Origin of the sequence: Phenylobacterium sp. (assembly GCF_036677185.1) — a bacterium.
GTDB lineage: Bacteria > Pseudomonadota > Alphaproteobacteria > Caulobacterales > Caulobacteraceae > Phenylobacterium.
Genome location: NZ_JAKFEN010000021.1, coordinates 170835 through 285543, shown reverse-complemented (window position 1 = coordinate 285543; position 114709 = coordinate 170835). Strand labels below are relative to the sequence as shown.

General features: G+C 67.5%; 102 protein-coding genes and 2 pseudogenes (2 of these 104 only partly in view). 60 read left to right on the top strand and 44 right to left on the bottom strand.

The annotated features are described in order from the left end of the window. Positions 1-246, top strand: the 3' portion of a protein-coding gene (locus V6M51_RS13255; RefSeq protein ID WP_332767863.1) for a TonB-dependent receptor. It extends 1917 nt beyond the left edge of the window; 246 of the gene's 2163 nt are visible here — the last part of the coding sequence; its start codon lies off the left edge, out of view; it ends in the stop codon at positions 244-246. A gap of 482 nt (positions 247-728) precedes the next feature. Here the strand turns inward: V6M51_RS13255 and V6M51_RS13250 are convergent, their stop codons facing one another. From V6M51_RS13250 to V6M51_RS13235, 4 genes are read right to left on the bottom strand one after another with little or no spacing between them, the layout of a single operon-like run. Next, positions 729-3038, bottom strand: a complete 2310-nt coding sequence (locus tag V6M51_RS13250) for a bifunctional salicylyl-CoA 5-hydroxylase/oxidoreductase (RefSeq protein WP_332767861.1) — start codon at positions 3036-3038, stop codon at positions 729-731. A 5-nt stretch (positions 3039-3043) separates the two neighbouring features. Then, the gene (locus V6M51_RS13245; protein WP_332767860.1) at positions 3044-3766 is read right to left on the bottom strand and encodes a glutathione S-transferase N-terminal domain-containing protein; all 723 of its coding nucleotides are present in this window, start codon (positions 3764-3766) and stop codon (positions 3044-3046) included. After that, the gene (locus tag V6M51_RS13240) at positions 3763-5316 is read right to left on the bottom strand and encodes a class I adenylate-forming enzyme family protein (protein WP_332767905.1); all 1554 of its coding nucleotides are present in this window, start codon (positions 5314-5316) and stop codon (positions 3763-3765) included. The genes V6M51_RS13245 and V6M51_RS13240 overlap by 4 nt, the downstream gene beginning before the upstream one ends. 2 nt (positions 5317-5318) lie before the next feature. Continuing rightward, on the bottom strand, positions 5319-6026 hold the full coding sequence (locus V6M51_RS13235) for a glutathione S-transferase N-terminal domain-containing protein (protein ID WP_332767858.1): 708 nt from the start codon (positions 6024-6026) through the stop codon (positions 5319-5321). A gap of 124 nt (positions 6027-6150) precedes the next feature. On the opposite strand from V6M51_RS13235, the gene V6M51_RS13230 reads away from it, so the two are divergent. Next, positions 6151-7581 carry a metal-dependent hydrolase family protein gene (locus tag V6M51_RS13230; protein WP_332767856.1) on the top strand — a complete coding sequence of 477 codons (1431 nt, stop codon included), beginning with the start codon at positions 6151-6153 and terminating at the stop codon, positions 7579-7581. On the opposite strand, the gene pdxR is transcribed toward V6M51_RS13230, so the two are convergent. Beyond that, positions 7578-9005 carry a MocR-like pyridoxine biosynthesis transcription factor PdxR gene (pdxR, locus tag V6M51_RS13225; RefSeq protein ID WP_332767854.1) on the bottom strand — a complete coding sequence of 476 codons (1428 nt, stop codon included), beginning with the start codon at positions 9003-9005 and terminating at the stop codon, positions 7578-7580. The genes V6M51_RS13230 and pdxR overlap by 4 nt on opposite strands. A gap of 103 nt (positions 9006-9108) precedes the next feature. Here pdxR and V6M51_RS13220 point away from each other — a divergent pair, with 103 nt between their 5' ends. Beyond that, positions 9109-10101 (top strand): threonine ammonia-lyase, encoded by a 993-nt coding sequence (locus V6M51_RS13220; protein ID WP_332767853.1) that lies wholly within the window; start codon positions 9109-9111, stop codon positions 10099-10101. Positions 10102-10112: 11 nt separating this feature from the next. Then, entirely contained in the window at positions 10113-11078 is a 966-nt protein-coding gene (locus V6M51_RS13215) for an ornithine cyclodeaminase family protein (RefSeq protein WP_332767852.1), read from the top strand. A gap of 5 nt (positions 11079-11083) precedes the next feature. Here the strand turns inward: V6M51_RS13215 and V6M51_RS13210 are convergent, their stop codons facing one another. From V6M51_RS13210 to V6M51_RS13200, 3 genes are all read right to left on the bottom strand, one after another. Next, the gene (locus V6M51_RS13210) at positions 11084-12532 is read right to left on the bottom strand and encodes an amino acid permease (RefSeq protein WP_332767850.1); all 1449 of its coding nucleotides are present in this window, start codon (positions 12530-12532) and stop codon (positions 11084-11086) included. 126 nt (positions 12533-12658) lie between these two features. Further along, positions 12659-13204 (bottom strand): winged helix DNA-binding protein, encoded by a 546-nt coding sequence (locus V6M51_RS13205; RefSeq protein ID WP_332767848.1) that lies wholly within the window; start codon positions 13202-13204, stop codon positions 12659-12661. Between the two features lie 266 nt (positions 13205-13470). Then, positions 13471-16293 carry a TonB-dependent receptor domain-containing protein gene (locus V6M51_RS13200; RefSeq protein ID WP_332767846.1) on the bottom strand — a complete coding sequence of 941 codons (2823 nt, stop codon included), beginning with the start codon at positions 16291-16293 and terminating at the stop codon, positions 13471-13473. Positions 16294-16770: 477 nt separating this feature from the next. Here V6M51_RS13200 and V6M51_RS13195 point away from each other — a divergent pair, with 477 nt between their 5' ends. From V6M51_RS13195 to V6M51_RS13185, 3 genes are all read left to right on the top strand, one after another. Further along, entirely contained in the window at positions 16771-17919 is a 1149-nt protein-coding gene (locus V6M51_RS13195; RefSeq protein WP_332767844.1) for a serine hydrolase domain-containing protein, read from the top strand. A 51-nt stretch (positions 17920-17970) separates the two neighbouring features. Beyond that, entirely contained in the window at positions 17971-19485 is a 1515-nt protein-coding gene (locus tag V6M51_RS13190; RefSeq protein WP_332767842.1) for an amidohydrolase family protein, read from the top strand. A gap of 131 nt (positions 19486-19616) precedes the next feature. After that, complete coding sequence (locus V6M51_RS13185; protein WP_332767840.1) at positions 19617-20501, top strand: alpha/beta hydrolase; 885 nt, start codon at positions 19617-19619, stop codon at positions 20499-20501. On the opposite strand, the gene V6M51_RS13180 is transcribed toward V6M51_RS13185, so the two are convergent. Continuing rightward, positions 20502-22511 carry a prolyl oligopeptidase family serine peptidase gene (locus tag V6M51_RS13180; protein WP_332767839.1) on the bottom strand — a complete coding sequence of 670 codons (2010 nt, stop codon included), beginning with the start codon at positions 22509-22511 and terminating at the stop codon, positions 20502-20504. It abuts the gene before it with no gap. Positions 22512-23012: 501 nt separating this feature from the next. Here V6M51_RS13180 and V6M51_RS13175 point away from each other — a divergent pair. The 5 genes from V6M51_RS13175 to V6M51_RS23895 all read left to right on the top strand — a co-directional run bounded on the left by V6M51_RS13175 (position 23013) and on the right by V6M51_RS23895 (position 29229). Continuing rightward, positions 23013-24146: a hypothetical protein gene (locus V6M51_RS13175; protein ID WP_332767838.1), complete on the top strand. Its 1134-nt coding sequence runs from the start codon at positions 23013-23015 to the stop codon at positions 24144-24146. Next, positions 24143-25396: a kynureninase gene (gene kynU, locus V6M51_RS13170; RefSeq protein ID WP_332767837.1), complete on the top strand. Its 1254-nt coding sequence runs from the start codon at positions 24143-24145 to the stop codon at positions 25394-25396. The genes V6M51_RS13175 and kynU overlap by 4 nt, the downstream gene beginning before the upstream one ends. A gap of 37 nt (positions 25397-25433) precedes the next feature. Then, entirely contained in the window at positions 25434-26408 is a 975-nt protein-coding gene (locus tag V6M51_RS13165; RefSeq protein ID WP_332767835.1) for an NAD(P)H-dependent flavin oxidoreductase, read from the top strand. Positions 26409-26442: 34 nt separating this feature from the next. Further along, positions 26443-28203, top strand: coding sequence for an AMP-binding protein (locus V6M51_RS13160; RefSeq protein WP_332767833.1), 1761 nt, complete (start codon positions 26443-26445; stop codon positions 28201-28203). A gap of 153 nt (positions 28204-28356) precedes the next feature. Next, positions 28357-29229 (top strand): LysR family transcriptional regulator, encoded by an 873-nt coding sequence (locus V6M51_RS23895; RefSeq protein WP_442957857.1) that lies wholly within the window; start codon positions 28357-28359, stop codon positions 29227-29229. Here V6M51_RS23895 and V6M51_RS13155 read toward each other — a convergent pair. The 25 genes and pseudogenes from V6M51_RS13155 to V6M51_RS13040 all read right to left on the bottom strand — a co-directional run bounded on the left by V6M51_RS13155 (position 29208) and on the right by V6M51_RS13040 (position 48739). Then, complete coding sequence (locus V6M51_RS13155; RefSeq protein ID WP_332767831.1) at positions 29208-30440, bottom strand: TrbI/VirB10 family protein; 1233 nt, start codon at positions 30438-30440, stop codon at positions 29208-29210. The two genes, V6M51_RS23895 and V6M51_RS13155, sit on opposite strands and share 22 nt — an antisense overlap. Then, positions 30437-31420 carry a P-type conjugative transfer protein TrbG gene (trbG, locus tag V6M51_RS13150; RefSeq protein ID WP_332767829.1) on the bottom strand — a complete coding sequence of 328 codons (984 nt, stop codon included), beginning with the start codon at positions 31418-31420 and terminating at the stop codon, positions 30437-30439. Before trbG ends, V6M51_RS13155 begins: the two co-directional genes overlap by 4 nt. Continuing rightward, positions 31417-32178: a conjugal transfer protein TrbF gene (gene trbF, locus V6M51_RS13145; RefSeq protein ID WP_332767827.1), complete on the bottom strand. Its 762-nt coding sequence runs from the start codon at positions 32176-32178 to the stop codon at positions 31417-31419. Before trbF ends, trbG begins: the two co-directional genes overlap by 4 nt. A gap of 3 nt (positions 32179-32181) precedes the next feature. Continuing rightward, complete coding sequence (gene trbL, locus V6M51_RS13140) at positions 32182-33435, bottom strand: P-type conjugative transfer protein TrbL (RefSeq protein ID WP_332767825.1); 1254 nt, start codon at positions 33433-33435, stop codon at positions 32182-32184. Continuing rightward, entirely contained in the window at positions 33432-33734 is a 303-nt protein-coding gene (locus tag V6M51_RS13135) for a hypothetical protein (protein WP_332767823.1), read from the bottom strand. The genes trbL and V6M51_RS13135 overlap by 4 nt, the downstream gene beginning before the upstream one ends. 2 nt (positions 33735-33736) lie before the next feature. Continuing rightward, positions 33737-34468, bottom strand: a complete 732-nt coding sequence (trbJ, locus tag V6M51_RS13130) for a P-type conjugative transfer protein TrbJ (protein ID WP_332767821.1) — start codon at positions 34466-34468, stop codon at positions 33737-33739. Positions 34469-34471: 3 nt separating this feature from the next. Next, positions 34472-36898: a conjugal transfer protein TrbE gene (gene trbE / locus V6M51_RS13125; protein ID WP_332767820.1), complete on the bottom strand. Its 2427-nt coding sequence runs from the start codon at positions 36896-36898 to the stop codon at positions 34472-34474. Between the two features lie 4 nt (positions 36899-36902). Continuing rightward, positions 36903-37172, bottom strand: coding sequence for a VirB3 family type IV secretion system protein (locus V6M51_RS13120; protein ID WP_332767818.1), 270 nt, complete (start codon positions 37170-37172; stop codon positions 36903-36905). After that, complete coding sequence (locus V6M51_RS13115; RefSeq protein ID WP_332767816.1) at positions 37172-37522, bottom strand: TrbC/VirB2 family protein; 351 nt, start codon at positions 37520-37522, stop codon at positions 37172-37174. The genes V6M51_RS13120 and V6M51_RS13115 overlap by 1 nt, the downstream gene beginning before the upstream one ends. Beyond that, a complete protein-coding gene (trbB, locus tag V6M51_RS13110) occupies positions 37519-38451 on the bottom strand; it encodes a P-type conjugative transfer ATPase TrbB (RefSeq protein WP_332767903.1) in 933 nt (310 codons plus the stop codon). The genes V6M51_RS13115 and trbB overlap by 4 nt, the downstream gene beginning before the upstream one ends. A gap of 35 nt (positions 38452-38486) precedes the next feature. Further along, positions 38487-38975 carry a CopG family transcriptional regulator gene (locus V6M51_RS13105; RefSeq protein ID WP_442957856.1) on the bottom strand — a complete coding sequence of 163 codons (489 nt, stop codon included), beginning with the start codon at positions 38973-38975 and terminating at the stop codon, positions 38487-38489. Next, the gene (locus V6M51_RS13100; RefSeq protein WP_332767814.1) at positions 38972-40963 is read right to left on the bottom strand and encodes a conjugal transfer protein TraG; all 1992 of its coding nucleotides are present in this window, start codon (positions 40961-40963) and stop codon (positions 38972-38974) included. Before V6M51_RS13100 ends, V6M51_RS13105 begins: the two co-directional genes overlap by 4 nt. Before the next feature lie 189 nt (positions 40964-41152). After that, positions 41153-43090, bottom strand: a complete 1938-nt coding sequence (locus V6M51_RS13095; protein WP_332767812.1) for a DUF3363 domain-containing protein — start codon at positions 43088-43090, stop codon at positions 41153-41155. Positions 43091-43297: 207 nt separating this feature from the next. Next, entirely contained in the window at positions 43298-43906 is a 609-nt protein-coding gene (locus tag V6M51_RS13090) for a lytic transglycosylase domain-containing protein (RefSeq protein WP_332767810.1), read from the bottom strand. Continuing rightward, positions 43894-44400 (bottom strand): S26 family signal peptidase, encoded by a 507-nt coding sequence (locus V6M51_RS13085; protein ID WP_332767808.1) that lies wholly within the window; start codon positions 44398-44400, stop codon positions 43894-43896. The genes V6M51_RS13090 and V6M51_RS13085 overlap by 13 nt, the downstream gene beginning before the upstream one ends. Further along, positions 44397-44861, bottom strand: a complete 465-nt coding sequence (locus V6M51_RS13080; RefSeq protein ID WP_332767806.1) for a DUF2840 domain-containing protein — start codon at positions 44859-44861, stop codon at positions 44397-44399. The genes V6M51_RS13085 and V6M51_RS13080 overlap by 4 nt, the downstream gene beginning before the upstream one ends. Next, on the bottom strand, positions 44858-45124 hold the full coding sequence (locus tag V6M51_RS13075; RefSeq protein ID WP_332767805.1) for a hypothetical protein: 267 nt from the start codon (positions 45122-45124) through the stop codon (positions 44858-44860). The genes V6M51_RS13080 and V6M51_RS13075 overlap by 4 nt, the downstream gene beginning before the upstream one ends. Continuing rightward, positions 45121-45759, bottom strand: a complete 639-nt coding sequence (parA, locus tag V6M51_RS13070; RefSeq protein WP_332767803.1) for a ParA family partition ATPase — start codon at positions 45757-45759, stop codon at positions 45121-45123. The genes V6M51_RS13075 and parA overlap by 4 nt, the downstream gene beginning before the upstream one ends. A gap of 208 nt (positions 45760-45967) precedes the next feature. Continuing rightward, entirely contained in the window at positions 45968-46852 is an 885-nt protein-coding gene (locus V6M51_RS13065; RefSeq protein WP_332767801.1) for a replication initiator protein A, read from the bottom strand. Between the two features lie 7 nt (positions 46853-46859). Continuing rightward, on the bottom strand, positions 46860-47087 hold the full coding sequence (locus V6M51_RS13060) for a helix-turn-helix transcriptional regulator (protein WP_332767799.1): 228 nt from the start codon (positions 47085-47087) through the stop codon (positions 46860-46862). Between the two features lie 87 nt (positions 47088-47174). After that, positions 47175-47390 (bottom strand): DNA -binding domain-containing protein, encoded by a 216-nt coding sequence (locus V6M51_RS23890; protein WP_442957859.1) that lies wholly within the window; start codon positions 47388-47390, stop codon positions 47175-47177. A gap of 135 nt (positions 47391-47525) precedes the next feature. Continuing rightward, positions 47526-47738: pseudogene (locus V6M51_RS23885) on the bottom strand (DUF7011 domain-containing protein); the annotation flags it as partial. After that, complete coding sequence (locus V6M51_RS13050; protein WP_332767795.1) at positions 47698-47859, bottom strand: transcriptional regulator domain-containing protein; 162 nt, start codon at positions 47857-47859, stop codon at positions 47698-47700. The gene V6M51_RS13050 and the pseudogene V6M51_RS23885, both read right to left, overlap by 41 nt. Positions 47860-48013: 154 nt before the next feature. Beyond that, positions 48014-48361, bottom strand: a complete 348-nt coding sequence (locus tag V6M51_RS13045; RefSeq protein ID WP_332767793.1) for a DUF2958 domain-containing protein — start codon at positions 48359-48361, stop codon at positions 48014-48016. A 66-nt stretch (positions 48362-48427) separates the two neighbouring features. Further along, positions 48428-48739 (bottom strand): DUF736 domain-containing protein, encoded by a 312-nt coding sequence (locus V6M51_RS13040; protein WP_332767791.1) that lies wholly within the window; start codon positions 48737-48739, stop codon positions 48428-48430. A 714-nt stretch (positions 48740-49453) separates the two neighbouring features. Here V6M51_RS13040 and V6M51_RS13035 point away from each other — a divergent pair. After that, positions 49454-50245 carry a hypothetical protein gene (locus tag V6M51_RS13035; protein ID WP_332767789.1) on the top strand — a complete coding sequence of 264 codons (792 nt, stop codon included), beginning with the start codon at positions 49454-49456 and terminating at the stop codon, positions 50243-50245. Positions 50246-50381: 136 nt separating this feature from the next. Here the strand turns inward: V6M51_RS13035 and V6M51_RS13030 are convergent, their stop codons facing one another. Beyond that, the gene (locus tag V6M51_RS13030; protein ID WP_332767788.1) at positions 50382-50633 is read right to left on the bottom strand and encodes a helix-turn-helix transcriptional regulator; all 252 of its coding nucleotides are present in this window, start codon (positions 50631-50633) and stop codon (positions 50382-50384) included. An 86-nt stretch (positions 50634-50719) separates the two neighbouring features. On the opposite strand from V6M51_RS13030, the gene V6M51_RS13025 reads away from it, so the two are divergent. Beyond that, positions 50720-51127: a hypothetical protein gene (locus tag V6M51_RS13025; RefSeq protein WP_332767787.1), complete on the top strand. Its 408-nt coding sequence runs from the start codon at positions 50720-50722 to the stop codon at positions 51125-51127. A gap of 55 nt (positions 51128-51182) precedes the next feature. On the opposite strand, the gene V6M51_RS13020 is transcribed toward V6M51_RS13025, so the two are convergent. Next, complete coding sequence (locus tag V6M51_RS13020) at positions 51183-53207, bottom strand: ParB/RepB/Spo0J family partition protein (RefSeq protein ID WP_332767786.1); 2025 nt, start codon at positions 53205-53207, stop codon at positions 51183-51185. 497 nt (positions 53208-53704) lie between these two features. Between V6M51_RS13020 and V6M51_RS13015 the strand changes: the two genes are divergently transcribed. The 4 genes from V6M51_RS13015 (at position 53705) to V6M51_RS13000 (ending at position 58729) form a co-directional block, all read left to right on the top strand. Then, positions 53705-54883, top strand: a complete 1179-nt coding sequence (locus V6M51_RS13015) for a hypothetical protein (protein ID WP_332767784.1) — start codon at positions 53705-53707, stop codon at positions 54881-54883. Positions 54884-54992: 109 nt separating this feature from the next. Continuing rightward, on the top strand, positions 54993-57086 hold the full coding sequence (locus V6M51_RS13010; protein ID WP_332767782.1) for a helix-turn-helix domain-containing protein: 2094 nt from the start codon (positions 54993-54995) through the stop codon (positions 57084-57086). A gap of 21 nt (positions 57087-57107) precedes the next feature. Continuing rightward, positions 57108-57575, top strand: a complete 468-nt coding sequence (locus tag V6M51_RS13005) for a very short patch repair endonuclease (RefSeq protein WP_332767780.1) — start codon at positions 57108-57110, stop codon at positions 57573-57575. After that, positions 57572-58729, top strand: coding sequence for a DNA cytosine methyltransferase (locus V6M51_RS13000; protein WP_332767778.1), 1158 nt, complete (start codon positions 57572-57574; stop codon positions 58727-58729). The genes V6M51_RS13005 and V6M51_RS13000 overlap by 4 nt, the downstream gene beginning before the upstream one ends. On the opposite strand, the gene V6M51_RS12995 is transcribed toward V6M51_RS13000, so the two are convergent. Both V6M51_RS12995 and V6M51_RS12990 read right to left on the bottom strand, forming a co-directional pair. Beyond that, positions 58702-59562 (bottom strand): hypothetical protein, encoded by an 861-nt coding sequence (locus V6M51_RS12995; protein ID WP_332767776.1) that lies wholly within the window; start codon positions 59560-59562, stop codon positions 58702-58704. The two genes, V6M51_RS13000 and V6M51_RS12995, sit on opposite strands and share 28 nt — an antisense overlap. Continuing rightward, on the bottom strand, positions 59559-61304 hold the full coding sequence (locus V6M51_RS12990) for an Eco57I restriction-modification methylase domain-containing protein (protein ID WP_332767773.1): 1746 nt from the start codon (positions 61302-61304) through the stop codon (positions 59559-59561). The genes V6M51_RS12995 and V6M51_RS12990 overlap by 4 nt, the downstream gene beginning before the upstream one ends. Before the next feature lie 167 nt (positions 61305-61471). On the opposite strand from V6M51_RS12990, the gene V6M51_RS12985 reads away from it, so the two are divergent. The 3 genes from V6M51_RS12985 to V6M51_RS12975 are packed head-to-tail and all read left to right on the top strand — an operon-like array spanning position 61472 to position 65597. Beyond that, complete coding sequence (locus V6M51_RS12985) at positions 61472-63748, top strand: sensor histidine kinase (protein WP_332767771.1); 2277 nt, start codon at positions 61472-61474, stop codon at positions 63746-63748. After that, positions 63745-64878 carry a hypothetical protein gene (locus V6M51_RS12980; protein ID WP_332767769.1) on the top strand — a complete coding sequence of 378 codons (1134 nt, stop codon included), beginning with the start codon at positions 63745-63747 and terminating at the stop codon, positions 64876-64878. Before V6M51_RS12985 ends, V6M51_RS12980 begins: the two co-directional genes overlap by 4 nt. Continuing rightward, the gene (locus V6M51_RS12975) at positions 64875-65597 is read left to right on the top strand and encodes a hypothetical protein (RefSeq protein WP_332767767.1); all 723 of its coding nucleotides are present in this window, start codon (positions 64875-64877) and stop codon (positions 65595-65597) included. The genes V6M51_RS12980 and V6M51_RS12975 overlap by 4 nt, the downstream gene beginning before the upstream one ends. A 49-nt stretch (positions 65598-65646) precedes the next feature. Here the strand turns inward: V6M51_RS12975 and V6M51_RS12970 are convergent, their stop codons facing one another. Continuing rightward, on the bottom strand, positions 65647-66168 hold the full coding sequence (locus V6M51_RS12970; protein WP_332767765.1) for a hypothetical protein: 522 nt from the start codon (positions 66166-66168) through the stop codon (positions 65647-65649). 76 nt (positions 66169-66244) lie between these two features. Further along, complete coding sequence (locus V6M51_RS12965; protein ID WP_332767764.1) at positions 66245-67597, bottom strand: integrase; 1353 nt, start codon at positions 67595-67597, stop codon at positions 66245-66247. Between the two features lie 331 nt (positions 67598-67928). On the opposite strand from V6M51_RS12965, the gene V6M51_RS12960 reads away from it, so the two are divergent. From V6M51_RS12960 to V6M51_RS12940, 5 genes are all read left to right on the top strand, one after another. Continuing rightward, positions 67929-68369, top strand: a complete 441-nt coding sequence (locus tag V6M51_RS12960) for a hypothetical protein (RefSeq protein WP_332767762.1) — start codon at positions 67929-67931, stop codon at positions 68367-68369. Continuing rightward, entirely contained in the window at positions 68362-68700 is a 339-nt protein-coding gene (locus V6M51_RS12955; RefSeq protein ID WP_332767760.1) for a hypothetical protein, read from the top strand. The genes V6M51_RS12960 and V6M51_RS12955 overlap by 8 nt, the downstream gene beginning before the upstream one ends. A gap of 80 nt (positions 68701-68780) precedes the next feature. Further along, entirely contained in the window at positions 68781-69560 is a 780-nt protein-coding gene (locus tag V6M51_RS12950) for a plasmid partitioning protein RepB C-terminal domain-containing protein (RefSeq protein ID WP_332767759.1), read from the top strand. A 147-nt stretch (positions 69561-69707) separates the two neighbouring features. After that, positions 69708-70409, top strand: coding sequence for a FadR/GntR family transcriptional regulator (locus tag V6M51_RS12945; protein ID WP_332767758.1), 702 nt, complete (start codon positions 69708-69710; stop codon positions 70407-70409). A 182-nt stretch (positions 70410-70591) separates the two neighbouring features. Continuing rightward, positions 70592-71398: an amidohydrolase family protein gene (locus tag V6M51_RS12940; RefSeq protein WP_332767756.1), complete on the top strand. Its 807-nt coding sequence runs from the start codon at positions 70592-70594 to the stop codon at positions 71396-71398. A gap of 51 nt (positions 71399-71449) precedes the next feature. On the opposite strand, the gene V6M51_RS12935 is transcribed toward V6M51_RS12940, so the two are convergent. Together V6M51_RS12935 and V6M51_RS12930 are read right to left on the bottom strand one after the other, a co-directional pair. Next, positions 71450-72991 (bottom strand): FAD-dependent oxidoreductase, encoded by a 1542-nt coding sequence (locus V6M51_RS12935; RefSeq protein WP_332767754.1) that lies wholly within the window; start codon positions 72989-72991, stop codon positions 71450-71452. An 85-nt stretch (positions 72992-73076) separates the two neighbouring features. Further along, on the bottom strand, positions 73077-74228 hold the full coding sequence (locus tag V6M51_RS12930; protein ID WP_332767752.1) for an alpha/beta hydrolase family protein: 1152 nt from the start codon (positions 74226-74228) through the stop codon (positions 73077-73079). Between the two features lie 97 nt (positions 74229-74325). On the opposite strand from V6M51_RS12930, the gene V6M51_RS12925 reads away from it, so the two are divergent. From V6M51_RS12925 to V6M51_RS12810, 24 genes are all read left to right on the top strand, one after another. Continuing rightward, the gene (locus tag V6M51_RS12925; RefSeq protein ID WP_332767751.1) at positions 74326-75666 is read left to right on the top strand and encodes an amidohydrolase family protein; all 1341 of its coding nucleotides are present in this window, start codon (positions 74326-74328) and stop codon (positions 75664-75666) included. A 113-nt stretch (positions 75667-75779) separates the two neighbouring features. Beyond that, a complete protein-coding gene (locus tag V6M51_RS12920) occupies positions 75780-76886 on the top strand; it encodes a zinc-dependent alcohol dehydrogenase (RefSeq protein ID WP_332767750.1) in 1107 nt (368 codons plus the stop codon). A 7-nt stretch (positions 76887-76893) separates the two neighbouring features. Beyond that, on the top strand, positions 76894-77364 hold the full coding sequence (locus V6M51_RS12915; RefSeq protein ID WP_332767749.1) for a hypothetical protein: 471 nt from the start codon (positions 76894-76896) through the stop codon (positions 77362-77364). Then, positions 77361-78269 carry a dihydrodipicolinate synthase family protein gene (locus tag V6M51_RS12910; protein WP_332767747.1) on the top strand — a complete coding sequence of 303 codons (909 nt, stop codon included), beginning with the start codon at positions 77361-77363 and terminating at the stop codon, positions 78267-78269. Before V6M51_RS12915 ends, V6M51_RS12910 begins: the two co-directional genes overlap by 4 nt. Further along, positions 78266-78949, top strand: coding sequence for a fumarylacetoacetate hydrolase family protein (locus V6M51_RS12905; protein WP_332767746.1), 684 nt, complete (start codon positions 78266-78268; stop codon positions 78947-78949). The genes V6M51_RS12910 and V6M51_RS12905 overlap by 4 nt, the downstream gene beginning before the upstream one ends. A gap of 1136 nt (positions 78950-80085) precedes the next feature. Then, positions 80086-80613, top strand: coding sequence for an RNA polymerase sigma factor (locus V6M51_RS12900; RefSeq protein ID WP_332767744.1), 528 nt, complete (start codon positions 80086-80088; stop codon positions 80611-80613). 65 nt (positions 80614-80678) lie between these two features. Then, entirely contained in the window at positions 80679-81611 is a 933-nt protein-coding gene (locus V6M51_RS12895; RefSeq protein ID WP_332767742.1) for a FecR family protein, read from the top strand. An 80-nt stretch (positions 81612-81691) separates the two neighbouring features. Next, positions 81692-83053: a serine hydrolase domain-containing protein gene (locus V6M51_RS12890; protein ID WP_332767740.1), complete on the top strand. Its 1362-nt coding sequence runs from the start codon at positions 81692-81694 to the stop codon at positions 83051-83053. Between the two features lie 89 nt (positions 83054-83142). After that, entirely contained in the window at positions 83143-84594 is a 1452-nt protein-coding gene (locus tag V6M51_RS12885; RefSeq protein WP_332767739.1) for a serine hydrolase domain-containing protein, read from the top strand. 1 nt (position 84595) lies between these two features. Beyond that, positions 84596-85936 (top strand): amidohydrolase family protein, encoded by a 1341-nt coding sequence (locus V6M51_RS12880; RefSeq protein ID WP_332767737.1) that lies wholly within the window; start codon positions 84596-84598, stop codon positions 85934-85936. A 13-nt stretch (positions 85937-85949) separates the two neighbouring features. Further along, positions 85950-86564: a hypothetical protein gene (locus V6M51_RS12875; protein ID WP_332767735.1), complete on the top strand. Its 615-nt coding sequence runs from the start codon at positions 85950-85952 to the stop codon at positions 86562-86564. Between the two features lie 9 nt (positions 86565-86573). Beyond that, the gene (locus V6M51_RS12870; protein WP_332767733.1) at positions 86574-87242 is read left to right on the top strand and encodes a Fe2+-dependent dioxygenase; all 669 of its coding nucleotides are present in this window, start codon (positions 86574-86576) and stop codon (positions 87240-87242) included. 98 nt (positions 87243-87340) lie between these two features. Next, entirely contained in the window at positions 87341-90379 is a 3039-nt protein-coding gene (locus V6M51_RS12865) for a TonB-dependent receptor (RefSeq protein ID WP_332767731.1), read from the top strand. 139 nt (positions 90380-90518) lie between these two features. Further along, positions 90519-92063, top strand: coding sequence for an alpha/beta hydrolase (locus V6M51_RS12860; RefSeq protein WP_332767730.1), 1545 nt, complete (start codon positions 90519-90521; stop codon positions 92061-92063). 29 nt (positions 92064-92092) lie between these two features. Further along, positions 92093-92791, top strand: coding sequence for a TorF family putative porin (locus tag V6M51_RS12855; protein WP_332767729.1), 699 nt, complete (start codon positions 92093-92095; stop codon positions 92789-92791). Between the two features lie 22 nt (positions 92792-92813). After that, positions 92814-94805: a serine hydrolase domain-containing protein gene (locus V6M51_RS12850; RefSeq protein ID WP_332767727.1), complete on the top strand. Its 1992-nt coding sequence runs from the start codon at positions 92814-92816 to the stop codon at positions 94803-94805. Positions 94806-94840: 35 nt separating this feature from the next. Beyond that, a complete protein-coding gene (locus V6M51_RS12845; RefSeq protein WP_332767725.1) occupies positions 94841-95848 on the top strand; it encodes a dipeptide epimerase in 1008 nt (335 codons plus the stop codon). Beyond that, positions 95845-96855 (top strand): DUF1611 domain-containing protein, encoded by a 1011-nt coding sequence (locus V6M51_RS12840; protein WP_332767723.1) that lies wholly within the window; start codon positions 95845-95847, stop codon positions 96853-96855. Before V6M51_RS12845 ends, V6M51_RS12840 begins: the two co-directional genes overlap by 4 nt. Then, complete coding sequence (locus tag V6M51_RS12835) at positions 96840-98195, top strand: peptide MFS transporter (RefSeq protein WP_332767721.1); 1356 nt, start codon at positions 96840-96842, stop codon at positions 98193-98195. The genes V6M51_RS12840 and V6M51_RS12835 overlap by 16 nt, the downstream gene beginning before the upstream one ends. After that, positions 98192-99160 (top strand): ornithine cyclodeaminase family protein, encoded by a 969-nt coding sequence (locus V6M51_RS12830; protein ID WP_332767719.1) that lies wholly within the window; start codon positions 98192-98194, stop codon positions 99158-99160. The genes V6M51_RS12835 and V6M51_RS12830 overlap by 4 nt, the downstream gene beginning before the upstream one ends. Before the next feature lie 29 nt (positions 99161-99189). Next, on the top strand, positions 99190-100149 hold the full coding sequence (locus tag V6M51_RS12825) for a pyridoxal-phosphate dependent enzyme (protein ID WP_332767717.1): 960 nt from the start codon (positions 99190-99192) through the stop codon (positions 100147-100149). A gap of 29 nt (positions 100150-100178) precedes the next feature. Continuing rightward, the gene (locus V6M51_RS12820; protein ID WP_332767716.1) at positions 100179-103373 is read left to right on the top strand and encodes a S41 family peptidase; all 3195 of its coding nucleotides are present in this window, start codon (positions 100179-100181) and stop codon (positions 103371-103373) included. Positions 103374-103376: 3 nt separating this feature from the next. Continuing rightward, entirely contained in the window at positions 103377-104453 is a 1077-nt protein-coding gene (locus V6M51_RS12815; protein WP_332767715.1) for a PepSY-associated TM helix domain-containing protein, read from the top strand. Beyond that, positions 104450-105448: a threonine ammonia-lyase gene (locus V6M51_RS12810; RefSeq protein ID WP_332767714.1), complete on the top strand. Its 999-nt coding sequence runs from the start codon at positions 104450-104452 to the stop codon at positions 105446-105448. The genes V6M51_RS12815 and V6M51_RS12810 overlap by 4 nt, the downstream gene beginning before the upstream one ends. A 7-nt stretch (positions 105449-105455) precedes the next feature. Here V6M51_RS12810 and V6M51_RS12805 read toward each other — a convergent pair whose 3' ends face one another. Then, the gene (locus tag V6M51_RS12805; RefSeq protein WP_332767713.1) at positions 105456-106547 is read right to left on the bottom strand and encodes a diaminopropionate ammonia-lyase; all 1092 of its coding nucleotides are present in this window, start codon (positions 106545-106547) and stop codon (positions 105456-105458) included. 268 nt (positions 106548-106815) lie between these two features. On the opposite strand from V6M51_RS12805, the gene V6M51_RS12800 reads away from it, so the two are divergent. The 7 genes from V6M51_RS12800 to V6M51_RS12775 all read left to right on the top strand — a co-directional run bounded on the left by V6M51_RS12800 (position 106816) and on the right by V6M51_RS12775 (position 111669). Beyond that, entirely contained in the window at positions 106816-107583 is a 768-nt protein-coding gene (locus tag V6M51_RS12800) for a creatininase family protein (protein WP_332767711.1), read from the top strand. 58 nt (positions 107584-107641) lie between these two features. Next, positions 107642-108373 carry a hypothetical protein gene (locus V6M51_RS12795; protein WP_332767709.1) on the top strand — a complete coding sequence of 244 codons (732 nt, stop codon included), beginning with the start codon at positions 107642-107644 and terminating at the stop codon, positions 108371-108373. After that, positions 108370-108627 (top strand): hypothetical protein, encoded by a 258-nt coding sequence (locus V6M51_RS12790; protein ID WP_332767707.1) that lies wholly within the window; start codon positions 108370-108372, stop codon positions 108625-108627. The genes V6M51_RS12795 and V6M51_RS12790 overlap by 4 nt, the downstream gene beginning before the upstream one ends. 105 nt (positions 108628-108732) lie before the next feature. Next, positions 108733-109170, top strand: a complete 438-nt coding sequence (locus tag V6M51_RS23880) for a LysR family transcriptional regulator (protein WP_442957855.1) — start codon at positions 108733-108735, stop codon at positions 109168-109170. Beyond that, positions 109170-109985, top strand: coding sequence for a PhzF family phenazine biosynthesis protein (locus V6M51_RS12785; RefSeq protein ID WP_332767705.1), 816 nt, complete (start codon positions 109170-109172; stop codon positions 109983-109985). The genes V6M51_RS23880 and V6M51_RS12785 overlap by 1 nt, the downstream gene beginning before the upstream one ends. 293 nt (positions 109986-110278) lie before the next feature. Next, a complete protein-coding gene (locus tag V6M51_RS12780) occupies positions 110279-111229 on the top strand; it encodes an alpha/beta fold hydrolase (protein WP_332767703.1) in 951 nt (316 codons plus the stop codon). After that, the gene (locus V6M51_RS12775; protein ID WP_332767701.1) at positions 111226-111669 is read left to right on the top strand and encodes a nuclear transport factor 2 family protein; all 444 of its coding nucleotides are present in this window, start codon (positions 111226-111228) and stop codon (positions 111667-111669) included. The genes V6M51_RS12780 and V6M51_RS12775 overlap by 4 nt, the downstream gene beginning before the upstream one ends. A gap of 73 nt (positions 111670-111742) precedes the next feature. On the opposite strand, the gene V6M51_RS12770 is transcribed toward V6M51_RS12775, so the two are convergent. Then, on the bottom strand, positions 111743-112354 hold the full coding sequence (locus V6M51_RS12770; protein ID WP_332767699.1) for a TetR/AcrR family transcriptional regulator: 612 nt from the start codon (positions 112352-112354) through the stop codon (positions 111743-111745). A gap of 613 nt (positions 112355-112967) precedes the next feature. Here V6M51_RS12770 and V6M51_RS12765 point away from each other — a divergent pair. The 3 genes and pseudogenes from V6M51_RS12765 to V6M51_RS12755 form a co-directional block, all read left to right on the top strand. Continuing rightward, positions 112968-113936: a zinc-dependent alcohol dehydrogenase gene (locus V6M51_RS12765; RefSeq protein ID WP_332767697.1), complete on the top strand. Its 969-nt coding sequence runs from the start codon at positions 112968-112970 to the stop codon at positions 113934-113936. Then, complete coding sequence (locus V6M51_RS12760; RefSeq protein ID WP_332767696.1) at positions 113937-114596, top strand: FMN-binding negative transcriptional regulator; 660 nt, start codon at positions 113937-113939, stop codon at positions 114594-114596. Between the two features lie 31 nt (positions 114597-114627). After that, positions 114628-114709 (top strand): annotated as a pseudogene (locus V6M51_RS12755) (IS481 family transposase); its annotated part runs 53 nt beyond the window's last position; the annotation flags it as partial.

The following is a 114709-nucleotide window of genomic DNA, read 5'->3' as shown; positions in this document are numbered from 1 at the left end:
GGCGACTATCGGTTCCGGACGAAGACCTTCACCAATGCGGCTAACACACCGCAGCTCGAGACGACCTCGCTACAAAACCTCAATCTGCGGGCGGGCCTCGGCGACGATCGCTGGAGGATCTCTGTCTTCGCGGAGAACGTCACCAACCGCGATGACGTCACAGCCGCAGAGTACATCGTCTTCCTCCCAGTTCGCCAATACGTGCGCCCGCGGGTGCTGGGTATAGAACTGCAAGCCCGCTTCTAGAGCAATCGGCGCTCGAGATGAATCGAATGCAGGTCCTGTTGGCGACGCGACATGGCTCGCCAGCCCTGAAGTCTCGAGGAGAGGAAAATGAGAATCATGACGCCTGATGAATGCAGACGAGAGGCGGAACTCTTTGAGCAAGCGGCGGCAGCGATCTCACTGCTGTCCGACAAGGAAGAGCTGTTGACGACAGCGCGGTCTCTGCGGTTGCGGGCCGACGTAACGAAGTCGCCATTCGACTGCTCGCCTTGCGCAGACGGGGTCGAAGCTTATGCGCCAACTTAGCCGCCGAATGCTCTAGTCTTGGCGACGGCCCGTTCCGCTTGGAACGGGCCGTTTTTCTTGGGGCGATAACGCCGCCCTGATCTTAGCGATAAATCAAGGAAGCATCGTCCGCCGGTCGGCGGACGATGAGGCGTGCGAAGGGCCTAGCGGCATGGCCTGCGGGCCCGCGATAATCTCGCCGGCTTGGGCCGGCGAGGCTACACAGTCTGGCCTTGGCTCTCGAGCTTGGCCTTGCGCTTCAGGGCGAAGAGCTGGTCGCGGCCCGAAAGGTACTGCACTGGCCAGGCGCAGCTCTCGATGTCGTATTCCGCTGCGGCGTTGAGTGTGAAGTTGGGGTCAGATAGGTGGGGACGCGCCAGGGCCACCAGGTCGGCCCGGCCAGCGGCAAGAATTGTGTTGGCCTGGTCGGCCGTGGTGATGGCCCCGACCGCGATGGTGGGAATCGCCACAGCCAGCCGGATTTGTTCGGCGAAGATGGTCTGGTACATCCGGCCATAGACGGGCTTGGATTCTGGAGCCGTCTGCCCGCTCGAAACATCGATCAGGTCGCAGCCGCGTTCCTTGAGCGCGCGCGCGATCGAGACGGCGTCCTCTGCGCCTAGCCCCCCCTCATCGATCCAGTCGGTCGCCGAAAGCCGCACGCTCATCGGCTTATGCGCGGGCCAGGCCGCCCGCACCGCGTCGAAGACCTCAAGCGGGAAACGCAGGCGGTTTTCGGCGCTGCCGCCATACCTGTCGGTCCGGCAGTTGGTCACGGGAGATAGGAAGCTGGCCAGCAGGTATCCGTGAGCGAAATGGAGCTCGATCATGTCGAAGCCGCTCTTCTCGGCCATTCTCGCGGATGCGACGAAGTCGTCGCGCACGCGGTCCATGTCGGCCCGGTTCATTGCCCTGGGCACCTGGCTATGGGCGAAGTAGGGGATCGCCGAGGCTGAGATGATGGGCCAGTTGGCCTTGGGCAGGGGGTGATCCATCTGCTCCCAACCCAGCTGGGTCGATCCTTTGCGGCCGGCATGGCCGAGTTGCAGACAGATCTTGGCGGGGCTGTGCCGGTGGACGAAGTCGACGATCCGCTTCCAGTGCGCCTGGTGGCTGGGCTTGTACATGCCCGCGCATCCCGGCGTGATGCGCGCAGCGCGTGAAACGGCTGTCATCTCGGTGATGATCAGGCCGGCGCCCCCCACAGCCCTGGCCCCCAGGTGCATCAGGTGCCAGTCATTGGGCGCTCCATCCCGCGCGGAGTACTGGCACATGGGCGAGACGACGACGCGATTGTCGAGCGACATGTCGCGCAGGCGGAACGGATGGAACATCGGCGGTGGCGGGGCGGTGATCGGCGCGCCGGGTTGGGCGCGTTTCAAGCCGCCTTCCGTGCGCGCAAACCACTGTTCGATCTCGGCCACGGTGCCTGGGTCGCGAAGGCGCAGATTCTCATGGGTGATCTGCTTGGATCGCGACAGCAGGCTATAGTTGAACTGGATCGGGTCCATGCCAATCAGGTCGGCCACGTTCTCGAACCACCTCAGGCTGATGTCGCCTGCGTGTTGGATCTTCTCGACCTCCTCGCGGCGATCGCGCTCGTAGGAGGCCAAGGCCTGGGGGATATCATCGCGACCAGCCGCCACGGCGTGGAACAGAGCGATGGCGTCCTCAAGAGCCAGCTTGGTGCCCGAACCGATTGAGAAGTGGGCGGTATGCGCTGCATCTCCCAGCAGAACTGTGTTGTCGTGGCGCCAGGCTTGGCAATGGATCGATGGGAAGCGACGCCAGATGGAGCGGTTCGTCTCCAGCCGATGACCCTTCAGGAAGTCCTTCAGCAGGGCCTCAAGAAAATCGACCGTGGCGGCCTCGTCGTTTGGGTCCAGTCCGGCGCGCGTGAAATTCTCTGGGGTGGTCTCCACGACGATCGTCGAGGCGTTCTGTTTGTACTGGTAGCCGTGGACGATCCAGGTCCCGCCATGGGCGTCGCGCGCGAAGAAGTAGGTGAAGCCCGGCAGGGGCAGGCTCGAACCCAGCCAGACGAATTGATTCCGCTGGAGGTCGATTTTCGGCTGAAAGGCGCACGGTTGGGACTCGCGCACCAGGCTGTTCATGCCGTCAGCACCGATAACCAGGTCCGACTCTGCGGTGATGGTGGCGATGTCGGTCCGCTCATCCTGGAACCGGATCTCGACTCCGAGTTCCTCGCAGCGGCCCTGCAGGATCTTCAACAGGGTCAGCCGTTCGATGCCGGAGAAGCCATGGCCCGTGGAGCGGATCACTGTGCGCTCATAGTGCGTATAGAGATCGTCCCAATAGGCGAAGTTCTGGCTGATGGCGCGCCAGCTCGGCTCGTCGGCCTGGCGCAGGTTCCCGAGGGTCTCGTCGGACAACACGATCCCGAAGCCGAAGGTGTCGTCGGCGCCGTTTCGCTCGTGGACGACGATGGAGTCCTCCGGGGAGTGCTTCTTGAGCAACATGGCCGCATAGAGCCCGGCGGGGCCGCCACCGATAACGCTTACTTTCATCACAACTATCCCCCGGCCTTTCCGAGCCGCGCCGGCCGGTCCGCCGTTGTTCCAAACAGGATTTCCCGCGCGGACGCGTCGAGCGTCACGGCGGGTTCGCGCCGAAATTCGGCGAGTACGGCTCTCTCGCGTAGGACGGCGGGACGGCCCTCGATCAGGGCTAGCCACTGCGCCACGTGGGGGAAGGAGGCGAGTTCGACCCCCTGAATCTTCCAGGCGCGAATCCATGGCCATGTCGCGACGTCGGCGATGCTGTAATCGTCGCCGGCAAGGTAGGGGCTTCGCGCCAGGACGCCGTCGAGGACACTGTAAAGGCGGCGGGCTTCCCGCACATAGCGGTCGATCGCATAGGGCGTCTTGACGTCCGCATAGTGCACGAAGTGCTGAGCTTGGCCGAGCATCGGGCCCAGGCTGGCAGCCTGGAAATGGAGCCACTGAAGGGTCCGCCACCGCGCCGCGGGTTGGGTAGGCAGCAACTGGCCCGACTTTTCGGCGAGATACTGGAGGATGGCTGCGGATTCGAACAACGACAGCGGCGCGCCGCCCGGTCCGTTGTGATCCACGATGGCCGGAATTTTCTGGTTCGGACAGAGGTCCGAGAATGCCGGCCCGAACTGTTCGCCCTGGCCGATATTGATCGGCACGACCCGGTAGGGAAGGCCGGCCTCCTCAAGCATGAGCGAGACCTTGCGACCGTTGGGCGTGAGCCAAGTGTAGAGATCGATCACTTGAGCTGAACCACAAGGCGGGCCAACTCGGCCTTCTTGATTTTCCGCGTCGGTGTCATGGGCATCTCCGCGATGATGTCCAGGCGTTCGGGCCAGCGGTTCTTGGCCACCTGATGGGTGGCGAGCCAGGCTTGCAGGTCCTCCAGGTGAACGCTCCCGCCGGGCGTCAGCACGACGAAGCAGCACGCGCGTTCACCCAGCACCGGGTCCGGCATGGGGACGATTGCGCTGACGGCCACTGACGGATGGCGATCAATCACAGCCTCGACGTCCGTGGGATTGAACTTTACGCCGCCGCGATTGATGAGGTCTTTCAGCCGGCCGGTGAGGCGGACGTCACCCTCGACGCTGAGCTTGGCTAGGTCGCCGGTCTTGAACCAGCCGTCCGGGGTGAAGGCTTCGGCGCTAGCCGCCGGGTTATCGAGGTAGCTCTCGAACACTGAGATGCCGCGAACCTGCAGTTCACCTTCCACACCCGCGGGTGCGAGCGCGCCGTCCTCGGTCACCCGGAGCTCCGTGCCTGGGCTCGCGCGACCGACGCTCGCTAGGCGAACGGCGACCGGGTCGGTGGGCCGTGTGAACGCGCCGACCTGGAGCTCGCTCATGCCCCACAGTTGGCAGACCTTGCCATTCGGCATCAGCGCCTGAAGGTCCGAGGCGAGTTCCGGAGGACAGGTGCTGCCGGAGATCATCACGAACTCCAGCGAAGCCAGTCGCTCCGGGGTGAGGAGGCCCAGGCTCAGGCAACTTGCGATATGGGCCGGCGCGACAAAGACTGCGGTCGGCCGGTGCGCGTCCAAAGCCGCCGCCAGGGCCTCTGGCGTAAACGTCGCCAGGCCGACGCTCGAGGCGCCGGTGACAATGGTCAGGTTGACCGTCAGAAGGCCGTACAGATGAGAGAAGGGCGCCGCGGAGAGCAGGACTGACGCGCTCTTCAGGCCAAGTTCCGAGGCGCAGGCCTCGGCGTTGGCCAGAAACCGTGAATAGCCGACCCGGATTCCCTTGGGCGAGGCTGTCGTGCCAGAGGTGTAGAGCAGCACGAAGTCATCCTCGGGCGTGACGTCGACCTCGGGGGAGGTCGCGCTGCCGCGGCGCAACCGCTCGAACGGGATCGCGCGCTGCGGCGCCCCATCGCCAACCGCGATGACCACTTCGAGATGCGGCAGCGATTCCTGGAGCGAGAGGGCGAGTTCGGCGGGGCTGTAATCCTTGGCCTGGGAAAGGCAGACGATCGCCTTTGCCTGCCCGTGGCGTAGCAGGGGTTCGATCTCCGCGGCCCGATAGGGCATGTGGATCGGCTGCAATACGGCGCCGAGACGGCTCGTCGCAAGGTAGCAGAGGATGAACTCCAAGCCGTTCGGCAGTTGGGCGGCGACCACGTCGCCCTTGCCCACGCCAAGTCCGCGGAAGCCCGCAGCCAATGCTTGGACCTGGGCGTGCAGGTCGAGATAGGTGATGGAGACCGAATCGTCCCGGAAGGCGATCATGTTCGCGGATCGCGTGCTGTGGGCGGTGATCCACTGTGCGGAGGTCTTGGTTGGCCCGGGCATGGTCACGACAGGGCCTCACGTTCGGCGCACGATGCTTCCCGCCGAGCGAGCCCGTCGTGCAGGTCCAGCATTCGCTCCCGCCATGCGGCGAGGGGGTCCACATCCTCGATCAGCGGGAACGTGCTCACCAGCCTCGCCCACTGGAAGAGGCTGAACAGCACATAGTCCGCATAGGCGGCGTGATCACCTGCGAGATAAGGCTGGGCCTTCAGGCAGACCCTGGCCGGATCGAAGAGCTTCCGCACGCCCAGGATGGCCTGGTCGCGATCAGCCGCCAGGACTTCGAGCGGGCGCCGGAAGCCGGCCTCGATCTGCAGGCGTAGATGCTCGGCGTCGCGTGGTTCGACGCAGCGGGTGACGTCGATCATCAGGAGCGGGACGACGGCGGGGATCAGCACGCGGTCCGTATAGGCGTTCACGAAGCGGCTCAGGCCGTGACCGATCTCTCCACCGAACAGGCTGGGTTGGTTCGGCCTCTGGGTCTCTAGGTGCTCGGCGATCGTCCAGGAGTCGACCACCACCTCGTCAGCGTCGACCAGTATCGGAACTCGCCCCTGGCGGCTGAAGGCGATCGCCTCCTTGTCATGCACCGCCACGGGCTTGAGCTCGGCGGTCAGTCCTTTGTGGGCGAGCGCCAGCCGCGTGCGCCAGGAAAATTGGCTGTAGCGCAGGCCATTTCGACCGCCCAGTTCGTAGAGGATCAGGCTCATGTGGAACGCTTGCTACGGGACATAATATTGTGCATTCTACATTGCACTTTCTCTTAGTCAATGAGCCTAACGCCTTCAGAACGCCGGCCAAGGCGTACGACCGGGCAGGCCAGGAGGTACCGCAATGAAGGCGATTTTTATCGCAGCGCTCGGGGTGGCTTGGCTGGCGGGCGCTGCGGCGCAGGCCCAGACGGCTCCCGCGGCCGGCGACACGACCTTGGTCCTGGCGGGCCAGCTTCTGGATCGGCCAGGTCAGGCTGCGCGCGGCCCTTCGACGGTGGTTGTCCGGGGCGGCAAGGTCGTCGAGGTGCGCGACGGCTTTGCGACCGCGACCCATGGCGAGCGGGTGATCGACCTGCGGGATCAGTTCGTGCTGCCGGGCCTGATGGACATGCACGTCCATCTCTATATCCCCGGCGATCCGTTGAAGGCTCGTCTGGAGGCGACCACGCGAGACTTTGAGGATCGCTTCGTCCTGGCGGCCGAAGCTGCGCGCTGGACGCTGGAGGCGGGCTTCACCACGGTGCGCGACATGGGCGGGGACCCGCACGGAATGAGGGCCCTGCGCGACGCCATCAACCGGGGCGCCCTGCCGGGGCCGACCGTGGTCTTCGCCGGGTCCATGATCTCGGTCACCGGCGGCCATGGCGACCAAGGGAACGGCCTCAGCCGCGACCACGCCGCCCTGGCCCGCGCAAATTCCACAAACCTCTGCGACGGACCGGAGTCTTGTCGACGCGCCGTGCGCGAACAGATCTCGATGGGTGCGGACGTCATCAAGTTCGCGGCCACGGGCGGGGTGAACAGCAATGTCGCCGGCGGTGTCGGCCGGCAGATGTTCGATGACGAAATGCGCGCGATCGTGGAGACGGCCCATATGTTCGGCCGCAAAGTGGGCGCCCACGCCCACGCCAAGGACGGTATTGAGGCCGCGCTCCGCGCCGGGGTCGACTCCATCGAGCACGGGGCCTTCACCGAGGACTCGACGGTGGCGCTATTCAAGCAGACCGGCGCCTATCTGGTCCCGACGGAGCTGGCCGCCTTCACGGCGCTTGAGCAGGCCCGGCGCGGCGACCGTCCGCCGGCGGTGCTGGAAAAGGCCGAGGCCACCGCCAAGGTCGCCCAGGCGAACCACCGGCGCGCGATCATGGGCGGCGTGAAGATCGCCACCGGAAGCGACAGCGGCGTCTCCAAGAATGGCGACAACGCGCGGGAATTCAAGCTGATGGTCGCGGCTGGAATGACGCCGATGCAAGTCATCAAGGCTGCGACCGTGAACGGCGCCGACCTTCTGGGTCGGTCGAGCACGATCGGAACCATCGAGGTTGGCAAGGACGCCGATTTGGTCGCGGTCCAGGGCAGCCCGTTGGAAGACATCACCCGCCTGGAACGGGTCGCCTTCGTCATGCGTCGGGGGGCGGTGATCAAGCTCGGCGGCCAGCGCCAGGCCTTCCCGCCCAACCCTTCGAGCGAGGCCAAAACCGTTGCGCTGGGCGACAATGCCGGTAGGGCAGAACTCGCCCTCGTCTTCGACGACCCGGACGAAGCCTACTAGCCCGGGCCCATCCCGCCGATGATTGTCTCGGCGAGGACGGTCACCCCTGTCACGATCTCGGGTTCGGAGAGGTTTCCGAACCCGAGAACGATCGCGATCTCGTCGGGCGCCTGGGTAGCGCTCTCGAAGGGCAGCGGGTAGATGACAACTCCGCGAGCGCGCGTGCGCCTCGTCAGTTCGACCGTGTCCATCGGGGATCGGACGAAGATCATCAGATGCATCCCGACCCGCGCGGCCGCGAACCGGACCCGGTCGCCCAGCCGGCCCGTGAGTTCACGAGTGAGCACATCATAGCGTCCCTGATAGATTGGGCGCATCCGCTGAAGATGGCGTTCGAAGATTCCGCTCTCGATCCACTGCGCCATGGCCTCTTGGGGCAGGGCGCCGCCGCCGTAGTCGACCCAGATCTTCAGCGCGGTGATCGCCTCGATCATAGGGTCTGGCACAACCATGAAGCCTAGGCGGAGGGCGGGGGCCAGGGTTTTGGAAAAGGTGCCCATATAGACGACATGCTGGGCGCGATCGAGTTTCGCTAATGGCACCGGAGGCCTGCCGTCATAGGCGAATTCGCTGTCGTAATCGTCCTCAATGATCAGCGCCCCAGTCCGCGAGGCCCAGGATATCAACTCCCGGCGCCTGGCCAGGGACATGCGGCAGCCGGTCGGGAACTGATGGCTGGGGGTGACCAGCACGACGCGGGGAGTGGTCGCATCTTGCGGGAGCAGGTCGGTCCGCAGACCGTCCTCGTCCACCGGCGTCTCGCGGACGCTGACCCGATGGTTGGCCACGAGCTGCTGCACGATAAGGTGGCCCGGGTGCTCCAGCACAATCTCGCGATGGTCGGGGCGTGCCCGCAGCACCAGATCGACGGCCTGGGCGCTCCCCGCCGTGATCACGACATTGGCCGGGTCGACGTTCAAGCCGCGGCTGCGCTGTAGGTAGGCCGCCAGGGCGCGACGCAGGGGCGGATGGCCGAGCGGGTCGCCGTAGTCGAAACTGTCGGGCGGAAGGGTCCGCGCCGCGGTCGCCAGCGCAGCGGCCCAGCGCTTGCGGGGGAATGAGGCCAGGTCCGGGCGGCCGGCGCGAAAGTCGATCAAGACGTCCTTGGGCGTCGCGGGAAGCAACTGGCGAGGTCGTGAGATCCTGTGGATATGATCGTCAGGATTGGCGAGCAGGGGCTGGACGTTCTGAACGACCGTGCGCGATCCACGGCGAGCGGCCACATAGTCCTGGTCGGCCAGCCACTGATAGGCTTCCACGACCGTCAGCCGGGCCACGCCCAGACGTTCCGCCAGCAGGCGGCTGGCCGGCAGGCGGGTTCCCTCGATCAGGGTGCCGTTACAGATCATCTCGATGATCGCGCGGCCGATCTGATGCGGCAGGGTCGCGCTGGCAGCGCGATCGAGGTCGATATGCAGGTCCATGAACTAGTCTACTCAGCGCCTGACAAAGTGGACCTTGATTAGACTTGTTTGGCCGCTGAGACTACCGAACCGTCCTGGCCGCAGATCGACTGGAGAAGGCAGAGTGAACCCGCAGATGCCCTGGGCTCCGGCCTTCCAGGAGGCGACCTGGAACAGTTCGCTCGGCGATTTCGAGGCGGCGGCCGAGCGCATCGCGGGTCTGGCCCTGCGCTCGCCACTGATCCCGTTTTCGGACGAGGGCGGACGGGCGATCAGGCTGAAGGCGGAGAACCTTCAGCCGCTTGGGTCGTTCAAGGTCCGCTGCGGCGCCAACGCCCTAGCCGCCCTGAGCGACAAGCAGCTTTCCGGTGGGATCGCGACGGTTAGCGCCGGAAATTTCGCCCAGGGGCTCGCGCTGGCCGCGCGGGCGCGGGGGGTGCGGCTGACCGCCCACATCCAGGACAGCGCCAGTCCGGTCAAGCTCGAGGCGCTACGCGCCTTGGGCGTGACCCTGGTCCCCCAGACACCGGAGGCCTGGATGCGGATCGCGCTGAGCCGCGAGACCGGCGCCGATGATGGCCTTTTTATCCATCCGGTCTGCGAGCCGGCGGTCATCCGCGGCAACGGCACCATCGGACTGGAACTGGCGGCGGACTGGCCGGAACTCGACACCGTCGTGGCGCCGATCGGGGGCGGAGGTCTGGCCATCGGGATCGCGTTGGCGTTCCGCGCGCTCGGTCGCCCGGTTCGGCTGGTGGCTTGCGAGGCCGAGGGCGCCGCGCCGTTGGCCGCGGCGAAACGCGCGGGCCGTCCGGTCGCCATCGAGCGGACGCCTTCTTTTATCGACGCCGTCGGCTCGACGTCGGTCCTCGACGCCATGTGGCCGCTGCTGAACGACCTCGTGGACGACGTGGTGGTGGTCTCCGTCGACGAAGTCAGGGCGGCCCTGCGGCTGTTGGCGACGCGCAATCACCTGATCGTCGAAGGGGCCGGCGCCTTGGCGCTGGCCGCAGCGATGTCCCCGAAGACCGGTGGCCGCAATGTGGTCGCCGTGCTGTCCGGGGGAAACATCGATCCGGCGACCTTTTGTCAAATCCTGAGTGAGGGCTCCCGATGAGGGTCACTGTCGTGAACGGGGCGCTCGTGCGCGAGCTGCTGACCATGGAAAGCTGTCTTCCACTTATGCGGCGAGCTCATTCGATGGTTGCCCGCAAGGAGGCGGTCCAGCCGGTGCGTATTGGGGTCCGCGCTCCGGGCGTCGAAGGATTGCTCGGGGTCATGCCCGGCTACACCTCTGCGCCGACCTGGTACGGCGCGAAGATCATTTCGGTGTTCGAGAGGAACTTCGGTACGGCGTTCGGCGCCCACCAAGGAATGGTGCTGTTGTTCGACACGATGACGGGCGCGCCAAGGGCGATCATCGACGCGACCGCCATCACGGCGATCCGGACGGCGGCCTCGACCGCCGTCGCGACCGATCTGCTGGCCCGTCCCGATGCCGCCAGCCTGGGGGTGTTCGGATATGGCGAACAGGCCGCACAGCACGTCGCCGCCCTGTCGTTGGTCCGGACCTTCGATCGCATCCGTATTTGGGGGCGTGACCCGGTGAAGGCCAAGGCCTTTTCCGTCGCGCAATCAGCCCGTATCGGCCGGCCGGTCGAGGCTGTTCTCGATCCGCAAGAAGCCGCGGACAGCGATGTCGTCTGCACCACCACATCGGCGACCGAGCCGTTCTATCAAGCGGAGTGGCTGCGCGCTGGCCAGCACCTGAACCTCGTGGGGGCGAGCACGCCTCGGGAGGCGGAGGTCGAGGGGCGAGTGATCGCCGGCGCACGCTGCTACTACGACTCCCGGGAAGGCGCGCTCAGCCTCTCGGGCGAGTTCACCCGGGCGATCGAGGCCGGCTTGATCGACGAGCGCCATCTGCTGGGTTCCGTCGGCGAGGTGATCGAAGGCCTCGCGCCCGGACGTGAAGGTCCCGGAGAGATCACGCTGTTCAAGTCCCTTGGCCTAGTGGTCCAGGACATCGTCGCCGCCGACTTCGTGCTTAGCGAGGCCGGGCGGCTCCAGAAGGGCGTTGTCATCGACTGGTAACGACCTCAGGTCGCGACCGACGGTTCCGCTGGCCGGACGCGATGCCGGCCATAGAACAGGTAGATGCCAGCCCCAAGCGCCAGCCAGACCACGAAGCGCGCCCAGGTCGCGCCAGGCAAGCTGGCCATCAGATAGCCGCAGATTGCGATCCCGGCGATCGAGACTACCGGTGCGAAAGGCGTCCGGAAGGGACGTTCCATCGCCGGGTGGGTGATCCGCAGCGCCAGCACCCCGGCACAAACCATAATGAAGGCGCTGAGGGTTCCGATGGAGATCAGCTGGCTAAGCGCGTCGACCGGGAAGAGCCCGGCGGCGATCGAAGCCGTCAGGCCGCATACGGTGATGCAGGCATATGGCGCGCGTGTCCTCCGCCCGACCCGTCCAAAGATTGACGGCAGTAGCCCGTCATGGGCCATGGCGTAGAGCACTCGGCTGAGCGCGTAGAGGACGACCATGAGCGAGGAGGTAAGGCCGAGCACTGCGCCCATCTCCACAGCGGCGCGCAGGAACAGCATTTTCGGCGCGCCGTGCTCCAAGGCGAAACTTGCGGGGCTGGAGACATTCAAGGTGGGATACGGAACCAGGCCAGTGAGGACCAGGGAGAACGCCATGTAGATGACCAGTGCCAGGGCCAGGGACCCGATGATGCCGATCGGCACCGTCCGTTGAGGATTGTAGGTCTCCCGTGCGGCGGTCGAGACCGCGTCGAACCCCAAGAAAGCATAGAAAACGATCGCCGCGCCGCGGAAGACGCCCGACCAGCCGAACTCGCCGAACACCCCAGTGTTGGGGGGCAGGAATGGACTCCAATTCTGGCTGCTTACATAGAATGCGCCGCCGAAAATGAACAGCGCTAGCACCGCGAGTTTAATGGCCACCAGCACGCTGGTGGCCTGGATCGACAGCTTGACCCCGCCAAGCGAGATCAGGGTGAGCAGGGTCAATAGGATCACTGCCGGCGCGTTGATGACGGCACCCGTCGCGACGAGCTCTCCCGTCCGAGAAAGCGCAAAGGGCGGTGAGGTGAACATCGCCGGTAGGGGCGCGCCTAGCGAGCTGAAGAAGGCGCTGCAGTAGCCGGACCAGCCCACCGCGACCGTTGATCCGGCCATCAGGTATTCCAACACGAGGCACCAGCCGATCATCCAGGCGGCGGTGCGGCCGAAGGCGACGTAGACGTAGCTGTAGGCGCTGCCGGAAGCCGGGACCATCGAAGAGAACTCGGCGTAGCAGAGGCCCGCGCAGAGGCACGCGGCTGCGGCGACGAGGAACGAGATGACGATGGCAGGTCCGGTGTGCGTAGCCGCCACGACACCGGTGGCCACGAATATCCCGGAGCCGATGATCGCGCCCATGCCCAGCACCATGAGCTGGACGGGCCCCAGGGTCCGCCGCAGAGTCGAGGTGTCGCCGGTCCCATTCCGTCGGGCGTCGGGTTGCAAGGACTCAGCCATAATGTCGCCTTGTGACAGCACTGTTATTCAATGCAGAGTGCATTGTATTTTCGATGAGTCAAGCGAAGCGCACCGCAGCTTGCGCCATCGTCGGATGAGGCAAGCGCGGTCGCGAGATCTATAGCGCTATTGGCGGCCGGTCAGCATCCGCGAGGCGTGGTCGTAGAGGCCTGTGAGCAGGGACATGGCGTCCGTCGCCGCCTTGAGCTGGGCCTGGACGTCGGTGATCCCGCTGCTGGGCGAAATCAGCAGTTCACGGCGGTTGGCGACGATCTCCTCGGTGAGCTGCCGCCCGGCCTGCGTCGGGCGATATCGGGTGTCGCGGTTGGTGCTCCCTGGCACTTTCTCGATGAGGCCGGCGGCTGTGAGCTTTCTCAGGCTGTACTGGATGTTGGAGATGTCATCGCGATTGCTGAAACGGCTCAGCTCGCTGACGCTGCGCGGATTGGGCGTGAAGAGCAACTGCTGGAAAATCACGTTCTCATGGCCGGTCAGTTTGTGCTTCGCCCCGACGGGACCGAGGACCACGCCAGCGAATCGATAGAACGCTTCCGAGGCGCAGATCAGCGCTTGTTCGAAGTCTGTCAGGACGCGCTCGCTTTCGGTTCGGGCCAGGGGCGGCGGCGGCCGGTCGGTCTTGCCCGGGGTGGTGGTCTTGCTCGGCGATTTCATGGTCGCTCCTTGCGGGGGCGTCAGGGTGCTTCGTGCTCAATGGCCTGATGGAATCGGGCCAGTCTGACGCAATCCAATAATGGAAAGTGCGACGATCAATCAAACTTACTTTTCGGGAGTCGGATGTGGAGCGCCGTAGCGTTCCGGCCGTCGCCCTTCAGGGAGGTCCGTTGGAGCGCTGAGCGCCCGCGGCCGAGAAGGAATCCGTCGCCTCATGGCAAGGGAGGCGCGACCGCAAGCGGTGGCCGCGCCTATCTCTAGAGTAGCTAGTAGCTGACCCTCAGGCCGACGGTGATGAACCGTCCGACGACGTCATAGAGAGCGGCGTTGGTGTAGAACGGCGCCTGGAAGGTGGTGCCGACCAGGGGTGGGTCCTTGTCGAACACATTGTTGACGGCGCCGAACAGCTTCACGCGGGTGTCGCCTTCGCCGAGCGCGTACTCCACCGAGAGGTCGAGATAAGTGCGGCTCTTTACGGAGTTGTCGTTGATCGCCAGCCCAGTGTAGGTCACGTCGACCTTGCCGCCGCCGACGTATCGAGTGGCCGCCGAGAGCGCCAGCGGGCCACGCCGATAGGCCACGGTCGCCGTGCTGCGCCAGCGCGGCAGCCCTGCGTCGGCGCCTTGACCGGCGACTTGGCCTGCGCGGTCGATCGACAACACGCCATCGTTGGTGATCAGGTTGGCGACATAAGTGGAAAGCAACCGGATCGTCAGATCACCATCGGCGATCTGGCGGGTGTAACTGATCTCCGCGTCGACGCCCCGGGTGATTGTCTCGGAGAGATTGAGGAAGGACGCGTCGGTTCGGGTGATGGCGTTGGTCGCCGGATTGATCGTAATTAGTGGGCACAGCGCCGTCTGGCCGCCGGTGAAGCACCGGTCGACGATCGACTGGGCGCTCAGGGCCCCGATCGCGCCCTGGATATCGATGTCGTAGTAGTCGATCGACGCCCTGAGCCCGGGAATGGCGCTGGGCGACAGGACGATCCCGACCGTCCAGGTGTCGGCTTCCTCTGGTTTCAGATTGGGGTTGCCGCCGGTGACGTTGTTGACCAAGGCGGCGGGTGCGCCGCTGCCCGGCCGAGGGTCGCGTATGGTCGCGAAACTGGTGGCGGAGGATTGGTAGAGTTCGGTGAGGTTGGCGGCTCGGATGTCCCGCGACGCGGTGCCGCGCAGCCGGACGGCATCATTGATCTGATAGGTGAGGCCGGCCTTCCAGGTCACGACGGAGCCGCTGCTGCTGTAGTCGGTCAGGCGCACGGCCCCGTTGAAGTCCAAGGACTTGACGAACGGCAAGTCGGCGATCAGGGGGACGACGGTTTCGAGGAATACCTCTTTGACGTCGTACTTGCCTGACAGGTTCTTGGGGTTCCCCACTAGGAAGCCGTTGGCGACCGAGATCGGATCGGCCGTGCTCTTGATGCTCTCTCGCCGGAGCTCGCCGCCAAGGGCCACGGAAACGGGGCCGGCCCAGCTCGAGAATGGTTCGCCGGTGAGACTGAACGCGGCGACCTGCTGCTTGTTGGTGGTCCATGACTCGGTGGTACCGGTGACATAGTTGATCGCGCTCGCCGAGGGCGCGCCGTAGCCCACGATGTTCAGCGGAACACAGGCCGGCGCCGTCGCAGCCGAGCGGCACACGATTTGGCCGGAGACAGGATCGCGTATGGCATCCATGGCCGCGATGGCGCGGCCCACGATCAGATTGTTCTCGGTCCGATCGTGCGAATAGTTCTGGCCGTAGGTGTAGTAGGCTGACCATTTCCAGGTCTCGCCGAAAGATCCATCGAGGGCGCCGACGATCCGTTTGGTCTCATTGACGGGGTGGGCGACGATGAACCCGAAATCGGTGTTGATCCGACCGACCTGAAGCTGGGTCTGGCCGGCGCCGATCATCTGGTTGCGCACCGCCGTCGGCAGGAACGGGTTGTCGACTCGGATGAGGTAGGGCGCAGTGCTGAAGGAGGCCAGCATGTCGTTGCTGGACTCGATCCGCGCATAGGACGCCTCGACAGAGCCTTTGATCGTCGGGGTCAGCTCATAGGATGCGGTTGCATAGAGTGTTTTGCGTTCGCCGGGGGTGACCAATGACGTCACGGTGCCCTGGTTGATGCCGTCGCCGCCGATCATGAACCCGCCGCCAGTCACCTGGCCCAGCCTGAACGGCTGCAATACGCCGCCCGGGCCGAACTGCATGTTCGCTAGGGGGCCGCTCAGGATGAGGCCGCTCTCGGTGCGGCCCGACTGATGGACGTAGGGGCTTCTGAGGCGAAGGTACTGGCCGTTGGTCGCCGTCGCGTTGGCGTTGTTGACGATCTGCCATTCCTGTCGGCCCCAGTTGCGATCCTGCTGGTCCAGGATGCCGCTGTTGCGATACCACTCTCCGGCGATGGCAGCGTGGCCGCGTCCTTGGGCGAAGGAGAAGCCCTGAGCCAGGGTGGCCTTGGTCTCACGATTGTCGCCCCGGCTACTGACGCCATACTGCACACTGGCGCGACCGCCATCCAGCCTGTCGTCGAAAATCAGGTTGACCACTCCGGCCACCGCGTCCGAGCCCCAGGCTGCCGAGGCGCCCCCCGTCACCACTTCGACGCGCGAGATCAGGGCCTGAGGGATCAGATTGATGTCGAGGGCTCCGCCCGAGGTCGTCGGCACATGCCGGCGGCCATTCACCAGCACCAGGGTGCGGTTCGCGCCCAGGGCCCTGAGGTTCAAATAGTTGGCGTTGCCGTTCGAACGCTGATTGCCGCCGGTCGCGGGCGTGGTGTTGGCGAAGAAGGCGGGGGTCTGGTTGAGCCCGTCGGCGACACTGGTGACAGCGCGTAGGGCGAATTCCTCAGCGGTGACGACCGTCGTGGGGGTAGGGGCCGTGAAACCTGCGCGGTCCACCCGCGAGGCGGTCACAATGACGGTGTCGACCGTCGCGGGCTCGCTGGAGGGCGACTGGGCCAGGGCCGGCGAGGCGACCAGGCCGCCGCCGAGCGCGGCGGTGAGCGCGATCACGGACGCCGCGGTCGGGCGCAGTCCTGATGTCAGGGCGCGTCGCCGGAGCCTCAATTCAAGCTGTGTGGTCTCCACGGTGTTCATGATGCCTTACCCCTAATGTTTCGGATCCGACGCCGCAGATGCGGGTCGCAAGGTCAGAGGCGCTCAGCCTCGATCGATCACCAGTCAACGTGATCGCCACGCCTTAATGGCGTTTTCGACGGGTACGCTGATCACTTTTTGATGGATAGTCAACTGCAATGTGCGCTGTAAAACGCATGATAAGATGACGCGCCAATGTTCGGCGCTACCCTTGCCTCCTCCTTGTAAATCTTAGGGTTGTGCAGGGTTCGAAGTTCGCGTCGTGTCATCGTCGCGGCGCGACTAGCCGGCCATTGCTTAAAGTCTGGGAGCCATGCCGCTGACAAGTGCGTCACTCTTTTACGCAAAAATCGATTGAAAGTGCATTGCATTACGAGTCAATTTCACACTGCGTCGCCTAGATGCGACGCATGGGGGCTCCAGCGCGCTCTTCGCGCGGGCGGAGCTGACGGCGAATGTCCGGGATTCAGGCGGCCAATGATCAAGCGCCGAACTTTCATCGCGACGGCGACGGCGACGGCCTGGGCCGCGCTGCCCGTGGTAGCGAAAGATGACCCGATGTTCCGCGTTCGGGCGCTCGCCGAGCAGGCTCAGAGAGATCTCGCCGCGCCCGGCCTGGTTTATGGCGTTGTTCGCGGCGGAGGAATGGTCTCGAAGGGCGCGCTTGGTGTGCTGCGCCAGGGCGGCGCGGCGGCCACGGACCAGACGGTGTTTCGCGCCGCCGCAGCTTATCGGCCGTTGCTGGCGATGGCGATCGCCAGCCATGTCGAGCAGGGGCGCCTGAGTTTCGACCAGCCGATCGCCGATCTGCTGCCGGGGCTGCGAGTCGGAGATCCCCGCTTTGTCGGAGCCACCGTCGACCACCTTCTCACCCACCGTAGCGGGCTGCCCGACGATGTCCCGCCGGGCGCGGGCTCGAGCCCCGTCAAGCTGGACTTAGGTGTCGATCTTTCCGGGGTGTGGCTTCAGTTCGTGCCCGGCGACGGATTTGCTCCGAGCAGGCTTGGGCTGCTGCTGTTGACGGCGGTGATCGAGACGCTCGACGCGGCTCCGTTCGCCGCGGCGATGCGTGGGGGGCTGTTCTCCAGGTTGGACCTGCGCCGTTCGACGTTCGGGATCGACACGGTCGATCCCACCGGGCTGGCGGCGCCCCATGTTGCGGACGGCGTCGGCGTGACCCGGCCGCGTGCCGATCTGCTGATCGCCCCGGATCGATTCGCTGTCGGCGACCTCTTCTCCTGTACCGACGACCTGCTGGGCCTTGTGCAGACACACCTGTCCGAGGGGCGGTCGGGTCGCCGGGGCATGGTCTCCTCGGCGATGGTCCGGACCCTGACAGCGCCCCTGTCGGTGAAGATCGGCGTTCCTGGATATCCAGCGGGTCTGCAGGTGGCGCGAGGCTGGTTCGTCCTGCCCCGCGCCGGCCGGAGGATCCTGGCCCACGGGTCTGGAGGCGGCGGCTACAGCAGCCTGTGCCTGTTCTGCCCGGAAGGTCGCTTCGGACTCGTCGTCCTGGCCAATGCACAGACCAAACCGCGCAGCGACCCGCTTCGGAGCTTCGCGCTCACCGCGATCGACGAGGGCCTGTTCGACGTCGGCCGCGGGCCAAACGGGCAGGCGCATTGAAAGTTTAAACCTAGCGTCGCGGTCGCGGCGCGCCAGACATTGGAGACGGGCATGAAGTGGGTGTTGGCGGCAGGTCTTTTGGGATGCGTTTGGCTAACGACGCCGGCCACGGCCGCGGAGCGGTACGATCTGGTGATATCCGATGGTCAGGTCATGGACCCTGAATCCGGATTACGTGCGGTGCGCACGATCGGAGTCAAGGATGGCAAGATTGCTGCGATCTCCGAGGGTGCGCTTACAGGCGCTCGGACGATCAACGCCAAGGGCAAGATCGTGGGGCCAGGCTTCATCGATCTGCATGCGCACGGGCAGTCGCTGCTGGCCGGACGGGTGCAGGCCTTCGATGGCGTCACCACGGCCATCGAGGCCGAGGCCGGCCAGTTCCCCGTGGACAAGGCCTACCGGAACGCTGCCCAGGAAGGCCGGGCGACGAACTACGGCTTCACGGTTTCTTGGAACCTGGCCCGCGCGGTGGTGCTGGCGGGCGTCGAGGTCGACGGAACATGGAAGGGCGGCGAGAAGGCGCGTCTTAATGAAGAGGGCCAGCGCGCGGCCACGGCGCCGGAGGTCGAGCGCATCCTGGCCTTACTCGACCAGGGGCTCGATCAGGGTGCGCCCGGCATCGGCCTGGCGCTGGGTTACATGCCCGGGGCCCAGGCGGAAGAGGTGTTCGCCGTCTCGCAGCTGGCGGCCCGGCGAAATGCCGAGATATTCACCCACATTCGCAGCACTACGCCTGACTTTTCGGGGACCGAGGAGGTCATAGCGAACGCGGTGTCGACCGGCGCTCATTGGCACATCATGCACGTCTACTGGAACAGCCCCGCCCAGATGGAGCTGATCGCCGGAGCCATGAAGGCCGGCGCGCCGATCACGCCGGAGACAAAGGGGCTGCTGACCGGGTCGACTTTCGTGGGCGCGCCATTCATGCGTCCGGAGGCGATGAAGAAGATGGGGAAGACGCCTGACCTTCTCTATTACGGTCGGCACGTCACCACATTTGAGGAACTGGCGGAAATCCAAGCGAAGGATCCGGACGCCCTCATCATCAACCTGCACAAGCTTACCGACGATAACGATGTCAGGCTGCGGGAGGAAACGGCCCGCCGGATACGAACGCCGGGCTGGACCCTGGCCTCGGACGCCATGCCCTGGACCAATTTCAAAGGTGACCGGCTGCCCAGCGATCTCTGGCCCCTCCCGGCCGACGCCTGGGCTCACCCGCGCTCGGCGGGCAACTTCACCCGCGTAATCCAAAAATACGTGATGGAGTGGAAGCTGGTGGACATGATGGACGTCTTCCGCGCGGCCTCGCTGAACCCGGCTCTGGAACTGGAGCGCCATGTCCCGATGATGCGCGCCAAGGGGCGGGTGAAGGTTGGCGCCGATGCTGATCTGCTCGTGTTCGATCCCGTCGCTGTTCGCGCCGTCGCCACTGAACGGAAGCCGGGCGCCCTCTCAGTCGGCATGGACTATGTCATCGTGAACGGCGCCGTCGTTATCGACAACGGCAAACTCGACGTGCGGGCCCTGCCAGGGCGGCCGATCCTCAACACGCCGCGTTGACCCGCCATGGGCGGCGGGTGTGTCGAATATCCGCCGCCTCTTCGTCAAATCCTCGACGCCCCAAGTCATGCGATCCACGCGTCAGCACGCTAGGATGGCGCTGACCTTCCTGCCCAAGCTCAGGTTCCGCAATGAACTACTATCGCAATTTTCCGGACAGGGCGGCGCTCGAGCGTGAGTACTCCCCCAGCTCCTGCGTGACGAACTGGAGGGAGATACTTGGTCAATATACGGAGAAAAGTGAGCAGGCGCGCGCGTTCGCCGACGCTCACGTTACCCTCGCGTATGGCGGTGGCCCCCAGGAGACGATGGATTTCTTCCCGGCCAAGGGACATCGGGCCGGCGCCGGTCAGCCTGTCCTAGTCTATATCCACGGGGGCTACTGGCAGGAACTGAGCAGTCGCGAGCACAGCTTTCCGGCGCTGGCCGCGAATGCGGCTGGCCTAGCCTATGTGGCGATAAACTACGGACTCGCGCCTCAGGTGTCGCTCGATGAGATGGTCGATCGTTGCCGGCGCGCGGTGCTCGTCCTTTACGAGCGGGCGGAGGAGCTAGGTCTCGACGCGGAAGCGATTCACCTCGCCGGGTGCTCTGCGGGCGCGCAATTGGCCGCCATGACCGCCCTGAGCGATTGGGCGGGGGCCAACCCGGTACGAAGCCTAACGCTGCTCAGCGGTGTCTACGACCTGAGGCCTCTGCCGCTCACCTACGTCAACGACGCGGTGGGCCTGACGGGGGAGGCCGCGCTGCTGAACAGCCCCCTGCTGCTCGTCGACGCCTTCCAGGGCGACTTACCGCCCGCCCTCGTGGCCGTCGCCGAGAACGAGCCTTCGGAGTTCAAGCGACAGTCCAAGGCGTTCGCAGAGGCGATCCGGATCAAGGGCGGGTGCGCGGAGCTGCGGGAATTCGCCAATCGAAACCACTTCGACCTGATCTTCGACCTGCTCGACCCGCTGACGGCGTTTGGGGCCGCGACCCTGAATCACCTGCGGCGGGCGTCGCCGGGTCAATCCTGATCACTTGGCCGGCCGCTCCAGGTGGCGGAACAGGAACGCGTTGGTCGCCTCGTAGATGGAGAGCGTCGAGGCGTACATCTGTGGATTGTGAATCTCATTCGGGATGATCTTCTGCTCGAATTCCACATTCTGCCGTCGCAGGGCGCCGGCCAGCTCGACTGCTTGCGAGAACGGTGAGGCACGGTCGTCATCGTTGTAGATCAGCAGGACAGGCGCCTTCCAGGTCGATATGGCGCCGATCGGTGAGGCGGCGACCAGGGCAGCGCCCGCTGCAGTGTCGGATGGACTCACGAAGCCCGCCTTGACGAAAAGCGAGCGCCAGTTGGTGAGTGCGGAGTTGACTACGCCCGCCGCCAGGAGGTCCGACGACCGCGCAAGGCCCTGAGCGGTCAGCATGCCGCCATAGCTGTGCCCCCAGCTGCCGATCCGCGTCTTGTCGACGTCCGGGCGCCCAGCCAGGTAGAGCGCACCGGCGCGGACATCGGCCGCTTCGCTGCCGCCGGCTGGGCCGAAGCCTTCCGGCAGCCGGAAGTTCAGGCCGTAGCCGGAGCTTCCGCGATAGTTCACGGCCAGGACCACATACCCCTGGGACGCGAGATAGAGGCAGTTGGCGTAGTTGTGAGGTTCGTTGCCCCAGGCCAGCAAAGACTGCTTGCGAGGCCCACCATGGAAGAAGAGCAGGGCGGGGTGAGGCCCATTCCCGGCGGACTTCGGCGGCAGGAACAGTTGCCCGTGGAGGGTCAGGCCGTCGGCGGCCTGGAAGGTCACGGGAACCGGCGCGCTCAACTTGGACGCCGGATAGGTAGCCGGGATGTCGTTGCCGACCAGCGGGCGCATTCTACCATCGGTCTCGACCACGCTTGGACGCAACGGAGCCACGCCTCCGCTCTGCAGGCCCGCGATAGCGCCGCCATCGCCCGAGACGATGGGGCGGTCCTCGCTGTCCTCGCCGTGGGTCAGTTGGGTCGGCGCGCCGCCGAGAACCTGAACCCTCCAGAGGTGACGCCGGTCGGGATCGCCCTGGTTGGATGCGTAAACGATGCTGCGACGATCGGGCGCCATCTCCGAGTGGGTCACTTCGAACTGGCCGCTCGTTAAGGCGCGGGCTTCGCCGCCCCTCGCCGGCACGGCGTAGAGGTGGACCCAGCCCGTCTTCTCCCAAGGAAAGACGATATTGTCGCCGGCGGCCCACATCAGCGGCGCCTTCTGGGCGGGCGAGTCGAAGGTGGTGAAGACGCTGCCGACGCCGGGATCGGCCCGCCAGACGGCTTTTCCCTCACCCGTCCGCGCGTCAGCGACGATCACGGACCAGGGAATTCCCGTCCTTGGCGCGGGAAAGACGCCGCCGCCGCCGGCCGTCCGCATGAACGCCACCCGAGCGCCGTCGGGAGACCATGTCGGATTCGAGTCGGTGTCGAGGCTGGGCGCTAGCCAGGTCAGGCGCTCGTTGTCCAGGGCATAGACCCCGATGAAGGCGTGGTCGCCGCGCTGGCTGACGAATGCGAGGCGGGCGCCGTCAGGGGACCAGGCCATGGCAGGTGGCAGGCCTGGCGTTTGGGGTCCGGGGGAGCCGTTGTCATGGAGAAGCTTGCGCGGTTTTCCGCCCGCCAAGTCTACGACCCAGATCTGGCCTCCAAACACATAGGCGACGAGATCTCCCCTGGGTGAGACCAGAGGAGAGCGGCCTTCGGCGAGTCTCCGGCTGGTTCCAGAAGACAAGGAGACCGCCCAGATCTCCTGCGGGCTCGCGCCTGCCGCCAGGCTGGTGGGGTTGGGATTGCGATCTGCACCGCCCAGGAACCCGCCGGTGAGCGTGCCGCCGCGCGTGTAGATGATCTCACTGCCGCCCGGGACCCAGTTCAGCTCTCCCAGATCGAGCCCGTCGTCCTTTGAGAAGTTGGTGATCTGCCTAGCGCCGTATCCTCCCGCGCCGGGCGCCGCGACCCAGATGTTGCGGCGCCCGCGTTCGTTGGTGGTCCAGGCGAATTGCCGGCCGCCCGGCGCCGCCACGGGGCCGCTGGGTATCGGTACGCCCAGGATCTGGTCCAGGGTTGGGCCGCGATCCTGAGCCAAGCCTGGAGTGAGGCTCACGGTCGCTACGACCGATGCGCAGAGGAGCGCCGCAAGAGGATGTCCCATTGGTCTGTTCCTGTGAGGAGGGGCGGGCGGTGCACGAAATTCCGATACTCGGACGGGGACGCATGCGCCCCCGCCACGACCGAGATGCCGTCTGGAGGCGAGGGACTGGCCATTCTCCGGCCTCTGTTCTCGTTTTCAGCTCCCAGATTGCTAAATGGTGCATGGTAGAATGCAATATAAATTATCGTAATGCGTGGCTGAGCCGGAGGCCCTTGCCCATGCAGCGGATTGGAAAAGTAGTCTGTTGAAATGGTTCAAATGTGGACCTTGATCAGACTTCTATGACGTCGATGCTGCGGCATGGCCCACAGGGACCCGTCTCAGATGCACGCTTCCATGCCCCACGCGCCCAGGTCCCGGGATCTCCGGCCGTTGTCGGACTATGCGATCGACCCCCTGACGGGCTTCGTGCCCGGTCGCGATCAGCTACGCCGGTTGCCCCAGCAGTTCGAGGCCTGGGAACAGGTCGTCCCCCTGATGCCCCCCTTCATCCGTTCGGGCCGCATCCGCGAGGTCCTCGGTGGACTGCCGACTCTGGATGTCGCCGACCTGGTCGGAGAGGCGGAGCAGGAGCGCGCGCTACTGCTGCTGACGATGTTCGCTAACGCCTGGGTCTGGGGCGGGCGCGATCCCGATCTGACGATCCCGTCGCCGTTGGCCCGGCCGCTCTGCGCGCTCGCCGACGATCTGGGGCGGCCACCGATAACCCACTATGGATCGATGGCGCTGCGAAACTGGCGGCGGGTGGATCCCGACAGGCCTCTGTCGCTCGACAACGCGCAGATGGATGTGGGCTTCCTCGGCGGCGTCGATGAAGAGTGGTTCTATCTCGCGTCCATGGGGGTGGAGCTGGCTGGCGCGCCCCTGCTCAAGTCGTTGCACACGGCGGTGCTCGCCTCACACGAAGGCGAGGACGCCGACGTCATGGTGCTGCTCGACAGGATTGCCGACGAGCTGGGTCCGGTCATGTCGGCGCTCCAGCGGATGCGCGAATGGTGCGATCCGCACATCTTCTATCATCGCGTCCGAAACTTCGTGGCCGGCTGGCCGGACCCTGGCGTGATCTATGAGGGCGTATGGCCGGAGCCTCGGAAATATATCGGCGGAAGCGCCGGCCAAAGCTCGTTGATCCAGGCGGTCGACGCGGCCCTTGGCGTCGTCCATGACGGCCCGGTCACAGGGCCGTTCTTCGCCACCATGCGAACCTACATGCCGCGACCTCATCGGCAATTCGTCGAGGACATCGCCGACGTCTCTCAGCTCCGTCGCCGGGTCGAGCGCGGCGCGCCCGCTCTGGCTCACGCTTATAATCGCGCTCTCGGGCGGGTCGAGAAGTTCCGCGCCGCGCACCGGCGAATGGCGCACGACTATGTCAGCGTTCCGTCGGGCGCCGCGCCCGGCGAGACGGGAACCGGCGGCACGACATTTGGCGAGTTCCTGGATGATGCCCAGCACGAGACTCGGCGCCAGTCGGTCCAGTTCCACGCCAAGGCCTCCGAAGCATGAGCCAGACCCCGGTGCAGATAAGCCTGGAAGACTGCCGGAAACTCGACGCCGACGACGAGCTTCGGGCTTTCCGGGATGAGTTCCGCTTGCCGGCGGACGTGATCTACCTCGACGGCAACTCGCTGGGCGCGCTTCCTGTTCAGACAGCCGACCGCGTGGTCGACCTCATCGAGCTGGAATGGGGGCGTGACCTCATCCGCAGCTGGGAAGCAAATGGTTGGATCGGGGCGCCGAGCCGGATCGGCGACAAGATCGCTAGGCTGGTCGGTGCGCACGTCGGCGAGGTTATCGCCACCGACTCGACCTCCGCCAACCTCTTCAAGCTCATCGTCGCGGCGCTTCAGGCCAGGCCCGGGCGACAAGTCGTGCTGTCGGAGCCCGGCAACTTCCCTACCGACCTATACATGATCCAGGGCGCGCTCGCGGCGCTGAGCGGAGGCCATCGGCTGGAACTGCGACCGCGCGATCGGCTGGCCGAGGCTATCGACCACGACACCGCCCTCGTCTTGCTGACTCACGTCCACTACAAGACCGCCGACGTTTTTGACATGCCGGAGATCACAAGCCGGGCCCATGCTGCGGGTGCCCTGATGCTCTGGGATCTGAGTCATAGTGTCGGCGCCGTTGCGGTCGATCTCAACGCCGCGCGCGCGGATCTGGCAGTGGGCTGCGGCTACAAATATCTGAACGGCGGACCGGGAGCGCCGGCCTTCCTCTTCGTCGCCGAACGTCATCACCAAGACCTGACGTCGCCCCTGACAGGATGGATGGGTCACGCCAGCCCATTCGATTTTTCCGACGCCTATCAACCGGCGCCGGGCGTGCGGCGCTTCCTTTGCGGGACCCCGTCGGTCATGGGCCTAGCGGCGCTCGAGACGGGCGTCGATCTCCTGCTGCGGGCCGACATGGGGGCGATCGCCGCCAAGTCGGCGGCGCTCTGCCGCCTGCTGACGACACTTGTCGAGCAGGAGTGCGGCGCTTACGGCCTCGAAGCGATCGGGCCGGCGCTTGGGCAGCCGCGAGGCAGCCATGTGTCGTTCCGCCACCCGGACGGCTACGCCATCATGCGGGCCCTGATCGCCCGCGGGGTCATCGGCGACTTCCGCGGGCCCGACGTGCTGCGCTTTGGCCTGACCCCGCTCTACCTGGGTTTTGAGGACGTGTGGCGAGCCGTCCAGACCCTTCGCGCCGTCCTAGCCGACCGGCTTTGGGACGCGCCGGAATATCGCGTGCGGACCCTGGTCACCTGAGATTGGGGCGCATGAAATCTGACAGTGGAGATGAGACGTGAGCGCGAACATCGATCGACTTGGTCCGTTACGCCTGCCGGTTATCGCCGCGCCTCTGTTCCTGATCTCGGATCCGGAACTGGTGGTAGCGCAATGCAAGGCGGGGGTCGTCGGCTCATTCCCGTCGCTGAATGCGCGACCCATCAGCCAGCTAGACGAGTGGCTCGCCTTCATCACCGAGGAACTGGCGAACTGGAACCGGCTCAATCCGGACCGCCCCGCGGCCCCCTTCGCCGTGAACCAGATCGTCCACAAATCAAACAATCGGCTCGAGGAGGACCTCGAGCTCTGCGTGAAATACAAGGCGCCCTTGGTGATCACATCGCTGGGCGCCCGCGAAGACCTCAATGAGGCGATCCACAGTTATGGCGGCATGGTCCTGCACGATGTCATCAACAACCGCTTTGCGCACAAAGCCGTGGAGAAGGGCGCCGACGGCTTGATCCCGGTGGCGGCCGGCGCCGGTGGTCACGCTGGAACCCTGTCGCCCTTCGCGCTGATCCAGGAGATCAGGGCGTGGTTCGACGGCCCCGTGGCCCTGTCGGGCGCGATCGCTAGCGGCTCGGCGATTCTCGCGGCCCAGGCTATGGGCGCCGACTGGGCCTACATCGGATCGGGGTTCATCCCGACCCAGGAAGCGAAGGCGGCGGCGGGTTACAAGGCGGCCATCGTCGAGGGCACGTCAGAGGACATCGTCTACTCCAACCTCTTCACCGGTGTGCATGGCAACTATCTGACTCGCAGCGTCGTCCAGGCCGGTTTCGACCCTACGAACCTTCCCACCTCCGATCCGTCCAAGATGAACTTCGGAAGCGGCGGCAACACCGCGGCGAAGGCTTGGCGCGACATTTGGGGGTGCGGCCAAGGCATCGGCGGTATCGACGGTATCCCCACGGTCGCGGGCTTCGTGGATCGTCTGGAACGTGAATATCGCGAGGCGCGGTCACGCCTGAACCAGATCGCCGCGGCCTAGCCGCCGGAGGCGGGCCGAGATGGGAGCGCACGATATGACGAGTCCACAGGTTGACGTCGCACAGGCGCTGGCGGCCGATCCCACACTGATGTCGCTCCTGCGGTCTCAGGCCGCGGCGCGCCCGTCGCATCCGGCGATCGTGGCGATGACCGGACCGAACGACCCCGATCCACGGGTCTTCTCCTACGCGGACCTGCTCGGCCGGGTGGAGGCGACCGCCGCGGCGTTCGCGGGGTTTGGACTGGACCGCGACTCCAGCGTCGCCATCCACCTGCCGGTCTGCCCGGAGTCGGTCGTGGCCTTCATCGCTGCGGCTTCGGTCGGCATCGCGTTTCCGCTGAACCCGCTGTTGTCCGCGGACGCCCTGACCTCCCAACTTGACCTCGGCGCCGCTGCGATCCTGCTTTCGGCGACGTCCCAGGCCGCCGGCGAAGGCCCGAAGGGGCCAGGGGCCACCTGCCGTCCCGTCCGCCAATTGATCCTTGATCTCGGGGCCGGCGACGGCGGTTCTGATTGGCGCGATTTCCTTGCTGCAAGCCCTACGCCGTCGCCTGAATTCGGGACCGGTCGAACCGCCGCCTTGTTCCACACGGGCGGAACGACTGGGTCGCCGAAGCTAGCGGAGCTCTCGGAAGCCAATCTGGTCGCCGGCGCCCTGCTGGCGGCGCATGCGCTCGCGTATCGGGCCGACGACCGGATTCTGAATGGATTGCCGCTGTTCCACGTGGGCGGCCTGATCGACATCGTCCTGGCGAGCTTCGCGGTCGGTGGCACGGTGATCCTTCCGAGTCCGCTCGGTGCGCGCGATCCGAACGTCGTCAGTGGAATATGGGATCTGGTGGATCGAACCCGAACGACGCTGATTGGCATGGTCCCGACATCGTTGGGTCTTGTCGCCGAACGCCCACTCGGTGACGCGAACCTCGACGCCCTGCGTGGTTTCGTGACGGGCGCGTCGCCTTTGCCCGGCCACATCGCGCTGAAACTACAAGCGATGACAGGCCGCCCTGTCTGCCAGGTCTATGGGATGACGGAACTGTCGGGAATCTGCTCGGCCCAACCGGTCGATGGCGAGATTCGGACCCTGGCCGTCGGCTTCATTCCTTCGCCCATGGAGGTCCGCATAGTCGATGGCGAGGCGCAGTTCAGAGGCCCGAACGTATTCCAGGGTTACAGAACGACGGCGGGGACCAGCCGGGGTTCCGTGGAAGGATGGGTCCATAGCGGAGATCTCGGTGACATCGGAGTCGATGGACAACTGCGTCTGTCTGGCCGATCGAAGGACATGATCATTCGCGGCGGGCACAATATCGACCCGGCGATGATAGATGACGCCGCCCTAGCCCACCCCGACGTCCTCCAGGCCGCCGCCGTCGCCATGCCGGATTCCTATGCCGGTGAGGTCCCGGTCTTGTTCGTCGTGCTGAGGCCAGGCTCCTCCTGTCTGGTTGAAGACATCCAGGAGTTCGTCGCGGCGAGGCTAGGTGAGCCGCCGGCGCGTCCCAAGCAGCTCTTCGTGATCGAAAGCCTTCCGCTGACCCCGGTTGGCAAGGTCGCTCGATACAAACTCCGTCAGGAGGCCACCGCATACAAAGTCCGGGAAGCGTTGGATCATCTGCCATTCGAAGACGTCCGGTGTGATGACGTGGCCGCCAGGACCGTGATGGTGGTATGGCGAGTGGGTGCGGATGCGGAAAGCCGTCGCGAAGGTGGCAGGCGGATCGAAAGCCTGGGGTTGTCGGCTCTGACTGAGCGAGACCAGAAGTTCGGCGCAAAACGATCGGAGAGTATCTAGTCGATCTCGGTGATCCCTAAGAGCATCACGGCTCAATCGGCCCAATTCCGTAACGATCACACCTAAACAAGGGTCAAGCGAGACCTGAATTCAGTCACCATCTACGAATATCTGAAACGATATTCACCAAGCGTCGAGAATTACTGAGCGAAAATGGAGCTTCGACATCTACGCAACTTTGTCGTTCTAGCTGAAGAGTTGCACTTCGCTCGTGCGGCCAGCAGACTCGGAATCGAGCAATCGCCTCTTAGTCGCGCCATACGTGACTTAGAAATAGATATCCGAGTTCGCCTGTTTGCTCGCACGCGGCGTTCCACAAATCTCACACCGGCCGGTGAAGCCTTCCTATCCACCGCCCGTCGGATTCTCGCTGACGCCGACGCGGCGGTACGCGAGATGCGGGCCCATGGGGCCGGGCCTACAATTCGGCTTGGAGTAGCCGAAGGCACCGGCGGCTCCGGTCTGACGCGTTTTATCGACGCCATGGCTAACATTGAGTCTGGGTTCAAGCTCAGCATACTCGAGCGGCCGCTACGCGATCTCATCGCGCTTGCTGCCGGTGAGGCGCTTGACGGACTACTCACTGCAGAGCGGCCGGTGACATCGCTGTTGGTTTCGATCAGCGCCTGGGAGGACTCCTTCGAGCTGATCTCACCCCTTCATGTGGGACACAGGAAGCTCGCAGATCTACGCGGAAGCGCCCTGATACTTCCAGATCCGCAGGCCATGCCCGGGTTGTCGTTGCAGGTGCGTGAGATTCTGCGCGTGGGGAACATTCAACATGACGTGGTGGGTCTCTTTTCCACGGCGCCGACGCTAGCGCGAATGGTGGAGGCATCGATCGGGGCGGGCTTGTTGCCAGACGGATTGGCACCATCGGAGCCAAGAGTAGCAGTGCATCGGCTACCGCTTCGTCAGGCGCGATATAGCGTTTGGCTAGCAACACGTAACGGAGATCGTGCAAACCCTCGGCGCCAGACACTGGTGCGGGCTGCCGAAACAGTTCAACGCGACGGTGGCAAATAGGGTGCAAGAACCAAATCAACCGCCACAACGATCCGCAACGGGAAGCCCGGCCGCACCCTGATGGTTGGTTTGATGCCCAGATTTCGTCGGGTTAGTTCCTGACCAGCCTGATTGACGCTGTCCTGCGCCCCGTCGCGCACCGCCACGATCACATCGCCGCGCGCCCCACTCGATGGGGGTGCGGTTAGTTCGGCGCTGACGCCGAGCAGGCTCGAGACCAGAGCGCCGCCGGCCAAGCGTCGCCAGTGGCGATCGACGACATCGGTCAAGCCGGCATGGCCTTGAGCATCAACGCCCAGGAGTCGATCCAGCAGCAATGACCGTCCATCTGGGAGGATCAGGCGGGTCCACACCACCATCGCGCGGCTCTCTCCAAACGCGGTCTGGCTGTCGTAGGTGCCGAGCACGCGAGCACCCTGCGGGATCAATATGGTCCGGCCGGTGACGCTGTCGAACACCGGCACCGTCACGGTGGCGATGATTTGGCCAGGGAGGTCGGAATTCAGCCCGGTTACGAGGGCCGCGGAGATCACAGTCCCCGCCATGATCGTGAACGGCGACTCGGGCGACGTCAGGCGATGCGCCGAGACAGTCGGCGCACCTGACGCCGCCCGTGCGAACGCTTCGTGGCGCGAAGGCGTGAGTTCGACTCGGGTCGCGGAGGCGTCGGATGTGGGAAGGCTCAATGCTGGAACGATTGCGCCGGTGTGGGGGCCATCGGCGCCCAGGTCTGCCGCGGACACCGCAGGTGTTGAGGACGCCGAGAACAACGGAGAGCCGATGGCCTCGTGCGCTGTCTTGATCTGGTCCTCGCGCATTTGATCCGCGGCCGAGCTCGGCGCGACCGGTCCGACCTGGGGTATCGCCCCCTCCGGGATCCGCCCGTCCTGCTGTGCGCGCAGGATCGGCTCGCCGAGATCGCCTGGTAGTGGCGGCCCGAGTTGAGGGACGGCGACGCCCGTGCCCAACCCGGCATAGTTCCGCGGCAGCCGGTTCAGGCCCTCGGCCGTCGCTCGTCGATCCACGGAATACAGCTCGTCCGGGGCTTTGGGTTTCATGGGCGGACGCAGCGCCCAGATCGCGCCGCCCAGAACAACCACGGCCGCGCCGCCTAGCAAGCCGGCCAGGGCTTTGCGCGACAGGCGTGTCACCGGCCGTGGCTTGGCGCGGATGGCCAGCGTCTCGGGACGCTCCTTCGTGGGTTCGGTCATCGGAACAACCCGCGCGCTTTGCGGCCATCTGTCCGTTCTATGCGCACCACGTCCTGGCGCTTGCCGCCCAAGCGCAGCTCGGCGGCGCCGAAGACGCCATCGACCACATAGTAGGGCGCGCGGACGCGGTAGTTGACGAGCTGGCCTTCGCCGTCCGGCCCAACCACGAAAAGCGGCGGCAGATCGGTCTGGGCGATGCCGGCGGGAAATTGGATGTAGACCTTCTCGCCATCGTCGAAAGCGTTCACCGGGCGCCAAGCCGGCCGGGCGCCAGTGATGGCATAGCGGAATTGCAGACGGTCGATCTGTATCCCCGCGGCGCTCGGCGCCTGGACGTCGGCCTCGACGCTCTGCCGCTTCAGGGCCATGAGCTCATCCTGCGGGTAGCTCCAGGAGACGCCGGCCATCCAGGCGCTCGGGCCGGCCGTCACCTCAAGCTGATAGAGACGGCGGTCGGTGTAGATCAGCAGGTTGGTTTTCAGATCGGCCCGCGTGGGTTTGATCAGGACGTGGACCTGCTGGCCGGCGCCCGCGCCGCTGGTGGTGTGGCCGATCACCCAGCGGACGGTGTCGCCGGCGGAGACGGAAGTGAGCTTCTCGCCCGGTTCCAGGGCGATGTCCGTCACCTTTCCGGGCGTTGCATAGATCTGGTAGAGCGCGCCGGGCGAGAAGGGCCAGACCTGGATCGCATTGATGAAGCCGTCCTGTGCGGGCTGGACGCGGGCCGCCGCCCCCGCCATGGCGACCCGACGATGTGGATCGACCGATGCTTGGGGTGGCGCGGCCGCCATCGGCTTCAGCTGGCCGGGCAATGGCAAGAGTTGGGGGATGGCCACTACCTGGATCGGCTTGGGCGGCTCCGGCTGGACGATCGCCAGCGCCGTAGGCGGATCAAGGGCGATCTTTGGTGGCGGCGCGGACTGGCTGGCGCAGGCCGCGAGGGTCAGGGATGAGGCGAGGATCGAGGCGCGGCGGATCATGGGGCGCTCGCTGGAACGGGTTGCGGAGGAAGGGACTGTGGCGGGGGGAGCGGTTGCGCCGGCGGCGTCGCTGGCGCGGCCAGGTCCCGGCTCCAGCTCAATCCGTTGACGTAGATGCCGAGTGGGTTCTTGCGCAGCCGCTCCTCGGTGCGCGGTGGCTGCAGCACGACCTGGGCGATCGCCGTCCATCGGTCGGTGGAGACCAGGGCGCCATCGGCATAGCTCTGCTCGGTCCAGCGGATCTGGAAGGCGCCTGGCGAGGCGCGGACCACGCTCGCCACGTCGACCGTCACGGAGGTCTTGCCGACCTTGGCGAAGGGATCGTCCTGCCTGGCGTGGTCGTTGAGGACGGCCGCGCCGCGGTCGGTCGTGAAGTCATAGGCCTCGAGCCAGGCGCGCCGGACCATGACGGGATCGGTCGGCAGCGACCGTACGTCGGTGATGAATCGGGCAAGGTGGAAAGCGATCTGGACGTCTGTCGGCTCATAGGTCTGGCGGACCGCCGCCACATTGCGCACCTCGCCGGTCAGGTCGATTTCGACCACGTAGGGCGCAACTGTCGAGCGGCCGGCTTGCCAGACGATGCCGGCTCCGGCGGCGAAGGCGAGGCCCAGGCAACCGAAGGCCATGAGCCGCCAACCGCGCGCCTGGACACGAGCCGAACCCAGCCGGTCGTCCCAGGCCTGAGCCGCCTTCTGGTAGGGCGTCACCGGTTCCGGGGAGAGGCCGTAGCTCACAGATGATCGTCGAAAGCGCATGGATCAGCTCTCCGGTTCGCGCAGTGAGGGGCCGGCGCTGGAGCCGCCGTGATCGCCGGATTTGACGGTGTGCAGGACTGAGGACGTCGCGCCACGCAGGCCGTGGTTGCGTTTGAGGCGGGAGGCCCAGGCCGGCTCGCCTTTGGAGCCGGATTCCCCACCACCGCCGGCGGATGGCGGCGGTGGTGTAAAGCGCTGACGGACTTGTCCAGCAGCGCCTTCGAGACCGGCTCGAGCGACGCCGGCCAGGCCGCCGCCGACGGATGATGCGCCGGTCCGGCCCGCCGCTCCGGCCGCGTAGGCGGTGCGGGCGCCGGAAGCCAGCGTGGTGGCCGCGCGAAGACCGCCGCCGAGGACGCCGCCGGCCAGGCGGCCAGCCGCCATGGCGCCAGCGCCCCCGGCGACGACCATTCCGGCCGTGGCGGCCGCTGACCCGACGGCCGCGCCAGCGCCCAGCTGCGGTGCGCCGGTGATCAGCCCGCCGGCGATACTGGGGCCGAAGATGCCGAGCCCCAGGAAAGTGATGGAGGCCAGGATCAAGGCGAGCGCCTGGTCGAGCGTCGGCTCGGTTCCGGCGGGCGCCTTGAACTGGGAAAACAGCCCCGTGCCGATGCCGACGATGACCGCCAGCACCAGGATCTTCACGCCGGAGGAGACGACATTGCCGAGCACTTTCTCGGCCAGGAAGCTGGTCTTGTTCCAGAGCGCGAAGGGCACCAGCACGAAGCCGGCCAGCGTGGTCAGCTTGAACTCGATGATGGCGACGAACACCTGGACGGCCAGGATGAAGAAGCTCAGCACCACGATCAGGAAGGCCAACAGCAAGATGGCGATGGTGTCGAGGTTGGTGAAAACGTCGGGGAAGCCGGCCAGCTTGCCGATCGCCTCGTAGAGCGGACGCCCGGCCTCGACCCCGACCGTTGCCAGGCGCCCGGGCTGCAGCAGTTCGGCCTGTCCGATGCTGCCGCCGGAGGCGGTCAGGCCCAGGGTGGCGAAGGAGCGGAAGACGATCCCGGCCAGGCTGTTGAAGTTGGAGATTATGAACGCGAAGGCTCCCACATAGAGGACCTTCTTGATCAGCCGGGCGATCACATCGTCGGCCCCGCCGAGCGCCCAGAACAGCCCCGCCAAGGTCATGTCGATGGCGATCAGGATCGCCGCCAGGCTGCTGACGTCGCCGCCGACCAGCCCGAACCCGCTATCGATGTAGCGGGCGAAGGTGTCTGTGAATTGGTCGATGACGTTGACGTTGTTCATCGGTTGGCGTCGCCCAGGTTGGGTGCGGCGGGGGCCGGCACGTTGACGCTCGCCGAACCTGAGAACCGACGTCGCGTCGCCTCAGCGGCCGCAGCGCAGAGTTCGGGTGTGGCGTCGGCGGCGCGGGCCTTGCAGCGGGCGTGGGCGTCGTCGAGCGCGGCGCGATCGGCGGCGAGCCGTGCGACGTCGATCGTGGGCGCGGCGACGTGGGCCGGCGGCCGCGTCTCGGCCGGTCGTTGGTCGCAGGCCGCCAAAGCCAGCGCCGCCGCCAGCCAGAGGAGCTTGGTGTTCACCAGCATGGTCAGAACGCCTTCACGGGCAGCGGTGCATAGGCCGACGGCGTGCCGACGAACTGCGAGCGGACAGCCTGGGCCCGCGTGTCCGCCGCCAATCCACGCGCTGCCTCGGAGGCCGCGGCGCGGTCCTGGGCGAGCGCGAGCTGCTGGCCCTGCATCGCCTGCTTGGCCTGCAAGGCGAGGAGCTCGTTGGTGGCCTGCACGGCCTGCAGCACGCCGACGGCCGAGGCGCTGCGGGTGCTGACGTCGCTGAGCGTGACTTGGTCGGCGGTGATCTGGTCGGAGACCTGGGCCTGCACCTGCATGCTGGTGCGCAGCGCCTCGAGCGAGGCCGTCCAGCGGCTCCGTGCATCGCTGGCCAGCACCGCGCCCGTCGTGCCGGCGGCATAGCCGGTCGGATAGAGCTGCTTGAACTTCTGATCGAGGGTGGCGATGTCGAAGGCCAGCCCCTTGGCCTGGGCGATCAGCGCCTGGGTGCGGGCGAGATTGGCCTTGAGCTGGGCCAGCGCGCTGAAGTTCAGGCTGGTGAGGTTCTTGGCCCCGTTCAGCAGCATCTGAGCCTGGTTCTGCAGCATGGTGATCTGGTTGGTGATCTGCTGGAGGCTGCGTGACGCGGTCAGGACCGTATGGACGTAGTTGCTGGGGTCGAAGACCGTCAGTTGGGCGCTCGCCTGCATCGGCGCGGCCAGGATGAGGACGGCCGCCGCCGTTGCGGCGAGCCAGGGTGTCTTGGACATGGGTCAGGTCTCCTCTTCGGGGGTAGGGGCATGGCCGTCGATCAGGTCGGCGGCCCAGGCGAGATCGCGGCGACGCAGCCAGGCCGCGGCGAACTTGGCGCCGGCCGGCCGGTCTGCGAGTTGGTCCATGGCGAGGTGATCGGCGGGCGCCGAGGCGCCGGCGAAAGCCAGGGCGACGGGGCCGAGGTCGAGTTCGAACAGCCGATTGCCGAGACGGCTCTGCAGGTAGTAGTCGCGTTTGGGCGTCGCCCTGGCGACGATGTCGATCTGCCGGGCGTTGAGGCCGAACCCCTCATAGATGGTCCGGAGCTGCGGCTCGGTGGCCTGGGGCGAGGGCAGGAAGATCCGAGAGGGGCAGCTTTCGACGACGGCCGGGGCGATGGTCGAGCGATGGATGTCGGCCAGCGACTGGGTGGCGAACACCACGGCGACGTTCTTCTTGCGAAGGGTCTTCAGCCATTCGCGAATGCGGGCGGCGAACAGCGGATCGTCGAGGAAGACCCAGGCCTCATCTAGGACCAGCAGCGCCGGCCGCCCATCGAACGTCCCTTCCAGGCGATGGAACAGGTAGCCCAGCACAGCGGCCGTCAGGGCCGGAGACCGCATCAGGTCCTCCATCTCGAAGGCCTGGAGGTCGGTGAGCGACAGCGCCTCCTCGTCGGCGTCCAGCAGTCGGCCGAACGGTCCGGAGATGGTGTAGGGCGCCAGCGCCTGGCGCAGCGCTGCCGACTGCAGCAGCACCGACAGCCCGGTGAGCGTCCGCTCCTGCGCCGGCGCCGAGGCGAGGCTGTTCAATGCCGCCCAGACGGTGTCCTTGGCGTCGGGCGTCAGCTCCACGCCTTCGCGGAGCAGCAGACCCTGCACCCACTCCGACGCCCACGCCCGCTCGGGGTCGTCGTCGATGTTGCGCAGCGGCTGGAAGCTTAGGCGCCCGTCGAGGCCAAGGTCGTGGAAGGCTCCGCCGAGGCCCAGGACCGTGGCGCGGATCGAGCCGCCCTTGTCGAAGATGCTGATCTGCGCGTCGGCGTACTTGCGGAATTGTAGGGCCAGGGTGGCCAGCAGTACCGACTTGCCGGCGCCGGTGGGCCCTACCACCAGGGTATGGCCGACATCGCCGACATGCAGGTCGAGCCGGAACGGGGTCGCGCCCTCGGTGCGGGTGACCAGCAGCGGCGGCCCATCCAGATGGGCGTTGCGCGCCGGCCCCGCCCAGACCGCCGAGATCGGCATCAGGTGGGCAAGGTTCAGGGTCGAGACGACGGGCGTGCGGACATTGGCGTAGACGTGACCGGGCAAGGACGACAGCCAAGCCTCGACGGCGTTCAGGGTCTCCGGCGTGGCGACGAACCCCCGGCCCTGGATCGTGCGCTCGACCATTCGCAGGCGCTCGTCGGCCAGTTGGGCGTCTACATTCCAAACCGTCACGGTCGCGGTGAGGTAGCCGAACCCCACCGCGTCGGACCCCAGCGCCTGTAGCGCCTCGTCGGCATCGAGCGCCTTGTTGGCGGCGTCGGAATCCACCAGCGGGCTCTCCTGCTGGAAGATGGTCTCCCGCAGTAGGGTGGCGATGCCCCTCCTTTTGGCGAACCACTGGCGCCGGCGCTTGCCGAGTTCCTTCTCGGCGTCGGCCTTGTCCATAAAGAGGAAGCGCACCGTCCAGCGGTAGGAGAAGGCCAGGCGATTGAGCTCGTCGAGCAGGCCCGGCCAGGTCGAGGTCGGGAAGCCCCGGACCGTCAGGGTCCGCAGGTGCGCGGTCCCCAACATCGGCGCCAGGCCCGTCGCGAGCGGCTGGTCGGCGAGCAATGCGTCCAGGTGCATCGGCACTTCGGGGACGGTGACGGGATGGCGCGTCGTCGAGACCGTGCCGTGCAGGTAGGTCAGGGTCTCGGCGTCCTCCAGCCATCCGAACTCCGGCAGCACGCCTTCGAACAGACCCGCCAGCCGCTCGGTCTGGTCGACGAAGCGGCCGAGTTGCGCCCGCCAGTCGACGCCGCGCGGCTCGGCGCTCTCGAAGAGCACCGAGCCGGCGCGGGCCTTCGCTTCTTCCGGGGGCAGGAAGACGACGGTCAGGTGATAGACGCTCTCGAAGAGGTCGCCGCTCTCGTCGAACCTCGCCCGCCGCTCCTGGTCGACGAGCCAGGACAGTGGGTCGGGGAGCTCCGCGTATGGGTAGAGCGCGGCCGGCCGGCGCTCGGCCTCGACGAACAGGGCCCAGCCGGAGCCGAGCCGTTTCAGCGCGTTGTTGAGACGAGCGGCCGTGGCGACCAGTTCGGACTCGGTGGCGCTGTCGAGATCGGGTCCGCGGAACCTTGCGGTGCGTTGGAAGGACCCATCCTTGTTCAGCACGACGCCTGGCGCGACCAGGCCGGCCCAGGGTAGCCAATCGGCGAGGCTGGCCGGACGCTTGCGGTATTCGGCGAGGTTGAGCATCGGGTCAGGCGTCCAGGTGCGGGCGGTGCTTCACGTGGCGGGTGAAGACCTCGACAAACTGGGCGTCGATGCGCGCGCCCCAGACGGCGAGCGCATGGCCCACCAGCCAGATCAGGACCCCGGCCAGCCAGAGGCGAAGCCCGATCCCCAGCGCGGCGGCCAGGGTGCCGACCGCGATCGCCACGGGCCGTGGCGCGCCGCCGAGCAGGATCGGCTCGGTGAGCGATCGGTGCAGCGTGACCTCGTAGCCGCCCGGCGAGCCCTCGGCGGCCATCAGACCAGCGCCCCGCCGCCGAACGAGAAGAAGGACAGGAAGAAGCTCGAGGCGGCGAAGGCGATCGAGAGGCCGAAGACGATCTGCACCAGCTTGCGCATGCCGCCCGAACTGTCGCCGAACGCCAGGGTCAGGCCGGTGGAGATGATGATGATCACCGCGATGATCTTGGCGACTGGCCCCTCGATGGAGTTCAGGATCTGCTGCAGCGGCTGTTCCCAGGGCATGGAAGAACCGGCCGCCAGCACGGCGCCTGGCCAAAGACTGAGGGTCGCAAAGCCTGAGATCAGCAGACCCGCCGATCCTGAGATCCGCCGTTGCGGGTTTCCGCAAATCCGTTTCGCCGTCATGGCGCTTCTCCTGTTGCAAGGGTGATGAGGGGTTCGAGGCGGTAGCCGGCGTCGAGCAGCCCGGTAACGCGGACCAGCTCGCGGACGCGCCTGGCTGGGCCGCGGCCGTCGATCAGCACGACCACGTCGACGGCTTCGGCGATCAGGGCGCGGGGGACATTGATCACGCCCTCGGCGATCAGCTGCTCCAGCCGGTTCAGCGCGCCCACGGCCGACCCGGCGTGAAGCGTGGCGATGCCGCCAGGATGGCCGGTGCCCCAAGCCTTCAGCAGATCGAGGGCCTCGGCGCCGCGGACCTCGCCGATGACGATGCGGTCTGGGCGCAGGCGCAGCGTCGAGCGGACCAGGTCGGCCATGGTGGCGACGCCGGGCTTGGTGCGCAGCGGCACCTGGTCGTTGGAGAGCGACTGCAGTTCGCGGGTGTCTTCAAGGATGATCACCCGGTCGCCGGTCTTGGCGACTTCTTCCAAGAGAGCGTTGGCCAGAGTGGTCTTGCCCGACGAGGTCGGCCCGGCGATGACGATGTTGAGCCGCGTCCGGACCGCGACCCGCAGGGCTTCGGCCTCCTGCGCCGTCATCACCTCATCGGCGACATAGCGATCCAGGGTGTAGACGAGGCTGGCGCGCTTGCGGATGGCGAAGGCCGGGGTCGGCGCGACCGGCGGCAGGATGCCCTCGAACCGTTCGCCGGTCTCTGGTAGTTCGGCCGAGACGATCGGGGTCTTGCGGCTGGCTTCAACGCCGACATGTGTGGCGATCAGGCGGATGATCCGCTCGGCGTCGGCCGCGGAGAGATACTCGCCAGTGGGCGTGCGGCCGCAGGAGAGCCGATCGGTCCAGAGTGAGCCATCGGGGTTGAGCAAGACCTCGACGACATCGTGATCCTCCAACGCCGCGGCGATGACCGGCCCCAGTGCGGTGCGCAACATCCGGACCTGGCGGGCGGCGGAGAGTTCGTGGACACTCACGTTGCGACCTCCGCCTCGGCTTCAGCCGGCGGGGCGTCGTCCAGATGGAAGAAGCGGCTCTCGTCGGGGAAGATCTCCTCGTGAACCTCCTTGACCAGGCTGCGGCCCTGCTGGAGGCGTCGGGCGAGCTGGTCGACGAACTGCCGCATCCGCTCGCGACCCTGCGCGACCGCGGCCTCCTGGTGGGCGGCGGGGATCGGCGAGGTGACGGTCAGGGTGTGGCGGACGAACAACGCCACCGTCTCGATAAGGATGGTCTGGTCGCGCTCCAGCCGGTCGTATTGCCGGGTGAGTTTGTCCAGGCGCTTGGCGATGGCGGCCTCACGCCGGTCGCCGCCATCGGGCGACAGGAACGACCACAGGGCGGCCGCCACGATGGAGGATTTGGAGATGCCTTTCAGGGCTGCCACCTCGGCCAGCCGCTTCTCGGCCTCAGGCTCGACATAGACGCTGAGGCGCGAGCGAGAGATCGGCGGGCGGCTCACAGGGCGATCCCGTCGTCGGGATCGAGCGCCGCCAAGCGTGCGGCGGTCTGAAGCCGGCGGTCGGGCCGGAACCGGTCGGCCGTGATGTCGTCATCGAAGTCGCTGTCGTCGTCGAGCCGCATGAGCTCGTCGGCGTTCGACGTTGCCGGCGATGACTCAAGGGCGTCGAGTTCGGGCTGGCGGCGGGCGCCGCCCTCATCATCGAAGCCGTCGATGGCCTGAACTGTGGGCGCCGCCTGAGAGGGCGTCACCAGCCCGCTCCAGTCATCGGCCCGTGGCGCCGGCCGATCAACATAGCCGTCGTCGGCCAAGACCGGCGGCGGCGCCACCCGGTCCTTGAAGTTGGCGTCCTCGTAGTAGCGGAGCTTCTTGGCCCGGGCCGGCGGGTGCCCCGAGACCATGACAATCTCCTCGTCGGGCGGCAGCTGCATGACTTCGCCAGGCGTCAGCAGCTGGCGAGCGGTCTCCTGGCGGCTGACCATCAGGTGGCCGAGCCAGGGGGAGAGCCGGTGGCCGGCATAGTTGCGCTGGGACCGCAGCTCGGTGGCGGCGCCGAGTGCATCGGAGATCCGCTTGGCGGTGCGCTCGTCGTTGGTCGCGAACGTCACCCGTACATGGCAGTTGTCCAGGATCGCGTTGTTGGGCCCGTAGGCCTTCTCGATCTGATTGAGCGATTGGGCGATCAGGAAGGCGCGCAGGCCATAGCCGGCCATGAAGGCCAGGGCCGACTCGAAGAAGTCGAGCCGCCCGAGCGCCGGGAACTCGTCCAGCATCAGGAGGAGCTTGCGCCGCGGATGCTTGGCGTCATCGAGTTGTTCGGTCAGCCGCCGGCCAATCTGGTTCAGGACCAGGCGGATCAGCGGCTTGGTCCGCGAGATGTCCGAGGGCGGAACGACCAGGTAGAGGCTGACGGCGTGCTTGCCCTCGACGAGGTCATCGATCCGCCAGTCGCAGCGGGCGGTGACCTGCGCGACTGTCGGATCGCGATAGAGGCCGAGGAAGCTCATGGCGGTGGAGAGCACGCCGGAGCGTTCGTTCTCCGACTTGTTCAGCACCTCGCGCGCGGCGCTGGCGACGACGGGGTGGACACCCAGCGGACCCAGATGGGCCGTGGTCATCATCACCTTCAGCGTGCGGTCGAAGGCCCGGGCCGGATCGGAGAGGAAGTTGGCGACGCCGGCCAGCGTCTTGTCCGGCTCGGCGTAGAGGACATGCAGGATCGCGCCGACCAGCAACGCATGGCTGGTCTTCTCCCAATGGCTGCGCTTCTCGATCGAACCCTCGGGATCGACCAGGATGTCGGCGATGTTCTGGACGTCGCGGACCTCCTGCGGTCCGCGACGCACTTCCAGCAGTGGATTGTAGGCGGCCGAGCGCGGGTCGGTGGGATTGAACAGCAGGCAGTGGGAGAAGCGGGAGCGGAAGCCGGCGGTGAGCTGCCAGTTCTCGCCCTTGATGTCGTGGACCACGCAGCTGCCGGTCCAGCTCAGCAAGGTCGGCACGACCAGGCCGACGCCCTTGCCCGACCGGGTGGGCGCGAAGGCCATCACATGCTCGGGGCCGTCGTGCCGCAGATATCCGCCGTCGGTGCGCCCGAGGAACACGCCGGCCGCTCGCATCAGGCCGGCGCGCCGCAGATCCTTGGCCTTCGCCCAGCGGGCTGACCCGTACGTCGTGACCAACCGAGATTGTCGCGCCCGCCAGACCGAGCCCACCACGGCCGAGGCCGCGCCGAGCAGACCGCCGGTGGCGGCCATGGCGCCGGCGCGGTCGAAGATGCTTGGCGCGTAGGCGTAGTAGGCGAACCACCAAGGGAAGAGCAGCCAGGGCCTGTAGATCGGATGGCCGAAGGTGATGAACCAGGGTTGACCGAGCTGGGACTGATAGGCGAGCGCCTGGGCCGCCCATTGGGTCGCGCCCCAGACGGCGAAGCCGGCTACCGCGAACACCACCAGGATCTGCCCGACAAGCACTTTGGTCGGTGACATCCGACCTCTCCCGCATCGACACGACGAGCCGATACGCACGCCTAGGGTGAAGTCGCTCGCCGCCACACGTCGGGTCAAAGACCGTCCGGGTATGCTGCGAGACGTAAGAGAACGGTTTGCAAAGCGCAGGACTTCCGGTCGGGCCCAGGCGTGGCGAGGGCGGTGGATCACGTCTCTGAACTTTTTTTGTTAGACGCCGATGCCGCGCGACCGGCCGAACGTCCACTGCACCCCGACGTGGCGAATCTGGGCGTTGACCATCTGCCCGAGGCGGTTCTCCAGGACCGGACGCCAAGGCACGAGACTGAAGCCCATCCCGTCGTCGACCATGGCGAAGCGCCCGCTCACCAGGTTGAGCTGACGGCGATAGGTCCCACGGATGACGTCGCCGTCGATGGCCGGGCGATGCACCACCCCGGTCTCGGCGGCGAGTCGTGCGCCGACCGCCTCAAGCTCACGCCGGCGCAATGCGCCCAGAAGATCCGGCGCTAGTTTCCAACCGGCTCCGCGCTGCGTCGCCAGACCCTGCTCGGCGAGAAAAGCGCGGCGCGCGTTTAGCGCATCGCGGACCTCCGCGCCGAACGCCGTTGGCCCCGGACGGACATCCTCGATGAGGCTTCGGTCGAGCCATGTGACGCCAAGGAGGCGCGCCTGTCGCGAGGGCGGCCCGTCCGAGAGCACCTCCACCTGCACGCCGCCGAACCGGCCGGCTTGGTAAGCGGCCGCACGCTTCAGGAAATCGGGTGGGAGTCTCCAGCGGCCGTCATCCAATCGTTCGACGACGCCGGCCCGACGCAACACCTCCAGCCGGCGAACATGCGCGGCCACGAATCCCTCGGGATCATCGGTGGGCCCGGCATCGGAGCGCGCCGAGGCGAGGTGACGATCAGGGTGGTAGAGATCGCCTTCCGCGACTGCGGCGATGGCCCGGTCCGCAGGCCGCGGGCCAGCCGCAACCGTCCGGACGCTGGCGACGGCGCCTTGGGGATAGTCGGTCAACGCGGCGCCAGGGTGCAGCGCCACGTAGCGGCCCTTGCCGTCCAGGCCATCGATCACCAAGAACCCGCGATCGTCCAGTTCGTCGGCCAGCCCCTTGCGGACAATCCGCCCGATGGTGGTCCCCGGCGCGCCCGCGCCATGCAGGATCTCCAAGGGCCGGGACTCACCGACGAACGCTCGCTGCAAGGTAAGCACGATGTCGCCGCGTTCGCCCATGGCCCGGAGCGTAGGCTCGAGGTCTTCGCGCAACTGCCAGCGCGCTGAACCCATGCGTTCCGCCAGTCCAAGACGCTCGAGCGTGGCGGCCCGGCCGACAAGGGCGGGATCCTCATCCGGCTCACATGTCACGATGCCATCCCGCGCCAGGTCCTGCAGTTGCCGGTCGAGACCGGTCCAGCGCTCCGCGCTGATCTCGCGGGTCAGGCGCTCACGAAGCTCCTGCTCGGTCTGCGGGCCAAGGAGTTCGGTGGCCAGCAGGGACGCGCGTCGGCGCATCCCATGGCTGATGTAATCACGGGCGATGATCAGGTCACGGCCCCGGTCGTCGACGCCACGCAGGACCACGTGGCTGTGCGGGTTGTCGGTGTCGAAATGGTCGACCGCGACCCAGTCGAGCCGCGTACCAAGATCGCCCTCCATCCGCCCCATCAGGTCGCGGGTGAAGCCGCGCAAATCACCGAGCTCAGCTGCGTCTTCCGGCGAGACGATGAAGCGGAACTGGTGACGGTCCTCGCGGCCACGCGCCTCGAAAGCCTCGGCATCAGCGCGGTCCGCCGTTCGGCCATAGGTCGCGCCTGGCTCTCCCTCCGGCGTGACGCCGTCACGCTGGATGTAGCGCAGGTGCGCGGCTGTCGAGCCGGGCGACGTTCTGGCGAGGACCACCAGTCGCACCTTCACCACCACGCGCCGGTCACGCGCCGTCGCTCCGCCGGCAAGTAGGCGGGCGACCGCCCGGCCACGGCCCGCCTCACCGCCGCGCTTGGAAGGCCGAGCGAACCGGGGGCGAATGCCGCCCGCCGCCTTCTGCGCGGCCCGGAGCACCTGGCTGGTGAAGCGGCGACCGCGCTTGCTGGCGCGCGGTTTGCCCGGCCGCGGCCGAAACTGCTCCTCGTCAGGACCGCGCGGCATGCCAGCTCCAGCGAACCTGGGAGGACGAACCCCGCAAAATCTCAAAGACAACCAGGGCACTGGTCTTCGTCGCGACTCCGGCCCGGGCCGGCATGGCGCCACCAAACCCGATGTGCAGACAAGGTGTGACCGGGCTTCGCGAGGTGCGCCCTTCTATCTTGCCCTCACACTTTCCGGGGTCGGAACGGCCATCTATCCTCATGACGATCAATCCGGCCGGGGCGTGTGAACCGCGAACAGCCCGCTGGCGGGAGCGTCGTGCGGGGCGGAATGCACGGCTTCGCGGTCGTGGCGGATGGCGAACAGACCCTTCGGCAGTAGCGGTTGAAACCGCTCAGCTGGAGGCGCGCCGACATCGTTCGATCCCGTCGCGACGGCGAGGCCGGCCACATAGCGGCGGGTCTCCAGCGGCAGGGGACGCCGCGCGTTCAGATAGGCGTCAAAGCGCCCGGGCCCGGCGTTGTAGGCGGCGAATGCGCCGGGCAATCCGTAGCGATCGTAGAGACGGCGCAGGTAGGTCGCGCCGGCCAGGATGTTGTCGGCCGGGGCGAACGGATCAGGGCCCAGACCGAGGTCGGCGCGCAGATCCGCCCATGTGCCCGGCATCAACTGCATGAGGCCCATCGCTCCGGCCCTTGAGACCGCCCGAGGATCGCCAGCGCTCTCGGCCCTGAGCACGGCCCGCAGGAGGCTTTCGGGCAGGCCGACTTGGCGCGCCGCGCTACGGATCTCGGCCGCCCACGGCTCCTGCGCCTTCGCGGCGACCGGCAGGGCAACGATTACGGTGACGCAGAGGGCGAGCCTCACCAGGTCCATAGCGGACGCGCCTGGCCGAGGATGAGGGCCGCGTCGGTCGGTCCGAAATATCGCCCGTCAAAAGAATCGGCCCGCCCGCCGAGCAACAACACTTGGCCGGCGGAAAGGCTGTGGCAGCCTGACCAGATCGGCAGGACCCGTCCGGCAGAGTCGCGCTCGCGGGCCACGGCGGCCGGGCGCCCTGACACCGTGACGACCCGACCTCGTCGGCAAACCCGCGCGCCTCTTCCGGCCGCGATCATCTTCACGACGGGCACGGTCGCCGGGACATAGCGCCGCCGATCCGCGATCGCGGCGGCTTCCGGCGGCAACCGCGAGACGACGAGCTCGCCACGTCTGAGATGTGTTGCCGGCGTCACGACGTAGAAGCCCAGTGGCGCACTGGCGGTGGGGTTGTAGACTAGTCGTGGCGCCGGCTTCGCGGGCCCGCCCAGGGCGAGGCCGCAGGTCGCCACAAAAGTCGCCGACATGATCGCCAGGCCGCCGGGGTTCATGCTGAAACTTCCCGGCGAGCCAGCCAAGCGGCGTGCTCGGCCTGGCCGTAGCAGCGCGGCGGCAGGTGGGCCGCAAGCCTGTTGCGGGCGACCCGCCAATAATTTGCGGAGATACCGCACGGGTCGAAGCCCGCGGCCTCGACCGCGTCGATGACAGCGAAGGCCCGATGCACCGGTCCTTCGTCGAGCGCCTGCAGTAGGATCTCGGCGCCGGGGCTGACGCCGGCCACCGTTTCGGCGGGTTGACCGGGCGCTCGGGCCAACAGCACCGCCAGCGACCAGCGGACGGTTCCGTAGTCGCCGCCGCGCCAGCGGACATAGGCGAACACCGACCCGGCCGCGAAGCCGGCCCATGACCGCCGGCGATCGATCACGCGCTCGACGGCGGGCGCGCCGAACCGCAGCCAGTCGTCGGCGAAATCCGGAACGTGCCAGAGGCTGACGCTGGTGAGCGCGGTCATGACGTTTGGCCCGCTTCGGGGAAGGCAGCCTCGAGTAGGACCCGCAGCATGTCGGCTACCGTCTCGCCGCGCTGGAAGGCCACGACCTTGATCCGGCCGCGCAGAGCCTTGGTGATGTCGACTGTCAGCCGGGCGTCATAGAGGTCGGCTTTGCCGGGAGGGGCCGGAGCCGCTGATTGATCGTCAGCGCGGACCCAGGCTTCTGGATCGCCTGGCCGCCGCACGAAGCCGGAAGCCGCGTTCTTCGGTACAGACGCCGTCATGCGCCCACCTCCAGCACCTCGGCGGCTAAGGCGGCGATTTCCGCCGCCGCCGGCCCGTCTGGGTCGCTCTCGAAGGCCAGACGCCCTTCGGCGGCGGCCTCCGGATAGGCGACCCGCTGGCCGATCCGGGCGGCGAGCAGCCTGGGCTCGGACTGCGCCAGGCTGGCGGCCGTCTCACGGGCGATAACGGTGCGGGCGGCGCAGCGGTTGAGGACGAAGCGGGCGCGAAGCTGCGGCCGGAACACCCGCGCTTCGTCCAGGAGCCGAAGCATCTCAGCCGAGGCCCAGCCGTCGAGAGCCGAGGGCTGGACCGGGATCAACACCAGGTCGGCGGCCAGCAGCGCCGAGCGCGCCAGGGCCGCGACCCGTGGTGGACCATCGATCACCACATGGTCGACGCCGCGAGCGATCTCCGGGACCTCGCGATGCAAGGTTTCGCGGGCCAGGCCGACCACTCCGAACAACCTGGGCGCGCCTGACGCTGCGCGGGCCTGCGACCAATCGAGCGCTGAACCCTGCGGGTCGGCGTCGACCACGACGGCGCGGCGGCCATGAGCGGCGAAGGCGCCAGCCAGATGCAGGGCGAGCGTGGTCTTGCCGACCCCACCCTTCTGATTGAGGAGGGCGACGATCATGGCCGGTAGCCCTTGGCCGACCACTCGGGAAGCCGCTGTCCACAGCGCCCGGACGTTAGAAAGACTCCGAAGGAGTCTTGGTTAGACTCGTTACGGGCGCGAATTCGACAATGGAGTCGGGAGCTTAGGACAGGTTCGTGCGCCTGATAGCACGTGTCCGCTGCGCCTGATGGCACGATAGTCCGTGCGCCCGATAGCACGAGAGGATTCACAGGCTCTCCTCCACGTAGGCGAGGGCGTCCATCCGCGCGGCGAGGCGGGCCAGCGGATCGACCACCAGCGGCGTGAAGACCAGCGCCTCGCCACCGCCCCTCAAGCGACGGACCCGCAGCGCATAGCCGGGCAGGGCTTGGCGGCCGGCGAGGCGGCGCAGATCGAGGGCGAAGTCGGAGAAGCGCGAGAGGCTGCCGGACTTGGCGTGCAGGTGGCGGAAGTCGAACACCCAGCCGCCGCTTTGGCGGCCGCCGTGTTTGCGCACCAGGCGATAGAGCCAGCGCTCGAGCCCACCCGTCAGGTCGAAATAGGCCCGGTCGATGGTCAGCACGAGGGCGTGGTCGATGACGCCGGCGAAGAACCAATCCGGCAGGATCAACTCCAGACCATAGGGTCGGCCCGCGGCGTCCGCGGTCTCCTTCCACTCGTTGATCCAGGAGAAGCGATGCATCCGTCGGGCTGTGGCCTGGCGGATGGTGGTCGCCACCGTCGTGGACTGCAGCCGGTCCAACGCCGCCTTCAGGCGCTGATAGTCGCGTGCCCCAACACCTCGTCCTATGAAGGTCAGGATCTCGTAGGGGGTGGCGGCCATCAGGCGCGAGGGCCGCAGCCCCGCGTCTCGGGCTTCGACGATCTGGCTGGCCGCCCAGATCAGCACGTCGGCGTCCCAGATGGTGGCCATGCCATGCTCGGCGGTCGCCTCCACCCGGATGGCGACCTCTCCCGCCTTGAAGTCGATCGGCGCCGTCCGCGGCGTCTTGGCCAGGCTGAAGAACGGGTAAGCCATCAGATCCTGGGCGTCGCGCGCAGCGAGATCGCCGGGCAGGGCCCGGAAGAGCTCAAGCTGCTGGCGATCGGACTGCGGGAGGCGAGGGGGCATCCGGCGATCACCGCGCGGCGACGTAGTTGTGATCGGAGGTGGAGTCGCAACCCCGCGCCTCGGCCCAGGCGACCAGGTCGTCCACGGCGTAGACGACGCGGCGGCCGAACTTGCGAAAGCGTGGCCCGCCGCCGATCACGCGCTGCTTCTCCAGCGTGCGCGGCGACAACTTCAGAAAGTCGGCGGCTTCGGAATTGGTAAGGTAGCGGCGCTCACGTGTAGCGGCTTCGGCCATATGTCTGTCTCCGGGTTGGCCGCAGCCGATCGGGGCGCGGCGGATCGGAGACAGGGTGAGCGGGCCGAGGCGCGCTTCGCAGGGAGATTAGGCGCGGACCGGACGTCTCCCTGCACCCCAGACGAGCTCGGGCCAGCGCCCGTCACGGAAGGTTCGGCCGCGCTTGAGGGCGTCGCGGACGAGGGCCCGCACGGCGCTATCGGAGGACCAGTCCCCGATCTGGGTCGAAGGGACGAGTATGCGCGCGATCTGCAGATCGCTGGCCCCGGCGGCCTTGGCGTCGAGGGCGAGGAGCGCGCGCATGTGGGAGAACGCCGCTCGCGCGGCGCCAGCGCTCAGCTCCGATGCGCGCGGTCGTACTAGCGATGCGGCGATGCCAAAGGGCTGCCCGCGTTCCAGGCCTCGTCCGAGCGTGGCGCGTTCAATTTCCCCCGCGGCTCGGCGTGTTAGCGCGAGCGTGCGACCATCGTGGATCAGCCGCTTGGCGCCGGGCATCGCCCAGAGGTCGAAGTTCGGCGCACTCGGGTCAGGAACGTCTACGAGGTGAGGCGCTGGCCAGGGCGTCGGAAGCCAGGACGGTTCTGCCTCACGGGCGTCGCGGTCGGGGTGTTCAACAAAAGCAGAGCCCGAACCGCGCCCCCGCGCCCTGATCGCGCCACTGCCGCCGATAGTCGATCCTACGGCGCAGATACTCCCAGGCCAGGTCCGGAGGATCGAGGCGGAGGACGTACAGATAGGCGGCGAACGGGGTGGCGGGCGCGGGCTCGGCCATGCGTCATACTCTCCAGCAGGCCCCCGCCCGACCGAGTATCTGGATGCTCGCATTGGTGGTGACAAGGGGTATGGGGGTGTCAGGATTGTTGGATCGGCGTATTTTTGCAGAAGCGCCTCCGCACGGATGCGGAGGCGCGTTTAGACCGCAGGTTCTAGGCTCGGACCCCACCCGTACGACGCGCCTCGTCGGCGTATCGGCTAATCGGCCGGTCGGCTTTGAAGTGTAGGTCGCGCTCCACGGGCAGTCCCATGGGGCCGCGCACGGAGGTGATCTCCGAAAGGCTCACCGACCCCAGTTCGGGAAAGCCCACGCCGAGGTCGCAGAGACCGAAGGCGATGTCGGGCGTCTCCGGGTCCAGTTCGGTGAGGAGCCAGGTGGCTCCGGCATCCGGCGTGAAGAGTTTCACGATCGGAAAGGGGTCGATGTCTTCGCCCGCGGCGCTGCGGGCTCCGTTGGCGAGCATCTGCGCACGCTGCTCGGCGGTGATGATGACGGTCATAGCCGTGTTTCCGGATTTGAGGATTTGAGGGTGGCGCCCCGCCCTGGCGGCGGGGCGCACTTCGGCTCAGTCGGCGGTGCGGCTGCGCGACCAGATCAGGGCGTAGCCGTCGTCCGCATCGACCAGCGAGGCGTAGATCGGAGCCGGGAAGCTCGGATCGTCCAGCTTGACCGAGATGTAGTCGCGGTTCTCGCGGGAGGTCTTCTTCCAGGCCGCGCCGAACTCGGTCTGGCCGGCGAAGATGCGGAAGTCCGGGGCCTTGTCGTTTTCCTTCTCGGAAGGGCGGAACTGGGCCTGCTTGACGTTGAGCGTCAGGGTCTTGATCGAGCCGGTGAAGCTGCCGTTGTCTTGCTTGTGGAAGGCGCCGATGGTGGCCATTGGGGTTTCTCCTGTCGTCCTTCGGGCCGCGCCTATCGCGACCTCGATGGCGATCGACAGGCCGGGCGGGGACCGCCCCGCAGTCCGTGTGGGACCCGAAGCGCAGCGGAGGACGCCGGTGGGCGGCTTGTTTGCTTCGCGAGGAATGGCGCCGCAGGCGTCAGGGGAAAGAAGTCGCCCGCCGTCGTTGCGAGGGGCGGTGAACGCCCGGCCAGATCAGGCCTGAGAGGCGCGTGGGGCCGGCGTGGTGACGGGTGAACCCCTTTGGGCGCCTTCGTCGATGATCAAGACGGCATTCGGCCCATCGGTGCGCGCATGACACAACGACATCCGGTGGCTGGACTAAGTCCGTGGTCTGGACGAGATGCGACTGCCCGGGCGTGAAGCACGTGCGCACAGATGCCCGCGGGGTGGATTGCGATGTGAGGTCTGTGGCGGAAGCTTTGGTGGACACGATTGCAGGGGCTGCTTTCGGCGCGTTCTCGGTCCTTCGGAACGTCCGCGCTCCGACCTCAAGCTAAAGACTGGATGCGACCCAGTTCGGACGTTCAGGTTTCTATTGTCGGTGGCGGGTGTTTACCCGTGGGCGAAGCTGGCTAAGCTTTGCTGATGAGTGGGCTGAATCGAAAGCAGCGACGCGCCGCCAGCAAGCGAGTGCGAAAGCCCGGCGAAGGCGCAACGAGAAGCCTGCCGCCATCGCGCTTTCGCGATCAAATGGACGATCTGGCTGTGCTCGGCGGCTTTGCCAACCACGTCTCGATCGAACAAACGGGACTGCCGACGACGACGGCCGGTTCGCTGGCGTCTATGGTCTACGCCAAGTGCTGCGCCCACGCCCGATCGATCGGCGCGATCTCGACCCAATCGTCGATGTTCGACCACCACACGATCATGGCTCTTGCTCGGATGATCATGGAGGCCTCGACCATGATCGCCTACCTGCTCGACCCGGTCGGGCCTGAGGAATGGGCCTTCCGGCACACCCTCCTAAAGCTGCACGATACAGTGACACGCATCAAACTGCTGGGTGGCTTCAGTCTGCCAGTGGACGATCTTCGCGCCGGACGCGCGGAACTGAAGGCAGAGCTTGCAGCGATGTCGATCTTCCAGGCTCTGCCCGAAGAACGCCAAAAACGCCTGGCCAGCGGCGAGGAAATGTTCGCCATCGGCATGCGGGCGGTGGCCATCCGGATCATGGGCTGGGATGAGGCCCAGTTCAACGGCGTCTACGCCTACCTCTCGGCCCACACCCATTCCGCGCCGATGAGCTTCATGCGAATGGCCGATCATCAGATCGACTACTTCCTTCCGAGCGAGGCGCAGACGGACATCCTGCCTGTCTCCATGGAGGTGGCAATAGCCTGCCTGCGGCGGTCGATGCTGCGGATGATCGATCAGCAACCCGAGCAGGTTTCCTTGTATCAGCAGGAGCTCTTGGCGGAGGCGCGCGAACAAGACGCCACCTGCCCTCTGTTCAAGAAGGCCGGGGCCTCCATAGCTAGCTAGCCAGGCTCAGGTCTAACATCCAGCAAGGTCCACCTCCCGCAGCTGACCCAAGGTCCGCTCCCCACCCTTCCCAGCTATTCGACGCGTCCGCTTTCTGGCGGGCTGATCGCGGAAGAATGCGGCGGCCCAGGACGATTCAAGCGGCGGGTGTCTTTGTCGCCAGCAAAGCGTCGATCATTTCGTGAATGTCGAAACCGACCACCTCGGCGATATCCAGGAACTCCACGACGTCGATACGTCGGCTGCCCGATTCCATGGCCGCGATGACGGATTGATATCTGCCCAGCGCATCGGCGAGCGCCGCCTGGCTCAAGCCAGCCTTCTTGCGCTGCTCAATGAGCAGCTCGATGAGGCGCTGTTGGCGTGGTGAACGAAGGGTCTTGGGCATTCGCCCGCGTCGACGGAAAATGAAGGTCGACCGGTCCAGTAATCGGGTTTTCTGATAATCAGAAAATCTGGTTGGATGGTGAGGCGATGACGGAAGAAGCCCCGACGAACGGCCGAACGCCTGTGCTTGGCCAAATCCTGAGCGCCTGGGAGTCGCTCGGCGCTCCGCGGACGTGGGATGCGTTGACGACCGTGCTGGGCGGCTTGGCGGAGTCGCTCTGCCTGATCACGTGGCGGGGAAGCGAGGGCCTGCCGATCATCGAGCAGGCGGGCGTCCAGGCCGTGATGGTGCAGGGGACAGCGCTGGTCGGCTGTTCGGCGGATGCGCTGACGCCAGGTCGCGGCGATGGCGCGCGCGAAGCCTCGCGCGCGACGCAGTTGATGCGACCATTTACCGTCGAGGACGCGGTCCACGACCGTCGGATCGCGAGGCTCTATCTGCCGCTGGACGGAACCTCGCCCGTCGTGGCCTGCGCGGTAATCCGTATCGACTGAAATCCGTAGACCCGGAAAGGATCGGAGCCGCCGAAGCGGCTCCGACCAAAACGACCTATTCCGCCGCGATGGCGGGTGCGGCCTCGGCGTCGGCCAAGTCCGCTTCACCCTCCGGAACGGCCTCGGCGCTCCCGCCTTCGACGGGCGCCACTGCCGCGCGTAGCAGCGGCGGCAGCCAGCCGGTCCCGACCACAAGCTGCTCGGCGGCCTGCGCCATCTGCGGCTTCTTCAAACTGGCGATCCGCTCGGCCGCTTCATCCGACACCGCCTCGCGCACGGCTTCGCCGATCCGCGCCTTGGTGACCCGCCCGAAGTAGCTGCGCTCGGTCGGGGTCCAGTAGGCGCCCATGTCGAGGCCGACCGCGTGGGCTAGCTGGTCGGCATGAGCCAGCGCAGCGGGGCGCCGCTCCCACGCGCGGACGGCGTTGACGCTGATACCCACACAGTGGGCCAGCAGGCTCTGGCGGCTGTCGCTGTCCAAGCCGAGGACAACGGTCCAGACCTCGCGCGGGTCTTGCGGCATCTGCCGCGCCCAGGCCTCATGCCGCTGATCGATGGCGCGACTGGCGGGGGTGTCCTCGATCCCCGGCGCGTATTGCCCAAGGCCCGTGGACGCGCTGCGCAGGTCCAGGCAGGTGGCGGGCGCGCAGGCTGGATAGAAGGTCCGCAAGGTCAGGGCGTGGACGACGCAAAGCAGGGCGACGTCAGGGTTTTCCGACAGGGCGTCGCGAAGGCCTGCGGTGCGATGGGCGGTGAGGTCGGCGATGAGGCGATCCGAGAGCGGCGCAAGCTCGTCCTCTGCTTCGTCATCATCCTCGTCCTCCGTCGGACCTTCCACCAGTTCGCCACGGCCTGCGCCGGGGGTGCCATCGTCCTCGGCGGCTTCCGGCTCCACCGGCGGCGGCAGGTCTTCGGCCCGCACCCAACCGCGTTCGATGCGGGCTTGCCCGTCGTGGCCCAGCACCACGAAGACGCCGCCGCGCGCGATCTCGTCCGGATCGAAGCCATAGCCGTCGCCATAGGCTTGAAGCTCGGCGTCCATTTCGGCGAGCTCCGCCTCCACGTTGGGCGGCAGGTCTTCGACCTCGGCCCACTGCTCGGTCAGCGCGTCATAGGCCTCGGACAGAGCGGCGATGTTCGCCTCGTCCTCGGCGGTGCGCTCGACCCGGTGCGGATAGACCCGCGTCGCGAGGCCATGGCCGGTTGGGTAGTCCACATGGGCCTGCGCCCACTTCCAGCCTTCGGTGTCGCGAAGCTCGGTCGCCAGCGCCACCAGCTTCTCCAGCACAAGCCGGTCCAGCAACGCCACGTCCTCCAGCCAGCCGCCGCGATCCTCGGTGAAGAGGTCGCGCAGGATGGCGCCCCCCGCCTCCGCATAGGCCTCCACGCCCACGAACACGACGCGCCGGTCGTCAGCGGAGACCTTGGCCTCGGTCATGGCCCGGCGGATGAGGGTCGGGCTGCGATTGAAGGCGAGTTGTTCGAACACCTGATCCTGGCGGGCGTGGTCCTCGGTCACGCCGAAAGCCATCAACTGGTCCAAGGTCAGGCCGTCCTCGCGGTAGATGGCCAGCAGCCTGGGGCTGACCGCGCCGAGGCGAAGCCGCTGGCGCACCACATGGGCCGAGACCCCAAACCGGGCGCCGATCTCCTCCGGCCCCCAGCCCTTGCGCTCGCCGAGGTCGCGGAAGGCCTCGAACTGATCGGCCGGGTGCATGTCGGTACGGCTGACGTTCTCGTCCAGGGAGATTTCCGAAGGGTCGTTCTGCGTGTCGATTACGCAGCGCACCGGCTCGGTCTTCCTGATCTCCTTGCGTGAGGCCCGCAGGCATTGGGCGAGGCGACGGCCTTCGCCGATGGTGACGAGATAGAAGCCGGTGGGCTCGCCTGCGTCGTCACGTTCAGGCTCCACCACCAACGGCTGAAGCACGCCCTTGGCGGCGATGCTGGCCGCGCGGGCCTCGATGTCGCCGGGGCTGTGCGGGACCTTCCGCACGTTCTTAGGCGACTTCTTGAGCTTGTTGAGCGGGATTTCGACCACGGCGCCGTGGTCGAGGACGGTCTCAAACTTGGCAGTCATAGGAACCTCCTTGGGGTCAGGGTGCAGGCGCAAGGCGCGCCTGAACCCCTGCCCGTCGGCGAGACCGGGTGTGCAAGCGGAGGGGCGCCTTCGCGGGGACCCGGCTGCAGGGCTTCCAATCCGCGGGGGCGTGACATCAGGGCGAAGCCCGAAGCTGGGCGGAAGGCGATCCGAAGTGCGCCGAGGGCGGGACGCCCTAAGCCACGCGATCCGCAATCCCGCCTTTCCGGGATTGCGAATCGACAAGAGTGAAGGCTGCAAGGAGCCCGCGCGCAGCGTGCGGCGGGACGCGCCGTCGAGCGGCCGGCGGCGCCGAAGGCGCCCGCAGGGTTGGACCCGTAGGAGCCGCGCAGCGGCGGGACCGAGCACGACCGCCGGCTGCTCTCAATTGACCTTGGGGGTTGCGGGGACCGCCCCGCTGGAAGGGGTCGGGCGAGACGAAGTCGGCTCGGCCGCAGGGGAATGCCTTCCCCGATCATCTGGACTAGAGAACCGCGATGCTGAAGACGACTCTAAGCCGACAGGAGCTCTATGAGCTTGTCTGGGCAGATCCAATCCGCACCGTGGCCGCGACCTATGGCGTTTCCGACGTGTGGCTCAAGAAAGTCTGCGCGGGCGTCCAGGTGCCGACGCCCGATCGCGGCTATTGGGCCAAGCTGGCCGCCGGAAAGCCCGTCGTCAAAGCGAAGCTGCCGCTGCGCGATCCCGGCATGTCCGACACGGTCTCGATCACAAAGCCGGCGTACAGCTACCGCTACGATCCCGAAGCCGAGTTGGCCGAGCCTATCCCCGAGCCGCCGGTGTTTCCCGAACCGCTCGAAGAGGTCCGCGCCCGGGTGAGCAAGCGCGTCGGTAAGGTGATCCGCTGCCGGGACCTCGCCAGTCCGTGCCTCACGGTGCGCAAGCTCTTGGTCAATGACGACAAGCGCAGGGAGAAGCACCTGCGCTCGGCCTACCCATCGTCCTGGGACGCGCCGCTGTTCGACTCGCCGTTCGAGGTCCGCCGGCTGCGGGTCCTGAACGCCATCGGGCTCGCCCTGCCGCGGATTGGCGGCAAGCTCGACTACTCAGGCAAGGAGGCGCGCAGGCTATCGCTGCATGTCGGCGGCCAGACCATGGAGTTCGCTCTGGACCATCCCAGCGCCAAGCCGAACCAATGGGGCGAATGGTCGACGCGGCCGGGCCCGGCTGACACCCTGAAGCTCGAACTCAAGCCGCGGTTCATCGAGGACATCCCGAAATGGACGTGGATCGACGGCGAGGAGGGCAAGCTCGAGGACCAACTTACCGACATCCTGATCGCCTTCGGTGTCGCCGGCGAGGTCCACTACCGCCAGGGCCGGATCGCGCACCACGCCTATCTGCTGAAGCGCCGCGCGGACAACGAGGCCGAAGTCATCAAGCGCCGCCTCGAGGCTGAACGCCTCGCGCGCGAGAAGCGCGAGCGCGAGGCCAAGGCTCGCCGCGACATGCTCCTCGGCCAGGCTCATGACTGGCGGACTGCCGCTAATATCCGGAGCTTCGTCGCAGAGGTCATGGCTCGCGGATCCCAAGGACCCGGCGACGATGGCGCCCTCGAAACGTGGCGGGATTGGGCGTTGGCCGAAGCGGACGCGATCGATCCCGCCAAGCGGAGGCTGGAGATTTGGCAGGCGGAGGATGAGGGAGGGGCCTGACCTTCAGGGAGAGGCGCTGAAAGCGCCAAAGAATCTTGCTGCAAGTTTGCAGAATGCTTGCCGTGCGGTTTGCGAGGGTGTAGGTCATGCCTTGTCAGGAGACTTGCCTATGTCCGTTCCGACTTCCGTTTTGAAGAGAGCGCGCGAAGACGCGAGCGTAAAGCAATCCGAGATGGCCACCCGGTTGGGCGTCAGCGGAAGCGTCATCTCCCGACTCGAAAAGACCGAGACGACAGATGGTGTGATGGCGCGGCGCTACTTGGATGCTCTCGGCACCCAGTCCGCCCACGATATCGCCCAGTTCTACCAGCGAGATTGGCGAGTCACCGACCGGCCATCCTTCTTCCATCCCGATCGCGAGGCGCTGTGGGCCGCCGAGACCGCACTACAGGCTATGGACGCCTTCACCCACAGTCCCGACTACGACCGCATCCTCGACGGGCCGGCCTCTCAGATCCGCTCGAACCTGGAGTCGGCCGTGGCCTTCGTGTCGCGGCTGGACCACGGCATCGCCTGGATTGGACCGGTAGGTGTGGGGAAGACGACGGCGCTGTCGCTGCTCACCAATCTGGTCGTTCCGGGCAAGACCGGCGCCCCGCAACCGATCTTCCCTGCTACGGGAGGACGGACGACGATCAGCGAGGTCATGGTGCGTGTGGCCCCCGCTTATGGAATCGCGGTGGAGCCCATGGACGAAGATGCGGTGCGCGCGCTCGTCGGCGACCTGGTTGAAGGAATGGTGGTCAAGGAAGGCGGCATATCGAGCGAACTCGACCGGGCAGTCAGAAACATGGCGGACCTGCGGAAGAGCCGGGAGTCGGATCCACTACGCGAGATGTTGGAACAGCGGTCCGGCGTGGTCGACGACGTCGTCGAAGAAGTCATGGGCAGGATGCGTCTGCAAGAACGCCGGGAGACCCAGCTCATACTGTCGGAGACGTCGGCGGAAGGCCTGAAATGGCTTTCCGATCATGTGACGAAGATCAATTTCGGCCTCCATCCGCACTTCTCGTTGCCCGAGCGCGTGACCGTCTTCGTGCCTGCCGCGGTGTTGCGGCGGACCCGCTACGAGCTCGCCGTCGTCGATACCAAGGGGGTGCACGTGACCACGCAGCGTCCAGATCTGCGGGCCCACCTCGACGACCCGCGAACGCTTTCGGTGCTGTGCACGACGTTCAACGACGCGCCCAATGCCGACGCGCTCAAGATCATGACCGAATTGAAGGCCTTCGGATCGGACGCTCTGGAGAAACACAGGGTTCTCCTCCTCGCCCTACCGCGCGGCGACGAGGCCATGAAGGTCGCCGACGGGTCGGGCATGCCGGTGGAGAGCGTCGAGGACGGCTACTACGAGCGCGAGCAACAGGTTCAGGATTCACTTCGACAGGCCGGCTTGCCCCCGACGCCGGTCATCTTCTTTAACGCGATGACGGACCCGCCCGCACGGACCTGGGACAAGCTCGCCGGGCACCTCGACCTGCTACGGCGGCGCCAGCTCGACCGTCTGCAGCGGTTCGTCGAGGTCTCAGCCGACCTGATTGCAAATCCGGACGCATCCAAGATCGAAGAGGCACGGCGCGCCGTCGATGCGGAAGTCGCGCGCATCGTCGACGCCTACGCCAATCTTGGCCCCGTCGTGCGTCCTGCGCACCAGAACCTGGTCACCGAAATCCGCGGCGGCCACGCGAGCTCTATCAACGCCGCCGTAGGCCGGCGAGGCGCTTGGTCGAATTTCCCGGTTCATCACATGGTCGGCGTGGGGCTCCGATTCGATGCGAATATCCGAACCTCCGACATCTTCGCCAAGATAGACGGGCGACTGGAGTCGCTTGGGCAGACTTTCTCCAGCCTTCCCGAGATCGTGGCGATCGTCGACGCGCTCCGGGAGGACATTTCCGACTGGCGCCAGGAGTTCTTGGCCAGGGCCATCGTGATCGGAAGGGTCGCGTTCAAGCCGCACCTCGATGACGCCGCCGATCTCTGGGACACCCTTTCCGGTTATTGGGGACGTGGCGACTGGGGGGCCGGCGAACGCTACCGCGACGCCGTCGCCGATGCGCTGCTGAAGTGGTTCGAGGAAACGCCCGAGCTGGTCGAGGTTCGCCGTAAGGTCGAGGTCAGGCTCGGCGAGGCATGGACGGAGTCGGTGCTCCAGAAATTGTCCGAGGCGGTCGGCGAGCCTCCAACGGCGATCGCGGCCTGAGGCCGCCGAGCAGGAACGCCGATGGACCGACTGTCGTCAGAAGAACGCAGCGCGCACATGCGCAAGGTGCGCCGGCAGGGGACCGCGCCGGAATTGAGGGTGCGACGTGTCGCCCACGGGCTCGGACTGAGGTTCAGGCTCCATAGGAAGGACCTGCCGGGCACGCCGGACTTGGTCTTTCCGCGCCATCGCACGGCGATATTCGTCCATGGTTGCTTCTGGCATGGTCACGAGGACTGCAAGTTCGCTACCGTTCCGAAGACCCGGACCAATTGGTGGCTGGCCAAGATCGACGCCAATCGGGCTCGCGACCGGCGCGCCGTGGACGGCCTGGCGGCCAAGGGCTGGCGTGCCGAGATCGTCTGGGAGTGCGAGACTCGCGACGCCGGGGCCGTCAGGGCGCGGCTCGGCCGATTGTTCGGGACGCGGGTGGACGTGCCGTCCCGGGTAGAGGAACATTCCGAATCAGAGGATCGGCGCGCCCCATGAAGATTGCAGGACTGTTCGCAGGCGTTGGCGGCCTTGAAGTGGGCATGGCGCGGGCCGGCCATGAGATGCTGCTGGCCAGCGAAATCCTTCCGGCTGCACGCGCGGTGCTGGCGCGGCGCCTGCCGGACGTCGAACTCGTCGGCGACGTGCGCGAGCTGGCCAGGCTACCGTCCGACGTGGATCTCGTGGTGGCTGGGTTCCCGTGCCAGGATCTTAGCCAGGCAGGCCTCGCGCGGGGCCTGGATGGCGACCGTAGCGGCTTGGTCGAAGAGGTATTCCGGCTGGCCGCCGAGGCCAAGACGCCCTGGATCGTCTTGGAAAATGTGCCGTTCATGTTGCAGTTGGGCCGGGGTGCCGCGATGCGCAGCATCGTCGATCGCCTGGAAGAGCTCGGCTACCTCTGGGCTTGGCGAGTAGTCGACAGCAATGGATTCGAGCTGCCGCACCGGCGCGAGCGCGTCTTCCTGGTGGCGTCGCGCGAGGGCGATCCGGCCGACGTCCTCATGGCGGACGACACCCCCCTCGTTCGGCCGAAGACGGCGCTGGGCGAGCTCGCGCACGGCTTCTACTGGACGGAAGGTCGAGGCGGACTCGGCTGGGCGGTCGACGCGGTGCCGACTCTGAAGAACGGTTCGGCGGTCGGCATTCCCTCTCCTCCCGCCATTCTCTTGCCCAACGGGCGAGTGGTGAAACCCGACATTCGTGACGCCGAACGCTTACAGGGTTTTCCGGAGGACTGGACGGCGCCGGCTGAGGAGGTGACCCGCGGGTCGGCCCGTTGGAGCCTGGTCGGGAGCGCCGTCAGCGTGCCTGTCGCCGCCTGGCTGGGTGGCCGTTTGAGGACCCCGGGCGCCTACGACCGGTCTCGCGATCTCGCCTTCGACCCGGTCGGTCGTTTGCCGAAGGCCGCTCGTTTCGATGGGCGCGACCGCCACGCGGTCGCGATCGGCGTCGATCCTTTAGGCCGTCGGGCCCCACCGCTGGCGGAGTTCCTGCGGCACGAGGGCGCGTTGCTCAGTCCCAGGGCGACTGCCGGCTTCCTGTCGCGGACGCGGGTTGCGAAGCTGCGCTTCACGCCGGGGTTCATCGATGCGGTCGAGGCCCACTACCGCCACGTCGCCGGTGTTCAGATCGAACCGAAGCGCGTCGCGTAGAGGTGTCCGAGACGCCCGATGGTCTGGGCGTAGTCGTAGATTCCGGGCATGCCCGGTGCGCCGGCGAAGCCACTCGCCGTGACGGCACGGCCGTCGTTGGCGCAATCGACCACCGCGATCGCGAACGCATCGAAGCCTTCCTCGCCTGGACGGGCGCGACGCGGCAGTTCCATCAGCTTGGCGGCGACCGACAGCATGTCCTTGGGCTGATTGTGTCGTGAAACGATCGTCGGCAGGGAACCGAGTGCCCACGGATTCCGCAGCGGAGAGACGAAGGTCTCCGCGCGGTTGATCATCGCGAAACCTGCGGCGATGGCACCGTCGGTGTCACCATGGATGGTCAGGTGCGAGCTGTTCAGTTCGTCGTAGAGCCTGGGCCTGGCCTTGCCGAATTCCGTCATGCAGGCCTTGGCTTCGAGCGCCATGAGTACCGTCGCGGGCTTGCCGAGCGGCGCAGGCGGAAGAGCCGACAGGATCGCTTGCTCACCGTCATCGAGCACGATGGTGTAGGGCATCACGAGGTCGGCGAAGGTGCGTTGGCTCGGGACGCCACTCGCGCGGCAGATGACCAGATCGAGATTCTTCGACCGGTTGCGCGCGAAGTCGCGCATCGGATGGTTGATGCCGATGGCGACCTTGCCGGACGCGAGGTGGGCCTGCAGCAGTTCGCACTCCTGCAGGAGGTCGAACATCAGAGCCCAGCAGGCGATCTTGGAATGGCGGTCGCTGCGCGGATGATACTGCCAGGCGTTCCCGTTCTGGAACCGGGAACCGCCGGGGCTTCCGGTCGTCGCCACCGACATCGACCGCGCGATGATATCCAGGCCGTTCATGCGGCCTGTTCCCGTTCGGAACTCGTCTGCCGGCCAGCGCACGCCTCCAGCGCGTGGCGCAGGGTGCGCGCGCGTTGCCGGCCGGAAACCCGGTACGTGGCGGCCACGACGTCGGCGTCCACGATCGTCGCCGGATCAAGAAGCACCGTCCGAGCCTCGATCGGCACGCGATCCCAGGTCGGCAAGTGGACCTGCGAGAGGACGTGGCCATCGAAGCGCTTCGTTCCGCCGGAAAATCGTGGCGAGAGCGCGACGCCGAAGAGCTCGAGCACGCCGCCGTCCAGGAGCCGACGCAACGCGGTCACCGGCCAAGTGCTGGAGGTGAGCGCGTAGAGGGCGTTGCCGTGCTGACTCCCGCCGGCGTCGAGGCCAACTCTGGCGTGTTTCGCCATGCCGACCACCAGGACCTTCGGGGCGGCCACTCGGCCGAGGTCAATCTTGTCGATCGACCTGTACCATTGATGGGGTTCGCCGACGCAGGCCCGGATGGTCAACTGGGCGCGGTGCGCCTCAAGATGGGCCGACAGCTTCGGATAGGCGGACAGATCGACGAGTTCGCCCCCCTCCGTCCACACGTTGATCACGCGGCGGACCGCGGTCACGGCGCCATCCTGGGCGACATCGACACTGCGGATGAGCGGGACAAGACGGTCGGCCTCGATGTCGGCGGTGGGATCGACCACGAAGACCTTCACCGCGCCGAGCGCCACGCCACACTTCACCTGGACGCCCGCGCTCCCGAGAGGAGCCCCGCCGGCTCGCAGAAGGTCGATGGCCCAAGCGGTGTCTTCTTCGACGAGGGAGATGCGCGACGCGGTCCTTCCCGGAGCAGGAGCAGGAGCAAGGCACACGGCATCATGGGCCTGCGCCTCCTTCAGTGACGCTCGAAGGTCCTTCGTCGACGTGGCGCGCGCGAAGAATGTGGCCGTGTTGGCGCGCGCACGAATGAGGCTGATGGCGGCATAGGCGCTTACCGCCCGGTCGCCCGTGAACACCGGCACGTCGTGGACCTCGACGTGGGCGACGAGGGCGTGGGTCTTGACGAACGCCTCCCGCACACCGGCGCCGTATGCGCATCGAAGCCATCGGTCGGCGCAGAGGAAGGCCATCGCGCCGGTGTCCGGGCGGAGCGTCTGCAAGCCGCGCCAGACGAATCCAAGACAAAGATCGCCTTTGGCGACGTGAGCGGGCAGGGCCTTGCGATAGGCGTTGCGAAGGATGTCCGGCACGAGCGACCAGCGCATGTAGGGCGGATTGCCGACGACATGGCTGAACGTGCCGTCGAGCTCCGACGTGAGGAAATCTTCCGTGCGAATCCAGGTCTTGGCCAAGAGAACCGCGTCGCCGCGCTTCATGCCTTCGCCTTGCAAAGCCGCGGCGACGTTGGCTCGCGCTCGCCGTGCCGTGGCCGCCTCGAACTCGAAGGCGACGATCATGTCGATAAGCGCCGATATGCCGGCCGCCGGCCGCGACCTGACCAAGCGTCGTGCCGCCTCGGCGACGAAGGCGCCGTCCCCGCACGACGGCTCAAGGAGACGGGCGTCGGCCAAGTCCGACGCCGCGGTCCAGCCGACGAGATCAAGCATCATGCCGACGACCGTGACGTCCGTGTAGACGCCACAGTGGGCGTGGACCCGCGTGCGCGCCTGGGCGCGTCCGACCGCCCCCTTCGGCGCGCGGCTGCGCGATCCGGGGGTCGACGATTCACCGTCGTTTGATGCGGGAGGCAGGTTTGATTCCATCGGGCCCGTTCATAATCGACCTTGCGTGGCACGCCTGCTGTCGTGACGCAACGCGGGTGGAGACCAGGCCGAGCTTCCGAGGTGCTCGCGAAAGCTGTAGGGTGGTCTCGTAGGGGTGGGGCGAGGCGTTCTCGGGACGAGCAGCCGCAGTGCGAGGATGATCGTCTTTGGCCGGCTTTGAGGTCGATACCAAGCTATTCCGCGAACTCGGTGAACTGCTCGTCGGGCGGGATTCAACCGCCTTGGTGGAGCTCGTCAAGAATTCCTACGACGCCGATGCCACGAAGGTGGAGATCTACGGCGTGGGCCTCGCCGACGAGGGGGGCGAGATCGTCGTCTCCGACGACGGCACGGGAATGAACGACGCGGAGTTTTCGAAGGGCTTCCTGACCATCGCCGGTCGGTCGAAGACCGATGGAGAGCGTCGCTCGCCCTGGTTCGAGCGCCGCTACACCGGCGAGAAGGGGGTGGGACGTCTGGCGGCGCACAAGCTGGCGCGCATGTTGGAAGTGGCCTCCCGACGCTGGGGCGGCACACCCCGCGACCCGCTAAGTGGCTTCGCCGCCATCGGTGGAGTCGATGCGATAATCGACTGGGACGCCGTCGAGGCACACCCCACCCTGGCCTCGGTCGACGGAACCGGCGCGGTCGTGGTGGAGTCCGTCGGAAATGCCGTCGGCACGGCCGGTACGTCGCTGCGCCTTCACAACCTGAGACGCAGGTGGACGCCGCGCGACCTGGCGCGCTTCCATGGCGAAGTCGCAACGCTCACGCCGCCGGACCTGTTGGTGGAGGCCCTACCGCCGACCGTGGTCCGGAAGCCTGTGCTCTTCGGGAGCCCGTTTGTTAGGGACGCGCGGAAGCCGGGAGCTTTCCAGGTCGTATTGGGCGGTGAACTCGCCCGACCCGACGACTTGCTGCCGACGTTGGCGGAAAGCGCGATGTTTGTCGTGGAGATAGACTGCAATCCGGATGAGGATCGCCTTGAGATCGTGGTGACGCCGACCCGCAAGTGCATGACCGAATACGCCAACGCGGAAGGATTTCGCGTCTGCCGCAAATTTCCGAAGGACAAGCCGCGGGTCGGTTTCCAGGCCCGCATCCTCCAAAGGATGTCGGAAAGCTGGCCGGCCGCCTACCGGGGCGTGCGAGTCTATCATGAGGGATTTCGAGTGCTCCCTTACGGTGAGCCGCAGGATGACTGGCTGGAGCTCGACAAGGACTACAAGGCGCGAGGCCACACGCCCCTGGCCCGTCTTCGGAACTATTCGGACTGGAACCTGCCTGAAGGCGACACGAAGGAAAGCCTCGTCATCCAGGGCAACGAGATGCTGCTAGGGGGCGTGTTCCTGACCCGCGAGCGCTCGCCGGGGATGGAGATGCTGGTTAATCGCGAAGGCTTCCTGCCCGGCCCCGAGGTCGATTTCATCGCCGAGGTCGTTCGTCTGGCCATCGATATCCAGACGCGGGTCCGCTATGCGGCAACTTCGGAGGCGAAATCCGCTCGCCACCGAACCCAGGAACGGCAAACGGCCGCCGCCGGCCGCGCGGGGGCAGGGTCGCCTCCGACGGCGTTCCTGATGAGCAGCTTGCAAGGTGACGCCCTGACCTCGCTTCGGGAGGCCCGGGGCGCCCTGGCCCAAGGTCGTAATGCCGACGTCGCCGCGAGCCTGGCCCGGGTCGAGCAGCAGATCGGCGCGGCGGCCGAGCTCTCCGACGAGGCGGCCTCGGAAGCGACCACATATCGTCTCTTGGCGTCGATGGGTCTGGAACACGCCGCCTTCGTGCATGAGGTCCATTCCCTCGCTCTGACGGCGCAGACAATCCTCGTCACGCTGGAGCGCCTGGCCAAGACCGCCCCGGCCGACGTCGCCCAACGGCTTCAGGTCCTGATCGGCGAGGCCCGGGACATGCGGGAGCGCCTACGGCGCAACTCCGTCTACCTGGCGGATATGACGGGCGTGGAGGGGCGCAGGCGCAGGACCCGCCACGCGATCCGCGAGCGGTTCGACGTCGTGTCGAGGTTCTTCGAGCGAGCCGCTGCGACGCGAAAGGTCACGGTCGAGAACGACATTCCCGAGCGTCTGCTGTCGCCACCCATGTTCCCGGCCGAAACGGCGGCCGTCCTCAGCAATCTCCTGAGCAACGCGATCAAGTTCGCCGGCGAGGGCGGACGGATACGCGCCACCGGCGCCCTCGAGGACCAACACGTCGTGGTTCGGATCGAAAACACAGGCGCCGAGGTCGATTTGGCCACCTCCGAACGCTGGTTCGCGCCGTTCCGGTCGACGACGGAAGATGTCGACGACCGATTGGGCCAAGGCATGGGCCTTGGGCTGACCATCACCCGCAGCCTGCTGGACGAATACGGGGGTGAGATCGCCTTCGTCCCGCCCGCGGCCGGCTTCGCCACGGCTCTCCAGTTCAAGGTGCCGGCGCGATGACGCAAGCCCTCGTCGTCGACGACGTCCCGGCCACGGTCCATCTCCCCGATACGGTGGCCGTCGTCATGGTCAGTCCGCAAGACGACGGATTTGCTCTCGCCTTGGCCGGCGGCATCGCCGACGCCGATGTGATCCTGGTCGACCAGGAACTCGATATCGACAATGCCGCCTTGTCGATGAGGGCGCCGGACGGCGCGAGCCTCGTCGCGCACTTCCGGTCCTGGGCGCGACGAGAAAATCTCGTCCTCGCTCCGATCGTACTGATCACCAGCCAGGAGGAGTCCTACAAGCTGGAGGTCCCGGCGGTCGGGCCGCCGCTTCCATTGGGTGGTTCGTTTCGAAGCCGCGAACATAGGATCGCGCCCACCCTCGACGTCGAGTGGTTGCTCTGGAAGGAGGATCCAGAGTTCGGCGCGAAGGCTCAAGAGATCGGTGAGGCCTACCGTCGTGCGACGGAGGTCTTCGGAAACGGCGGCGCCAGCTTCCTCGAGCTCGAAGCCCTTCTCGCGTTGCCCGACGTCGATTGGGCGACGCGTGCGCGTGTGCATCTGGCCCGAGCCCAGCCTCCCATCAGCGAAGCTGCCGGCCAAGGCGGCGCCTTTCCGGCACGAGGTCCGACCGCTGCGCTGAGATGGCTCCTTCATCGAGCACTTCCGTTTCCGGCGGTTTTCCTGTCGGACCGGTTCGCGGCTTGGTCACTTGGCGCGACCGTCGAGTCGTTCGTGGCCTGGATCGACGGGCCCGCGTCGGGCGAAGCCCACGCCCTCGTGTCCGGCTCCGTCTACGGAGGCGTGTTCGAGCGGTTCCTAGGGCGGAGATGGTGGACGGCGGGGCTCGACCAGGCCGCATGGCTGTTGGGCCAAAAGACTGTCGAGCTGCGTGATCGCACAGCGGCGCTTGGGGCGCTCTCCGGCGGCGTCCTGCAGCCACTCGCGGACAACGACATGGTCGTGACGTGGAACGACGATTTTACGGAGTGCGATGTCGTCCCGATCGCCGACGCGGTCGAGGTTCATCCGCCCGGTTGGCCCGCGAACGCGCTTGAGCCGTGGATGAGGCGCGACGAAGTCCAAGGGGACAAGATCCTCGAAGCCTTGGTGGACCCCGACGATCGGGAACTGCAGGCGTGAGCGTCATATCCCTGGACATCTCGGGCCTGAAGGACGAGCTGCGACGGTTTCCCGGCTGGGCGGGCACCTTTCTGGAAGCGGGGTCGAAGGCGACCTTCGACGGGTATGTGACGGCGCTCGAGGTCGGTCTCAGCCAGACGACGGCGGGGCAGCGCTTCAAATGGCCTTCGGACAAGAATGGCCTGGGGGGCGCCGTGCGGATTCGACCCTCCAAACTCTACAAGGGCGTCGGCGATCACCGACCGATGATGGGTCAGGTGAGCTTCGAATGGATGTGCGGACCAGATCCGGCCGACGCCAATCGTCTGTTGGTCTATGAGGGTTACGCCGAACTGACGATCTTCGATCCTGACGATCAGGAGGCCACCAAGGTCGTTCACTTCGATGTCTGCCAGGGTGGGTACGCAGGCCAGGCGGGGCATCCGCCTCTCCACGTCCAGTTCCACGGAACCGTGAACGACGTACCGCGCCTTCCGATGTTCGTGACCCACCCTCTGGACGTCCTCGACCTGGCGATGCTTGAGCTCCACCAATCGAAATGGCGGGAACATTTGGCTGGGGTGCAGGTGAAGTCACAAATGCGTTCGTTCCCCGAACGGCAACGCGCGCGCATTCTTGCGACCCTGAACGGGTGGGCAGGTCTACTGGCGCAGCCCTATTCAAAACATGCGTTCATAGCGCTTCAGGAGGCGAGCCGCGCTCCCCTTGTCTACGGTTGAAGGCAATCTGGCGACCGGCCGGCCACGCGGGCTCGATCCCAACTATTCGTCAGTCGGTAGCGCTGATCGCGATCTTCCGCTTGAGCAGTAGTTTTCCGTCGTCGGAGACGACGCGGACCTCCAGCCGAGCTAGGTCGATGGGGCGATCGTCGTCGCGTTGAAGCCAAACCAACGCGGCGTAGATGCCGCTTGGCTCCGACGAGAGATGGAGCAGACGCACCTTCACCCTGGAGCGATCGCCAGTCAGCGGAATGCTGCCGATGTTCTCGGTGACCATCGCGCGCTCGAATTGGCTGTTCATGACGCCGAGAGCCAAATGCTCCTCGCTACGTTCTCCCGGCAGCAGCGTAGTTTCGGATCGGCCCAAAACCTTAACCTGCGCCGATAGTCCGATGTGCGCGAACTCGGGACGGTACTCTATCCGCATCTTCAGCATGGCTGTCGGGCCGCGTACCGTGGTGATCGCCAGGCGCGCAGACTTACCGCGAATGTCGAGATAGAAGAGCCGCGCGAGCGACGCCGATCCCGTCAGAGCGCCGACTATTCCAAATATCAGCGACGGTAGTTCCACTGCATGTTCCCTGCGCCAGCGCGAGTGTGCGGCACGCAAGTCTAGCGGCTATTCTGGCGACCCGAGTCGTCAGACTTTACGCGGCCATCATCTCATCTGGCTCGTGACGGTTCCGAGGCCGTCCGACCCGGACATCCCGAGCGCGGGGATCTCTGACTGCGTCGCCGATCCGCCGGGCCGGCAGCTGCGGCCAGCGAGGAATGCCATCATCCGGACTGCTGGCCGCCTTGGCCGCAGCGTCGATAATGTAGGTCGACAGCCGCTCCTGCGCCTCGCGCAGGTGGTCGTCGAGCAGCTTGGCGCGTGTGATGTAGCCGGCATTCACACCGGGCAGGCTGTGGTTCATCAAAAGATGCATGTCGATATCCGAGAGGCCGGCGGCCTGGCCTACGGTGCGGTAGGTCTGCCGCAGGTCGTTGCCCCATTTGAAGAGCCTGGTGCGGTCTTCCTTATGCTCGACGAGATGCCCCGCTTCGCTGGCGGCCGCGAAGATCCAGGTCTCAGCCTGCTCGGGATAGAGCTCGCGACTAACCCGCATCGCCCGGATCAGGCAGCGCACCATGGCCCGCGACAGCGGGATGTCGAAGGCTCGCTTGGCGCCGCCTTTGGGCCTGGGGATGTGCAGGATGCGGCCTGCCAGATCCAGGTCCGCGACCCTGGCCTGCATCAGCGCGCCAGGCCGTGATCCCGAGAGGAGCGTGAAGAGGTGGAACTCCCGGCGAATCTGATGGCGCAAGCTGCGAGCTTGCTCGAACCAGCGGGGGAGGTCGTCGACGCCCATGGCGCTGTCGCGCCGACGCTCGACATTCCAGTCGACCGCAGTCGTCGGGTTGTCAGGCGGTAGCTGTCGCGCCGAGCGACGGGCGTGGTTGTAGATGGCCCGCAGGGTGCGCATGCAGCCGTTGGCGGCGAAGGGGCCGTTCTCCCGCGTGATCTTGTCATGCCGGTCGGCGACCAGCCTGGGGTGCTCGCCAAGCGTCATGAGCGGCTCGTCCAGCCAGTCCGCCATGTACCGCTCGACGTGGTCGCGAAAGCCCCGGATCGTCGCCTCGCTGCGTTCCTTCCGGCGTAGGTGGGAGTCCCTGTACCGGTCCCAGGCTTGTCGCAGGGTCACCCCGGCTGCGGGCGGCGGCGCATCGGCGGCTGCCTCCGCCGCGAACTCACCGGCGGCGATGCGAACCAGGTGGTCCCGAGCCAGCTTGCGTGCCGCTCGGGTCGTCAGATCGGCCGCCGATCCGATCGTCTGCCGCGTGCTCTTGCGGACGCCTTCGTTCCAATATTCGCCATAGACGCAGAACGTCTTCCGACGTGTGCCCACGAGGACGTAGAAGCCCTTCAGCTCGGTGTCGCGGGCCTTGTATTGGCCGCCCTGGGCGAAAGGCAGACGAGCCACGACATCGTCGTTCAGACTGATCCGTTGGTCCGCCATCTCAGCCTCCAAAGCGAACTAGGTCGGGAATTAGGTCGGGGTTTCTGATGTCGAAACGTACCAACGATCTTCCGGTCGAACTGCGATCGAGTTCGATCGCGTTCGCCAAAACCTATATTACGCAACGGGTTGTGGGGTTGGCAACCTCACTCCAGCGAGTTCTGGCGAAGCCCAGAAAAGGTGGATTGAGCAACTACGAATCTGAGGGTCGGACGTTCGAATCGTTCCGGGCGCGCCAATTTTCAATGACTTAGCTGCCAAGCTGGCCATCGAAAAAGGCTTACACACCTCTTACACAGTGGAACACACCCCTTCACAGAAGGGCGTTCCGATGCCGAACGGGCATTCGATCTACGGCGGAAAGATCCAGATCTACCGCCGCGCAGGCTCCTCCTCGTGGCAGTGCTCTGCCTACGTCGCGGGGAAGAACCACAGGGTCTCGACCAAGTCCGACAGCCTCACCCACGCCAAGACGCTGCGTCACTGGCGCAGCCAGGCCCTGCGCGACCTCCTCGCGGACCTGGAACGGGTGAAGCCGCAGGCCCTGCAGCGCCAAGCGGCCGGCGACGGCGACAAGGGGCTTAACGTGCGCACCACGCGCATGGCTTCCATCGAGCTCAATCGGCTGTGCGACGCCGAGTTCAAGGTCGATCGCAATTTCATTGGGCCGACCGCAAAGGGCGGGGTGGGGGACCAGCGGCTGATCGAACTCCCGGCCGACAGCGTGATGGTGATGATCGACCGCGTGGGACAAGAGGTGGCCAATGCCTAGCGCCCAGGTCCTCACCTCTCAGGAAATCGGAACCCTGGGATTCTTCCTCAGCCTGATCAGTCTGCTCGGCAGCTTCTTCTACGTGCAGCTGAGCAACTGGCTGCGCGACCTGATCGCCGCCGAGGCGCTGTTCGAAGGCCACAAGGTTGGGGGCGACGACACGGAGAAGGCGGTTCTGCGGCAGCTCAAATATAGCATCAATAGGCAGTACAACCGCGTGCCGCTACTGACCTCGCTCGGCTATCTACTCAGCCGGGGCTATGCGATTGGCCGCAAGGTCTACGACGGGACGCAGCCGAAGCCGGCCAAGCCGGCCGCGGCGGCGTCCTGAGCGCCGCGTCGGATCTCATCGGGCGCGCGCTATCGCAGCCCGCGGCGGTCGCGCGCGGGCTCCAGGCGCGCCGCTATCAGTTGGCAGCCGCGCTCGCCCTGGCGGACGCCGCCGGCGAGGGCCGTTCGACCGAGCTGCGCCTGCCGCCCGGCACCGGCAAGACGATCGTCGCCAACATGGCCGCGCTCGCCTATCGGAGTTTGCGGCCCGCCAGTCGCGTGATGCTCGTTGCGCCGCGCCCTGGCCGCCCAGCATGGGCGCTACGCGACTTGGTCGTATCCGTTCATGCGCTCGGTCCTCGTCAACGACGAGCGCGTCTCGCGGCCGCACCGGCTGTCGGCGGCCTGCGAGAAGTCCGACCTCATCATCGGGTTGCTGCCCCTGAGGTCGCGGTCCTGCTCAAGGATTCGCAGTGCTCGTTCGCGGTGTTCGATGTGCTGCGGAAGATGGGACCGATGCGCCAGCTCGAGGCGGCCGAGCTGATGCTCGGCCACAACAACTTCGGCAAGGCCTTCGCCTTGGCTTTGCTGGCCGCGACGCCAGAGGGCCATCTGGCCTCCACGAAGGGCAAGCGGAAGCCGGCGCCGGAGACGAGCGCGGTGACGCGCGAACAGGTGGCGCGGCTCGAGCGGGGAGCTCGCCGGGCTGCAGGTGCAGATCAAGGCCGTGGAGGAGACCTACGGCATCGACAACCTGCACCTCACGGTCGCCAAGGCCTAGTCACGCGGCTGTTCGGCAATGCCCAGGTCGTGCGCTGGTTGGCGCAGCACAAGCCGGAGTACCTGAGCGAGTTCCAGGCGATCTCCGAGCTGCTCAGCCTTCCGGTCGAGGGGGTTATGTCTCCGGGTTCTCAAGCCTAGGCCGGCTTACGCCCGAGTTTGGCGCCAAGGCGACCAAGGTGTGAGATCTAGAGTGCATCACTTGCTTGCGTGGAGCAGGCAGGCTGGCCCTCGCCGGCTGTGAGTGGTTAAGTGGTTCCGCTTCAACCAATCGGGCGGGATGCCTACATGACGGCGACCAAAGCGGACCATCTGTTGCCCACCGTCCGGAAGTGGCTCAGCGCGCAGCGGCTCGACGGCAACCTGCGTCTACCGGCGGAGCGTGAGCTCGCCGCGAGGTTCTGCGTCTCCCGCGCGGAGTTGCGTAAGGCCTTGGCGGTGCTCGAGAAGGAAGGGCAGATCCGCCGCCACGTCGGCCGCGGCACCTTCATCGTGCCGGACGCGGCGCAGACGTCGGTGGGGAGCGAGGACATCGCCGCCCGGACGAGCCCGCTGATGGCCATGCAGGCGCGCAGGATCATAGAGCCGGAGCTGTGCCGCCTGGCTGCGCTGAACGCCACATCGGCTCAGGTCGGGGAGATGCGGAGCCTTTGCGCCGAGATGCGCAAGGCGCCCAGCTGGGAAGCCTATGCGGAACTTGACTGGCGCTTCCACAACGTAATCGCCGAGGCCACCGGCAACGTGCTCCTGGCGGAGATCCAGGCGCTCCTCAACGGCGTGCGGCGCTACGTCGTATGGGGCACGCTCGTGAAGCGCCCCGTCGGGCCTGCGGACGACTACCACTCCTTCCGTGAGCACGAGGCGATCGTCGACGCCATCGCGGCGCGTGACGGCGCCCAGGCGATGCGCGCGATGGCGGACCACCTAGGCGGAACCCAGGCGCACATGCGGGGCGCAGACCGCGACGCGGACCTGCTGCAGACGGTTTAGCCGTCGCATTGACGCGCGGGGCGGCCTGCTCGACACGATCTGACCGGCTCGGGGCCAATTTGAACCATACTTGACCAAAATGGTTTAGCCCTTCACTCTCGAGACACATCCCGGTGAGCACGGCCAATGGGTCTGCGCCACGGGCCACTTTGGGCTTACTCGAGAACGCCGCAGGCCGACCCATGCAGATCATCGATTCGCAAATCCACCTGTGGACGGGCGAGCAGGCCCCGCCGCATCACTGGCGCGCGCCGTTCCGCATGGAGGACGCGCTTCGGGACATGGACGCCGCCGGCGTCGATAGCGCCGTCAACTGCCCCGCCATCTGGGATGCGGACGCCAACGCCTATGCGGTGGAGGCGGCGCGCCAGTATCCGAGCCGCTTCGCCACGCTCGGCTGGTTCGACCTTTCCGTTCCTCGCCCTGACGATTTCGTCGACGGGTTCGTGGCCCAGCCGGGCATGCTGGGCCTGCGGTTCGTCCTCGTCATGCCGGATCAGCAGCGACTGCTGGCCGACGGCGCGCTGGAGTGGCTCTGGACGGCGGCCGACCGCCTGGGTCTGCCGGTCGGGCTCATGGTCCATCCCGCACTCTATGCGGAGCTGTCACGCATCGCGGCGCGCCATCCTAGGATGAGGCTCCTGATCGATCATCTGGGCGTTGGGCCTTTCACCAAGCTTCCCGAAGCCGGCGAGCTCGTGGAGGCCCTGCTGCCGCTGGCCCGTCTGCCCAATGTTGCGGTCAAGGCGAGCGGCGTGCCCAGCATGGCCAACGATGACTATCCGTTCGCCAGCACCCATCCGCTCCTGCGCCGGACGTTCGACGCCTTCGGGCCGGAGCGCATGTTCTGGGGCACCGACTACACCCGGATGAGGTGCAGCTGGCGCGAGTGCGTGACGATGTTCACCGAGGAACTCAGCTGGCTGCAGGGGGAGGACCTGGAGTGGGTGATGGGCCGAGGGGTCCGAGAGTGGATCGGCTGGCGCTGACGGCAACCATCGGGCTTTGCGTCGACGGGGCCGAGGATCCGTCGTTGCGGACTACAAGGGCGGCGTGAGCCTCGCGGCGGCCCGCGCCGTCGCGGCGACGCGGTCGTCCCGGGCGATCTGGGCGATGTAGCCGTCGGGCCGCACCAGAATGAGGGCATCGCCGGTCAATCCGTAGGCTGACGCGAAGGTCTCGCCGGCGTCGCGCAGCACGACGTCCGCGTCGGCGCCTGAGCCGGGGTTGATCGCCACCCGCTTCAGGCCGGCCCCCTGCCTCGACCACGCCAGACGTGACAGGTCCTGGGCTGCGGCCACGCCGAAGGCGAGCGCCGTGAAGTGTGGTCCCCGGAAGACGTCGAACAGCCGCACGGGCGCGCCGTGCAGGTCCTTGAGGACCGCATCCGGTGCGCGGTCGCCGACCGCAAGCGTGCTGGTCGACGCGCCGCCATCCCCCAGCGGGCCTCTTCGATAGGTGATCCCCAGCTGCTGTTCGTCCGCGCCCCGCCTGGAGGCTTCGGCCCCGCCGCGGTTCATGGCCTCGTACTTCTGGGTGGACATCCCAAGCACCCGCGCAGCCACCGGCTGGCGCTCGGCTTCATAGCTGTCGAGTAACGTCGCTGGCGCGCCGTTCAGGGCCTGCGCGAGCTTCCAGCCCAGGTTGTAGGCGTCCTGGACTCCGGTGTTCAGGCCCTGCGCGCCGGCGGGCGTGTGGACGTGAGCCGCATCGCCGGCCAGGAAGACGCGGCCCTGGCGATAGTGGTCGGCCAGGCGGATGTTCGGCCGAAACACCGAGGTCCATCGGATGTCATGCAGCCTGAGCTTCTTCGAGCGTGTGTGGTCACGGACCCGGTGGTTGAGGGCGGCTTCGTCGAGGCGCGGCTCCTCGCCAGGCTTCAGGCGGATCATCCATTGGAAGAGGTCGCCGTGCGGCAGGGGGCAGGCGACCACGAACCGGCCCCCGCCGCCTGGCCAGGCGTGCCAGTAGTCGCGGGAGAGGCCCTCGACCTTGCAGTCGACGATGATCATGCGGTCGGCCTCGTCGGTGCGGCCCGGAAACCCGATCTTGAGCTGCTCGCGGACGGAGCTCGCCCCGCCGTCGGCGCCGACCATGTATCGGCAGGTGATCGTCTCCTCGCCGCCGGGATGCTCGACGGTGGCCTGCACGCCTTCGTCCGTTTCGACGAACGCCTTGAGCCTGGCGTTGAATTCCACGCGCACGCCGAGCGCCGCGAGTCGTCGATGCAGGAGCGCATCGGTCTCGAATTGCGGGATGAGCAGGGTGTTGGGATACGGGATGTCCGAGGTCGCCTTGCGGGTCTTGTACATCCGCCGCGGGATCACCAGCGGCCCCACGTGGACGCCAAGCGGGGGATAGAGGTCGCCGGCGGCCAGGGCGTCGGCCACGACGCCCAGATCGTCGAGCACCTCGAGGGTGCGCGGCTGGAGCCCCTTCGCCCGCGAACCGGGGAAGCTGTGGGCGTTCTTCTCGATGATGCGGACCCGCAGGCCGCGGCGCGCCAGGTCGATCGCAAGGGCCGATCCGGTCGGGCCGCCGCCCACCACCAGGACATCCAACATAAGGTCAGGGTCAACCAAGCTTAGGCTCCATCCGGAGAGCCAGGCGGCTGGATTCCAGCGCCTGGGACGAACATCGTGAGTGAGGCGGCATGTGCGGCGATCGTCAGGGGCCGCCCAGGCGCGACGCCAGCCAGTCCCCGACCAGCGAGAGCTTGTCGTCGGGGTGGTTGTAGATGCAGTGGTCGCCGTCCGAGAACACGACCATCTGCTTGTCTGCGGCCTGGGCGGTCTGGAACAGGTTCCGCGCGTCCGCATCGCTGATCATCGGATCCAGCCCCCCATGGACGACCAGCAGTGGACAGCGAACGGGCGCGTCAGGATCGGCGGGCCTTACCGTGGCCCAGCGCGCCTGCGCTTCATCGCCGGACACGTCCCCGACGAAAGCGGTCATCTTCTGGAAGAAGGTCGCGTTGGCTCGCGCCATCGCCGGCGCGCTCGTGCCGCCGTTGTTACAGCACGCGGCGATCGCTGGATGGCGGGCGGCCAGGTGCATGGCGAAGGAACCGCCCATGCTGTTGCCCACCACGCCGATCCGGCGTCCCGCGGACCGGCGCGCGAGCCAGTCGATCGCCGCGGCGTAGGCCGCCTCCCATCCGTCGGTGAGGAGATGTCCCAGGACCATGCGGCTTTCGCCCTGGCCTGGGCCATCGATCGAGAGGGTGTCGATGCCGCGGGCCGCCAGCGCCGTGGCCATCTCCGAGAAGTCCATCGCCCAGCCTTCGACCCCGCCGATCAGGAGGGCTGCGCCGACCACTTCGGGCCCGGCGGCCGGAAAGAACCAGCCGATCAGAGGACCGTTCGGGGTCTCGATGACCTCCCGCTGGCGATCGCCCGCCAGCGCGGCCGCCTGGCCGTAGAGCTCTCCGGCGCGGGCGAAGATCGCCGAACGTTCCGGGCTGTCTCCCAGCATCATCATCTGGCTCATCCGTGTGAGCGCCGAGGCGCGGAAGAGGCGGTTGATCCGGGTCTGGCGGGTTGGCGGAGAGACGCCCGCCTCTGGGGGCGACAGGCAGCTGTCGGCCAGTTCGGTGGCGACGCTTCGCCAGTCTTCGCCCGCCCAGACCCTGCCGCGAAGCTCCAGGGCGTCGGGGTCGTGCACCCCGTAGGCCATGAGGCGCTCGACCGACAGTTGGCGAAGCGCGGCCTGCGATTCCGCTGAGGCCGCCTCGTCAGGCGGGGCGAACGCTGCCGCGCGACGCCCTGAGAACGCGCGCACGATCGCGGGCGCAAGCTTCACCTCCGGACCGTCTCCCACCGCGTTCTCCTGTACCAATTTGGTTTAAATAGTCTCTGATTGGTTGACAATGCAAGCTCAAAGGCGCGATACCACCCCGCAACATAGAGAGGGCGTTTTGACAAAGATCCTGATCCGCGGCGCGCGGGTGTTGGCCGCACCTCCGGAGAGGGTCGACGCCGCGACGACCGACATCCTCATCGACGGCAGCGCCATAGCCGCCATCGGCCCCCAACTGGACGCCGGCGAGGCGACGGAAGTCGTCGACGGGGCCGGCCGGCTGGTCCTGCCTGGGCTCATCAACTGCCACCTTCACACCTGGCAGACCCCGCTACGCGGCCTCGCGGCCGACTGGTCGCTGATGGAATACCTGATGCGGGTGCACGGGCGTGTGGCGGAGCATTTCACGCCGCAGGACATCTATGATGGGACCCTGGCGGGCGCGCTGAACCAGATCGCCGGCGGAACCACCACCGTCGGCGACTGGTGTCACAACAATCCGACGCCTGAGCACACCGATGCGGCGGTCGCGGCCCTGCAGGCGTCAGGCATCCGCGCGCTGTTCATGCATGGGACGCCGGGGGCAGGTCCGGGTATCGCGCCGTCGCCGCATCCCCGCGACGAGCTGGAGCGTCTCCTCAATGGCGCGTTTGGGGACCGGGAAGGCCGGCTGACCCTCGGCATCGCCATTCCCGGGCCGATGTATTCGCCGCTCGAGATTGCGGAGCACGATCTGCGCCTGGCCAAGGACCTCGGGCTGATCGCCTCGATGCATCACAGCGGCGGTCCGACGCCGGCGGTGGATCCTTGGCCACTTCTCGAAGCCAAGGGGCTGCTCGGCCCGCACGTCAACATCGTCCACGGCAATCACCTGGACGACGAGACGCTGGCGCGCCTGGTGGGCGCGGGCGTCACCTTCACGGTGACGCCGGAGGTCGAGATGGGGGACGGTCACGGCCACCCCATCACGGGCCGTCTGCGAGCGCTGGGCGCCGCGCCTTCCCTCGGGATCGACATCGAGGCGGCCATCAGTGGAGAGATGCTGACGGCGGCGCGCATGGCGCTCGCGCACCAGCGAGCGCTTGACCATGCCGCGGCTCGGAACGGCGCAGGTCCGTCCGCGGGACCTCCGCGGGGCGCCGAGGCGCTCGGGTGGGTGACGCGCGAGGGCGCCCGCGCCCTGGGTCTGGCCGGCCGGGTCGGCGCCCTGGAAGTCGGGATGCAGGCCGACCTCGTCATGGTCGATGCCGAAGCCTTCAACCTGCAACCTGCAAACGATCCGGTCGCGACCGTCCTCCAGGCCCACCCCGGGAACATCGACGCCGTGATGATCGCCGGCTGCTGGCGCAAGCAGAACGGCGGACTGTGTCGAGATGATCTCGCCGAGCTCTCCCTGTCGGTGCGCAGGATCGCCGCTCGCGTCCTCGGGGCCGCTGGCCTGGCGGCTCCGGCAGCCTAGGCGCGGGCGCGCCGGATCCTCCCGACGCTACGACATCGATTGCGCCCAGGAACGGGCTGCGCTATGAGATAAACCAATTTGGTTTATATTGATACAAATGGTCGAGGCGGTGAATGGACGAGCGCATGCTCATGGTCCCCGAAAGGATGCGGGCTTGGGTCTTGGGGAACCCAGGACAGCTCAGCCTGGTGGACAAGCCGACGCCCGCGCCCGGCCGTGCCGAAGTGCTGGTCCGCATCGATGCGGTGGCGGTCTGCGCTACCGACCTTGAGGTCATCCAAGATGGGCCGCCGGCGCGCATCCAGGGCGGGCTGCCGTTCAACAAGGGCTTTACGCCTGGCCACGAGTACATGGGGACCGTCGTGCAACTCGGGCCGGACGTCGGCGAATATCGGGTTGGCGAGCGGGTGAGCGTCGAGATCCACGCCGGTTGCGGCCGTTGCAAGCGGTGCCGGGAAGGCATGTACACCGCCTGCCTGAACTATGGTGAGAACTACGAAGGCCATGACCGCGGCCATCGGGCCAACGGGTTCACGACCGACGGTGGCTTCGCGCAGTACGCGGTGAACAACATCAACACGCTAGTCCGGGTGCCGGACGGCATGAGCGACGAGGAAGCCGCGCTCGTGGTGACCGCGGGCACCTCGATGTACGGGTTCACCGAGCTTGGCGGTCTGGTGGCGGGGGAGGCCGTCGTGGTCATCGGCCCGGGGCCGATCGGTCTCCTGGCCGTCGCCATCGCCAAGAGCTTGGGGGCGTCGCCGGTGATCCTGACCGGCACCCGGGCCGAGCGCCTCAAGATCGGGGCCCTTCTCGGAGCCGACCGGGTGATCGACGCCACCGCCGAGGATCCCGGTGATGTCGTGCGCCAGATCACGGGCGGCGGCGCCGACTTCGTCATGGACTGCGCCGGCACGGAGGAGTCGATCAACCAGGCCATCCAGATGGCCAACCGCGGGGGACGGATCTGTCTGGCCGCCTTCCCGCATGTGCCTGTGTCGATCGATCTCGCACATGCGGTGCGCAACAACATGTATCTCTACGGAATACGCGGGGAGGGGAGAAGCGCCACCCGGCGCGCCATGGCCCTGATGCCTCGCTTCGATGCGAAGCTGATCCACACCCACACCTTCGGCCTCGCCGACCTGCCCGAAGCGCTGCGCTACGCGCGCGAGCGCGTCGACGGGGCGATCAAGGTCGTCGTGCGTCCGCAGGACTGACAGGCGCATGGAGCACAAGATCGTCGAGATCGCGCCGCCGGGTCCGCCCGAGGACCCGCTGCGCGACTGGCCCGAAGCCCGCCGCAGGGAGTTCGAGGCCAACCAGTTCAGCGGCGGCGTCGGCAGCGTCCTCGTATCCGAGACCGATCGGGTGCGGGTTTGGCACCTGCACCTGCCCCCCGGCGGCTGGCTCACCTTCCACCGCCACGTCCTGGACTACTTCTGGACGACCCCCTCGCGCGGCGTGGCGCGCGGCTACTACCAGGACGGCCGGATCGTCGACGTCCACCACTATCCTGGCGAGACCCGGCACTTCCGCCATGGGCCGGGCGAGTTCTTCGTCCACGCCATCGAGAACGTGGGCGACACCGACCTGATCTTCATCACGGTCGAGTTCCTGCCCGGCGAGAACCCCGCCATCGACATTCCCGACAGCCAGCGGCTGTCCACTAGCCCCAAGACTAGAGGACCCTCATGACCGCACGCGTGCGCGGCGTCGTCGCCGCCATCACCACGCCTGTCACCGAGGCGGGGCATCCCGATATTCCGCGCTTCCTCTCCCGCGCACAGCGCCTCCTGGCCGACGGCTGCGACGGCCTCAACGTCCTCGGAACGACGGGGGAGGCGACCTCTTTCAGCGCGGAGGCGCGCGAAAGCCTGACGGACGCCGTGGGCCGCTCGGGATTGCCCACCAGCCGCTTGCTCGTCGGCGTCGGCGCCGCGGCCCTCGACGACGCGGTCCGCCTGACCAAGTCGGCCGCCGCAAACGGGTTCGGTGGAGCCCTGGTGCTGCCGCCGTTCTACTACAAGGCCGTGGCCGACGCCGGCCTGATGCGGTTCTTCGATCGGCTCGTGACCGCGACGGCGGCGGAGGCCATTCCCTTATACCTCTACAACTTCCCGGCCCTCAGCGGCGTCACGTACACGCCCGCCCTGGTGGAGGCGCTGGTGGCGGCCTTCGGCGACCGCATCGCCGGCTTGAAGGACTCCTCAGGCGACGTACCCTATTCCCGCCAGATCGCTGCGATCTCGCCGGACCTCGACGTCTTCCCTTCGAACGAGGCTAACCTGGGCCTAGCCCGGGAAGGCGGACCCTTCGCCGGCTGCATCTCAGCAACGGCCAACCTCAACTCTGCGGACTGCGCGCGCGGGTATCGCGAGGGCGACGCCGACGCGCTCTTTCGGGCCATCGCCTTCCGAAACATCTTCGACGGACTGCCGCTGGTTCCCGCCATCAAGGCCATGGTGGCGCATCTCGCCGCCGACCCGGCGCACGAGCTGACGCTGCCGCCGCTCGCGCCTCTGGCCGCGGAGCAGCGCAGGGAGCTCTTCACGAGATTTGGGGCGCTGGGCCGCCTCGAAGCCCCGGTGGCGCTCGCATGATCTACACCTTTCCGCCCGCCCCGAGCGCTGCCGTGCCGATCGAGGGCAGCGAGGCGCTGTTCCCCGTCCGTCGGATCTGGTGCGTCGGGCGAAACTACGCAGAACACGCCCTCGAAATGGGCGGTGACCCGGACCGCGAGCCGCCCTTCTTCTTCGGCAAGCCTGCGGACGCCATCGTCCCCACCGGCGGTGAGCTGCCGTATCCCCTGGCGACTCAGGACCTGCATCATGAGGTCGAGCTTGCCGTGGGCCTGCGGTCGGGCGGCAGCGGGCTCAGCGTCGAGCAGGCGGGCGCCGCCGTCTTTGGCTGCGCCGTCGCTTTGGACATGACGCGCCGCGATCTCCAGTCCGAGGCCAAGCGGCTCGCGCGGCCGTGGGACATGGGCAAGGCGTTCGACAGGTCCTGCCCGATCGGCGCTTTCCGCCCGTGCCCCGGCGCGCCCCCGACGAAGGGCGCCATCCGCCTGACGATCAATGGCGAGGTGCGCCAGTCCGGCGACCTCCACGCCCTCATCTGGCCGATCGCCGATACCCTCGCGGCGCTTTCGCAATTGGTCGAACTCGCGGCGGGCGACGTCATCCTCACTGGGACGCCCGCCGGGGTCGGTCCCGTTCGTCGGGGCGACCAACTCCGCGCGGAATGCGATGCGGCGCCTGCCCTCGAGGTCCGCTACGCCTGAGCGACGATCGAGGGAGGCGCGAGCGGATGGACGGAGATAATGCGTTCTCCGCGCCCTGAAGCCGATGAGTGAGGGCTGACGCTGCGCCACCCGTTGGGCCGTTTAGAGACGCCATGTCAGCTCAAGGCTCCTGCGACGCGCTCATCGCAGATTGCTCAACGCAAGCAGTTGCCCAGCCCCGGCGGTAACCAGCCGCAGCCGGCCTCACAGTCGCACGTCCGCTCTCCGGCCCGAGTCCAAGTTCCGCTCTTGGCGCCAAGCGGCCCTTTCGGCAGATACTGGTTGGTCGTCGAAAGCTAGAGCGCCATAGCGAAGGCATAGTTCTCTGCGCCTTCGACGTCGGCGCGCCAATTTTTCCTAGAAAATCAATGAATCTTCCGATTGAGCTACATCGCGAGCTTCGGCGCTCGTCGTTTACTCCGGGGATTTTGGTCTAAAACGACGCTATCGTGGCGGTTCGGCGGGCGAAGCAGCGTCAAATTGGAGCGCAGAAGCGCGCGCTGGGGCGTCGGCAGGCCGCCTAACAATCACCGAACGCGGGGCATGGAACCTACCGAACGGCCCGCAGGGACCCATACTGTCGAGATGGTCGTCCAGTTTTTGCAGAGCAGCCGATCTAGCCGCCTTCGCCGACGACCGATGCAGGCGGTTTTGACAGCCGTCGCATCCATCGGCGCACTGATCCTGGCCCCTCTTGCGCTGCAGTTTGGCTTGCCTGCCTGAGTCGCCCAGCACCGTCCTATCGGACTGGCGCCACAGACCATCCTCCGAAGGCGAGCCTTTCGCGCCGAGGTTAGCGGCGTCCGCGCTGCAGTCACGTCGGAATCGGGCCCAGCGGCGTCATGTCGACCCGGCAGGAGGTAGGGGATCTGGCGGCGTCGGACGTCTAGCTACCATGCCGTGATGCGTGGTCGCGATGCGGGCTGGGTTTGCATGACGCCGACAGGGACTAGTCATAGCGAAGATCGAGCAGGGGATAGGCGGTCTGTCCGCCCCTCCGCATGTGTCGCCTGCGGGGGGCTGTCAGTCCTACATCGGCCATCCAGGCGCCGCGCCTCCGCGACCAAGCCCTTTGAATTCGCTCAAAGTATGCGAGGCTTGACCAAGACATGACGCCGGCACGTAAATCTGAGCTGATGGCCAACGACAGACGCTCCACGCTGATCGAAGATCTGAATCAGGCCTACCGCGAGCGCGGGGCCAGGCTCCGGGAGATCGCGGCGCGCGGCGGACGCGACGACGCCTCGGACCTGGTGCATGACGCGATCGTCAAGACCCTGGAAGCCGGGCAGAAGTCGGACGTCCGCGATCCGGTCCGGTTCCTCTTCCGGGTCACGCGCAACACCTTGCTCGACCGCTTCCGGACCAGGACGCGCCGGGGACGGGTCTTGGAGTACGGCCTTGACGACGCCGATGCGACCGATCCGGGCGTCAGTCCCGAGCGCGCCGTCATCGCCTCCGAACGGCTCAGCGCGGCGCTGGCGGCCATCGACAAGATGCCGCCGCGCCGGCGGGAAGCCTTCCTGCTGTGCCGGGTCGAAGAGCTCACCTATGCGGAGGCCGGCCGCCGGATGGGCGTCAGCGTCCATGCGATCGAGAAGCTCATGTCCGCCGCGATGGCCCAACTCTTTGAGGAGTTCGACACCGACGGCGACTTGGCGTAGGGGCCGGAGCGGTTTGAAACGTCTATATTGGCGGTGGTTGAGCGAAGGACGCCATGAAACTTTCCGTGGAAAGACGTGAAGCGGCGGCGGCGTGGTTCGCTGTGCAACGCCGCGCCGTCATGTCCATCGAGGAGCGGGAGGCGTTCGACGCTTGGCGCGCCGATCCGCAGAACCTGGCGGCGCTCAACGCCATGCATGAGCTCTGGGGTGAGATGGCGGCCCTGAAGGCCGTCCAGCCGGTCCTGCGCACGCCCTCGCTCCAACGTCGTCGGATCGCCGTGGGCGCCACGGGCGGGATCGCGGTCGCGGTCGCAGGCCTGCTCGCGGTCACCGCCATCCAGCCCATGGCCTACGCCCAGAGCGCCAGCACTGCGATCGGCGAGCAGCGCTCCAGGACCTTGCCGGACGGCAGCGTGGTCAACCTGAACGTCGCGACGCGCATCGACTACAAGATGCAGGACGACCGGCGGAACGTGCGGCTGCGGGAGGGCCAGGCCCTGTTCGTGGTCCACAAGGACAAGGACCGGCCCTTCCTCGTGACCGCCGGCGACTACGAGGTCCGCGCCGTGGGCACCGCCTTTGACGTACGCCTCAGGGACGGCGCCACTGAGATCGCGGTGCAGGAGGGGGTGGTCCTGGTCACCGCCCTGAAGGGCCCGCGCGCCGGCCAGCCGATCGCCCGCCTGGAAGCCGGCCAGAAGCTGGAGCTGCCGGCCACGCCCGCCGCCGCCAGCGCGACGCCGGAACCGATCGCGATCCAGAGCGTGGCCGAATGGCGGCTGCGCACGGTCTCGTACGAGGACGCGTCGGTCGCCGAGGTGGTCGCGGACCTAAACCGGTTCTTCCCGCAGCCCATCGAAATCTCCGACCCGACCCTGGGACGGCGGCGGATCACCATCCGGCTCCAGGTCGAGGATCGCGAGAGCACCCTGCGGACCCTCAACGCGCTGCTGGGCGTCCCGGTCGAAGACGGAACTGGCCGCGCCGCGGCGTCCTGATCGACCCTCCGCCTTCCCAAGGTAGGGGAGGAGCCCGGCCAAGGCGTCATTGGGGCATGGCTCGGCAGGGAGAAATGACCATGTCCATGGCGGACGACGAGGTTGCGCAAGGCGCGAAACCCGACAACAGGAAGATGGCCGCCGGCTTCGCGGCCAAGCTCGCCTGTTCCGGCGTGTTCGTGTCGGGCCGGACGCTCGAGGACGTGGTCCGCGACGACATCCAACGCGCCTCGCCGCTGACGCGGGACATCGAATATGCGCTCGACGTCGACCGACAGACGGTTACCGCCACCAAGCGGGGGGTTTCCGTAACGGCGCTGCACCGACCTGGCGTCGGCGCTGTCCTGGTGGTCGACGCCGACCTGGAAACCCTGCGACGCCAGACGGGGGGGATGAGCCCGGCGCGGACCCTGACGAGGCCCGGGCGCTGGCCGGAAGGGGAGGAGGCCGAACCGGCGACGCGCGATGTCCCGGGATCCGCCCTCAGCGGGGCGCTGGACGCGATCTTCGCCGACGAGACGCCGGATCGGGAGATGGACACCCGCGCCCTGGTCGTCGTCCATGGTGGCCTGCTGGTCGCCGAGCGCTATGCGCCCGGCTACGGCCCGGCCACACGCCTGCTCGGCTGGTCGGCGAGCAAGAGCGTGCTGGCGACGCTGGTCGGCATCCTGGTGGACGAGGGTCGTCTGAGGCTGGACGCGCCGGCGCCCGTGTCCGAATGGCGCACGCCCGGCGATCCGCGCGGCGCGATCACGCTGCGTCACCTGCTGCACATGTCGAGCGGCCTGGCCTTTTCCGAACCCTATGTCCCAGGCGCCGACAGCACCGTCATGCTGTTCGAACGCGGCGACATGGCGGGGTTCGCCGCCGCCAGCCCGCTCGCCCACCCGCCTGGCGAGGTGTGGGACTACTCGTCGGGCACGACCAACCTGCTGTCGCGGATCGTCATGGAGGCGGTGGGCGGCTCGATGGCGGCCTATCAGAACTATGCCCGCGAGCGGCTGTTCGAACCCGCCGGCATGGCGAGCGCGGTGTTCGAGCCCGATGAGCGAGGGGTGATCGTGGGGAGCTCCTACCTCTACGCCACGGCGCGCGACTGGGCCCGGTTCGGACAGCTTTATATGAACGGCGGCGAATTGAACGGACGGCGCATCCTTTCGAAGGCCTGGGTCGACTTTGTCCAGCGGCCGGCTCCCGCCGCTCCGCTTCGGGAGTACGCGGCGCATTTCCGGCTGAACCCGTTACAGGAGCCCGGCGGGACCGAGCGGGAATACCCGAACCTGCCGCACGACATGTACTTGGCGCGCGGGCATAACCGGCAAATCGTGGCGATCATGCCCACGCAGCGGACCGTCATTGTCCGGCTGGGCTGGACGGTAAACGACAGGGTCTTCGAGCTCGACCGCCATTTCTCCGCGATCCTCGCCGCGCTCAGACTTTAGGTTCGGCGGCGGAAACGTCATCGACAGGGTAGGGGCCGCGCACGGTTCGAGCGTCATGAAGGGCATAGCTGCCAAGGGGGAGTTCGGCTGTGCCCATCGAACCAACACGACGCCTGATCATGGGGCTCGCCGCCGGTGGCGCGGCCCTGGCCGGCGCCCCGTCGCTCGCCGCGGAAAATGACGCGAACGCGATTGGGTTGCCCCAAGCGCTGAGGTCCAAGATCGCCGCCCGACTGGCGCGAGACCAGATCCCGGCCATCGCCGTCTGCGCGATCAAGGACGGCGTGCCCCTGGTCATCGATAGCGTCGGCCAGGCGTCCTTGCCGTTCGGCGTGGCGGCGACGGAACGGACGCTGTTCCACTTCGGCTCGATCTCGAAACACGTCACCGCCGCGGCCATTCTGCGGCTGGTCGAGGCCGGTCGGATCGGCCTCGACGATCCGGTCGGACGTCATGCCCGCGACCTGCCGCCATCCCTCGCCGGGTTCACCATCCGGGCGCTGCTCAGCCACACGGCGGGCGTTCCTGACTACGGGCTTCTCGCAGGTCGCCCCGATACCGGCGTCGACCGGCCCGTCAGCCGCACCGCCTTCGTCAAGGCGGTGGGCGAACTGACGCCCGGCTTCGCGCCCGGCGAGGCCTGGAGCTATTCCAACACTGGCTATGTGCTGCTGGGCTACGTGATAGCCGACGTCTCGGGACGAACCTATCGTGAGTTCGTGACGGAGGAACTGCTGCGCCCGGCGAAACTGCGCGAGGCCCGCGTTGACGACGCTCCAGCGATCATCGCCGGCCGCGCCGAGCCCTATGAGTTGCAGAAGGGCGTCCTTCGCCACGCGGTGATGATGGATGGCGACTATTCCGGCTGGCCGGACGGCGGACTGCTGTTCTCGGCGCGAGACGCAGCGCGCTGGGAGGCTGGGTTGCAGGCCGATTCGGCGATCCCGGCGGCCGCGCAGCGCCAGATGACCACGCCGATCATGCTGTCGACGGGGCGCGACTGCGCCTACGGACTTGGTTGGTACACCGACCGGGTGCGGGGCCGGGCGCTGCAGTATCACGGCGGCAGCGTGCCAGGGTTCCTGGCGTTCTATCTGCGCGTCCCGGCGGAACGGGTGGGTGTGGTGGCGCTCACCAATCTCGGCAGCGGGGTCGGCGAAATCGCCCTGCGCCGCACCGTCCAGGACCTCGCCGAACTGATCGCGCCCGGCTCGACCCCGATGTCGCTTCGTCCGATCCGCGATCCGGATTCGGCGCTCACCGCCGAGGCGCGAGCCATGCTCACCCGCGGCCCAAAGTCGCTCGACGCCAGCCGGTTCGCCGCGGAGATCGCGCCGCTGCTGGGCCGGCCGGCGGGCGCGCGACCCTCTCCCCCGAACCGCGCGGGCCGCGGACCGATGAGCACTTTCGAACTGGTCGAGACCTTCGCCGAGGGAGCGGGCCAGGTCCGGCGGTATCGCGCGACCTTCGGCGAGGAGGTGGAGCATTTCGCCTTCGCTCACGCCCCCGACGGCAAGATCTATCGCGTGCGAGGCTACTGAGATGGCGCGGCGCATGCTGGCGGTGACGTGTCGCGGCGCCGTCGCCTTCGTGCTGGGCCTGCTGCTCCTGACGCCGGTGGGCGCCGCGGCGCAGCCGGTGATCTATCTCGGCGCGCACCTTATCGACGGCACAGGCGGGCCCCTGAGACGCGACATGGCCATCGTCACGGATGGCGAGCGGATCACCGCCATCGTGCCCGCCCGCAAGCTCGCGATCAAGGGCTTGGGCGCCGTGGAAGTGGTCGATCTGGCGGGCCTCTATGTGCTGCCCGGCCTGATCGACAGCCACGAGCATCTGCGACCCGGCGCTAGCGGCAAGGCGATGATGCGGCGCGACCTCTATTCCGGAATCACGGCCGTCCGCGACCTGGCCAACGACCTGCGGGACCTGCAAGGCTTGGTGGCGGCTTCGCGTTCCGGAGAAATCCCCGGGCCGGACATCTACTACGCCGCGCTGATGGGCGGGCCGAGCCTGTTCGAGAATCCTCGGATGCATGGGCTGTCCACGGGCTTCAAACCCGGGATCGTCCCGTGGGCCCAGGCGATCGCCGACGACGCCGACCTGCCGGCGGCGGTGGCGCGGGCCAAGGGCACCGGCGCCACGGCGATCAAGATCTACGCCAACCTGCCGCCGCCGCTGGTGGCCGCCATCGCCGCCGAGGCCCACCGGCAAGGCATGCTGGTCTGGGCGCACGCCGCAGTCTTCCCCACCAAGCCCCGGCAGGTGGTTGAGGCGGGCGTCGACGCCGTCTCGCATGTCTGCGACCTAGCCTACCAGGTTGCCAACCCGCCGCCACAGACCATCGGCGATCGGTTCCCCGTCGACTTCGAGGCGTTCGCCCACGGCGACAACGCCGAGCTGACGGCCCTGTTCGCCGAAATGCGCCGCCGCGGCGTGATCCTCGACGCCACCAACCGAACCTATGCCGAGGGCGACGAGCGACCGGCGGGCGGACGGCCCCGTAACTGCACCGCCGAGCTGGCCGCCAGGCTGACGGCCCAAGCGTTCCGGCAGGGAGTGGACATCTCGACCGGCACCGATGGCTTCGCGCCGCCGCAAGAGCCGTTCCCCCCGCTCTATGATGAGATCGGCTTCCTGGCCAGGAAGGTGCGGATGCCGCCGGCCCAAGTGATCCGCTCGGCTACCCTGGTGGGCGCCATGGCCGCGGGTCGGCAGGCCGAGATGGGCACGATCGAGGCCGGCAAGCTGGCCAATCTGATGGTGGTCCGCGCCAACCCATTGGACGACATCGAGGCGCTGCGGACAGTCGTCCTGACCGTCAAGCGCGGCAGGCGCTATCCGCGCGCCGACTACCAGCCGGCCGCCAAGGGCGGCGACTAACAGGAGATCAAGCGTGCGGATGAAGATTTGGAAGACCCTGGCGGGCGCGAGCCTGGCCATCGGCGCCTGCGACGCCGCCGTGGCCCAGGCGCTGGGCCCCAGCGGCTATCCCGGCGGGACGATCGAGCACGCTCTAGAGAAGATGTTCGACGGCGAGGGCGGCGAGGGAGGTCTCGGCATGACCGATCTCGCCGACGGCCGCTTCTCCGTGCCGGCGCTCAAGAACGACCAGATCGTCAAGGCCGTCGGCGGCAATACGATCCGCTCAGGCGACCGTTTCGCCCTTCACTTCTCAACGGACGGCCGCGTCGAGGGCTGGACGCTCAAATGGACGCCCGCGCCGGCCAGCGCCTGCGCCGAGCCGCGGGCAAAAGGCTACGCGCTCGACGACGGCCAGTGCATCGCCTCGACCGAGATCCCGGTCCGCGGCGCCTGGAGCGCGCGAGGCGACAAGCTGTGCATGCCGGGCGTGTTCGCCTCGCCGTTCGACATCAAGATCCCGGCGAGCCGCTGCTACTCGCTGGCGCTGGCGATCAACAGCGTCCTGGCCTTCGACGAGGCGGGCAAGCTGGTGCGCCGGCCGATGAGCCTGGTGCGTGGCGACGCGCGCGGAAAGCTCGCGGACTAGGGCGGTGCGATGATCCTCTGCATTGAGGACGTGCTGAGCGCCGGAGACTTGGAAGCCATCCGCGGCGAGATCGCTCGGTCCGGGTTCCGCGACGGCCGCGCCACCGCCGGCTGGTCGGCCCGGCGGGTGAAGAACAACCTGCAGATGGAGGCCGGCGACCCCTGCTACGAGCGGGTCGCCGGCCGCATCACGGCGGCGTTGCGGGCCAACGAGGTCTTCATGCAGGCGGCCCTGCCGCGCGCCCTGCGACCGCCGCTGATCAGCCGCTCGGATGTTGGCATGGGCTATGGGCGGCACATGGACGACGCGCTGATGGGCGAGCCCTACGTGCGCACCGACCTCGCCTACACCCTCTTCCTCAGCGCGCCGGACGCGTACGAGGGCGGCGAACTGGTGATCGAAAGCGCCTCGGGCGAACTGGATTTCAAGCTCGCGGCCGGCGGCCTGGTGCTCTATCCGGCGACCTATCTGCACAAGGTCGAGATCGTGCGCGCCGGAACCCGGCTCGTGGCGGTCGGCTGGGCGCAGTGCTGCGTCCGCGACGCCGGTCGGCGCGAGCTGCTCTTCGACCTGCAGCGGGCCCGCCGGATGGTGTTGGCCGACACCGGCGGGGGCGAGGCGTTCGACCTGATGTCCAAGGCCTGCGGCAACCTCCTCAGGCTCTGGTCGGAGGTCTAGGCCACGCGGTTGTCGCGGCTTGGTCGAAAATTCGTCATCCGAGGGTAGGGTGCCTCCCAGCCCCGAGCGTCATGAAGAGCAAGAACCAAGGGGGGGTCATGCTCAAGAACACTCATCACATGTCGCGTCGGGGACGATGGAGCCAGGCGAGCGCCGCGGCGCTGCTGATCGGCTTGGCGGCCGCTCCGGTGGCGGTGGCCAGGGAGGCGACCAACCGGTTTGCGATCCCCGCCCAACCGCTGTCGTCCGGCCTGCTGGTGCTCGGGCGACAGGCCCGCATCTCCATCGCCGCCCCAGCCCCACTCGTCTCCGGCAGGTCTGGCAAGGCGGTGCAGGGCGAGCTGACCGTCAGGGCCGCCCTGAGCCAGATGCTCGAAGGCACCGGCCTTGACTACGAGTTCGTGGGCGCCAGCGCGGTGCGCATCCGGACGGAGGGCGAAGGCCCCCAGGCCTTCCGGGCCGGCGCGCCCCAAGGTGACATCGGCGACGAAGCCGCCGAAGAGGCGTCGCAGCTCGCCGAGGTGATTGTCGTCGGCACGCGGATACGCGGTCAGGCCCCGGTGGGCTCGCAGATCGTCACGCTGGATCGGGACGAGATCCACCACATCGGCCGGGCCACTGTCACCGACCTGCTGCGGACGATCCCGCAGATCCAGTCGATCGGGACCACCGAAGGAACCCGGGGACGGCGCGGGCAGGGCGATATCGACAACGCCGGGGCGGGCTCAAGCGTCAACCTGCGCGGCCTCGGGGCCGACGCCACCCTGACCCTGGTCAACGGGCGGCGGCTCGCGCCGAGCGCGTCCGGGGTGTTTGTCGACATCTCGCAGATTCCGCTGGCGGCGGTCGAGCGGGTCGAGATCCTGCCGGACGGCGCCTCGGCGTTGTACGGCTCGGACGCCATCGGCGGGGTGGTCAACTTCGTCCTACGGCACGACTACGACGGCGCCGAGACCTCCGCCCGCTATGGCGCGGGCTCCGGCTTTCACGAATACACCGCCGGCCAGGCCTTCGGCAGGTCGTGGGACACGGGTTCCATCAGCCTGGCCTACGAGTACTACAGCCGCACCCACCTGGCCGGCTTCAAGCGGCCCTATTATCGCAGCGATCTGACCGCCTTCGGGGGCAGCAACTTCCTGCCCCAGTCGCCGGCGCAATCCCAGGCCTTCCAGGCCAATCCCGGCACGATCGTCTCGGGAACCACGACCTACGCCATCCCGGCGGGCCAGAACGGGCAGGGGCTCACCCTTGCCAACCTGGTGGCCGGTTCCCGCAATTTCCTGGATCCGCAGCTCTTCCAAGACATCCTGCCCGCCCAGAAGCGGAACAGCCTCGTCGTTTCGCTGAACCAGGACCTTGGGGAGCGCGTCAGGCTCTTCGCCGACCTATTCTATTCCACCCGCGATTTCGAGCGGAAGACCCAGCCGGCGGGCCGTCAACTGGTCGTGCCCAGCTCCAATCCGTTCTTCATCGCCGGAATTCCCGGATCGCCGACGCGGAATCTCGTCCGCTACTCCTTCGTCCGCGACTTCGAAGCCCGCGACGAAGGCAGTTCGGAAAACTACACGGTCACGGCCGGCGCCAATTTCGACCTACCGCGGGATTGGAACGGCGAGTTCTATGTCAGCAAGGGCCGCGACGAGCTGAAGACCCGCTCGATGGGCTTCCCCAACGAGGCTCGCCTGGCCGCGGCGCTGGCCGACCCTAATCGTGACACGGCCTTCAATCCTTATGGCGACGGCGCGTTCACGTCGGGGGCCACCCGGGCTAAGGTCGAGGGCTTCGCGACCCGCCGGCAGGCCTACGATATCGAGTCGGTGAACCTCGGCGGCAGCGGGGCGCTGTTCGCTCTGCCCGGCGGCGTGGTGCGGATGGCGATCGGGGCGGACTACCGCAAGGAGAAGCTCGGCGTCTCCAGTGTCCGCGATCAACTGGCGCTGACGCCGACCCCTGGGACGGCGGCGGACGGAGACGGGGTCCTGAGCCGTTCGATCAAGGCCGCCTATGCCGAACTGCTGGTTCCGCTCGTCGGCTCCGACAACGCCCGGGCGGGCCTGCGCAAGCTGGACCTGTCCTTCGCGGTGCGCGGCGAGCGCTACAGTGACTTCGGGGAGACGACCAATCCCAAGATCGGCGTGCAATGGAAGCCGCTCGATGACCTGCTCGTGCGGGGAAGCTGGGGTTCATCGTTCAAGGCGCCGCGCCTGCAGCAGCTCAACGAGGCGGCCAATGTCTACCGGGGCCTGACCCTCCCCAATCCGGGCGCCGTTCCCGGGCCGAGCACGCCGGCTCCCGGCTTCTCGAACGTCATCGTGCAGCTCGGTTTCGGCAACAAGAAGCTGCAGCCCGAGACGGCGAAGACCTGGAGCGTCGGCGCTGATTTCGAGCCGTCGGCCATCCCTGGCCTGAAGGCCAGCCTGACCTATTTCTCGGTGAAATACGAAGACCGGATACTGTCGCCCACCGACCTGGAGTTCATCATGGCCCTGGCCGGCGGCCAGACCAGCGACATCGTCACCAAGCTCAATCCGAGCCAGGCTGAATTGGACGCGATCTACAACTCCGGAAAGTTCTTCGTCCTCGACACCCCGTTCCCGGCCCCGCAGGTCTATGCGATCGCAAGCCTGCAGGGTTCGAACTACGGCGCGGTGAAGCTGGACGGGTTGGACGCCAACCTGACCTACGAGTTCACGACCGAGGCCGGCGTCTTCACGCTCGGGGCCAGCGCGACCTACATCGCCAAGTACGAGGTCCAGCGGCTCGCCGACGCTCCGTTCATCGACCTCTTGAACACCAGCAGCAATCCCAACGACCTGCGCGCTCGGGCCTCGGTCGCCTGGACACGGGGACCACTGCGCGCCGGTTTGGCGGTGAACCACGTCGGAAGCTACGTGAACACGTTCTCGAACAGTAAGGTCGAAGCGTGGACGACCACGGATCTGCAGCTTGGCTACGAGTTCCAGCAATCGAGCAAGTACCTCGAGGGACTGTCCGTGAACCTGGACGTTGAAAATCTGTTCGATGACGACCCGCCGTTCGTGAACAACGGAAATGGAGGGGCGAATATTGGCTACGACCCTGAATTCGCCAGCCCTCGCGGCCGGGTCATTTCCCTGACCCTTCGCAAGACCTGGTGAGAACGACCTCCGCCGGCCCTCTCGGGTCAGGCGGAGGTCGGCGACCGAACATTCCAACCGATCCGATCGGCGCGCTCGTCCCGCGCCGAGACGACCTCCCGCGACCGCGGCGGGACGAGCGCGCCCTATGGAGAAGGCCTTGAACGCCGGAACGAACCGAAATGCCGCGGGATGGGCTTGGCTTGCGCTGGCCCTGGCCTTCGCAGCCTCTCAAGCCGAGGCCGCGGCGCCGACGGCTGGCCGCAGGGCGGGCGAGATCGTGGTCGAGACGCGATCGCTGGCCACTCCCGAAGGCGAGACTCTGCCTTACGAGATCGGAACACTTTTCGTGCCGGAGAACCGCCTGGCGCCGGGGAGCCGACTCATTGGGGTCGGCTTCGCCCGTCTCCGGGCCGAAAAGCCCACCGGCGCGCCGCCGATGTTCGCCCTGCCGGGCGGGCCGGGCGACAGCTATCTGGGCGCCTTTACCGACGGGGAAGGTCGCGAGCGCCGGTTGCGCGCGCAGCTGCTCAAATACCGCGCCGCCGGCGACGTCGTTGTGATCGACCAGCGGGGATTCTCCGAACGGGGCGAGGTCCTGACCTTCCCCTATCCGTTCACCGACCTCCCGCTCGACCGGCCGGCCAGCGCGTCGGCCGACAACGCCGCGATCGTCGCGACCGCGAAGGCGGTGGTCGCCGCCCACGGCGACAAGGATCTGTCCGGCTACACGGTGGTCCAGTGCGTCGAGGACGTGAACGACCTGCGCCGGGCGCTCGGCTACGACAAGATCACCCTGCTGGGCCAGAGCTTCGGGTCGCAGTGGAGCTTCGGGGTGATGCGCCTCCACCCCGAAATCGTAGCGCGGGCCTTGTTGTCGGGGGTCGAGCCGCTGAACAACGGCTACGACATGCCGGCCCAGGTCTTCGCGGCCCTCCAGCGCATCGCCTGGGAAGCCGAGCAGGACCCCGCCCTGAAGCCCTACCTGCCGGCCGGCGGGCTGGTCGGCGCGGTGCAGGCCGTGCGCGAACGACTGGCCAAGGCCCCGGTCTCCGTGCCCCTGAAGGACGAGAAGACCGGCCAGGTCCGGACCGTGGTCCTCGGGCTGGGCGACTTCCAGCAGAGCCTCGTCACGCCGGCCGACGCCTGGCCCGCCTTCGTGCTGTCGCTCTACTACGGACACTATGACGACTGGGCCCGGTCGGTGGCGGCCCAGCGCAAGGCCGGCGGCGCCGGCCAGGCCGCGCTGATCGGCGTGCTGATCGACTCGAGCCTCGGCGTATCGGCCGACCGCGAGCATCAGCTTCGCAGCGACCCGGCGATGGGCCTGTTGGGCGCCTGGGGCTTCGATCCCTACATCGTTTCCGCGCCGGCCTGGCCGACGCCCGATGTCGGCGACGACCTGCGCAAACCGGTCGCCACCGACACCCCGGTCCTGTTCGTCCACGGCGATTGGGACACGTCGACGCCGGTCGAAAACATGTTGGGGATGCTGCCCTACTTCCCAGCCGGCCGCGCCATCGTCGTGCGCCGCGGCGGCCACGGCGCGCGAGCCGCCCTGCTCGAACAGCAGCCGCGGATGATGGCGCTGGTCCTGGATTTCCTGCGGACCGGCGAGACCCGGAACCTGCCGCCCACGGCCGAGCTGCCCGCGCCGAAATTCAGGGCGCCGGCCTTTCCCGCGCCCGCCAAGCGCCCGTCGTGACCCATGCCGTCGTACCCGGAGAGCTTTCGATGATCGCCTATCGGCTTTCGGCGCGCGCCGCCGCCCTGGCGCTGCCCATGCTGTTGACCTGCCTCGCGGCTCCGCCCGCGGCGGCTGGCGCCGCCTGGTCGGGCCAGATCGGCGCGTCGACCGATTATGTCTCGAAAGGCGTGAGCAAGACCAACGGCGACCCGCAGCTTTGGGGCCGGCTGGAAGCAGCCCACGGCGGGGCCTACGCCGGGGCGTGGGCGTCGAACGTCGAGCTGTCTCAACGCAGCGACGCCGAACTCCAAGTCTATGTCGGCCGGCGCGCAAAGGCCTTCGGATACGCCCTCGATGTTTCGGCCTTCTACAAGACCTTTCCCGGGACCCGCGACGGCGTCGACGAGGACCTCGTGGAGTTCCGCGCAGATGCGGCCCGCGCCTTCGGTCCCGTCCAGGCGCGGCTTCGGGCGGAATGGACGCCGGACAATTTCGGCGCCGCGAGGCAGGCGCTCTGGGTGGAGGGTCGGCTTGGCCTGAACATCTCGGCGCAGACCGAGGTCAGCGGGGCTCTGGGGCGTCGCGAACAGGCCGGCGGCGCTGACTATCTGGCCTGGAACCTGGGCGTGAAGCAGGTCCTGGCGCCGCACCTGAGCGCCGACCTGCGCTGGTGCGACACCGACGGTCATCGGCTCGGCGACAACTACCGCGGTCGCCTGACCGCGGGCCTCACCGCCAGCTTCTGAACCCACACCGAGGGCGATTGGCATGACACAGGCCAGGCATGTTCGGGGACGCCGCGCACCTTCTGCGGGGCGATGGCTTGCGGCCGGCGCGACGGCGATCTGCACCATGGTCCTTGCGGGCGGAGCCTGGGCCCAGGCCCCGCGGCTCGCCCGGGGCGAACCTATCCCGCCGGCGGATCTCGAGCGCCTGGTGGACGGCGCGGTGGCCGACGCCATGGCCGTGGAGCATGTGGCCGGCGTATCGGTGGCGGTGGTGCAGGGCGGCCGCACCGTGCTGCTCAAGGGCTACGGGGTATCGGGTCTCGGCCCGGGCCGCACCGTGGATCCGAGCCGGACCCTGTTCCGCATCGGCTCCATCTCCAAGACCTTCACGTGGATCGCCCTGATGCGGGAGGTCGAGCGCGGTCGGGTGCGGCTGGACGCGCCGGTCAACGACTACCTGCCGGTCGAGCTCAGGATCCCCAACCAGGGGTTCGAGCGGCCGATCCGTATCGTCGACCTGATGAGCCATGCCTCCGGTTTCGAGGACATCAAGCTCGGCCACCTGTTCATCGACAGGCCCGCGCGGATTCCGCCGGCCGCCAGGTACCTCGCGGACCATCGGCCCGACCGGGTCCGCGAGCCCGGCGAGTTGGCCAGCTATTCGAACTACGGCGCCGCGCTGGCGGGCCACATCGTGGCGCGGCTGAACGGCCTGGACTACGAGAGCCTGGTCGAGCGCGATGTGCTGCGTCCGTTGGGCATGGCCCGCACGACCTTCCGTGAGCCCCGTCCGCCCCGCGCCGGACTCCCGGCGCCCATGCCCCAGGCCCTGGCGGACAATCTCGCCACCGGCTTCTTCTGGGGATCGTCCGGGTTCAAGCCCTTCGGCGTCGAGTATGTCGGCCAGACCGCCGCGGCCGGCGCCGCCTCGTCGACCGCCGCGGACATGGCCCGTTACATGCGCATGCAGCTGGCCGGCGGCGCCCTCGAGGGTATGCGGATCTACGGTCCACGCACGGCCCAGGCGTTCCGCACCCCGATCCTGGCGGTTCCGGAGGGCGTCAACGGCTGGGCGCATGGCTACATGGTGCGGCCCTTGCCCGGCGGGTTGCGGGGATACGGCCATGGCGGGTCGTTGCAGACCTTTTTCAGCAACATGGTGCTGGCGCCGGACCTCGATCTCGGCGTCTTCGTCACCACCAACACCAGCACTGGCCGCGGCGTCGTCGAGCGGCTCCCGGGCCTGATCGTCCAGGCGTTCTACGCGCCTTCGCCCGCCGTGCTTCGCAAGCCCACCCCGATCGCCGACGGCGACCGTTACGCCGGGACCTACTTCGCCACTCGGCGCGCCTATTCCGGGCCGGAGAAGTTTGTCGACCTGCTGACCAAGGCCGACGAGGTCTCGGTGGCGCCCCAAGGCTATCTGGTGACCAATATCGGGTCGCAGGTTCAAGCCTGGGTGGCCGACGGGGCGCCTGGCCGGTTCCGCGCCGCCGACGGCGGCCAGGCCTTGAACTTCGTTCTCGGCCGCGACGGGCGCGCCGTCAGCTTCCTGGGCGCGCGAGGGACCTTCACCCTGGAGCGGGCGGGACCGGCCCTGGACCCTCGCCTGTTCCAGGCTGCCGCCGCCCTGGCCCTGGCGGCGGCCCTGGCGACCTGGATCGGGTTCTTCACGCGCAGAGGCCGGGGCGGCGAGCCCACGCCCTGGCAAAGGCGGGCGGATCTCCTGTCGCTGGGAACGGCGTCCTTCTGGCTGACAGCCTTCGTCGCCTTCGGCCTCTGGTTCGCCCACGTCGACGACCCGACCATCGTCTACCGCTGGCCGGGCCCGGCCGTGCTGACCGCCGCCTGGGCCGCCTTCGCCGCCGCCCTCGGATCGCTCGCCATGGCGATGGTCGCGCCGCTCACCTTGTGGGGCGCGGGCGGATGGAGCCTCGGGCGCAAGGGCCGGCACGCCCTGGCGGCGCTGGTCTTCGTGCTCTTCAGCGGCCTGGTCGCCCTGCGCGGCGGCCTCACCCCATGGGCCGCCTGATTCCCATGCAGAACCCCTTTCCACAGGAGCGCCCCGTGAATTGCGCCGCGCCATCCCGCCTGTCGTTGCGGATCGAAGCCGAAAACTGGCCGCTGAGGACGCCGTTTCGGATCACCGGCTATACGGTGACCGACCTGGACGCCTTGGTCGTGACGCTGGACGACGGGACGCATCGCGGTCGCGGGGAGGCGGCCGGCGTCTACTACCACGACGACGATCCACCTCGTATGGCCGCGCAGATCGAGGCTGTGCGCGGCCAGATCGAGGCGGGGCTGGACCGCGACGCCCTGGCCCGGCTGCTGCCGCGAGGCGGCGCGCGCAACGCCGTGGACTGCGCCTTGTGGGACCTGGAGGCCAGGCGCTCGGGGCGGCCCGCCTGGGCGCTGGCCGGGCTGGAGCCGCCGCGGCCGCTGCTGACCACCTACACCCTGGGCGCCGACGCCCCCGAGGTGATGGCGGCCGGCGCCAGAGCCTTTGTAGGCGCGCGGGCGTTGAAGCTGAAGCTCACCGGCGAAGCGGCCGACATCGAGCGCGTGCGCGCCGTGCGGGCTGCGCGGCCGGACGTCTGGATTGGCGTGGACGCCAATCAGGGTTTCACCCCGGCGACCTTGACGCGCCTGATGCCGGCCCTGGTGGAATCTGGCGTCGGCCTGCTGGAGCAGCCGTTCCCGCTGGACCGCGACATCTGGCTGGACGGGCTGTGCTCGCCGATCCCCGTGGCCGCCGACGAGAGCGTCCAAGGGCTGGACGACATCGCCGGCTTGGTCGGCCGGGCGGACGTGATCAACATCAAGCTCGACAAGTGCGGCGGCCTGACCGAGGGCCTGGCCATGGCCCGCGAAGCTCGCCGCCTGGGCCTCGGGGTCATGGTCGGCAACATGCTGGGTACGGCGCTGGCCATGGCGCCGGCCTTCGTCCTCGGGCAGCTCTGCGACATCGTCGACCTCGACGGCCCGATACCGCTCGCCTCCGATCGGGACCCGCCGACCGTCTACGAAGACGGTCGTGTGTGGTGCGCGCCCGAGATCTGGGGCGCGGCATGAACCTGCCCTCGCCATATCTGCTGTTCTTGGGCGATACGGCCGACGCCTCCGACGCCAAGACTGCCTTCGGCCTGCGCGATTGGGCGCCCGAACGCGTCGTGGCCGAATGGCGTGCGCCGGGCGGCAAGGTCACTCTGGGCCTGCCGGCCTTGTCGCCGGCCGAGGCTCGCGCCAAGGGAGCCCGCGCCTTGGTGATCGGGGTGGCTCCGGTGGGCGGGGCGATCGCCCCGGCCTGGATCCCCTGCCTGTTGGAAGCGCTGGAAGCCGGCCTCGACCTGGTGAGCGGCATGCATACGCCGCTGGCCGACGCGCCCGGCCTCGCGGCCGCGGCCGAGCGGCTGGGGCGGCGATTGATCGACGTGCGTCGGCCCCCGGCGACTTCGCCCGTCGCCACCGGGCTGCGCCGTCGCGGCATGCGTCTGCTGACCGTGGGCGCCGATTGCGCGCTCGGCAAGAAGTACACGGCCCTGGCCTTGGCCCGCGCGTTCAAGGCGCGGGGCGTCGACGCGGATTTCCGGGCCACCGGCCAGACCGGCATCATGATCGCCGGAGGCGGCGTTCCTATCGATGCCGTGGTGGCCGACTTCGTCGCCGGCGCCGCCGAGCAGCTCAGTCCCGACGCCGAGCACGACCATTGGGACGTGATCGAGGGGCAGGGATCGCTGTTCCATCCGGCCTATGCCGGGGTCTCCCTTGGCCTGTTGCACGGCAGCCAACCGGACGTGGTGGTCGTCTGCCACGAGGCGGGGCGGATGCGCATGTCGGGCTATCCGGCCTTTCGGACGCCCACGGCAGAGGAGGTGGCCGAGCTGACCCTGCGCCTCGCGCGCCGCACCAACCCCGCTGTCCGCTGCGGCGGCCTGAGCCTCAACACCTCGAAGCTCTCCGAACCTGAGGCCCGGGAGCTGCTGGCCGAGCGGAGCGCTCAGACGGGCCTGCCCTGCGCCGACCCGATCCGGGGCGGGCCCGAATTCGAACGCCTGGTGGACGCATGCCTGGATCGCTGAGCCCGCCGTCGTCGCCGGAGCAAACGTGGTTCGGCCACCCTCGTGGCCTGACCGTCCTGTTCCTCACCGAGATGTGGGAGATCTTCTCCTATTACGGGATGCGCGCCCTGCTGGTCTATTACATGACCAAGCAACTCCTGATCGACCAGGCGCACGCCTCGCTGATCTACGGGCTCTATACGGCCTCGGCCTATCTCACCCCTATCGTCGGCGGCTTGATCTCCGACCGGTGGCTTGGTCGCCGCAACGCGGTGATTCTGGGCGGCTCGATCATGGCGCTCGGCCATTTCATGATGGCCTCAGAGAGCCTGCTCTATTCGGCCCTTGCCGTCATCGCCTTGGGCAACGGCCTGTTCATGCCAAGTCTGCCGAGCCAGGTCGCCGGACTCTATCGTCCTGACGATCCCCGCCGGGGCTCAGCCTTCAACGTCTACTATGTTGGGATCAACCTGGGCGCCTTCCTGGCCCCCCTGGTCTGCGGGACCCTGGGCGAGGTCTATGGGTGGCATTGGGGTTTCGCCGCCGCCGGGGTCGGCATGGTCGGCGGTCTGGCCATCTATATCGCTGGCCGTCGGCATCTGCCCCCGGAACTCCCCAAGACGGCCGCTGGCCCCGACCGACCGGACGGTCTTCCGGCCCGGGACCTGGCGCAGCGCATCTGGCTGCTCGTGGGGGTCGCAGCCGCGGTGGTGGTCTTCCGGGTCGCCTATGAGCAGACCGGCAATACGGTGGCGCTCTGGGCCGACGCCGGGGTGGATCGGCGACTGACCGCGGGCGGCTGGGCCATTCCCATGACCTGGTTCCAATCCCTCAATCCGCTGCTGGTGTTCGTGCTGACGCCGTTCCTGGTGGCCCGCTGGACGCGGGAGGCCAAGCGCGGGCGTGAGGCGTCGACCATCGTCAAGATGGCCATAGGCGCCGCCGTCGTGGGCCTGGCCTTCCTGATCCTCGCCGCCGTGAGCTTCGCGACGGAGGACGCGCGGGTGAGCTGGTTGTGGCTCGCCGCCTTCTTCACGGTCCTGACGGTCGGCGAGCTCTACATCCTGCCCGTCGGAATGGGGCTGTTCGGCCGCCTCGCGCCGCCGCGCATCGCGGCCACCACCATCGCCGTTTGGTGTCTGGCGATCTTCGCCGGGAATTTGGCGGCCGGCGCCGTGGGTGTCCTCTGGAGCCGGATTCCGCACGGTCCGTTCTTCCTGCTGATCGCGGGGTTTGCAGGCGCCTCGAGCCTGATCCTCCTGCTGTTCGACCGGCCCACGCGCAAGATCGAGGCGTACGCCGCGGTCGAAGCTTCCTCCAGACCTGGGCCGGTCTTGGTCGCGGAGGGCTCGGCGGCGTGAAACCCCTTCTCACAGTCAGCGAGAGCGTCGCGAAGCGTCTGGTCACCTTGAAGGACGCCATCGCCTTGATGGAAACGGCGTTCGTCTCCCTCGATCGCGGCGAGTCGCTGTTGTTTCCGATGGTCTCCGGTCATGGCTCGGACCCCGGAACACGGTTCGGCGCCAAGGCCGGCTTCGATTCCACCCGCTGCCGACCGGGATTGAAGGTCGGCAGCTATTGGCCCGGAAACGCGGCCCGCGGCTTCGGCAATCACGGCTCAACCGTCCTGCTGCTGGATGACGCGACAGGCTTGCCGCAAGCCTTGGTCGCCGCGACCCATCTCACGGCGCTGCGGACCGCCGCCTCTGATGCCGTGGCGGTCAAACATTTGGCGCGCGCGGACGCCTCGGTCCTGGTCCTGGTCGGTCCGGGACACCAGGCCTATTGGGACGCGCTCGCGATCGCCGAGGTGCGCGCGCTGTCGGAGGTCCTGGTCTGTGGCCGTGACCCCGACGCCGCCGAGGCCCTGGCTGCACGCCTCCGCCAGGCCGGGCTGCCCGCCGCCGCCAGCGCGATCGGCCCCGCCCTAGCGCGCGCCGACCTGGTCAGCACGGTCACCGCGTCGCGCGAGGCCCTGTTCGCGGCCGGCGACGTCCGACCCGGAACCCACATCTCGGCCATGGGCGCCGACGGTCCAGGCAAGCGGGAGCTGGCCCCGGCGCTGACGGCGACGGCCGCCCTGTGGGCGGACCATCCGCCTCAATCCTTGGTCCTGGGTGAGTTCCAGCATGTAAGCGGCGCGGCCGCGGAGGCTATCCAGCCCATTGGCGGCCTCGTCGCTGGGCGTCTGTCTGGGCGCGGTTCACGCGATGAGATCACGATCTATGACAGCTCGGGGATAGCCCTGCAGGACCTCGCCATCTGCGGCTTCGCCCTCGAGCAGGCCCAGGCCCAGGGCCTGGCGCGCCCAATCGACCTTTCCTGATCCCAATCCTTGGAAAAGCCCGCCCGACCATGATCGACCAGCTTCCCGTCACCCTCGCCGATATCGAGGCCGCCGCCTCGCGTATCGCCCCCTTCGTCCACCGCACGCCGGTGCTGACCTCGCGGCGGCTCGACGAGATCCTGGGGGCGAAGGTGTTCTTCAAGTGCGAGAACCTGCAGCGGATCGGCGCCTTCAAGGCTCGCGGCGCGCACAACGCGGTCTTCGCCCTGGACGAGGGGGCGGTCGCGCGCGGGGTGGTGACGCATTCCTCGGGCAACCATGCCGCAGCGCTGAGCCTGGCGGCGCGCAACCGCGGCGTTCCGGCCTTCATCGTCATGCCGTCGAACGCGCCCACGGCGAAGGTAGAGTCCGTGCGCCGGCTGGGTGGCGAGATCACGTTCTGCGAGCCGACGATCGCGGCGCGCGAGGCGGCTGCCGAGGAGATTGTCGCGCAGCGTGGCGCGACCCTGATCCATCCCTATGACGATCCGAAGGTGATCGCCGGCCAGGGGACGGCGGCGGCCGAACTGCTGGCCAAGGTTCCCGACCTGGACGCGGTCATGGCGCCGGTCGGCGGCGGCGGGCTGATGTCGGGCACGGCCGTGGCGGTCCACGGCCTGGCGCCTTCGACCAAGATCTGGGCGGTGGAGCCGGCCCAGGCCGACGACGCCTGGCGGTCCTGGACGACGGGCGTCCTGACGCCGGGAGATCCGCCGGACACCATCGCCGACGGCCTGCGCACGACGCTGGGCGGGACTGGCTTTTCGATCCTGCGCGCCCTGCTGGACGACTTCGTCACGGTCGACGAGGCCGCCATCGTCTCGTCCATGCGCCTGGTCTGGGAGGTGCTGAAGGTGGTCATCGAACCGAGCAGCGCCGTGCCGGTGGCCGCGCTCCTGGACCGGAAGCTGCCGTCGGATGGCCGCCGGGTCGGGGTGATCCTGACGGGCGGCAATGTCGATCTCGAGCACCTGCCTTGGCGGCCGTGATGCGCAGAAATCCAACCTGGGAGAGGCCGATGCGGCTTAGAGCCGGATTCCTGACGGCGGTCCTGGCTGTCGTCCTCGCTGGCGGCGCCGCGGCGCGGGACAGGTCGCCGCTGGCCCAGGGCCCGACCCTGAACCGGACCCATATCGTATTCACGCACGGCGGCTATCTCTGGAGCGTGCCCCGCGAGGGGGGCGAGGCCCGCCAATTGACCAAAGTCGGAGACGAAGGCCGCGCATTCTTCTCGCCCGACGGGACCCAGATCGCCTTCACCAGCCGGTCGGACTGGAACCGGGACGTCTTCGTCATGCCGGCGGGCGGGGGCGAACCACGCCGGCTCACCTGGCACCCTGGCGCCGACTTCGCGGTGGGCTGGACGCCGGATGGCAAGAATGTGCTGTTCGCCTCAGGCCGCGACGCCTTCGCCACCTTCCACCGCCTCTACACGGTTCCCGCGGACGGCGGCGCCCAAGAGCCCCTGCCGATGTGGCGCGGGGAGAGCGGCGCTTTCTCGCCCGACGGATCGCGCGTCGCCTATGTCCCAAACCTGAAGTGGCAGAAGGAATGGAAGCGCTATCGCGGCGGCCAGACAACGCCGATCCACTTGATCGACCTCAAGACCTTGAAGGTCGAGAAGACGCCGCGCAAGGACTCGAACGACTCCGAGCCGGTCTGGGTTGGCGAGGTCGTCTATTTCCTGTCCGACCGTAGCGGGCCGGTGACGCTGTTCGCCTACGACACCCGGCGCAAGACCGTCCGGCAGGTGCTCGCCAACGACGGCCTCGACCTCAAGACCCTGTCTGCGGGGCCGGACGCCCTGGTCTATGAGCAGTTCGGCGACGTCCATCTGTTCTCGCCGGAGACGGGCCGATCGACGAAGGTCGATATCCGCGTCCCCGACGATCTGCCCGAGGCGCGGCCGAAAACCCTGAAGCTGGCGGGCGCCGTCGAGGACGTCGCACTGTCGCCGACGGGGGCGGCTGCGGCCTTCGAGGCGCAGGGCGAGATCGTGGTGGTCTCCGCGGACAAGAGCGGCGGCCGCAACCTGACCAACAGCCCCGCCGTGGCCGATCGCGATCCCGCCTGGTCTCCCGACGGGCGCCGGATCGCCTATCTTTCCGACGAGTCGGGCGAATACGCGCTGCACATCCGAAACGCGGACGGGTCAGGGGCGGTCAGTAAGATCGGCCTGGGCAACCCGCCGTCATTCTTCCACGACCTGCTCTGGTCGCCGGACGGCAAGAAGGTCGCCCTGCAGGACAAGCGGCTGAATCTCTGGTGGGCGGACTTGGAGACCGGCGCAGTCGCCAAGGTGGACACCGACCCCTACGACATCCCGACGCATGACCTTGCGCCGGCCTGGTCGCCGGACAGCCGGTGGCTCGCCTATGCGAAGCTGACCTCCAACTACACCCATGCCATCCACCTCCATTCGCTTGAGACGGGCAAGAGCACCCAGGTCACCGATGGGATGAGCGACGCGCGCTATCCCGTTTTCGACCAGGGCGGCAAACTGCTGCTGTTCGCCGCCAGCACCGATCTCGGCCTGGCGCTGAGCTGGATGGACCTGTCGGGCGTCAACCGGCCGGTCAGCCGCAATGTCTACGCCCTGGTTCTGAACAAGGGAGATCGCGCGCCGCTGAATCCGGCCGCCGAGGCGCCCGCAGCCAGCCCGGCGGGGATCGACCTGGACGGCCTGGCGGACCGGATCGTTCCGCTGCCGGTTCCGGCCGGCAACTATGTCGGCCTGGCCGCAGGGGCGCCGGGCGTGCTCTTCCTGCAGGAGTTGCCGATCTTCGCGCCGCGCACCGGGGTGCGGGCCAACGGCGCGGGCGTCGTTCGGTTCGATCTCGCCACGGGCAAGACCCAGCCGTACCTGACCGGCGTGCGGAGCTTCGAGGTTTCCCGGAACGGAGTGGCGGCCCTCCACCGGGAGGGGCGGCGATGGTTCGTCACGCCGACGGCGGCGGCGCCGAAGCCGGGGGAGGGCGGCCTCGACCTTTCGAAGGACGAGGTCCAGACCGATCCGCAGGCGCAGTGGGTGCAGATGTACCGCGAGGTCTGGCGTTTCCAGCGCGACTACTTCTACGATCCCAACCACCACGGCCTCGACCTGGCCGCGGCCGAGCGGAAATATGCGCCCTATGTCGCGCGCCTTGGCGGGCGCGAGGACCTCAACTACCTGTTCCGCGAGATGCTGGGCGACCTGACCGTCGGCCACATGTTCGTCAGCACCGATGGAAGGCCCGATCGTCCCGGGATCAAGGCCGGGCTGCTGGGCGCCGACTATCGGATCGAGAACGGCCGCTACCGCTTCGCCCGCATCTATGACGGCGAGGCGTGGAACCCCGACCTGCGCGCGCCCTTGGCCGGACTGGGCGTCGACGTCAGGGTCGGCGACTACCTGCTCGCCGTGAACGGCAAGGACCTGCGTCCACCCACCGACATCTACAGCGTCTTCGAGGGCAAGGGCGGGTGGCCCGTGAAGATCAAGGTGGCCGGCGATCCCGAGGGTCGTGACGCCCGCGAGGTCACCGTCGTCCCGGTGTTCGACGAGACGGAACTGCGTCTGCGCGCCTGGGAGGAGGGCAACCGCCGCAAGGTGGACGAGCTCAGCGGAGGACGCCTCGCCTATGTCCATCTGCCCGACACGTCCGATGACGGCCTGGTCAGTTTCAACCGCTTCTATCTCGGCCAGGTCGGCAAGGCTGCGGCGGTGGTCGACGGCCGGTTCAACCAGGGCGGCCGGTTCGCCGACTATTTCATCGACCATCTGAAGCGGTCGCGGCGCAACTGCGCCGTCACCCGGGAGGGCCAGGACTGGTGCACCCCCGTGGCGCAGATCTATGGACCCAAGACCATGATCATCAACGAGCTCTCGGGGTCCGGCGGCGACGCCTTCCCGTGGATGTTCCGCCAGGAGAAGATCGGTCCGTTGGTGGGCGTGCGGACCTGGGGCGGCCTCACCGCCGGAGGGGCCCCGGCCCTGATGGACGGAGACGGCGTGGCCGCGCCGTCGCATGGCCACTATGGCCTGAAGGGGCAGTGGGAGATCGAGAACCACGGCGTCGCGCCGGACATCGAGGTCGAGAACGACCCGGCCTCGGTCGCCGCCGGTCACGACCGGCAGTTGGAAGAGGCGGTGCGGGTGACGCTGGAGGCCCTCGAGCGAACGCCCGTCAAGCCGCTGGTCCGCCCGCCGTTCCCCGTCTATCGGAGGCCCTAGTCCATGGGCGCACGCTTCACGGCGCGGTTGCGCCGCCTCTGGCTGAACGTCCATCTGTGGCTCGGGGTCGGTCTGCTGGCCGCGTTTTTGCCGCTGGCCGCCAGTGGCGCGGCCCTGGTCTGGCGCGACGAGCTCGAGCGGGCGCTGGAACCGCAGCGCTATTCGGTATCGGACAGCGCCGCCTCGCGGCCGCCGTCCACCTATCTCAAAGCCGCCACGGACGCTTTCAAGGGCCGCGCCGAACCCGTCCAGGTCAGGTTCCCCGAGCGGCCAGGCAATCCTGTCCTGGTGGTCGGCCGGACCTCCGGCGGATTGCTGGCTGCGTGGCTGGACCCCGCGACGGGGGCTGTGCGCGAGGTCGGCGATCCTCGAGCCAGCCTGCTCGGCTTCCTGCACAACCTCCATGGTTCGCTGATGATCCCGGAGATCGGCCGAAAGATAGTGGGCTGGCTAGGGTGGGCGATGTTCGTCTCCTGCGCCACGGGCCTATGGCTCTGGTGGCCGCGCAATGGGGCGGTGCTGAAAGCCCTGCGCTGGCGCAGAGGCCCCTCCACCCTTTTCAACCTGCACCACATGGTCGGCTTCTGGATTTGCCTCCCGCTGGCCGTGCTCTCGATCACCGGTGTCTGCGTCGCCTTCCCGCAAGCCAGCCGCGGCCTATTCGGAGTGGTCGATGAGGAGCCCGCGGTTAGTGCTGGCCGGAATCCGCCAGGGTCCATTGACGACGCCGTGGCGGTGGCCCGGACGGTCGAGGCCTCCGCGCCCCTGCTGGCCGTTATCCTCCCAGACGGCGGCGAGGCGGACGCCTGGAGCGTCCGGTTTGGGGGCGAGCAACCGAAGCGGATCGATGTCCTGCTCCGCACCGGTGAGGTCCGGGTGAGCCCGGCAGGCGACCCCCTGTCACGCGGCCTGCGGCAGGTGCATGACGGCGCTCAGGCGTGGCCCCTCTGGCGTGTGGTCATCTTCCTGGGCGGTCTCGCGCCCGTGGTCCTGGTCCTGAGCGGTGTGACGATCTGGTTGCGGCGCCAGCTCAGGAAGCGCCGGCGGGTAACGGCCGCGGACACGGGAAGGAGCGCATGACAGAGGCGAGTCCGGCCGCGCCTCCGTCCCCGACCCTCGCCGAGATCGAGGCGACCGGACGGCTGCTGGCGCCTCACATCCTGCGCACGCCCATCCACCATTGGCAGGGACGGGAAATCGCCGAATGGCTTGGCGCGACCGAGGTGGTGCTCAAGCTCGAGCTCTTCCAGCACACCGGGACCTTCAAGGCCCGCGGCGCGCTGTCCGTCGCCCTGCGGCTGGACTCCGACGCCTTGGCGCAGGGCGTCACAGCCGTAAGCGCCGGCAACCACGCCATCGCCACGGCCTTCGCGGCCCGCAAGGTCGGCGCCTCAGCCAAGGTGGTGATGCTGGCCTCAGCCAATGCGGCGCGCGTCGAACGCTGCAAGGCCTATGGCGCAGAAGTCCTGATCGCCCCGGACGGCAGAAGCGCCTTCGACCTGGCCGCTCGGATCGAACGGGACGAGGGCCGGACCTTCATCCATCCGTTCGAAGGGCCGCTGACCGCCCTTGGCACGGCGACCTTGGGCGCCGAATGGCTGGACCAGGCCGGTCGACTGGACGCGGTGATCGTGCCGGTTGGCGGGGGCGGGCTCTGCGCCGGCGTCGCCAGCGCGATCAAGCGCCTGCAACCCGATTGCCTGGTCTTCGGCGTTGAACCCGTCGGCGCGGACACCATGAGCCGCAGCTTCGCGGCTGGGTCGCCGGCCAGCCGGGCGGACGTCGCCACCATCGCCGACAGTTTGGCGCCGCCCTATGCATTGCCCTACAGCTTTGCGCTGTGCCGGCGGCATGTGGACGAGCTGGTCCTGGTCGACGACGACCAGATACGCCGGGCCATGGCCGTGATGTTCCGCGAGATGAAGCTCGCCGTCGAGCCGGCGGGGGCGGCGGCCTGCGCCGCTCTGTTCGGGCCGTTGCGCGAGCGCCTGGCGGGCAAACGGGTGGGGGTGCTCGTGTGCGGCGCCAATATTGATATCGACGGCTTCGCCGCCCATCTGCGGGCGGCTGGATAGGCTTCATCTAGGCGAGGGGTGCCGCGCCGCCCTCCGTTCCGAACACCAGCACTCGCGACGACGACTCGAGCCCGAGCCAGTCGGCCGAGGCGCGGTCCTTCGAGAGCTCGGCGAGGCCCGCCAGGCCGGCCGCGCCCGAAACGCCCACGTCGAGCGCCGGCCGGCCGACTTCGCGCCTGGAGAGGCGTTCGGCGGCGGCGATCGCCGCCTGGTCGTCGATGGCCATGAAGGCGTCGGCTCGGCGCTGCAGGATCGGCCAGGCGACCGGGGAGGCTTCGCCCGTCGACAACATCTCCATGGCGGTCCGGAAGTCGCCGCCGACGCGGGACGGAGCGCCTTGGACGGCGCTTTCGAATAGGGCCGCGGCAGCTTCGGGCTCCACGACCACGACGGTCGGGCGGCTCGATCCGTAGCGCTCGGCCAATACGCCCGCGACCCCGGCGGCGAGCCCGCCCACACCGCCCTGAAGGAAGACATGGGTGGGCGGCTCGCGCACCCCGAACTGGTCGAGCAGTTCCAGCACCATCACGCCGTAGCCTTGCATGACGCGGCGCGTGGTCGGATCGGCGGGATCCTCGCTGGTGTCGGCGATCAGCACCCAGCCTTCGCTCAGGGCGGCGCTGTGGGCCTCCCGGAGAGAGTCGTCGTAGGTCCCCCGCGTCCTGACGACGCGCGCGCCGAGGGCCTCGATCGCGTCGGCTTTGAAGTCGGGGGCGTGCTCGTGCATGAACACCACGCTGCGGCAGCCGTGCTCGCGGGCGGCGTAGGCGACCGACCTGCCGTGGTTGCCGTCCGTGGCGCAGCAGAGCGTCACGGGCCCGGCGCCGTCCAGCTCGCGCAAGGTCAGCGTCGCCGCATAGGCGCCGCCCAGGACCTTGAAACTCCCCTGGCCCAGGCGTCCGGACTCATCCTTGTAAAGGACTTCGCCGACGCCGAACTCGGCGGCCAGGGCCGGCAGGCTGAGGAGCGGGGTCGGGGCGTAGCCCGGCCAGGTGGCGATCTCGGCGCGGGCGGCCTCGGCCGCCGCGAGCGAGACGATCTCAGCCTCGGTGCTCGTATAGGCGCCTCGCTCGGCCCGTGAGTTCATCGTCAGACGCATGGTTTTCTTCCCCCCAGCCGTCGAGTGCCTGGTCCCTTCAAAGACGCCTAGGCGGCGGACGACCCTACCTCGCGGCGCATCGGTCGAAAAATCGTGCGCTTGGGCGGTAGGGGACCGCCGCGCCTCGGACGTCTTCTTCAGGGGCGCAGGGGTTCGCTCCCCACAGCCTTCGAGCATGCCCCCACGCCCGAGCACTGTTCCGGCCCTGATCCGGACGCGGGCCCCGCCGCCTGAGGCGGGGCCCGCAATTCTTCAGAGAGGATCGCCCATGCTGATGGCCTTTTCGACCTGGCAGGAGATCGACGCCCGCCTGGCCAGATCCCGGGCGATCGTCGTCCCGATCGGTTCGAACGAGCAGCACGGCCCGACCGGCCTGCTCGGCACCGATTGGCTCTGCCCCGAGATCATCGCGCATCGGGCGTCGAAGGCCAGCGATATCCTGGTCGCCCCGACCTTCAACATTGGCATGGCCCAACATCACCTGGGCTTCCCGGGGACCATCTCGCTGCGGCCATCGACCTTCCAGGCGGCGATCGGCGACTGGATGGGATCGCTTGCGGGATGCGGTTTCGACAGAATCTATTTCCTGAACGGTCACGGGGGCAACACCAACTCGATCGAGGCGGCGTTCTCGGAGATCTACGCCAAGTTCTCGTTCGGCGGACACCGCGCGCCCTTCCTGCTGAAGTTGAGGAACTGGTGGGACCTGCCCGGAGTCATGGCCCTGGCGAAGAACCTCTTCCCCACGGGACACGGCAGCCATGCCACGCCCTCCGAAATCGCCATCACCCAGGCCGCCTATCCGGAGATGGTCAAGTCGGTCGCGTACGCTCCACAGATCGCGCCCGAGGGCCCCATTTACGACGCGCTGGACTTCCGCGCCCGCTTCCCGGACGGCCGCATAGGCTCGGATCCGGGCCTGGCGACCCTCGAGAAGGGATGTCAGCTGATCGATGCCGCCGTTCGGGGCCTTGTTGAAGACCTCGGCACGTTCGTGGCCGAAGCATCGCCTCGCCCGCCGTCTTCGGTTGACTAATCGCCTGCACAATCAAAAGGGCCGTGGCTGGCCGGACGATGCGCCTCGGGACGCTGTCTTGATCTCATTCCCAACCCCGACCCATGCCGAGGACGTCGGCACCAGTGTCGCCGACATGGAGATCGTCGCGCGGCGGAGCAGCTTCGTCGCGGGTCTTCCGCATCGCGGCGCGCAGGCCGAAGGCGACCCTGCACCTTGGACGGCGCTTAGCGTCTTCGTCTCACTGCAGGCCGCCCTTGGGCGGCCGCTGACCGGCGTCCACGTCGCGGTGCAGGGTCTGGGCTCGGTCGGATTCAAGCTTTGCGCGCTCCTGAACGAGCACGACGCCCGCCTCGTGGTCGCCGATGTGGACGAGGGGCGGGCGGAAGAGGTCCGCCGCAGGTTCGGGGCCGAGGTCGTCCCCGTGGAGCGCATCCATCGGGCAGACGCGGAGGTCTTCTCCCCGAACGCCCTGGGCGCCGTCCTCAACGTCGATGCGATCCCGGACCTTGGCGCGCCCTTGGTCTGCGGCGGTGCTAACAATCAGCTGGCGGGGGACGAGGACAGCCTTCGGCCCTTCACCCGAGGCGTGACCTACGCACCGGATTATGTCGTCAACGCCGGCGGGATCATCAACGTCGGAATACCTCGGCGAGTCCGCCGCGTCGGTGAAGTCGCGGGTGCGGGCCATCGGCGATCGGGTCTCAGGGGTCCTGCAGCAGGCGAGGGCGGAACATCGGCCGCCCATGAGGAGGCCGACCGCATGGCGAGTGAACGCCCTGGACGTCGACTTGCCGAGCGCGCCGTATGAGCCCGGCGTACGACCTGAGCATCGAGACGTACGGCGGCGTGCGGGACCTCAGCCGTGTAGTCGGCGTCCTGGCGCTCTATGAACTCACGCCAGCCAAACTCGCGGTCCGTGGACATGGCGCGGGCTTGCGGATCGAGGTCCGCCTCGAGACGGACGAGCGCGCCAGCAGGCTCTGCGCGAACCGCATGGCGGCGCTGCCGGCGGTCGCCGGCGTGACCCTTCAGCCCCGCCGATCCGGAGCGAAGGCCCCATGACGAGTTCTCGACAGAATTAGCCAGGAGCTACAACGCATCGCCAACTAAGCCTGGTGCGGCTGGCGTTGGCTTCCGGCAAGGGCAGTTTTGATCCGCGAGACAGCCATGGAGTTGCGTCACCTCCGCTACTTTACAGTCCTCGCCGAGGAGCTCCATTTTTCGCACGCGGGAGAAAGGCTCGGCATTGAGCAGTCGCCGCTGAGCCGCCAGATCCGGGACCTGGAGACTGAGCTCAAAGTCCGCCTGTTGGAACGAACCCGGCGATCGACGCGCCTGCCCCCGGCCGGCGAGCGGTTCTTGATCGACGCGCGGCGAATTCTCAATGACGTAGACCTTTCGGTTCGCGGATTACGCGCATTCTCGAGCGGCGGCCCAACGCTCCGCATGGGGCTTGCGGAAGGGCTGGCGGGCGAGGCCATGGGGCGACCGCGCAGGTTGGCGAAGTGTCCCCGAAAATTGTCGGTTTCGACCCTCCCTGCGCGGGTGCTTGCGGCCAAGTATAGGCTCCCGCGCCGCGTGCGGCCGAGAGTCGGGAGCCGATGATGCGGCAGTGGATGATTGACGCCTTCACGTCGCGAGCCTTCGGGGGCAATGCCGCGTGCATATTGGAGCCGCTGTCCGCCTGGCCGGACGCGGCCTGGATGCAGGGGCTTGCCGGCGAGAACAATGTAGGCGCCACGGCCTTCCTGCGCCGGACGGAGATGCCGTCACGGTTCGGGCTGCGGTGGTTCACGCCCGCGGTCGAGGTGCCGCTCTGCGGACATGCGACCCTTGCCGCCGCCCACATGTTGTTCGCGGAAGCAGGACTGGGAGCGGAAGCCCTCGAGTTCGAAACCCTCTCGGGCGAGCTGTGCGTGCAGCGCAGCGGCGACGCCTACGAGATGACCTTGCCAGCCCAACAGGCGACCCCCATCCCCACTCCACCTGAGCTGGTGGCGGCGCTCGGTGTGCGCCCCACCGAGGTCTGGGCGGGCGCTTACCTGGTGGCGATCTTCGAGACCGCGGACGAGGTGCGCGCCCTGGAGCCTCGACACGAGGCCCTACGCCTGGTCTCCCTGGCCCACGGTGGGCAGGGCAATGTCGGCGCCGCCGCGCCAGCTGAGGCGGGATCCGCTTTTGACGTGATCGATCGCTTCTTCGCGCCGGGCTACGGGATCCCGGAGGATGCGGCCACCGGGTCCTTCCACGGCATCCTCACCCCGATCTTCGCGGGCCGATTCAAGGCCGGTCCGATCCGCTTCCACCAGGCGTACCCAGGCCGCGGCGCGGAGCTCGAGGGTCGAGTGGAGGGCGACCGCGTGACGTTGCGCGGCAAGGCCTTCACCGTCTCGGAGGCCCGGCTGAGGGTAGGGCCATGAGGCGCTACTCACCCGCGCGTCGTGCGCCCACGGTCCCTCACCCCTGAAAACCGGAGATCCAGATGCTTCCGCTGATGTCCCGGCGCCAGGCCGGTGGCCTGCAGCAATGGGCTGTGGGTTATCCGCCCGCAGAATTCGCGTAGCTGCGGCAGGTGGTTCTCCGGCGCGTTGCCGGCGTTGATCGCTCCGATGGAGGTTCCGATCACCCGGTCCGGTCTCTCGGCTCCGCCGCGGGTTGAAATGATACTTAGAGTTATCTAAGTATCCGTTTCTTCCTGGTGATGAGATCCGGCATGAACCAGCCTTCGATCCAACTTCTGAGCCGATTGGCCCTGGCGCGGGCCATCCCGTTCCGGACCCATCGACTCCCCGCATCAGGCTGGTTGGAAGCCTCGGACGGCCTAAGGTTGCACTATCTGGATTGGCCGGGCGACCCCCACACCCTGGTCCTGCTGCACGGTGGCGCGCTATCGGCGCACACCTTCGACCTCTTGGCCCTCGCCCTTGGGGACGATGTCCGTTGCATCGCGCTCGACTTGCGTGGCCATGGCGCCAGTGGGTGGGCCGACGAGTATTCCGTGGAGCGCTGGGCGGCGGATGTCAGGGACTTGGTGCGTCAGTTCGGCGTGGCCGCGATACACCTTGCTGGCATGTCCCTTGGCGGCTGCGTCGCGGGTCATGCGGCTGCGGCGCTGGGCGACAGGCTGGCAAGCCTCACCTTCATCGACGTCGGCGACCAAGTGAACTTCACCGCCAGCGCTCGCATGCGCGCCTTTATCGAAGGGGTGCGACCCGTTGCGCAGGTGGAGGGCCTCGTGCGCCAGGCGCTGGCCGTAAGTCCGCGAACCGACCCCGACCTGATGCTCTACCGCTATCAGTCGCTGCTGACCCCCGGTCCGGACGGCTTCGGCTGGAAGGCCGACCGGCGGCGCCCCACCAACTTTCCACATATCCTCGGCAAGCTCGCGGAACTCGCCGATCTGGCGCCGCGGATCTCATGCCCAGTCCTAGTGGTGAAAGGCGGCCGCAGCCGCGTGCTCAGCCAGGCGGGGCTGGAACAGTTCGCCGGTCGCTTTCCGCGGGGTGGCTGGGCCGTCGTCCCCGGCGCTGGCCACAACATCCAGGAAGATCAACCGGCCGCCCTGGCCGCTGAGCTCCAACTTGTAATCACGCGGGCGGCTCACGCGACGTTGCAGCGCACCGCGGATCTTCCAAGAAGTCGCCAGACAAGGAGCCGGACGTGACGCTTATCCAACGGTTTATCGCCCAGCGCGCCGCATTCGAGGCTGCGTATGTCAGCGGCGATTGGGCGCCGCTCGGGGTCTTCTTTCACGAGGACATCACCTACGAGGTGATGAACATGCCGTTCCATTGTGTGATCAAGGGGCGGGCTTCGGTCCTCGCGGGGCTCGAACGCTCAGTTGAACGCTTCGACAAGCTTTGCATTCGAACCGTCGGCATCGACTCCTCGATCCAGGAGGAGGGCGCCAACGTCCTCGTCCACAGCGGCATGCGCTTCGAACGCGACGGCGCTCCCTCGACGTCCGCGCGGCTCTGGGAGATCGCGACTTATCGGGATGGCCTGATCGAACGGATCATCGACATCTATGATCCCGGAACGGGCGCCGAGTTCGAGCGCTGGATGGCCGGCTGGGGCCAAGGTCTCGACCCCAGCTACGTCTAGGGCCGTTCAAGGGCTTGGCGCGGCCTCGACTTGGCGCATCCCGAGGTTGGCGGTCTCCGCCTGCCGGGGGGCATCAGGACTCCTGCTCCAACAGATCGGTCACCCACGAGAGGAAGTCCTCCCGCGGCAGGGCCTGCAATCCAACGCTGCGCAGCAACGCGTCTCCAGAGAGGGCCTGGGCGAATGTCACGGCGCTGAGGAGCGCGATCAGCTTCTGGCTGTCCTCCAGCTGTGGAGCGGTGAGACCGCTTTCCAGGGCGCGGCGGGTTCTCGCCTCATGAAGCCAGTCGACGAGCGGCTGGAGCATTCCGCCGCCGCTCGGCGACCACCCGGAGAGGATCAGCCACATGGCGAGCCGCGCCGCACCGCGCCGCTCGTACAAATCGGTAAGTAGGCGAGCCGCTTTTCCAAGGTCGAACGACGGCGAGCCGCTTGCCTCCATCGCCAACGTAAGCTCGTCGACAAACCGACGCCCGGAGAACCGCAGCAACGCCTCGAGAAGCCCTTCCCGGTTGCCGAAGTGATAGTGGATGGCGGCATCCGTTAGCCCAAGGTCGCGCGCGATCCGCTGCACCTTCACGCCATGTGGGCCTTCTTCGGCGAGGTATCGCTCAGCGGTTTCGAGGATCGTCTGCCGAGACGCCTCAACGGTGCGCCGAACGCGCCTGCGGACCTGACTCTCCATCCGTTCCTCCGCAGGCGACCCAACCCCTTAGCTTATACTAGCACTGGCTGGGGGCAGTCTGAGTAGATTGATACCAACTGACTGAGGCTCGCGGCGTCACCGGATTCCAACGCTGCGGCCAGCTCGGCTGCCGAGAGCGGAGCGAGCCGCCATCGACGGAGCAGGCGGCTATCGGCTCTGGGAGTAGCGCGGCTTGGTGAATGAGCGCGCAGCGATTTCTCGCGGGGCACGACCAATAGTCTACGTGATCCGGCGCATTCCAGCACTCGCCGCGCCACCTTGGCCTTGAAGGCAGCCGAGCACCGCTTCCGCTTACCAGTCATAAAGTCCATCGTTCAAAGGCGAGCCTGCCATAACCGCCGGTCTGATTTTCCGGGGCCACCTCAATTGAAATGCTTGAGGGCGACGCTCCGAACAAGACCAGACCGCCCGATGCCGCGTGGCGGAAAATCCCCGAACAATGTCGAATGCGACACTTGTGCGTGAGGTGCTGGCCTGTGAGGCTAGGCGCTTTCGAATAGGCCGTGTTCACGAGGAAACCTCTGACGTGCGACAGCTCATGGCAATGGGGTCAACGGCCCTCGAATGGCGTGAGATTCCCGAACCCCGGCTTATGACCGCAACGGACGCACTTGTTCGCCCGATCGCCGTGTCGATCTGCGACGCCGACGTCCTCTATCTGCGTGGGCAGCTGCCGCGCCGCGATCCGTTTTGCTTCGGCCACGAGTTCGTCGCCGAGGTGGTGAGTTTGGGCGAGGACGTGGCCGGCTTCGCACCTGGCGACCGCGTGGTTGTCGCCTTCCTGATCGCTTGCGGATCCTGCTCGCCCTGCCGGCGCGGCTTTCCGGCCGCCTGCGCCACGGTCGACGCCAAGGCGGCCTATGGCTTCGGGATCTTCGGCGACTGGGGCGGGGCGCTCTGCGACCTGATCCGGGTTCCGTTCGCAGGCTATATGATGGCGCACCTGCCGTCAGGGGTCTCGCCCAGCGCCGCGGCGAGCGTGGGTGACAATCTGTCGGACGCGTTCCGCTGTGTGGCCGAGGGCCTGGAGGAGGAGCCCGGCGCCTCGGTGCTGGTGGTCGCCGGGGGCGGTCGCGCGCCCTCGATCAGCCTCTATGCCGCCGCCCTGGCGTTGGCGCTCGGGTCGGAACAGGTCGACTACCTGGACAGCGATCCGGAACGGCTCTTGATCGCGGAGTCGCTTGGCGCCAGACCGATCCTCGCAGCCAGGGCTCCGGACCGGCAGGGCAGCCACTACATCACAGCCGACACCAGCGGCGACCCTTCCGGCGCCTGGCTAGCGACCGCGCTCCGCTCGACCGCGCGCTACGGCCGCTGCACGAGTTGCGGCATCTATCACGGGTCCGCCCCGCTCCCCCTCGGCGCCATGTACGCCCAGGGGGTTCGCTTCACGGTCGGCTGGGCGAACGTACAGACCCATATGCCGAAGGTGCTGAACCTGCTCCAGGCCGCGCCCGAGCTGCTCAATCCCATCCATACGATCGCGCCCTGGAGCGATGCGATCGATGCGCTGGCCACACCGCCGAGCAAACTGATCCTGGCGCGTCCGGAGGCGCTCTAGATGGCCGCACCCTTCTATTTTCCCGTCTTTGCTGTCGATGACCCGCTGGAGCTCGACGCCATGCTGGCGGCGGTCGGTCTCGGAACCCTGATCACGAACGGACCCGGGGGATTGACCGTGACGCACATCCCGTTTGTGTTCGATCCGGCGGCGCGTCTGCTGCGCGGGCATGTCTCGTTTCGAAACCCTCACAGCCAGACGGGCGAGGGCGACGCCCTAGTGCTGTTCAGCGGACCTGACGCCTACGTCTCGCCCGCCTTCTATCCTTCCAAGGCAGTGCATGGTCGCGTGGCGCCGACCTGGAACTATGAATTCCTTCACGTGCATGGCCCCGTTCGGTGGATCAACGATCCGCTCTGGCTGCGCCAGAATCTGGAAGACCTTACAAACCGGCATGAACACAACCGGGCCGAGCCCTGGCGGGTCGCCGATGCGCCGCCGGATTTCACCGAGAAGCTGCTGCTTCGGATCGTAGGGGTCGAGGTCGGTGTCGAGCGGATCGAGGGTCGTCGCAAGTTCTCCCAGAACGAGAGCGACGGCAATCGTATGGGCGTTATCGCAGGCCTGGCGGCGAGCGCTGGACTGCCCGAACAGCGGGTCGCCGCGGCGATGATGGCCCAGGAGGCCGTCTGCGGCGCAGGCGGGTCGGACGCATCCTAGGGAGAGGTTCGACGGCATGGACGGGCGCGGCGCGGACGAATTCGCCAGACGCCTCAAGACCCTGCGCGGTCTCACGCCCTACGAAGCCATCGGCAAGGCATGGGCCGATGAGC

Bases quoted from the DNA above. Each gene is read 5' to 3' on its own strand.
- V6M51_RS12880 (WP_332767737.1), top strand. From the start codon at position 84,596: ATGGCGCGGCGCATGCTGGCGGTGACGTGTCGCGGCGCCGTCGCCTTC.
- V6M51_RS12960 (WP_332767762.1), top strand. From the start codon at position 67,929: ATGCCGAACGGGCATTCGATCTACGGCGGAAAGATCCAGATCTACCGC.
- V6M51_RS12765 (WP_332767697.1), top strand. From the start codon at position 112,968: ATGACCGCAACGGACGCACTTGTTCGCCCGATCGCCGTGTCGATCTGC.
- V6M51_RS12905 (WP_332767746.1), top strand. From the start codon at position 78,266: ATGATCTACACCTTTCCGCCCGCCCCGAGCGCTGCCGTGCCGATCGAG.
- V6M51_RS12915 (WP_332767749.1), top strand. From the start codon at position 76,894: ATGGAGCACAAGATCGTCGAGATCGCGCCGCCGGGTCCGCCCGAGGAC.
- V6M51_RS12815 (WP_332767715.1), top strand. From the start codon at position 103,377: ATGGGCGCACGCTTCACGGCGCGGTTGCGCCGCCTCTGGCTGAACGTC.
- trbL (WP_332767825.1), bottom strand. From the start codon at position 33,435: ATGAACAACGTCAACGTCATCGACCAATTCACAGACACCTTCGCCCGC.
- V6M51_RS12855 (WP_332767729.1), top strand. From the start codon at position 92,093: ATGATCGCCTATCGGCTTTCGGCGCGCGCCGCCGCCCTGGCGCTGCCC.
- V6M51_RS13185 (WP_332767840.1), top strand. From the start codon at position 19,617: ATGAACTACTATCGCAATTTTCCGGACAGGGCGGCGCTCGAGCGTGAG.
- V6M51_RS12770 (WP_332767699.1), bottom strand. From the start codon at position 112,354: ATGGAGAGTCAGGTCCGCAGGCGCGTTCGGCGCACCGTTGAGGCGTCT.
- V6M51_RS12840 (WP_332767723.1), top strand. From the start codon at position 95,845: ATGAACCTGCCCTCGCCATATCTGCTGTTCTTGGGCGATACGGCCGAC.
- V6M51_RS12790 (WP_332767707.1), top strand. From the start codon at position 108,370: ATGAGCCCGGCGTACGACCTGAGCATCGAGACGTACGGCGGCGTGCGG.
- V6M51_RS13040 (WP_332767791.1), bottom strand. From the start codon at position 48,739: ATGGCCACCATCGGCGCCTTCCACAAGCAAGACAACGGCAGCTTCACC.
- V6M51_RS13090 (WP_332767810.1), bottom strand. From the start codon at position 43,906: ATGGACCTGGTGAGGCTCGCCCTCTGCGTCACCGTAATCGTTGCCCTG.
- V6M51_RS13030 (WP_332767788.1), bottom strand. From the start codon at position 50,633: ATGCCCAAGACCCTTCGTTCACCACGCCAACAGCGCCTCATCGAGCTG.
- V6M51_RS12900 (WP_332767744.1), top strand. From the start codon at position 80,086: ATGGCCAACGACAGACGCTCCACGCTGATCGAAGATCTGAATCAGGCC.
- V6M51_RS13035 (WP_332767789.1), top strand. From the start codon at position 49,454: ATGGACGATCTGGCTGTGCTCGGCGGCTTTGCCAACCACGTCTCGATC.
- V6M51_RS12990 (WP_332767773.1), bottom strand. From the start codon at position 61,304: ATGGAATCAAACCTGCCTCCCGCATCAAACGACGGTGAATCGTCGACC.
- V6M51_RS12780 (WP_332767703.1), top strand. From the start codon at position 110,279: ATGAACCAGCCTTCGATCCAACTTCTGAGCCGATTGGCCCTGGCGCGG.
- V6M51_RS13015 (WP_332767784.1), top strand. From the start codon at position 53,705: ATGCTGAAGACGACTCTAAGCCGACAGGAGCTCTATGAGCTTGTCTGG.
- V6M51_RS13115 (WP_332767816.1), bottom strand. From the start codon at position 37,522: ATGACGGCGAAACGGATTTGCGGAAACCCGCAACGGCGGATCTCAGGA.
- V6M51_RS13235 (WP_332767858.1), bottom strand. From the start codon at position 6,026: ATGAGCCTGATCCTCTACGAACTGGGCGGTCGAAATGGCCTGCGCTAC.
- V6M51_RS12995 (WP_332767776.1), bottom strand. From the start codon at position 59,562: ATGAACGGCCTGGATATCATCGCGCGGTCGATGTCGGTGGCGACGACC.
- V6M51_RS13000 (WP_332767778.1), top strand. From the start codon at position 57,572: ATGAAGATTGCAGGACTGTTCGCAGGCGTTGGCGGCCTTGAAGTGGGC.
- V6M51_RS13200 (WP_332767846.1), bottom strand. From the start codon at position 16,293: ATGAACACCGTGGAGACCACACAGCTTGAATTGAGGCTCCGGCGACGC.
- kynU (WP_332767837.1), top strand. From the start codon at position 24,143: ATGAGCCAGACCCCGGTGCAGATAAGCCTGGAAGACTGCCGGAAACTC.
- trbG (WP_332767829.1), bottom strand. From the start codon at position 31,420: ATGATCCGCCGCGCCTCGATCCTCGCCTCATCCCTGACCCTCGCGGCC.
- V6M51_RS13160 (WP_332767833.1), top strand. From the start codon at position 26,443: ATGACGAGTCCACAGGTTGACGTCGCACAGGCGCTGGCGGCCGATCCC.
- V6M51_RS12890 (WP_332767740.1), top strand. From the start codon at position 81,692: ATGTCCATGGCGGACGACGAGGTTGCGCAAGGCGCGAAACCCGACAAC.
- V6M51_RS13060 (WP_332767799.1), bottom strand. From the start codon at position 47,087: ATGGCCGAAGCCGCTACACGTGAGCGCCGCTACCTTACCAATTCCGAA.
- parA (WP_332767803.1), bottom strand. From the start codon at position 45,759: ATGATCGTCGCCCTCCTCAATCAGAAGGGTGGGGTCGGCAAGACCACG.
- V6M51_RS23890 (WP_442957859.1), bottom strand. From the start codon at position 47,390: ATGCGCGCGCTCCTCGCCCTCGACGCCAAGGCCGCCGGGGCCAGCGAT.
- V6M51_RS12820 (WP_332767716.1), top strand. From the start codon at position 100,179: ATGCGGCTTAGAGCCGGATTCCTGACGGCGGTCCTGGCTGTCGTCCTC.
- V6M51_RS13190 (WP_332767842.1), top strand. From the start codon at position 17,971: ATGAAGTGGGTGTTGGCGGCAGGTCTTTTGGGATGCGTTTGGCTAACG.
- V6M51_RS12910 (WP_332767747.1), top strand. From the start codon at position 77,361: ATGACCGCACGCGTGCGCGGCGTCGTCGCCGCCATCACCACGCCTGTC.
- V6M51_RS23880 (WP_442957855.1), top strand. From the start codon at position 108,733: ATGGAGTTGCGTCACCTCCGCTACTTTACAGTCCTCGCCGAGGAGCTC.
- trbF (WP_332767827.1), bottom strand. From the start codon at position 32,178: ATGCGCTTTCGACGATCATCTGTGAGCTACGGCCTCTCCCCGGAACCG.
- V6M51_RS12965 (WP_332767764.1), bottom strand. From the start codon at position 67,597: ATGGCGGACCAACGGATCAGTCTGAACGACGATGTCGTGGCTCGTCTG.
- V6M51_RS13210 (WP_332767850.1), bottom strand. From the start codon at position 12,532: ATGGCTGAGTCCTTGCAACCCGACGCCCGACGGAATGGGACCGGCGAC.
- V6M51_RS13100 (WP_332767814.1), bottom strand. From the start codon at position 40,963: ATGTCACCGACCAAAGTGCTTGTCGGGCAGATCCTGGTGGTGTTCGCG.
- V6M51_RS13155 (WP_332767831.1), bottom strand. From the start codon at position 30,440: ATGACCGAACCCACGAAGGAGCGTCCCGAGACGCTGGCCATCCGCGCC.
- V6M51_RS12865 (WP_332767731.1), top strand. From the start codon at position 87,341: ATGCTCAAGAACACTCATCACATGTCGCGTCGGGGACGATGGAGCCAG.
- V6M51_RS12805 (WP_332767713.1), bottom strand. From the start codon at position 106,547: ATGCGTCTGACGATGAACTCACGGGCCGAGCGAGGCGCCTATACGAGC.
- V6M51_RS13135 (WP_332767823.1), bottom strand. From the start codon at position 33,734: ATGCTGGTGAACACCAAGCTCCTCTGGCTGGCGGCGGCGCTGGCTTTG.
- V6M51_RS13080 (WP_332767806.1), bottom strand. From the start codon at position 44,861: ATGACCGCGCTCACCAGCGTCAGCCTCTGGCACGTTCCGGATTTCGCC.
- V6M51_RS13020 (WP_332767786.1), bottom strand. From the start codon at position 53,207: ATGACTGCCAAGTTTGAGACCGTCCTCGACCACGGCGCCGTGGTCGAA.
- V6M51_RS12810 (WP_332767714.1), top strand. From the start codon at position 104,450: ATGACAGAGGCGAGTCCGGCCGCGCCTCCGTCCCCGACCCTCGCCGAG.
- trbJ (WP_332767821.1), bottom strand. From the start codon at position 34,468: ATGTCCAAGACACCCTGGCTCGCCGCAACGGCGGCGGCCGTCCTCATC.
- V6M51_RS12800 (WP_332767711.1), top strand. From the start codon at position 106,816: ATGCTGATGGCCTTTTCGACCTGGCAGGAGATCGACGCCCGCCTGGCC.
- V6M51_RS12980 (WP_332767769.1), top strand. From the start codon at position 63,745: ATGACGCAAGCCCTCGTCGTCGACGACGTCCCGGCCACGGTCCATCTC.
- V6M51_RS13250 (WP_332767861.1), bottom strand. From the start codon at position 3,038: ATGAAAGTAAGCGTTATCGGTGGCGGCCCCGCCGGGCTCTATGCGGCC.
- V6M51_RS23895 (WP_442957857.1), top strand. From the start codon at position 28,357: ATGGAGCTTCGACATCTACGCAACTTTGTCGTTCTAGCTGAAGAGTTG.
- V6M51_RS13010 (WP_332767782.1), top strand. From the start codon at position 54,993: ATGTCCGTTCCGACTTCCGTTTTGAAGAGAGCGCGCGAAGACGCGAGC.
- pdxR (WP_332767854.1), bottom strand. From the start codon at position 9,005: ATGGACCTGCATATCGACCTCGATCGCGCTGCCAGCGCGACCCTGCCG.
- V6M51_RS13050 (WP_332767795.1), bottom strand. From the start codon at position 47,859: ATGGCCGAGCCCGCGCCCGCCACCCCGTTCGCCGCCTATCTGTACGTC.
- V6M51_RS13195 (WP_332767844.1), top strand. From the start codon at position 16,771: ATGATCAAGCGCCGAACTTTCATCGCGACGGCGACGGCGACGGCCTGG.
- V6M51_RS13005 (WP_332767780.1), top strand. From the start codon at position 57,108: ATGGACCGACTGTCGTCAGAAGAACGCAGCGCGCACATGCGCAAGGTG.
- trbB (WP_332767903.1), bottom strand. From the start codon at position 38,451: ATGTTGCGCACCGCACTGGGGCCGGTCATCGCCGCGGCGTTGGAGGAT.
- V6M51_RS12760 (WP_332767696.1), top strand. From the start codon at position 113,937: ATGGCCGCACCCTTCTATTTTCCCGTCTTTGCTGTCGATGACCCGCTG.
- V6M51_RS13025 (WP_332767787.1), top strand. From the start codon at position 50,720: ATGACGGAAGAAGCCCCGACGAACGGCCGAACGCCTGTGCTTGGCCAA.
- V6M51_RS12940 (WP_332767756.1), top strand. From the start codon at position 70,592: ATGCAGATCATCGATTCGCAAATCCACCTGTGGACGGGCGAGCAGGCC.
- V6M51_RS13095 (WP_332767812.1), bottom strand. From the start codon at position 43,090: ATGCCGCGCGGTCCTGACGAGGAGCAGTTTCGGCCGCGGCCGGGCAAA.
- V6M51_RS12785 (WP_332767705.1), top strand. From the start codon at position 109,170: ATGCGGCAGTGGATGATTGACGCCTTCACGTCGCGAGCCTTCGGGGGC.
- V6M51_RS13045 (WP_332767793.1), bottom strand. From the start codon at position 48,361: ATGACCGTCATCATCACCGCCGAGCAGCGTGCGCAGATGCTCGCCAAC.
- V6M51_RS12835 (WP_332767721.1), top strand. From the start codon at position 96,840: ATGCCTGGATCGCTGAGCCCGCCGTCGTCGCCGGAGCAAACGTGGTTC.
- V6M51_RS12920 (WP_332767750.1), top strand. From the start codon at position 75,780: ATGGACGAGCGCATGCTCATGGTCCCCGAAAGGATGCGGGCTTGGGTC.
- V6M51_RS13065 (WP_332767801.1), bottom strand. From the start codon at position 46,852: ATGCCCCCTCGCCTCCCGCAGTCCGATCGCCAGCAGCTTGAGCTCTTC.
- V6M51_RS12870 (WP_332767733.1), top strand. From the start codon at position 86,574: ATGATCCTCTGCATTGAGGACGTGCTGAGCGCCGGAGACTTGGAAGCC.
- V6M51_RS12850 (WP_332767727.1), top strand. From the start codon at position 92,814: ATGACACAGGCCAGGCATGTTCGGGGACGCCGCGCACCTTCTGCGGGG.
- V6M51_RS13075 (WP_332767805.1), bottom strand. From the start codon at position 45,124: ATGACGGCGTCTGTACCGAAGAACGCGGCTTCCGGCTTCGTGCGGCGG.
- V6M51_RS13120 (WP_332767818.1), bottom strand. From the start codon at position 37,172: ATGGCCGCCGAGGGCTCGCCGGGCGGCTACGAGGTCACGCTGCACCGA.
- V6M51_RS12945 (WP_332767758.1), top strand. From the start codon at position 69,708: ATGACGGCGACCAAAGCGGACCATCTGTTGCCCACCGTCCGGAAGTGG.
- V6M51_RS13240 (WP_332767905.1), bottom strand. From the start codon at position 5,316: ATGCCCGGGCCAACCAAGACCTCCGCACAGTGGATCACCGCCCACAGC.
- V6M51_RS13230 (WP_332767856.1), top strand. From the start codon at position 6,151: ATGAAGGCGATTTTTATCGCAGCGCTCGGGGTGGCTTGGCTGGCGGGC.
- V6M51_RS12825 (WP_332767717.1), top strand. From the start codon at position 99,190: ATGATCGACCAGCTTCCCGTCACCCTCGCCGATATCGAGGCCGCCGCC.
- V6M51_RS12955 (WP_332767760.1), top strand. From the start codon at position 68,362: ATGCCTAGCGCCCAGGTCCTCACCTCTCAGGAAATCGGAACCCTGGGA.
- trbE (WP_332767820.1), bottom strand. From the start codon at position 36,898: ATGCTCAACCTCGCCGAATACCGCAAGCGTCCGGCCAGCCTCGCCGAT.
- V6M51_RS13085 (WP_332767808.1), bottom strand. From the start codon at position 44,400: ATGAACCCCGGCGGCCTGGCGATCATGTCGGCGACTTTTGTGGCGACC.
- V6M51_RS13205 (WP_332767848.1), bottom strand. From the start codon at position 13,204: ATGAAATCGCCGAGCAAGACCACCACCCCGGGCAAGACCGACCGGCCG.